Origin of the sequence: Corallococcus silvisoli (assembly GCF_009909145.1) — a bacterium.
Taxonomy (GTDB): domain Bacteria; phylum Myxococcota; class Myxococcia; order Myxococcales; family Myxococcaceae; genus Corallococcus; species Corallococcus silvisoli.
The window spans coordinates 853067-967704 of record NZ_JAAAPJ010000001.1 but is presented as its reverse complement, the minus strand read 5'-3'; the positions used below and the strand labels follow the sequence as shown (position 1 = coordinate 967704).

95 protein-coding genes and 1 pseudogene (1 of these 96 cut by a window edge) are annotated in these 114638 nt (G+C 70.1%); 56 read left to right on the top strand and 40 right to left on the bottom strand.

The window, feature by feature from the left end; translation table 11 throughout:
* On the bottom strand, positions 1 to 7 hold the start of the coding sequence (locus tag GTY96_RS03915; protein WP_161663872.1) for an amidohydrolase. It extends 1322 nt beyond the left edge of the window; only the first 7 of its 1329 coding nucleotides appear in the window; it begins with the start codon at positions 5 to 7; its stop codon lies beyond the left edge, outside the window.
* Between the two features lie 247 nt (positions 8 to 254).
* On the opposite strand from GTY96_RS03915, the gene GTY96_RS03910 reads away from it, so the two are divergent.
* The 7 genes from GTY96_RS03910 to GTY96_RS37440 all read left to right on the top strand — a co-directional run bounded on the left by GTY96_RS03910 (position 255) and on the right by GTY96_RS37440 (position 6771).
* On the top strand, positions 255 to 872 hold the full coding sequence (locus GTY96_RS03910) for an outer membrane beta-barrel protein (protein WP_143898636.1): 618 nt from the start codon (positions 255 to 257) through the stop codon (positions 870 to 872).
* A gap of 1 nt (position 873) precedes the next feature.
* A complete protein-coding gene (locus GTY96_RS03905; protein ID WP_235685306.1) occupies positions 874 to 2586 on the top strand; it encodes a fatty acyl-AMP ligase in 1713 nt (570 codons plus the stop codon).
* A gap of 115 nt (positions 2587 to 2701) precedes the next feature.
* The gene (locus GTY96_RS03900) at positions 2702 to 3850 is read left to right on the top strand and encodes an acyltransferase family protein (RefSeq protein WP_328700778.1); all 1149 of its coding nucleotides are present in this window, start codon (positions 2702 to 2704) and stop codon (positions 3848 to 3850) included.
* An 84-nt stretch (positions 3851 to 3934) separates the two neighbouring features.
* Positions 3935 to 4675 (top strand): YqjF family protein, encoded by a 741-nt coding sequence (locus GTY96_RS03895; protein ID WP_161663871.1) that lies wholly within the window; start codon positions 3935 to 3937, stop codon positions 4673 to 4675.
* Positions 4676 to 4716: 41 nt separating this feature from the next.
* Complete coding sequence (locus GTY96_RS03890) at positions 4717 to 5148, top strand: DUF2089 domain-containing protein (protein ID WP_143898630.1); 432 nt, start codon at positions 4717 to 4719, stop codon at positions 5146 to 5148.
* Positions 5149 to 5152: 4 nt separating this feature from the next.
* Positions 5153 to 6175: an SHOCT-like domain-containing protein gene (locus GTY96_RS03885; RefSeq protein ID WP_143898628.1), complete on the top strand. Its 1023-nt coding sequence runs from the start codon at positions 5153 to 5155 to the stop codon at positions 6173 to 6175.
* A complete protein-coding gene (locus tag GTY96_RS37440) occupies positions 6172 to 6771 on the top strand; it encodes a hypothetical protein (RefSeq protein WP_235685305.1) in 600 nt (199 codons plus the stop codon). Before GTY96_RS03885 ends, GTY96_RS37440 begins: the two co-directional genes overlap by 4 nt.
* Positions 6772 to 6781: 10 nt before the next feature.
* On the opposite strand, the gene GTY96_RS03875 is transcribed toward GTY96_RS37440, so the two are convergent.
* Positions 6782 to 7432, bottom strand: a complete 651-nt coding sequence (locus GTY96_RS03875) for a YwqG family protein (RefSeq protein WP_161663870.1) — start codon at positions 7430 to 7432, stop codon at positions 6782 to 6784.
* Between the two features lie 10 nt (positions 7433 to 7442).
* Entirely contained in the window at positions 7443 to 8297 is an 855-nt protein-coding gene (locus GTY96_RS03870) for an endonuclease I family protein (RefSeq protein ID WP_143898624.1), read from the bottom strand.
* Positions 8298 to 8573: 276 nt separating this feature from the next.
* Here GTY96_RS03870 and GTY96_RS03865 point away from each other — a divergent pair, with 276 nt between their 5' ends.
* Positions 8574 to 9533 carry a TIGR01777 family oxidoreductase gene (locus GTY96_RS03865; RefSeq protein ID WP_161663869.1) on the top strand — a complete coding sequence of 320 codons (960 nt, stop codon included), beginning with the start codon at positions 8574 to 8576 and terminating at the stop codon, positions 9531 to 9533.
* A gap of 2 nt (positions 9534 to 9535) precedes the next feature.
* Entirely contained in the window at positions 9536 to 10417 is an 882-nt protein-coding gene (locus tag GTY96_RS03860) for an alpha/beta hydrolase (protein WP_328700758.1), read from the top strand.
* Here the strand turns inward: GTY96_RS03860 and GTY96_RS03855 are convergent.
* Positions 10412 to 11482, bottom strand: a complete 1071-nt coding sequence (locus GTY96_RS03855) for a helix-turn-helix domain-containing protein (RefSeq protein ID WP_161663867.1) — start codon at positions 11480 to 11482, stop codon at positions 10412 to 10414. The two genes, GTY96_RS03860 and GTY96_RS03855, sit on opposite strands and share 6 nt — an antisense overlap.
* 200 nt (positions 11483 to 11682) lie before the next feature.
* Here GTY96_RS03855 and GTY96_RS03850 point away from each other — a divergent pair, with 200 nt between their 5' ends.
* Complete coding sequence (locus GTY96_RS03850; RefSeq protein WP_161663866.1) at positions 11683 to 12021, top strand: tellurite resistance TerB family protein; 339 nt, start codon at positions 11683 to 11685, stop codon at positions 12019 to 12021.
* A 1-nt stretch (position 12022) separates the two neighbouring features.
* Here the strand turns inward: GTY96_RS03850 and GTY96_RS03845 are convergent, their stop codons facing one another.
* Positions 12023 to 13393 carry a TAXI family TRAP transporter solute-binding subunit gene (locus tag GTY96_RS03845; protein ID WP_161663865.1) on the bottom strand — a complete coding sequence of 457 codons (1371 nt, stop codon included), beginning with the start codon at positions 13391 to 13393 and terminating at the stop codon, positions 12023 to 12025.
* A 151-nt stretch (positions 13394 to 13544) separates the two neighbouring features.
* Here GTY96_RS03845 and GTY96_RS03840 point away from each other — a divergent pair, with 151 nt between their 5' ends.
* From GTY96_RS03840 to GTY96_RS03820, 5 genes are all read left to right on the top strand, one after another.
* Entirely contained in the window at positions 13545 to 15089 is a 1545-nt protein-coding gene (locus GTY96_RS03840) for an ELWxxDGT repeat protein (protein WP_161663864.1), read from the top strand.
* A 115-nt stretch (positions 15090 to 15204) separates the two neighbouring features.
* Complete coding sequence (locus GTY96_RS03835; RefSeq protein WP_235685304.1) at positions 15205 to 16275, top strand: MBL fold metallo-hydrolase; 1071 nt, start codon at positions 15205 to 15207, stop codon at positions 16273 to 16275.
* Positions 16276 to 16335: 60 nt separating this feature from the next.
* Complete coding sequence (locus GTY96_RS03830) at positions 16336 to 17235, top strand: glycoside hydrolase family protein (RefSeq protein ID WP_235685303.1); 900 nt, start codon at positions 16336 to 16338, stop codon at positions 17233 to 17235.
* Between the two features lie 126 nt (positions 17236 to 17361).
* On the top strand, positions 17362 to 19329 hold the full coding sequence (locus tag GTY96_RS03825; protein WP_161663862.1) for a serine/threonine protein kinase: 1968 nt from the start codon (positions 17362 to 17364) through the stop codon (positions 19327 to 19329).
* Positions 19330 to 19479: 150 nt separating this feature from the next.
* Positions 19480 to 21732: a serine/threonine-protein kinase gene (locus GTY96_RS03820; RefSeq protein WP_161663861.1), complete on the top strand. Its 2253-nt coding sequence runs from the start codon at positions 19480 to 19482 to the stop codon at positions 21730 to 21732.
* Positions 21733 to 21754: 22 nt separating this feature from the next.
* On the opposite strand, the gene GTY96_RS03815 is transcribed toward GTY96_RS03820, so the two are convergent.
* Complete coding sequence (locus tag GTY96_RS03815) at positions 21755 to 22567, bottom strand: pseudouridine synthase (protein WP_161663860.1); 813 nt, start codon at positions 22565 to 22567, stop codon at positions 21755 to 21757.
* Positions 22568 to 22776: 209 nt separating this feature from the next.
* Between GTY96_RS03815 and GTY96_RS03810 the strand changes: the two genes are divergently transcribed.
* Positions 22777 to 24060, top strand: coding sequence for a threonine/serine exporter family protein (locus GTY96_RS03810; protein WP_161663859.1), 1284 nt, complete (start codon positions 22777 to 22779; stop codon positions 24058 to 24060).
* 6 nt (positions 24061 to 24066) lie between these two features.
* On the opposite strand, the gene GTY96_RS03805 is transcribed toward GTY96_RS03810, so the two are convergent.
* Complete coding sequence (locus GTY96_RS03805) at positions 24067 to 24483, bottom strand: DoxX family protein (RefSeq protein WP_161663858.1); 417 nt, start codon at positions 24481 to 24483, stop codon at positions 24067 to 24069.
* Between the two features lie 139 nt (positions 24484 to 24622).
* On the opposite strand from GTY96_RS03805, the gene GTY96_RS03800 reads away from it, so the two are divergent.
* On the top strand, positions 24623 to 25801 hold the full coding sequence (locus tag GTY96_RS03800) for an AI-2E family transporter (RefSeq protein WP_161663857.1): 1179 nt from the start codon (positions 24623 to 24625) through the stop codon (positions 25799 to 25801).
* 6 nt (positions 25802 to 25807) lie between these two features.
* On the opposite strand, the gene GTY96_RS03795 is transcribed toward GTY96_RS03800, so the two are convergent.
* Positions 25808 to 27970: a dipeptidyl-peptidase 3 family protein gene (locus tag GTY96_RS03795; protein WP_161663856.1), complete on the bottom strand. Its 2163-nt coding sequence runs from the start codon at positions 27968 to 27970 to the stop codon at positions 25808 to 25810.
* Between the two features lie 148 nt (positions 27971 to 28118).
* On the opposite strand from GTY96_RS03795, the gene GTY96_RS03790 reads away from it, so the two are divergent.
* Positions 28119 to 29846, top strand: a complete 1728-nt coding sequence (locus GTY96_RS03790) for a S28 family serine protease (protein ID WP_161663855.1) — start codon at positions 28119 to 28121, stop codon at positions 29844 to 29846.
* A 196-nt stretch (positions 29847 to 30042) separates the two neighbouring features.
* Here GTY96_RS03790 and GTY96_RS03785 read toward each other — a convergent pair whose 3' ends face one another.
* Entirely contained in the window at positions 30043 to 31758 is a 1716-nt protein-coding gene (locus GTY96_RS03785) for a lamin tail domain-containing protein (RefSeq protein ID WP_201755871.1), read from the bottom strand.
* Positions 31759 to 31943: 185 nt separating this feature from the next.
* Positions 31944 to 32417, bottom strand: a complete 474-nt coding sequence (locus GTY96_RS03780) for a YqaA family protein (RefSeq protein ID WP_143898579.1) — start codon at positions 32415 to 32417, stop codon at positions 31944 to 31946.
* A 202-nt stretch (positions 32418 to 32619) separates the two neighbouring features.
* Between GTY96_RS03780 and GTY96_RS03775 the strand changes: the two genes are divergently transcribed.
* Positions 32620 to 32922 (top strand): hypothetical protein, encoded by a 303-nt coding sequence (locus GTY96_RS03775; RefSeq protein WP_143898577.1) that lies wholly within the window; start codon positions 32620 to 32622, stop codon positions 32920 to 32922.
* A gap of 5 nt (positions 32923 to 32927) precedes the next feature.
* Here GTY96_RS03775 and GTY96_RS03770 read toward each other — a convergent pair whose 3' ends face one another.
* On the bottom strand, positions 32928 to 34304 hold the full coding sequence (locus GTY96_RS03770) for an amidohydrolase family protein (RefSeq protein ID WP_161663854.1): 1377 nt from the start codon (positions 34302 to 34304) through the stop codon (positions 32928 to 32930).
* Between the two features lie 210 nt (positions 34305 to 34514).
* Between GTY96_RS03770 and GTY96_RS03765 the strand changes: the two genes are divergently transcribed.
* From GTY96_RS03765 to GTY96_RS03745, 5 genes are all read left to right on the top strand, one after another.
* The gene (locus GTY96_RS03765; RefSeq protein WP_143898574.1) at positions 34515 to 35837 is read left to right on the top strand and encodes a putative sensor domain DACNV-containing protein; all 1323 of its coding nucleotides are present in this window, start codon (positions 34515 to 34517) and stop codon (positions 35835 to 35837) included.
* Between the two features lie 45 nt (positions 35838 to 35882).
* Complete coding sequence (locus GTY96_RS03760; RefSeq protein ID WP_161663853.1) at positions 35883 to 37214, top strand: AHH domain-containing protein; 1332 nt, start codon at positions 35883 to 35885, stop codon at positions 37212 to 37214.
* An 11-nt stretch (positions 37215 to 37225) separates the two neighbouring features.
* Positions 37226 to 37798, top strand: coding sequence for an imm11 family protein (locus GTY96_RS03755; RefSeq protein ID WP_161663852.1), 573 nt, complete (start codon positions 37226 to 37228; stop codon positions 37796 to 37798).
* 103 nt (positions 37799 to 37901) lie between these two features.
* Positions 37902 to 39293: an aminotransferase-like domain-containing protein gene (locus GTY96_RS03750; protein ID WP_161663851.1), complete on the top strand. Its 1392-nt coding sequence runs from the start codon at positions 37902 to 37904 to the stop codon at positions 39291 to 39293.
* A gap of 34 nt (positions 39294 to 39327) precedes the next feature.
* Positions 39328 to 41565: a S9 family peptidase gene (locus tag GTY96_RS03745; protein WP_161663850.1), complete on the top strand. Its 2238-nt coding sequence runs from the start codon at positions 39328 to 39330 to the stop codon at positions 41563 to 41565.
* 20 nt (positions 41566 to 41585) lie between these two features.
* Here GTY96_RS03745 and GTY96_RS03740 read toward each other — a convergent pair whose 3' ends face one another.
* Positions 41586 to 42959, bottom strand: a complete 1374-nt coding sequence (locus tag GTY96_RS03740; protein ID WP_161663849.1) for an MFS transporter — start codon at positions 42957 to 42959, stop codon at positions 41586 to 41588.
* Positions 42960 to 43150: 191 nt separating this feature from the next.
* On the opposite strand from GTY96_RS03740, the gene GTY96_RS03735 reads away from it, so the two are divergent.
* The gene (locus tag GTY96_RS03735; protein ID WP_161663848.1) at positions 43151 to 45151 is read left to right on the top strand and encodes a PAS domain-containing sensor histidine kinase; all 2001 of its coding nucleotides are present in this window, start codon (positions 43151 to 43153) and stop codon (positions 45149 to 45151) included.
* Positions 45152 to 45160: 9 nt separating this feature from the next.
* Positions 45161 to 45640: a TfoX/Sxy family protein gene (locus GTY96_RS03730; RefSeq protein ID WP_161663847.1), complete on the top strand. Its 480-nt coding sequence runs from the start codon at positions 45161 to 45163 to the stop codon at positions 45638 to 45640.
* On the opposite strand, the gene GTY96_RS03725 is transcribed toward GTY96_RS03730, so the two are convergent.
* Positions 45627 to 47270 (bottom strand): AMP-binding protein, encoded by a 1644-nt coding sequence (locus GTY96_RS03725; RefSeq protein ID WP_143898559.1) that lies wholly within the window; start codon positions 47268 to 47270, stop codon positions 45627 to 45629. The two genes, GTY96_RS03730 and GTY96_RS03725, sit on opposite strands and share 14 nt — an antisense overlap.
* Before the next feature lie 264 nt (positions 47271 to 47534).
* On the opposite strand from GTY96_RS03725, the gene epsC reads away from it, so the two are divergent.
* Both epsC and cysK read left to right on the top strand, forming a co-directional pair.
* Positions 47535 to 48380, top strand: a complete 846-nt coding sequence (gene epsC, locus GTY96_RS03720; protein ID WP_161663846.1) for a serine O-acetyltransferase EpsC — start codon at positions 47535 to 47537, stop codon at positions 48378 to 48380.
* A 42-nt stretch (positions 48381 to 48422) separates the two neighbouring features.
* Complete coding sequence (cysK, locus tag GTY96_RS03715) at positions 48423 to 49343, top strand: cysteine synthase A (protein WP_161663845.1); 921 nt, start codon at positions 48423 to 48425, stop codon at positions 49341 to 49343.
* 30 nt (positions 49344 to 49373) lie between these two features.
* Here cysK and GTY96_RS03710 read toward each other — a convergent pair whose 3' ends face one another.
* From GTY96_RS03710 to GTY96_RS03695, 4 genes are all read right to left on the bottom strand, one after another.
* Positions 49374 to 50513 carry an aminotransferase class V-fold PLP-dependent enzyme gene (locus tag GTY96_RS03710; protein ID WP_161663844.1) on the bottom strand — a complete coding sequence of 380 codons (1140 nt, stop codon included), beginning with the start codon at positions 50511 to 50513 and terminating at the stop codon, positions 49374 to 49376.
* A 67-nt stretch (positions 50514 to 50580) separates the two neighbouring features.
* Entirely contained in the window at positions 50581 to 54276 is a 3696-nt protein-coding gene (locus GTY96_RS03705) for an efflux RND transporter permease subunit (RefSeq protein WP_161663843.1), read from the bottom strand.
* Complete coding sequence (locus tag GTY96_RS03700; RefSeq protein ID WP_143898548.1) at positions 54273 to 55394, bottom strand: efflux RND transporter periplasmic adaptor subunit; 1122 nt, start codon at positions 55392 to 55394, stop codon at positions 54273 to 54275. The genes GTY96_RS03705 and GTY96_RS03700 overlap by 4 nt, the downstream gene beginning before the upstream one ends.
* A 25-nt stretch (positions 55395 to 55419) precedes the next feature.
* A complete protein-coding gene (locus GTY96_RS03695) occupies positions 55420 to 56067 on the bottom strand; it encodes a hypothetical protein (protein ID WP_161663842.1) in 648 nt (215 codons plus the stop codon).
* A gap of 133 nt (positions 56068 to 56200) precedes the next feature.
* On the opposite strand from GTY96_RS03695, the gene GTY96_RS03690 reads away from it, so the two are divergent.
* Positions 56201 to 56917, top strand: a complete 717-nt coding sequence (locus GTY96_RS03690; RefSeq protein ID WP_161663841.1) for a TetR/AcrR family transcriptional regulator — start codon at positions 56201 to 56203, stop codon at positions 56915 to 56917.
* 24 nt (positions 56918 to 56941) lie between these two features.
* Here the strand turns inward: GTY96_RS03690 and GTY96_RS03685 are convergent, their stop codons facing one another.
* On the bottom strand, positions 56942 to 57889 hold the full coding sequence (locus GTY96_RS03685; protein WP_161663840.1) for a LysR family transcriptional regulator: 948 nt from the start codon (positions 57887 to 57889) through the stop codon (positions 56942 to 56944).
* Positions 57890 to 57949: 60 nt separating this feature from the next.
* Between GTY96_RS03685 and GTY96_RS03680 the strand changes: the two genes are divergently transcribed.
* The 7 genes from GTY96_RS03680 to GTY96_RS03650 all read left to right on the top strand — a co-directional run bounded on the left by GTY96_RS03680 (position 57950) and on the right by GTY96_RS03650 (position 65257).
* Complete coding sequence (locus tag GTY96_RS03680) at positions 57950 to 59188, top strand: acyl-CoA dehydrogenase family protein (protein ID WP_161663839.1); 1239 nt, start codon at positions 57950 to 57952, stop codon at positions 59186 to 59188.
* A 2-nt stretch (positions 59189 to 59190) separates the two neighbouring features.
* A complete protein-coding gene (locus tag GTY96_RS03675; protein ID WP_161663838.1) occupies positions 59191 to 60270 on the top strand; it encodes a phosphotransferase family protein in 1080 nt (359 codons plus the stop codon).
* Positions 60270 to 60965: a histidine phosphatase family protein gene (locus GTY96_RS03670; protein ID WP_161663837.1), complete on the top strand. Its 696-nt coding sequence runs from the start codon at positions 60270 to 60272 to the stop codon at positions 60963 to 60965. Before GTY96_RS03675 ends, GTY96_RS03670 begins: the two co-directional genes overlap by 1 nt.
* Positions 60966 to 60992: 27 nt before the next feature.
* On the top strand, positions 60993 to 62282 hold the full coding sequence (locus tag GTY96_RS03665) for a LamB/YcsF family protein (RefSeq protein WP_161663836.1): 1290 nt from the start codon (positions 60993 to 60995) through the stop codon (positions 62280 to 62282).
* The gene (locus GTY96_RS03660) at positions 62279 to 63205 is read left to right on the top strand and encodes a 5-oxoprolinase subunit C family protein (protein ID WP_143898531.1); all 927 of its coding nucleotides are present in this window, start codon (positions 62279 to 62281) and stop codon (positions 63203 to 63205) included. Before GTY96_RS03665 ends, GTY96_RS03660 begins: the two co-directional genes overlap by 4 nt.
* Positions 63202 to 64575 carry a hypothetical protein gene (locus GTY96_RS03655; protein ID WP_143898529.1) on the top strand — a complete coding sequence of 458 codons (1374 nt, stop codon included), beginning with the start codon at positions 63202 to 63204 and terminating at the stop codon, positions 64573 to 64575. The genes GTY96_RS03660 and GTY96_RS03655 overlap by 4 nt, the downstream gene beginning before the upstream one ends.
* A gap of 94 nt (positions 64576 to 64669) precedes the next feature.
* A complete protein-coding gene (locus tag GTY96_RS03650) occupies positions 64670 to 65257 on the top strand; it encodes a hypothetical protein (RefSeq protein ID WP_161663835.1) in 588 nt (195 codons plus the stop codon).
* Positions 65258 to 65314: 57 nt separating this feature from the next.
* Here GTY96_RS03650 and GTY96_RS03645 read toward each other — a convergent pair whose 3' ends face one another.
* Entirely contained in the window at positions 65315 to 66904 is a 1590-nt protein-coding gene (locus GTY96_RS03645) for a sigma 54-interacting transcriptional regulator (RefSeq protein ID WP_235685302.1), read from the bottom strand.
* A gap of 235 nt (positions 66905 to 67139) precedes the next feature.
* Between GTY96_RS03645 and GTY96_RS38515 the strand changes: the two genes are divergently transcribed.
* From GTY96_RS38515 to dps, 9 genes are all read left to right on the top strand, one after another.
* Entirely contained in the window at positions 67140 to 68321 is a 1182-nt protein-coding gene (locus GTY96_RS38515) for a sensor histidine kinase (protein WP_161663834.1), read from the top strand.
* Positions 68318 to 69133 carry a LytR/AlgR family response regulator transcription factor gene (locus GTY96_RS03635; RefSeq protein WP_143898523.1) on the top strand — a complete coding sequence of 272 codons (816 nt, stop codon included), beginning with the start codon at positions 68318 to 68320 and terminating at the stop codon, positions 69131 to 69133. Before GTY96_RS38515 ends, GTY96_RS03635 begins: the two co-directional genes overlap by 4 nt.
* Positions 69134 to 69267: 134 nt before the next feature.
* Complete coding sequence (locus GTY96_RS03630; protein ID WP_143898521.1) at positions 69268 to 70035, top strand: outer membrane lipoprotein-sorting protein; 768 nt, start codon at positions 69268 to 69270, stop codon at positions 70033 to 70035.
* A gap of 123 nt (positions 70036 to 70158) precedes the next feature.
* Positions 70159 to 71535: a TolC family protein gene (locus GTY96_RS03625; protein ID WP_143898518.1), complete on the top strand. Its 1377-nt coding sequence runs from the start codon at positions 70159 to 70161 to the stop codon at positions 71533 to 71535.
* Positions 71536 to 71924: 389 nt separating this feature from the next.
* Positions 71925 to 73043 (top strand): efflux RND transporter periplasmic adaptor subunit, encoded by a 1119-nt coding sequence (locus GTY96_RS03620; protein WP_370456541.1) that lies wholly within the window; start codon positions 71925 to 71927, stop codon positions 73041 to 73043.
* Positions 73044 to 73063: 20 nt separating this feature from the next.
* Positions 73064 to 76204 carry an efflux RND transporter permease subunit gene (locus GTY96_RS03615; protein ID WP_161663832.1) on the top strand — a complete coding sequence of 1047 codons (3141 nt, stop codon included), beginning with the start codon at positions 73064 to 73066 and terminating at the stop codon, positions 76202 to 76204.
* 460 nt (positions 76205 to 76664) lie between these two features.
* The gene (locus GTY96_RS03610) at positions 76665 to 77219 is read left to right on the top strand and encodes a peroxiredoxin (RefSeq protein WP_014394422.1); all 555 of its coding nucleotides are present in this window, start codon (positions 76665 to 76667) and stop codon (positions 77217 to 77219) included.
* Between the two features lie 6 nt (positions 77220 to 77225).
* Positions 77226 to 77753 (top strand): carboxymuconolactone decarboxylase family protein, encoded by a 528-nt coding sequence (locus tag GTY96_RS03605; protein WP_143898513.1) that lies wholly within the window; start codon positions 77226 to 77228, stop codon positions 77751 to 77753.
* A 113-nt stretch (positions 77754 to 77866) separates the two neighbouring features.
* The gene (gene dps / locus GTY96_RS03600) at positions 77867 to 78349 is read left to right on the top strand and encodes a DNA starvation/stationary phase protection protein Dps (protein ID WP_143898511.1); all 483 of its coding nucleotides are present in this window, start codon (positions 77867 to 77869) and stop codon (positions 78347 to 78349) included.
* Between the two features lie 71 nt (positions 78350 to 78420).
* Here the strand turns inward: dps and GTY96_RS03595 are convergent, their stop codons facing one another.
* Positions 78421 to 78891: an SMI1/KNR4 family protein gene (locus GTY96_RS03595; protein WP_235685301.1), complete on the bottom strand. Its 471-nt coding sequence runs from the start codon at positions 78889 to 78891 to the stop codon at positions 78421 to 78423.
* A 3-nt stretch (positions 78892 to 78894) separates the two neighbouring features.
* Positions 78895 to 79500: a hypothetical protein gene (locus GTY96_RS03590; protein WP_328700757.1), complete on the bottom strand. Its 606-nt coding sequence runs from the start codon at positions 79498 to 79500 to the stop codon at positions 78895 to 78897.
* A gap of 332 nt (positions 79501 to 79832) precedes the next feature.
* On the opposite strand from GTY96_RS03590, the pseudogene GTY96_RS38675 reads away from it, so the two are divergent.
* Both GTY96_RS38675 and GTY96_RS03580 read left to right on the top strand, forming a co-directional pair.
* Positions 79833 to 79901 (top strand): annotated as a pseudogene (locus GTY96_RS38675) (DNA starvation/stationary phase protection protein Dps); the annotation flags it as partial.
* Positions 79902 to 79940: 39 nt separating this feature from the next.
* Complete coding sequence (locus tag GTY96_RS03580; protein ID WP_143898509.1) at positions 79941 to 81215, top strand: pyridoxal phosphate-dependent aminotransferase; 1275 nt, start codon at positions 79941 to 79943, stop codon at positions 81213 to 81215.
* A 25-nt stretch (positions 81216 to 81240) separates the two neighbouring features.
* Here GTY96_RS03580 and GTY96_RS03575 read toward each other — a convergent pair whose 3' ends face one another.
* Entirely contained in the window at positions 81241 to 81924 is a 684-nt protein-coding gene (locus tag GTY96_RS03575) for an SIMPL domain-containing protein (RefSeq protein WP_143898507.1), read from the bottom strand.
* 62 nt (positions 81925 to 81986) lie between these two features.
* On the opposite strand from GTY96_RS03575, the gene GTY96_RS03570 reads away from it, so the two are divergent.
* Positions 81987 to 83234, top strand: a complete 1248-nt coding sequence (locus tag GTY96_RS03570; protein ID WP_161663830.1) for an MFS transporter — start codon at positions 81987 to 81989, stop codon at positions 83232 to 83234.
* Between the two features lie 192 nt (positions 83235 to 83426).
* A complete protein-coding gene (locus tag GTY96_RS03565; protein ID WP_143898503.1) occupies positions 83427 to 83786 on the top strand; it encodes a GFA family protein in 360 nt (119 codons plus the stop codon).
* Positions 83787 to 83847: 61 nt separating this feature from the next.
* Here the strand turns inward: GTY96_RS03565 and GTY96_RS03560 are convergent, their stop codons facing one another.
* From GTY96_RS03560 to GTY96_RS03550, 3 genes are all read right to left on the bottom strand, one after another.
* Positions 83848 to 84534, bottom strand: coding sequence for a DNA-3-methyladenine glycosylase family protein (locus GTY96_RS03560; RefSeq protein WP_161663829.1), 687 nt, complete (start codon positions 84532 to 84534; stop codon positions 83848 to 83850).
* A 57-nt stretch (positions 84535 to 84591) separates the two neighbouring features.
* On the bottom strand, positions 84592 to 85083 hold the full coding sequence (locus tag GTY96_RS03555; protein WP_143898499.1) for a hemerythrin domain-containing protein: 492 nt from the start codon (positions 85081 to 85083) through the stop codon (positions 84592 to 84594).
* An 80-nt stretch (positions 85084 to 85163) separates the two neighbouring features.
* Positions 85164 to 86678 carry an FAD-dependent oxidoreductase gene (locus tag GTY96_RS03550; protein ID WP_161663828.1) on the bottom strand — a complete coding sequence of 505 codons (1515 nt, stop codon included), beginning with the start codon at positions 86676 to 86678 and terminating at the stop codon, positions 85164 to 85166.
* Between the two features lie 226 nt (positions 86679 to 86904).
* Between GTY96_RS03550 and GTY96_RS03545 the strand changes: the two genes are divergently transcribed.
* Genes GTY96_RS03545 through GTY96_RS03530 form a run of 4 tightly spaced genes read left to right on the top strand, consistent with a single transcriptional unit; the run spans position 86905 to position 90453 of the window.
* Complete coding sequence (locus tag GTY96_RS03545) at positions 86905 to 87123, top strand: hypothetical protein (RefSeq protein ID WP_143898495.1); 219 nt, start codon at positions 86905 to 86907, stop codon at positions 87121 to 87123.
* 4 nt (positions 87124 to 87127) lie between these two features.
* Entirely contained in the window at positions 87128 to 89245 is a 2118-nt protein-coding gene (locus GTY96_RS03540) for a PAS domain-containing sensor histidine kinase (protein ID WP_161663827.1), read from the top strand.
* Positions 89242 to 89652 carry a response regulator gene (locus GTY96_RS03535; RefSeq protein ID WP_143898491.1) on the top strand — a complete coding sequence of 137 codons (411 nt, stop codon included), beginning with the start codon at positions 89242 to 89244 and terminating at the stop codon, positions 89650 to 89652. The genes GTY96_RS03540 and GTY96_RS03535 overlap by 4 nt, the downstream gene beginning before the upstream one ends.
* Before the next feature lie 39 nt (positions 89653 to 89691).
* Entirely contained in the window at positions 89692 to 90453 is a 762-nt protein-coding gene (locus tag GTY96_RS03530; RefSeq protein ID WP_143898489.1) for a GvpL/GvpF family gas vesicle protein, read from the top strand.
* A 9-nt stretch (positions 90454 to 90462) separates the two neighbouring features.
* Here GTY96_RS03530 and GTY96_RS03525 read toward each other — a convergent pair whose 3' ends face one another.
* The 5 genes from GTY96_RS03525 to GTY96_RS03505 form a co-directional block, all read right to left on the bottom strand.
* Positions 90463 to 91701, bottom strand: a complete 1239-nt coding sequence (locus GTY96_RS03525; protein ID WP_161663826.1) for a hypothetical protein — start codon at positions 91699 to 91701, stop codon at positions 90463 to 90465.
* Entirely contained in the window at positions 91698 to 93569 is a 1872-nt protein-coding gene (locus tag GTY96_RS03520; RefSeq protein WP_161663825.1) for a motility-associated ABC transporter substrate-binding family protein, read from the bottom strand. Before GTY96_RS03520 ends, GTY96_RS03525 begins: the two co-directional genes overlap by 4 nt.
* Entirely contained in the window at positions 93566 to 94288 is a 723-nt protein-coding gene (locus GTY96_RS03515; protein WP_161663824.1) for an ABC transporter permease, read from the bottom strand. Before GTY96_RS03515 ends, GTY96_RS03520 begins: the two co-directional genes overlap by 4 nt.
* On the bottom strand, positions 94285 to 95211 hold the full coding sequence (locus tag GTY96_RS03510) for an ABC transporter ATP-binding protein (RefSeq protein WP_161663823.1): 927 nt from the start codon (positions 95209 to 95211) through the stop codon (positions 94285 to 94287). Before GTY96_RS03510 ends, GTY96_RS03515 begins: the two co-directional genes overlap by 4 nt.
* A 108-nt stretch (positions 95212 to 95319) precedes the next feature.
* A complete protein-coding gene (locus tag GTY96_RS03505) occupies positions 95320 to 96738 on the bottom strand; it encodes a TIGR01777 family oxidoreductase (RefSeq protein ID WP_161663822.1) in 1419 nt (472 codons plus the stop codon).
* A 68-nt stretch (positions 96739 to 96806) separates the two neighbouring features.
* Here GTY96_RS03505 and GTY96_RS03500 point away from each other — a divergent pair, with 68 nt between their 5' ends.
* Positions 96807 to 97730 carry an L-threonylcarbamoyladenylate synthase gene (locus GTY96_RS03500; protein ID WP_235685300.1) on the top strand — a complete coding sequence of 308 codons (924 nt, stop codon included), beginning with the start codon at positions 96807 to 96809 and terminating at the stop codon, positions 97728 to 97730.
* A gap of 253 nt (positions 97731 to 97983) precedes the next feature.
* On the opposite strand, the gene GTY96_RS03495 is transcribed toward GTY96_RS03500, so the two are convergent.
* The 4 genes from GTY96_RS03495 to GTY96_RS03480 are packed head-to-tail and all read right to left on the bottom strand — an operon-like array spanning position 97984 to position 102777.
* Positions 97984 to 99051, bottom strand: a complete 1068-nt coding sequence (locus GTY96_RS03495; protein ID WP_161663820.1) for an N-6 DNA methylase — start codon at positions 99049 to 99051, stop codon at positions 97984 to 97986.
* A 2-nt stretch (positions 99052 to 99053) separates the two neighbouring features.
* The gene (locus GTY96_RS03490; RefSeq protein ID WP_161663819.1) at positions 99054 to 99980 is read right to left on the bottom strand and encodes a hypothetical protein; all 927 of its coding nucleotides are present in this window, start codon (positions 99978 to 99980) and stop codon (positions 99054 to 99056) included.
* Positions 99977 to 101827: an ORC-CDC6 family AAA ATPase gene (locus GTY96_RS03485; protein WP_456318754.1), complete on the bottom strand. Its 1851-nt coding sequence runs from the start codon at positions 101825 to 101827 to the stop codon at positions 99977 to 99979. The genes GTY96_RS03490 and GTY96_RS03485 overlap by 4 nt, the downstream gene beginning before the upstream one ends.
* A 29-nt stretch (positions 101828 to 101856) precedes the next feature.
* Positions 101857 to 102777, bottom strand: a complete 921-nt coding sequence (locus GTY96_RS03480; RefSeq protein ID WP_161663818.1) for a phosphoribosyltransferase-like protein — start codon at positions 102775 to 102777, stop codon at positions 101857 to 101859.
* Positions 102778 to 103285: 508 nt separating this feature from the next.
* On the opposite strand from GTY96_RS03480, the gene GTY96_RS03475 reads away from it, so the two are divergent.
* Positions 103286 to 103456: a Sua5 family C-terminal domain-containing protein gene (locus GTY96_RS03475; protein ID WP_328700776.1), complete on the top strand. Its 171-nt coding sequence runs from the start codon at positions 103286 to 103288 to the stop codon at positions 103454 to 103456.
* 28 nt (positions 103457 to 103484) lie between these two features.
* On the opposite strand, the gene GTY96_RS03470 is transcribed toward GTY96_RS03475, so the two are convergent.
* Positions 103485 to 105167, bottom strand: coding sequence for an aldo/keto reductase (locus GTY96_RS03470; protein ID WP_161663817.1), 1683 nt, complete (start codon positions 105165 to 105167; stop codon positions 103485 to 103487).
* 430 nt (positions 105168 to 105597) lie between these two features.
* Here GTY96_RS03470 and GTY96_RS03465 point away from each other — a divergent pair, with 430 nt between their 5' ends.
* Positions 105598 to 106674: a hypothetical protein gene (locus GTY96_RS03465; protein WP_161663816.1), complete on the top strand. Its 1077-nt coding sequence runs from the start codon at positions 105598 to 105600 to the stop codon at positions 106672 to 106674.
* Here GTY96_RS03465 and hemH read toward each other — a convergent pair.
* The 5 genes from hemH to treY form a co-directional block, all read right to left on the bottom strand.
* Positions 106649 to 107716, bottom strand: coding sequence for a ferrochelatase (gene hemH / locus GTY96_RS03460; RefSeq protein WP_161663815.1), 1068 nt, complete (start codon positions 107714 to 107716; stop codon positions 106649 to 106651). The genes GTY96_RS03465 and hemH overlap by 26 nt on opposite strands.
* 20 nt (positions 107717 to 107736) lie before the next feature.
* Positions 107737 to 108120 (bottom strand): Co2+/Mg2+ efflux protein ApaG, encoded by a 384-nt coding sequence (apaG, locus tag GTY96_RS03455; RefSeq protein WP_143898469.1) that lies wholly within the window; start codon positions 108118 to 108120, stop codon positions 107737 to 107739.
* A 63-nt stretch (positions 108121 to 108183) separates the two neighbouring features.
* Positions 108184 to 109179 carry a TerC family protein gene (locus GTY96_RS03450; RefSeq protein WP_304503193.1) on the bottom strand — a complete coding sequence of 332 codons (996 nt, stop codon included), beginning with the start codon at positions 109177 to 109179 and terminating at the stop codon, positions 108184 to 108186.
* Positions 109180 to 109292: 113 nt separating this feature from the next.
* Positions 109293 to 111437, bottom strand: a complete 2145-nt coding sequence (gene glgX, locus GTY96_RS03445) for a glycogen debranching protein GlgX (protein ID WP_161663814.1) — start codon at positions 111435 to 111437, stop codon at positions 109293 to 109295.
* Positions 111434 to 114541: a malto-oligosyltrehalose synthase gene (gene treY / locus GTY96_RS03440; protein WP_186001741.1), complete on the bottom strand. Its 3108-nt coding sequence runs from the start codon at positions 114539 to 114541 to the stop codon at positions 111434 to 111436. Before treY ends, glgX begins: the two co-directional genes overlap by 4 nt.
* Positions 114542 to 114638 lie beyond the last annotated feature (97 nt).

Genomic DNA, 114638 nt, shown 5'->3' with positions numbered 1-114638 from the left:
CATTCATGGCGGTGGCTCCCTGGCCCAGGCGCGGGGGAGTGCGGCGGGTGCCGGGCCACGGCTCAAGGTGGAAGCCGCGGGCCGGGCTTCACAGGGTGGCGCCAGGGCGGCGGTCAGGGGCCCGTCCCGCCGCGATGCCTGTCCCACCCTCCGGGGTGCCGTGGGCCAGCGAGGTACCGCCCGTCCGTTCGTTGTCCGCCCCTCCCTCAACGGCCACGTTGAGGACGCACAGGCAACACACGAAGGGAGCGGTCATGAGGCGAGGCATTGCATGGGGACTCTGCCTGGCGGGGTTGGCGGGTGGAGCCGCGAAGGCCCAGGATCCACCACCGGACGCCCCCACCCGGGTGGGCTGGGTGGATTGGAGGGGGCCGTACTTCCTCCTGGGCCTGGGCGTGGAGGGCTACACGGGGAAGCTCGCGCCCAACCTGGAGGCCGGGCCGTCCTACGGCGTCGTCGTCGGCTACCGCGTCAATGACTACCTGGGCATGGAGCTGGGCTACAGCGGCGGTGTCGCCGGGATGTCCGTCTCCGAGAACCCCTCGTTCGTCACGCCGGACATCGTGCGCAACGGCGGGCAGGCGGCGGTCACCGTGAACCTCACGCCCACGCGGCTGCAGCCCTACGTGCTGGGAGGCATCGGGCTCGAGCGCTACTCGGTCCGCGAGGGGAACTTCTACCAGTTCATCGACGACACCGGAGGCTACGCGCCGGTGGGAGCGGGCGTGCGCTTCAAGATCAACCCCACGCTCACGGCCGAGGTGCGCGGCACGTACAGCTTCCTCTTCGGCCAGGACTTCGCGCCCGCGCGGAACCTGGGCGCGGGCGACGGCCGCTACACGGGCCTGCTGATGATTGGCGGCAGCTACTGACATGCCCACCACGACCATGCCCCACACACTCATCGACCTGCTCGAAGCCCCTGGCGGCCCGGGGCCGGAACCGCGCCTCTACACCTTCCTGGAGGAGGACGACACGGAGGTGACGCTCACGCGCGGGGAGCTGGCCACCCGCGCCCGGCGCATCGCCACCGCGCTCCAGGGGCTCGCCCCCCAGGGCGAGCGCGCGGTCCTGCTCTATCCGCCCGGCGTGGACTACCTGACCGGCTTCTTCGGCTGCGTCTGCTCGGGGCTGGTGGCGGTGCCGGCCTATCCGCCCGTGCCGTCGCGGCTGGAGCGCACCCTGCCCCGCCTGCGAGCGCTCATCGCGGATTCGGGGGCCACGGTGGTGCTCACCACGTCCACCCTCCTGTCGATGGCGGAGTTCCTCTTCACGGACGCCCCCGAGCTGCGCGAGCTGAAGTGGCTGGCGACGGACGCGCTGGAGCCAGGGGATGCGTCCGCGTGGAGGCGGCCGGACGTGACGGCGGACTCCCTGGCCTTCCTCCAGTACACGTCCGGCAGCACCGGCACGCCTCGGGGCGTGATGCTCAGCCACGGCAACCTGCTGCACAACCTGGACGCCATCCGCCGCGCCTTCCAGACGCGCGACGACAGCGTGGGCGTCATCTGGCTCCCGCCGTACCACGACATGGGGCTCATCGGAGGCGTGCTGGTGCCCCTGGCCCAGCGGTTCCACACGGCCTTGATGTCACCGCTGGCGTTCCTCAAGCGGCCCCGCGCCTGGTTGGAGGCGTTGACCCGCTTTGGCGGCACCATCAGCGGCGGCCCCAACTTCGCGTTCGACCTGTGCGTGCGGAGGATTCCGCCGGATGAACGGCAGGGCCTGGACCTGAGCCGCTGGGAGGTGGCGTTCTGCGGCGCGGAGCCCATCCGCCCGGACACGCTGGCGCGGTTCACGGAGGCCTTCGGGCCGTGCGGCTTCCGGCGCGAGGCGTTCTACCCGTGCTACGGCCTGGCGGAAGGCACGCTCATCGTGTCCGGCGGCGCGAAGGAGGCGGCCCCTCGCTTGCGCGACGTGGATGTCGCCGCCCTGGAGGCGGGCCAGGCCCGAGCCCCCGAGCAGCGGCCCCGGACGCTGGTGGGCTCCGGCGTGACGCTGGCGGATCAATCCCTGTGCATCGTGGAGCCGGACACCGGCCGCGTGCTGCCACCGGGCGAGGTGGGCGAGGTCTGGGTGAAGGGGCCCAGCGTGGCGCGGGGCTACTGGCGGCGGGAGGAGGAGTCCGTGCGGGTGTTCGGCGCGAGGACCGCCACGGGGGACGGGCCCTTCCTGAGGACCGGGGACCTGGGCTTCCTGGACGCCGGGGAGCTGTACGTCACGGGACGGTCGAAGGATTTGATCATCGTGCGGGGCCGGAACCTGTACCCACAGGACCTGGAGATCGTGGTGGAGGAGAGCCACCCCGCGCTGCGCCCCGGCTGCGGCGTGGCCTTCGGCGTGGAGCTGGAGAGCCAGGAGCAGCTCGTCGTGGTGCAGGAGGTGGACCCCAGCAGGTGGGACGGCCTGGCGGCGCCGGTGCTGAGCGCCATCCGGGGGAGGCTCGCGGCGACGCATGATGTGCGGCCCCACGCGGTGGTGCTCATCGAACCGGGGAGCCTGCCCAAGACCTCCAGCGGAAAGGTCCAACGACAGGCCACGCGCGAGGCGTTCCTCTCCGGTGGGCTTCGTGAAATCCACGCCTAGCAAGCAACCGTCAGCGAGTCGCTGAAGTCGCACGGAAGGGAGCGCGGAGGCGCCCTGGCGGAAGCGCCGGGCGCTGCTAGCATCCGGTCCATCCCCCCGCTGAAAGCCCACTCCGCTGAACGCCACCGAACCGCGCCACCTCGCCGGCCTGGACCTGCTCCGGTGCCTGGCCATCGTCACCGTCATGCTCTTCCACTACCCGCGTCCGGAGGGTCACGAGACCTACCGGATGATCGCCAACTTCGGTTGGACGGGCGTGGAGCTCTTCTTCGTGCTCAGCGGCTTCCTCATCGGCTCGCAGCTCCTGGAGCAGGTGGCGCGAGGCGAGACCCCGTCGCTGCGGCGCTTCTACCTGCGGCGGTCGCTGCGCATCCTGCCGCCCTTCCTCATCGTCCTGGGCCTGTACCTGTTCGTCCCGGCCTGGAGCGAGCGCCCCGTCGAAACCGCCGCGTGGCGCTTCCTCACCTTCACGCAGAACTTCGGCCTGCGCATCAATGGCTTCTCCCACGCGTGGTCGCTGTGCGTGGAGGAGCACTTCTACCTGGTGCTGCCGCTCACCGTGCTCGCGCTGCGCGGGCGCATCCGGGCGCCGCACCTCATCGCGGGCGCGGTGGCCCTGCTGCTGGCCGGCATGCTGCTGCGGGGCGGCCTGTGGCTGCGCTACTTCGGCGCCCTGGGTCCGGACGACGCGGGCTGGCGCGACTACGACATGCTCCTGTACTACCCGACGTACGCGCGGCTCGATGGGTTGACGTGCGGCGTGCTGATCGCGGCCCTGCGCGCCTTCCGGCCCCAGGCGTGGGAGCGCTGGACGCGAGGCCGCGCCGCGCTGGGGTTGGGGCTCGCCGGGCTCGCGTGCCTGGGCGGGGTGACGTACCTCAACGAAGAGCACTTCCGGTACCTGCCCTACGCCGTGCTGGCGTTCCCCCTGGCCGCGCTCGGCTACGCGGCCCTGCTGATGCCCATGGCGGGCCCGGCGGTCTCCCGCGTCTGCGCCCGCATCCCGGGCGTGCGGACCTTCGCGGTCCTGAGCTTCACCGTCTACCTCACGCACAAGGCCATGCAGCACGGGGTGCGCGTCTGGCTGGAGCCCCACGGCATGGACGCGTTCCATCCCGTCACGTTGGTGGGGGGCGTCGTGGCGGTGCTGCTCGCCTCGCTCGCGCTGCACCAGGGGGTGGAGAAGCCCGCGCTGAAGTGGCGCGAGCGGCTGGAGCGGCGGCTCGTGCGCGAACCGCGGCCGCTGCGGTCCGCCACCTCCTGAAGGCACGCCGCGCTTCTGCGCGACAGAAGCCGCGGAGGGGGCACGGCCTGGGCCTTGGGGGCGCGCGCGCGCTAAACGTCGCGCATGCGCCCCTTCCTGACGGCGACGTGGCGGTACCTCCTGATGCTCAACTACGAGGTGGATCCGGCGGTGCTCCGGCCCCTCGTGCCCCGGGGCACCGAGCTCGACACGTGGCAGGGCCACACGTTCGCGAGCATGGTCGGCTTCCGCTTCCTCGACACGCGCGTGCGAGGGTTCGCGGTGCCGCTCCACCGGGACTTCGATGAAGTGAACCTGCGCTTCTACGTGCGCCGACTGGGCCCCGACGGTTGGCGGCGGGGCGTCGTGTTCGTGCGGGAGGTCGTCCCCCGGCTCGCCATCGCCACCGTGGCGCGCGTCCTCTACAACGAGCCCTACGTCGCGCACCCCATGCGCCACACCGTGGCCATGGACGGCGCGGACACGGGCGCCCCCGGCCACGTCGAGTACGCCTGGAAGGCCCACGGCCGCTGGCACCAGCTGTCCGCCCGGACGCTCGGCGCTCCGGCCCAGAGCGAGCCCGGCTCCCAGGAGGAGTTCATCACCGAGCACTACTGGGGCTACACCGCCCAGCGCGATGGCGGCTGCGCCGAGTACCGCGTGGAGCACCCGCGCTGGAGCGTCTGGCAGGCCACGGACACCGCCTTCGACTGCGACGTGGCCCGCTTCTACGGCCCCACGTTCGCCGGAGTCCTCCAGGGCACGCCCTCGTCCGCCTTCGTGGCCACCGGCTCGGAAGTGTCCGTTCTTCCTGGGAATGAATTCTCGCCCTTGCCAAGCCCGTAGAAATCAATATTCTCAATTCACGAATTGATTTTCTGAACCCCATGACGACTTCCAAGCCCACCTGGCCCGTACCGACCCGCTGTCCCGTTTGTGGAGGAGGCACCGTCATCGAACGGGTGCGCTGCGACGGGTGCGCCTGCGCGGTGGAGGGGCGCTTCACGACGGGCTGGGTGCAGCAGCTGTCGCCCGAGCAGCTCGCGTTCGTGCGGGTGTTCATGGGCTGCCGGGGGAAGATCAAGGACGTGGAGCAGGCGCTGGGCCTCTCCTATCCGACGGTGGTGGCGCGGCTGGACGACGTGGTGGAGGCCCTGGGACACGCGCCCGGCGGGCCGCCGCCTCCGGCTCCGCCGCCCCCGCCGCCTCCGGCCCGCGAGCGGGGTTCCTCGCGCCGGGCGCAGATTCTCGATGACCTCGCGGCCGGGCTCATCGACGCGGACGAGGCCGCCCAACGTCTCAAGAAGACACGGGAGTAACCCCATGATGGACCCTGAAGTCACGCCGTCCTCCGACCCTTCCGCCCCTCCGCGAGACGGCGCCCAGCGCCACGCGATCCCCTGGGGACAGCACGCGGAGCTGGAGCTGCACGCCACGGCCGCGGCGCTCGTCGTGTCGCCGCTGCCGGAGGGAGAGAAGCCCTACCTGGTCACGCACGGGCGGGTGGAGGCGCGCATCCACGAGCACGGCCGGTTGACCAAGGTGGAGCTGGTGCCGCGCGAGGCGGGCTTCCTGTCCATGTTCTGGCGTCAGGACGGCCACGCGGAGCTGTTCGTGCCGGCCAACGTCCGCGCGAAGCTCCAGTTGGACGCGGGAGCGGTGCGGGTCTCCGGCCTGAAGGACTGCCAGTTGGAGCTGTCCACCGACGCAGGCACGGCGAACCTGCGCGACGTCCACGGGAAGCTCCGCCTGCGCACGGGCGCGGGCCGCATCCTCGGTGAGCGCATGGGCGGCACGCTCGACATCGAGGCCCATGCGGGCGTGGTGAAGGTGGACGTGGACGCGCTGGACGAGGGCGAGCACCGCATCCGGACGCAGGTGGGCGCGGTGGAGCTGCGGCTGGTGCCGGGGCTGGACGTGCACATCACGGCCCGCACGCAGCTGGGCTCGGAGCAGACGCGCTACCCCTCCAACCCGCGCGCGGCCACCACGCTGGTGCTGGAGACGGAGCTGGGCTCGGTGCGCGTCCGCGAGTCGGGACGCTCGCGCCAGGACGAGGCGGAGTCGTGGGAGGAGGACTCGCTGCGCTGGCAGCGGCAGGCGGAGCGCTGGCAGCGCCGCGCCGAGCGCCACGCGAACCGGTGGGCGCACGCGTGGGCGAACTCGTGGGGCGCTCCGCCCTGGGCGAACCCCGGCGGCCGGCCCCAGCCGCCCATGCCGCCCCAGCCCCCCGCGCCGCCCCGAGGCATCCCCGACGACGAGATGCGCCGCGTGCTGGACCTGGTGGAAGCCGGGAAGCTCAGCGCCGAGGATGCCCAGAAGCTGCTGAAGGCGATGCAGCGATGAGGTTTCTCGCGCGTCCCCCGGGACGGGAGCCCGGTCCATCACGCCTGCTGTACGACATCCCCGATGGCGCGTGGGGCCAGGACGCCCTGCTGAAAGTGCTGGCGGAGACGATCCGCTGGTGCGGCCCCAAGGCCAAGCCGGAAGCGGCGGCCACCTGTCTGCGCACGAACACCTTCCAGCCCAGGGTGATGGTGGATGAAAACCGCTTCAAGATGATGGAGCGGGTCATCGACGAGCGGTGCCATGCCCTGCGCGGCATGCCGGCGCCGTCCGAGCCGCCCCGGACGGAGGGCCTGCTCCAGGGCGGCAGGCTGCTCGTGTACTTCCCGGACGACAACACCTGTGACGGCGCCGCCGAACTCGCGACGGGCGGCTACTTCGACGTGGACAACATACCGCCCTGGGACACCTGGGTCGGCATGTTCCGCGAGGATCCGGAGTCGCCCACCCAGTCGGAGGACTACCTCATCGCCTGGGTGCCGCCTGCCTTTGTCGAGGTAGTGGCCCAGGGCATCTGGGTGAACGCGGAGTTCTGCATCCAGTGGCTGGAGGACTCGTCGACGCTGATGGCGAAGCGCCTGAAGGACCTCCGCTGACCGCGCGCGCTCAGGCCCCCTGGGTCAGGAAGCGGAAGGGGCGCGCGCAGTCCTCCCGGGTGCACCGGAAGAGATAGCCCCGGCCGTTGTCCCCGAAGTCCAGGCCATACGGCATCGCGGAGAGCTGCGCGACGAAGCGCATGGGGGCGTCACAGCACTCGGGGGTCGCCTCGCCGTTGAGCCAGCCGGGCACGCCGCCCACCTTGCTCTCCGGGGCCTCCGCCTGCGCGCGGTCCAGTTCGGCCAGCTGTTCGTCGGTGGCCTCGTTGACGTCCACCGACAGGGCCTCGGTGTCCTCGGTGGCGGGCTCGAAGCCGAGCGTCCACTCCGCGTACGGCTTCACCGGCGCCGGGGGCGCGCTCACGGAAGGCGCCCCGGCCGTCACCGGCACCGCGGCGTTGGCGCCCTCCTCGGGGTCCCAGCGGAAGCAGACGGTGTCGGGGTTCTCGCACTGGAAGACGTGGACCGACGCGTACGGCGCCAGGTCCAGCCGCCCCTCCACGTGCGGGAGCTGGAAGAGGAAGCGCTGCGGCCCGCCGCACATCGCGCAGGCCGGCCACTCCAGGGGCCCCGGCGCGTCAGGCGTCCCCCCCACCTTCAAGAGGGGCACGCCGGTGAGGCCAGGAACGAGCGCCCACAAGGGCGCGAACGGTGGGGACATGCCGCGGACTCTAGAAGTCCGCGATGCGGTCGGCCAGCGTCGGATCGTCCACGAAGGGGTTGCGGTTCTGCTGGTAGGTCTCGATGGCGTCGTTGCGCTGCACTTCCGCGGCGTCGACCTTGTCCAGCTTGTTCCACTGCTTGAGCACGGCCTCGTCGTCCGCCGGGATGTGCTTGTTGTAGACGGTGGAGAAGTAGAACAGCGCCCGCGCCACGTTGCCCTTGTGCGAATCCGGCGGCTCGAAGACGGTGCGGCCCTTCTCGTCGGTGCCGAACTTGGCGCCGTTCTCCTCCCACTTCACGTTCTTCACCGTGCCGAACGGGTAGTTGCCCCGGACGGAGTTCGCCTTGCTGTCGGTGGGGAACAGGTGGTGCAGGTCCGCCTTCGCCGCGCCCGTGGCGCCCTTGGACTGGGGCCAGGTGTGCTCGGTGTTCATCACGTTGCTGCTGGGAATCTTGTTCGTCTTCGTTTCCTTGCCCGTGTAGACGCACTTCACGATGCCGTCGTGGTTGTCCAGGGTGGTGAAGATGATCTTCCGCGCCTGGTTGTAGCCCAGGTCCTTGTGCTTGGAGACCGCGTCGTGCAGCGCGTTGATCAGCGCCTGGTCCTTCAGCCCGTCGTAGCGCGGATCCGAGCCGGTCGACGGCGTGGGCTCCGGCGTCGGCGTCTCCACCGGCCCCTGAGGCGCGGGGGGCGTCTTCGTCGGAGGCGTCTTCGTCGGGGGCGTCTTCGTCTTCGCCGGGGCGCGCGCCTCGAAGCTGGAGACCGACGAGGCTCCCGTCGGGGTGCGAGTCGCGGAGTTGGAGGCCGACGAGGACGCCGTCGAGGTACGGGGCGCGGAGAGCGGGCGGGACGAGATGATCATGACGGCCCTCATGATTCGAGGTGGGGGATGACCCATTTTCGCCGGGACGGGCCCCCAGTTGCGTGACGCGTCGCATTTTCCCTCCGCGGCGGTTGGTTTCCTCCATCCAACCCGTGACATCCCGGGAAACGCCCATCACCGGGCCCTTGGAGGCCGGAAAAGCAGGGCTCATCGGCGGGACCAGGACGAGCGGGGGGCCTGGATTCTGGCGCCGGGCGGCGCGGGCGCGGGGCGCGCTATGGCTTCCGGCGACACGCTGAACGAGGGGGTTCGTCCGTGAAGGTCGTGATTCCGGGTGGCACGGGGCAGGTGGGCGCGCTGCTGGCGAGGGCGCTCGTCGCGCGGGGGGATGACGTGGTCCTGCTCAGCCGGGGAGGCCGGGGTGAGGCGCGCACGGTGCCCTGGGATGGGAAGACGCTGGGAGACTGGGCGAAGGAGGTGGACGGCGCCGACGCGGTCATCAACCTGGCGGGGCGCAACGTGAACTGCCGCTACACGGAAGAGAACTTGCGCCAGATGATGGACTCGCGGGTGGACTCCACGCGGGTGGTGGGCGAGGCCATCCAGCGGGCCGCGCGCCCGCCGCGCGTCTGGCTGCAGATGAGCACCGCGACGCTGTACGCGCACCGGCTGGACGCGCCCAACGACGAGGCCACGGGGCTCATTGGTGGGGACGAGCCGGGCGTGCCGGCGTACTGGAAGCGCAGCATCGACATCGCGCGGGCCTGGGAGCGCACGTTGATGGAGGCGGCCACGCCCCAGACGCGCAGGGTGGCGCTGCGCTCGGCGATGGTGATGAGCCCGGACCGGGAGGGCATCTTCGACGTGCTGCTGGGGCTGACGCGCCGGGGGCTGGGCGGCACGGCGGGCAGCGGCAGGCAGTACGTGTCGTGGATCCACGACCAGGACTTCGTGCGCGCGGTGCAGCTGCTGCTGGAGCGGGACGACCTGGACGGGCCGGTGAACCTGGCGGCCCCGAATCCCCTGCCCCAGCGGGAGCTGATGTCGAGGCTGCGCGAGGCGGCGAACGTGAGCGTGGGCCTGCCCGCCACGAAGTGGATGCTGGAGGTGGGCGCGTTCTTCATGCGCACGGACACGGAGCTGCTCTTGAAGAGCCGCCGCGTGGTGCCCGGGCGCCTGCTGGACGCGGGCTTCTCCTTCGAGTACCCCGAATGGGGAGCCGCCGTGCGAAACCTCGTCGAGCGCTGGCGGGGCGGCGGGGCCGTCCGGAGCTGACCGTGTCCTCGAGGAAGTACCGCATCCATGGGGTCCGCCTGCTGGCGCTGGCGCTCGTCGTCGGCGCGGTGGGCGTGGGAGGGTTCACGGCGGTGCGGGGCCTGCGCATCGCGCGGGGACTGGTGCACCCGGCACGCCTCCCGGTGACACGGCCCTCCGGCCCGGACGCGCTGACGGACCTGGAGGAGGTGTCTTTCCCGGCGGCGGGGCGCCAGCTTCGCGGGTGGTACCGGCCGTCGCGCGACGGGACGGCGGTGGTGCTGGTGCACGGCTTCGCGGACAACCGCACGCGGCTGCTCTTCGAAGCGCGCGTGCTGGCGGGCTCGGGGCACGGGGTGCTGCTCTTCGACCTGCACGGCCAGGGAGAGAGCGAAGGCGACGCGATTGGCTGGGGAGACAGCGAGCGCGAGGACGTGCGCGCGGCGCTGGCCTTCGTGCGGGCCCGGCCGGACGTGACCCCTGGCCGGGTGGGCCTGTTCGGCTTCTCCCTGGGGGGCACCACGGCCCTGCTGGTGGCCCAGGAGGACCCGCGCGTGAAGGCGGTGGCGGTGGCGGGCGCGTTCCCGGACCTCGCGGGGGACATGGGCTCGCACTACGGCCTGAGCACCTGGGCGGTGCTGTGGGGGCTGCGCCGGGCGGGCATCGACGTGGGGGCGGTGCGGCCCGTGGACGGCATGTGCCGGCTGGAGGGGCGGCCGCTCCTGCTCATCAACGGGGGCAGCGACCCCGACGGCCCCCTGAAGAAGGACGGCAGCCTCTACCGCGCCGCCTGCGAGCCCCGGCGGCAGTGGGTGGTGCCGGAGGCGGCCCACGGGGAGTACGCCCAGAAGGACCCCGAGGGCTACGCCCGGCACCTGCGCGAGTTCTTCGACCCGGCGCTATGAGAGGGCCAGGGCGATGAACTCCGCCCGCGAGCCGACGCCCACCTTCCGGAAGATGCTGGCCACGTGCTTCTTCACCGTCTGCTCGCTGCACTCGACCGAGCCGGCGATGTCCTTGTTGGCCAGGCCCTTGAGCAGACACTCCGCCACTTCGCGCTCCTTGGGCGTCAGGCTCTCGCGCCACCCCTGCAAGACAGACAAGACGCGCTCCTCGATGCGCAGCTGCCAGGTCAGACGCCCGCCATAGAGCACCGTGGACGGGGTGAACGTCACGAACAGCTGTTCGCCGTTGCCATTCTTCACGGAGTGGGTCCACTCCGGCTCCGGCGGGCCGTCCATGCTCGACAGCCTCTTCACGCGGGTCGCCCACTCTTCCGGCACGCCCCCCGCGCCCAGCTCGCTGGGGGCGAACCACTTCGACACCCGCCGCGTGGCCGCCTCCGTCCGGACCAGCTCCCGCCCCATGGCCGTCAGCACCATCGCGGCGCCCAGTTCAAGTGACAGAGCCTTCATGAGGTCCCGTTCGAAGCGGACGGCGTACTGGTGCTGCACCGAGGTCACGGCGGCCTTGATGACCGGGATGAGCGCCTGGAGCTTCGACTGCTCCAGCTCGGAGAAGGGCCGGGACTCGCTGTAGACGGCGAGGCCGCCCTTGAGCCCCTGCTGGTCCTCGAAGAGCAGGGCCGCCATCACATGCTCGAGCCGGAGCCTCGCGTCCCGGCTGCGTTGATAGGTCTCCGTGCGCTCCAACGGCAGCCCCCGGAGCATCTGCGTGTCACTGAGCACGATGTTGGGCTGCATCACCGTGGACTGGAAGACGAAGTCCCTGGGGGCCCACTCGCTATAATCCTTGAGCAGGGGCATGGCGGTGGTCGTCTTCCATTCCAGCCCCACGGAGCCATCCAGGTTGGCGAACCCCACCGCGAGGTGATCCGCCCGGCACAATTGGGCAATCCGGCTCTCGATGGCGACGTGGATGTCTTCGTAGGTCCGGACGCCAATGAGGTCCTGGTACAGCGCGAAGCGCAAGGCATCCTCTTGCGCGGTGAATCTCCGTGACCTGGCCATGTTGGGTACCTCCCCCGAGTCGCAATCCCTACCTCGTGAGCATGACACGCATGCCCCCCATGCCCATCCCCCCAAGGAGGTATGTCAGCGGCGACCCCGGGGCCCTCCCCCCTTTCCCCCGGTGGGCGGCGCCCTTATCTCCCCCTGGACGTCTCCCCCCAGGCAGGTCAGCCTGGACCGCCCTGGAGGATCCAACCCACATGGCCGCCCCGTCGTCCCCCGACACCCACTTCCACATCGAGGTCATCAAGCTGCTGCTCCAGGTGGCCACCAGCGACGACCGCGTCACCCGCGAGGAGATCGATCAAATCATCGACACCGCGCGTGGCTTCAGCGTGCCCCTGACGGAGCTCAGCGCCCTCACCCGCTGCCTCCAGGACGGCCTGCCCCTCCCGCCCCCGAACCTGGGCGTGCTGCGCGAGGACCCGAAGGCCGTGCTCGAAGCCGTCCACGCCCTCATCACCAAGGACGGCCACGTTCACGAAGCCGAGATCGAGATGGTCCGGCAGCTGCGCCAGATGCTCGGCCTCGTGCCCTGAGTCAGCCCGTCACCTGCAGCGGCGGCGCGTCCTTGTGCTCGGGCGCGCCCGCCAGCCTGCGGGTGAGCCGGCGGCGCACGACGTCCACGTGCTCGCGGAAGAAGTACAGGTTCTCCGCGTAGGCGAGCGGCACCGCGATGCGGTTCACCTCGCGCTCGGCCTCCTCCAGCCGCTTGAGCATGGCCTGGAGCATCTCCTGGTCCGGGTCCTCCTCCAGTTGGATTTCAATCTCCTTCAGCCGCGCGTACCAACGATGGATGCGCGAGCGCACCCGCCAGAGGAACGCCGCGGGCACCGCGCGCCCCAGCGGCACCACCACCGCGATGATGGGCACCAGCATCACCCACAGCCGGTCCACCAGGTTCGCCGCCCAGAACGGCAGGTAGCGCTGGAGCAGCGGCACGCCGGACGCGTAGTAGCGCTTCGCCTCGCTGCTCAGGGGGAAGCCCGCCGCGAGCGGCGCGGGGAACTCCCCTGTCTTGTCCAGGAGGCCCGCCGTGCCATGGATTTCGCTGGCGGCGCGCATGAGCAGATACGCGAGCGCGGGGTGCAGGGAGTCCCGCGCCAGCAGCAGCGCGTTGGGCGCGAGCAGCACCACGTCCTGTCCGGGCACGTCCTGCGCGAAGTCGAACACGCCCCGAGGCAGCACGTGGCGCGACAGGTACGGGTAGCGGCGCGTGTACGCCTCCGCGCGCGTGAAGCTGAGCAGGCGCACGTCCTTCACCGCGGCCAGCTTCTGGATGCGCGGCGACTCCGCCGGGGCCACCAGGAACACCGCGTCGATTTTCCCCTGCGTCAGCGCGTCGATGGCGGCGTCCCGGTCCAACGGCAGCAGCTCCGTGGGCGCCGCGTCCGCGCGGTTCGCCTTCAGGAGCGTCAGCGCCAGCGCGCGCGTGCCGCTCTCCTCCGGGCCCACCGCGACGCGCTTGCCCGCGAGGCCGCGCACGTCGTCCAGGGGCTCGCCCCGGTAGAAGACCCACAGCGGCACGTAGGAGAGGCTGCCCAGCGACACCACGTGCTCCGGGGCCTCCTGCCCCTTGCCGCCGGTGGTGCCGCTCTGCGCGAAGGCGATGTCCACCCCGCTGTCCTCCGCGTTCAGCTGGGCCACGCTGCCCACGGACCCCTGCGTGGTGCGCAGCTCCAGCGTCACCCCGTGCTGCGCGAGGAACTTCTGGTAGCGCTTCGCCATGTAGTTGAAGCCGCCCTCGTCCGGCGCCAGCGCCATCACCAGCGTCTTGGGGGGCGCCGGTTTGACGAAGTAGAACGTCACCGCGAACGCGGCCGCGATGACGAGCACCGCGGGGGCGATGGCGAACCACAGGTCCCGCCGCAGCGTGCGCTTGAGCTGCGTTTTCAGCGTGTCCGTCTTCATGGGGATGCGCAGTATAGCGACCGCGCCGTGCGAGGCCGCGCCACACGCCGCGTCGGCCCAGGCAGGCGAGCACGTCCCGACCCGGGGGCACTTGGCGCCTCCACCTTCACGACACACCCTCCCTCCCAGGCCTTATTTGAAGGGGTGTCGCATGGGGTGGCGCGGCGGGTGGGTGATGTCTTTGCTGGTGGTGGGGGTGGGCTGCGGGGGAGCGATTCCGGACGGGGCGGAGGACGGCCTCGTACAGGAGCCCACCTCCGAGCCAGGAGTGGCGGCGGAGGCGTACTGCGCCCCCATCCCCGCGAACACCCAGCGGGTGAAGACCATCCTCCCGCCCTCGCAGATTGGCCTCCCGCGCTATGCGCTGGGGCCGAGCAGCTTCGTGAACTTCCAGGGGACGCTGCACTTCGCGGTGAACTACGAGGACGGCCGCGGCGCCCTGTGGCGGAGCACCGGCACGGACGCGGGCACCACGCAGGTGAGGGCCTTCCCGGCGACGGCGGGCAACTTCACGCCCTTCCTGGCGCACCTCACCCCCACCTCCACCCAGCTCTTCTTCCAGGCGACGGACACGGCGACCGGCAGCGAGCTGTGGGTGAGTGACGGAACGACGGCGGGCACCCGGCTCGTCAAGGACCTGACGCCGGGCCCGCAGGACTCGACGCTGGCGGACCTGTCCGCGGTGGGCAACACCCTGGTGTTCATGAGGGAGCGGACCGACCCCGCGACGTCCTCTCCCCGCTTCGAGCTGTGGAAGTCGGACGGCACCAGCGCGGGCACGCAGCTGCTGCGCGACTTCGGCTCCAACGTGTACGTGAGCTTCGCGGACACGAAGGTGGGCAACGCGCGGCTGCTCTTCGTGCGGGAGAGCGGCGGCGCTACCCTCCTGTGGAGGACGGACGGCACCGCCGGGGGCACCTTCCAGCTGAAGCGGCTGGACGCGGGCCCCTACACCTACCCTTCCGAGGTGCGCAGCTCGGGCACGCTCGCCCTCTTCACGCTGGACGAGAACAGCACCCTGACGGAGCTGTGGAAGTCGGACGGCACCGAGGGTGGGACGGTGCGGCTGGCGTCCTTCGGTCCCACGCGCGCGGTGCGCGTGCTGGGTGAGCTGGGCGGGTTCGCGTACTTCACGTCGACCTCCTACAGCACCCAGTACATGGTCATCTATCGGGTGCCGCTCACGGGCGGCAATCCCACGCCCGTCGTCACGCTGCCCAATGACTACGCCACGAAGGGCGTGGCGCTCCCCAGCATCGACGCCGTGAGCATCGCCCCGGGGGGCACGAAGCTCTACTTCGCCGTCAACATCGGCAGCGAAGGTCCGGCGCCCCGCGACACGCAGCTCTGGGTGACGGATGGCACCGCCGGGGGCACCACGCTGCTGCGCAGGCCGCTGAGCCTGTCGGACGAGTACGGCTCGCCGCTGCTCGCCGTGGCGGACAACCTCGTCTATTTCAGCTCGGACGAGGGGGGCAAGTTTGGCATCGAGCCCTGGGTGAGCAACGGCACGCCCTCCGGGACCTACCGCCTCAAGAACATCAGCACGCAGGGCTTCGATCCGTCCTCCTACCCGCGCGAGTACTTCCTGCTGGGCACCCGCGTCTACTTCAGCGCCTACGACGACACCCTGGCCGGCCAGCTCTGGTCCGCCACGATGCGGACCGGGTGCGTGAGGGCCAAGGACGCACACTAGGCACCTGCTGCCTCTTCGCGCCGTCCCACGCCGGACGATGGGACGGTGCCCCACCCGCCGGGGCTCCAGGCGAGTGACCGTGCCGGGAGGGCACATGGGTGTTAGACACACGCGCATGCCGACTCCCAGTGACAGTGCACGCCGCGCGGGACTCCGACAGGAGCGCAGCCGGGCCTCCCGCCAGTTCGAAGGCCACGGCTTCCGCAACACCGCCCCGGTGGCGGCCGGCCTCCAGGGCAACCCGCTGCCCCTGTTGGGCGAGTACTTCTTCGGCGGCACGCAGCGCACCCCGCCCGGCCCCCTGCCGGTGGACGACCCGCGCGGCACCTGGGCCCGCGCGCCGGACACGGGCCTGCGCGTCACCTGGCTGGGCCACAGCACGATGCTGCTGGAGGTGGACGGGGCGCGCGTGCTCACCGACCCCGTCTTCGGCGAGCGGGCCTCGCCCCTGTCCTTCGCGGGTCCCCGGCGCTTCCACGCCACGCCCGTGCCCGTCGAAGCGCTGCCGGACCTGGACGCGGTGCTGGTGTCCCACGACCACTACGACCACCTGTGCCGGAGCACCATCCACGCGCTGGCGAAGCGGCGGGTGCCCTTCATCACCGCGCTGGGCGTGGGGCGCCACCTGGAGGCGTTCGGCGTGGCCCCGGAGCTCATCACCGAGCTGGACTGGTGGGAGGAGCACCGCGTGGGCCCGGTGGGCTTCACCGCGACGCCCTCGCAGCACTTCTCCGGCCGCGGCCTGGGCGACCGCAACACGACGCTGTGGGCGTCCTGGGTCCTCACCACCGACAAGCACCGGCTGTTCTTCAGCGGCGACACCGGCCTCACCTCCGAGTTCGAGGAGATTGGCCGCCGTCACGGCCCCTTCGACCTGGTGATGATGGAGGTGGGCGCGTTCCACCCGAGCTGGGGCGGCATCCACCTGGGCCCGGAGAACGCGCTCAAGGCGCACGCGATGCTGGGCAGCGGCGTCTTGATGCCGGTGCACTGGGGCACCTTCAACCTGGCGCTGCATGCGTGGGACGAGCCCGCGGAGACGCTGGTGAAGCTGGCCACGGAGCAGCAGGTGCGCCTGTTCACGCCCGGCCTGGGCCGGAGCCTGGAGCCCGCGCGCGTGGAGGGCGTGACGCCGTGGTGGCGCGATGTGGGCGAGCCGCGGCTGGTGGCGCAGCCAGCCCCTTGAAGGCTGCCGACAGGGGGAGGACTCGACGCCCACCCGTCGCGCGGGCGTAGAGTCCACGCCATGAACCGCTCCCGGCTGGTCCTCGCGCTGCCATTGGCCGTCCTGCTGTCTTCGTTCATGGGATGCGACCCCGCGTCGGAAGCGCAACCCCAGACGCAGACGCCACCCGCCAGCGTCGCGAAGAGCTCGAAGCGGGGCATCGCGTATGGCTATCACTCGGCGGCGGACCTGAAGGCGCTCTCCCCCGGGATGAGCTGGTGGTACAACTGGTCGCCCCGGCCCGAGGACGGCGCGGCGAGCGTCTATTCCTCCCAGAACGTCTCCTTCGTGCCCATGGCCTGGGGCGGCACGCCCACGGTGGCTCAGCTCGAGTCGGAGATTCCAGCCGGCGCCACGCACCTGCTGGGCTTCAACGAGCCCAACTTCAAGTTCCAGGCGAACAAGACGCCCCGGCAGGCCGCGGCGCTCTGGCCCGTCCTGGAAGAGGTGGCCCGCCGCAAGGGACTGAAGCTGGTGTCCCCGGCGGTGAACTACTGCGGCGACTGCGTCTCGGAGGATGGCGTCACCTTCAACGACCCGGTCGTGTACCTGGATGCCTTCTTCAAGGCCTGCGCGAACTGCCAGGTGGATGCCATCGCCATCCACTGGTACGCGTGCGACGTGGGCGCCCTCAAGTGGTACGTGGGCCAGTTCAAGAAGTACAACAAGCCCCTGTGGCTGACGGAGTTCGCCTGCGGCGACCGCCCCCACAATGAAATCACCGTCGAAGTGCAGAAGCAGTACATGGTGACTGCCATTGAGTATCTGGAGTCGGAGCCCGCCATCGAGCGCTATGCGTGGTTCTCCGGACGCAACAACGAGATCCCCTCCATCAACCTGCTGGGCGCCTCCGGGGTGCTGACGGAGCTGGGACACCTGTACGTCACGCTGGCCGCGAATGGCTCCAAGCCGTCCCCTTGACGGGGTGAGTCTCCGCCCCACACGGCCCCGTGGGCACAAGGGCAATCCTCCGGGTTTAAACAGACGCGAAGGAGACTACTCGGCGTTTCGTGGGTTCCTTGAAATATTGGCTTAAGATGCCAGCCCATGGCACTCCAAGCGGGAGACGTCTTCGGGCGGTATGAGCTGGTGTCCTGGCTGGGCCGGGGCGGCATGGCGGAGACGTGGCGTGCCCAGCTGGTAGGGGATGCGGGCGTCACGAAGCCCGTCCTCATCAAGAAGGTCCTCCCCGAGTACGCCAACGACGAGGCCTTCATCTCCATGTTCATCAGCGAGGCGCGCATCTCCGCCACGCTGTCCCATGGCAACGTCGCCCAGGTCTTCGACTTTGGCCGCGTGGATGGCGAGTACTTCCTCGCCATGGAGTTCGTGGACGGCCAGCCCCTCCACCGCGTCCTCAAGCGCGCCGTGAAGAGTGGCATGAGCGCGCTGCCCATCCCCGTCGCCGTCTTCATCGCGCTGGAGATGTGCCGGGGGCTGCACTACGCGCACACCCGCACGAACGGCAGTGGAACACCCCTGGGCATCGTCCACCGGGACATCTCTCCGGACAACGTGCTGCTGGGCTACGAAGGTCAGGTCAAGATCGTCGACTTCGGCATCGCCAAGGCGCAGCTCTTGCGAGGCTTCAAGACGGCGCCGGGCGTGGTGAAGGGCAAGTACCTCTTCTTCTCCCCGGAGCAGGCGCGCGGCGAAGACGTGGATGCGCGCACGGATGTCTGGGCCACCGGCGTCGTGCTTTACGAGTTGCTGTGCGGAAAGCTCCCGGTGGAGGGGGCTCCCCATGTCGTGATGATGCGCCTGGGTCGCGGAGAGATTCCCGCGCCCAGCGTGCTCCGACCGGACCTGCCGCAGGAGTTGAATGACATCGTGATGCGGGCGCTGACTCCGGACCGGGAGCTGCGCTTTGAATCCAGCCATGCGTTCGGGGATGCGCTGGCCGGGTTCCTGTATTCGAACTTCCCGCGCTTCTCCTCCATGAGCATCGCGCACCTGCTGCGGGTGCTGTTCCGCGGAGACCTGGTGCAGGAAGGCCGGGAGCTGTCCGTCCCGGGCTCCTTCCTGGAGGAGATGAAGTCCTGGCGCGAGCCCACGCCCCTGCCCGAGCCCGCGCCCCCACTGCCGCCCGTGAGCGAGCGGCAGACCCGGCGACTGAAGGCTGTCAGTCCGCCCGTCCCCACCGAGACGACGGAGCCCCACGCCCTCGAAGCCTCGTCCGGTGCTTCGCGCCGGCTGATCTACGGACTGAGCGCGGGAGGACTGCTGACCGTGGGGGCGTGCCTGTGGTTCCTGATCCTGCAGGAGCCGCACCCATCGCAGATCGAATCCGCGGCTCCCCCGCCCCGTCCCATCCTCCCCACCGTCAAGGTCGAGCCGCCCACCGAGACGAAGGTCGCCGAGCCAGCCCCTGCCAGACCGCCGCTTTTCGACGAAAAGACAGTCGTCGCGAAGGCCTCCCCTCAAGCGCCCCCCACGTATCTCCAGGAGGTTCAAGAAGCGGTCCGTCTGGCACTTCGCGAGCATGAGGTACCCAGGGCACAGGAGCTCGCGAATGACTGCTTGAGGCGCTATCCACAGACACCCGAGTGCCATCTGATGCTGGGCGTCGTCAATGCCGTCCTCAAGGACTTCAAGGAATCACACGCGCACTACATGAAGTTCGTGGAACTCACACCGAACGGCTACCCGAAAAGGGACCTCGTCATCAAAGCCCTGAGCAAACTCGAAGTCGAAGGCAGAGCGGCGGATACGAGCCCTCCCCAAGCTCCCACCGGAAGCCCCCTCCAGGCGTCCGCGAACCTGCGCCAACAAGCCGACGACCTGACCACGAAGCAGAAGTACGTTGCCGCGCTCGCGAAAGCCGAGCTTTGCATCCAAGCCGACCCCACGTTCGCGGACTGCGAGTTTTCCCTGGGCTACATCCACTCAAAGCTAGGCAACGCCCAGCAGAGCGAACAGCACTACGAGAAGTTCTTGGGAATCGCCCCCATCGACCATCCCAAACGTGCGCGCGTCATCAACATCCTCGGCAGCACCAAGAAGACCTCCCGGTAGAGCCCCTGTCATTGCCCTCCAGGGCAGTCGACCTCGAATGTGTCTTGGCCGTGGCGTTGATGCCCCTGGACCGCCGATCTGCTGTCCCGGATTCCCGTCAGGCGTTCCGCCATTTCGCACCATGGAAATCTGGCAATAGGATGCCAGTCCATGGCACTCCAAGCGGGCGACACCTTCGGGCGTTATGAGCTGGTGTCCTGGCTGGGCCGGGGCGGCATGGCGGAGACGTGGCGCGCCCAGTTGGTAGGGGATGCGGGCGTGACCAAGCCTGTCCTCATCAAGAAGGTCCTCCCGGAGTACGCCAACGACGAAGCCTTCATCTCCATGTTCATCAGCGAGGCGCGCATCTCCGCCACGCTCTCCCATGGCAACGTCGCCCAGGTCTTCGACTTCGGCCGCGTGGACGGGGAGTACTTCCTCGCCATGGAGTTCGTGGACGGACAGCCCCTCCACCGCATCCTCAAGCGCGCGATGCGCGAGGGCATGCCCGCGCTGCCCTTCCCTGTCGCTGTCTTCATCGCGATGGAGATGTGCCGCGGCCTTCACTACGCCCATACGCGCACGGACGGCAGCGGAACGCCCCTGGGTATCGTCCACCGGGACATCTCTCCCGACAACGTGTTGGTGAGCTACGAAGGTCAGGTCAAGATCGTCGACTTTGGCATCGCCAAGGCGCAACTCTTGCGCGGCTTCAAGACGGCGCCGGGCGTGGTGAAGGGCAAATATCTCTTCTTCTCCCCGGAACAGGCGCGCGGCGAAGACGTGGATGCTCGCACCGATGTCTGGGCCACCGGCGTCGTGCTGTATGAACTGCTCTGCGGCAGGCTCCCCGTGGAAGGACCGCCCCACGTCGTGATGACGCGCGTGGCCCATGGCGAGGTTCCTCCCCCAGGGGAGTTACGGCCGGACCTGCCGGCCGCGCTCAACGCCATCGTCCTCAAGGCCTTGCATCCCGAGCGGTCCCAGCGCTTCGAGTCCAGCCATGCGTTTGGAGAAGCCCTGGCGGAGTTCCTGTACGCCCACCACCCCCGCTTCTCCTCGCTCAGCCTCGCGCACCTGCTGCGGGTGATGTTCCGGGACGACCTGACGCAACAGGGCCGGGACCTCTCCATCCCCAATGCCTTCCTGGATGAGATGCGGTCCTGGCGGGAACCAGGGGCGGCGCTCGCCCGGAAGCCCACGCCCTCCCACGTCCGGGGCAATACCCGGAGGTCCCCCCGCGCCGAGCCCGGGCCCGAGGCGGACCCTCCTGACGCGCTCGCGCCCCCTGGTTCGAGGAAGCTGGCCGTGGGGTTGAGCACCGCCCTCCTGACCGTGGGGGCCGGTTGCTTCTGGCTGCTCACGTCGACCAGCCCGCCCCCCGCCACGCACGGAGGGGGACGCCCCATGGAGCGCCCACCCGGAGCCCTCCAGGCGCCTCCCATGGAGACATGGGACGAAGCTGGGATCGCGAAGGCTCGGTGGACCGTGACTCAACTCCAGAAGGAGCAACACCTGGAAGAGGCATTGCAGCTCGCGACCCGGTGTTTCAACGCCCTCCCCCAGAACCCCGACTGCCATTGGATGCTCGCGAGCACCCACGCCCTGCGCCAGAACACCGCGCTGGCCGCGTTCCACTACCGGGCCGTCCTGAGCCTCGTGCCGCCGGAGGACTCCCGAAGGGCCTCGGTGACGGCCGAGCTGAGGGCCCTCGAAGGCGACACCTCGCCTCCCGTGGAGGCAGCCTCCCAGCCCTCCGAACCCTCCCTGGACGAACTGCGAAGCCGTATCCAGGAGCTGACGGTGCAAGGCGACCTCCCGGCCGCCTTGACGCTGGCGCATCAATGCGGGACGCGGTTCCCGCGCGAGGCCGAGTGTCAGCTCCTGCTGGGGGCGCTGTATGCGCGCGCCAATGACACCCGCACCAGCGTGAACCACTATCAACGCTTCCTGGAGTTCGCTCCCGCCACGCACCCCAGCCGCAAGAAGGTGGTGAAGATCCTCGACGAGGCGGACGCCCTGTCGTCGGCCACGGGCCGGATCGCTCAGCCAGAGACCTTCGCGGACATGATGGAAGCCGGCCGCACCGCCTTCAGCAACGAGCGATACCCGGAGGCGGCCACCGCCTACCGGAACGCGCTCGCGATGAGGCCCGGCTCGGCCGATACCAAGCTCGAGCTGGGCCTGACACTCATCAAGCTCCAGAAGGCGACCCCGTCCGAGCGCAAGCAGGCCGTGAGGCTCCTCGAGGACGTCACCCGTCAGAACCCCAGCAACCGGAGGGCCTGGGTGGGCTTGGAGACCGCCTATACGTTGATTGGCGAGCCCGCCAAGGCCAAGCGCGCCAACGACCGGGCGCAGCTCTTCATTCGCAGGAACTACTCGAGCCCGCAGAAGGCCCGGGAGCTGCTCCGGGACTTCTGAAGCGGCGAAGCCTCCTGTCGTCCTACTCCGGCAGGTCCTCGCCCGACGGGAACCCCAGCCCCTGCGTCACCTCCGCGTCCGTGAGCCTCCGGAAGGCCCCCTCCGCCACATCCAGCGCCACCCGCCCCACCCCCTCCCGGTGCAGCGCGAGCACCGGGTGCCCCACCGCCGCGAGCATCCGCTTCACCTGATGGTGCCGTCCCTCCGTGAGCGTGAGCACCACCACGCCGGGCGACCGGAGCACCGCCTCCGCCGGACGCGTGGGGCCGTCCTCCAGCAGCACCCCTTCCCGCAGCCGCGCCAGCGCCGCCTCCGAAGGCAGCCCCTCCACGCGCGCCACGTACCGCTTGGGCAGGTGCGTCCGGGGCTCCGTCGCATGCCGCACCAGGCGTTCGTCGTTGGTGAAGAGCAGCAGCCCCGTGGTGTCCCGGTCCAACCGGCCCACCGCGTACCACTCGAACCCTTGAAGCTCCGGAGGCAGCACCGCGCGCAGCCGCTCGAAGACGGTGCCCACGCCCTCGGGGTCCGAGCCGTGCACCACCGGCCCCGCGGGCTTGTGGAACATCAGCACCCACACCCGCCGCGTCAGCGCGTGCTCCACGCCGTCCACGCGCACCCGCGTCCCCGCCCCCACGGGCGCGAAGGGCTCCTTCTCCACCCGGCCGTCCACCTCCACCCGGCCATCGCGGATCGCCTGCTCCGCTCCGGCGCGCGGCAACACCCCGGCCCGGCCCAGCGCGCGCGCCAGCCAGTCCGCGCGCGGGCCCACCGGGGCCTCCGGGCCCTTGCGCCTCGCGGCCTCCAGCCATCGCGGCGTCTTCTGCTTGCGCGCCATGCATCCTCCCTGCGTTCCCGGCCGCTGTATCAGATGCGTGACGGCAAGGATTCCCGGGACCGCGAGCACTCGTTCCCGGAACCGCTGGAGGTCGTTGCTGTTTCAGCTGCGTGACGACACGGACTCCCGAGACACCGGCCGCATGGGAGCAAGCAGGGGGCCTTGCGGGGCGACCTCGCGCTGTTTGACTCGTCCGGGCGGCTCTGCGCATGTGCGCGCCCGCCGTGTCCACGCGTCCCTCCGAATCCGCCGAAGCCCCGCCTGAACTCCTCGCCGCGCTCGCGCCGCCGCCTCCTGGCCCCGCGGTGGCCTTCGTGCTGCGCCTGGGCCATGCCCTGCACCGCCACGGCACGCCCGCCCACCGCCTGGAAGGGCTGATGCAGCGGGTGAGCGAGCGGCTGGGCCTGGAGGCCCGCTTCTTCTCCACGCCCACCTCCATCTTCGCCTCCTTCGGCCCCCCCGAGGACCTGCGCACCAGCCTCATCCGCGTGGAGCCCGGCGACATGGACCTGGAGCGCCTCATCCTCCTGGACATGCTCGCGGACGACGTCATCCAGGGGCGGCTCACGCCGTCGCAGGGCGCCACCCGCGTGGAGGCCATCCTCGCCCAGCCCCAGCGCTACGGCCCCGTCCTTCAGCTGTTCTGCTGGATGCTGGCGGGCGGCTCCGCGGCCCTGCTGTTCGGCGGGGGTTGGAAGGAGATGCTCGTCGCGGGCGTCAGCAGCCTGGCCATTGGCCTGGTGGACCTGGTGACGCGCAAGCAGCCCACCACCGCGCGGGTGCTGGAGCCCGTGGCGGCCGTGCTGTCCGCCGCGTTCGCGGGCCTCGCCGCCCACTTCTTCGGCCCCCTGCACGGGGAGGTCGCCACGCTCGCGGGCCTCATCGTCCTGCTGCCCGGCCTCACGCTCACCATCGCCGTCAACGAGGTGGCCACGCGCAACCTCATCTCCGGCACGTCGCGCCTCACCCACGCCGCGCTGGTGTTCCTCCAGCTGGGCTTTGGCGCGGCGCTGGGCAGCCGCGTCGCCACGGTGCTGCCGCCGGTTCCCGCGGGCCCCCTGCCCTCGGTGATTTCGACGGAGCTCGCCGTCGCCGCGCTCATCGTCGCGGGCTTCGCCATCGCGGTGCTCTTCCGCGCCCGGCCGCGCGACTGGGGATGGATTGCCCTGGCCGGCGCCGCCGCGTTCGGGGGCGCCCGCCTGGGGACGTTGCTGCTGGGGCCGCAGCTGGGCGCCTTCGCGGGCGCGCTGCTGCTGGGCATTGGCAGCAACGCGCTGGCGCGGCTTCGCAACCGGCCGTCCGTCACCACCGTCGTCCCCGGGCTGATATTGCTCGTCCCCGGCAGCGTCGGCTTCCGCAGCCTCGCGTCGCTGCTGGAGCGCGACGTGGTGGCCGGCGTGGACACGGCCTTCTCCATGCTGCTCGTCGCGGTGGCGCTGGCGGCGGGCCTGCTGTCCGCCAACGCCATCATGCCCCCGCGCAAGGTGCTCTGAGCGCCGCTACGTCAGGCGCAGCAGATACACGCTCGCGATGGCCACCCCGAAGTACGGCACCAGCACCGCCGCCCCCGCGTACTCCTTCGCCATGCGCTGGCCGAAGAAGAGCGCCAGCAGGGACAGCGCGGAGAGCACCGCGCCCAGGTAGGCGAGGAAGGGGCTGCCATTCACCAGCAGCGCCACCGCGCCCGCGGCGCTCAGCGCCCCCGCCGCCAGCTCCATCAGCGTGATGACTCCCAGCATCGGCGTCACCACGCCCTTCAGGGGCGACTTGGAGAAGTGGCCCGTCAGCCAGCCCAGGTTCCCCTTCCAGTCCACGACCTTGTCCAGACCGGACTGGAGGAAGAGGATGGCCAGGAAGGTGGCGCACAGCAGCTGGGGGAGCCAGAGGGTGAAGCGGGCGGAGTCGAGAGGCGGCATGGCGCGCACTCTACCCTCGCCCAAGCCGCTCCCAAGTCCGGTGAGCAGCCAGCCGGCCGACCTTCAGGGAATCTCCCTTGTGACATTCCGACCAGGCGGGCTCCCGGTGAGCGGTCCGGCTCCCTAACTTGCCGGGGCCATGGCTTCCGATCAGGTTGCGCGACGCGTCTTCGTCGGCCTCATCCTGCTGTCCATCCTCCTGCTGTGCCTGGTCATCCGGCCGTTCGCGGAGGCGCTCTTCCTGGCGGCCGTGCTGGCGGGCGCCTTCCATGGCCTCTACACCCGGCTCAAGCGGCGGGTGCGCGGCCACGGCTCCGTGTCCGCGGGCGTCATCGTCACCGGCGTCCTGCTGGCGCTGCTGCTGCCCCTGGGCGGCCTCACCGCGTTCGTCGTCGCCGAGGTGTCCGCGGGCGCCCGGTTCGTGACGCAGACCGTGCAGGAGAGCGGCGTGGAGGGGCTGGTGGGCAAGCTCCCCGACGGCCTCCAGGCCCCGGTGAGCAAGCTGCTCCAACGGCTGCCGCTGGAGCAGGCCCAGCTGGACCAGAAGCTCCAGGAGCAGGTCACGAGCCAGGGCGGCACGGCGGCCAAGGCCGTGACGGGAGCGGTGGCGGCCACGGGCACGCTCATCCTCCAGACGACGCTGATGCTCATCGCCCTCTACTTCTTCCTCACCGACGGCGCGCGGCTGGTGCAATGGCTGGAGAGCGTGTCACCGCTGCGGCGCGGACAGACGCAGGAGCTGCTGCGCGAGTTCAAGAACACGTCCGTGTCGGTGCTCGTCTCCACCGTGGCCACCGCGGGGGTCCAGGCCGCGGCGGCGCTCATCGGCTTCCTCATCGTGGGCGTGCCCGCGGCCGTGTTCTTCACGGGCCTCACGTTCTTCTTCGCCCTCGTCCCCGCCGTGGGCGCCGCGGTGGTGGTGCTGTTCACCGCGGGCCTGATGTTCCTCAGCGGCCACCCCTGGGCCGCGCTCTTCCTGGCCATCTGGGGCGTCGTCGTGGTGGGGCTCGTGGACAACATCGTGAAGCCGTTGCTGGCCCGCAAGGGCATGAACCTGCACGGCGCCATCATCTTCTTCGCCTTGCTGGGCGGCCTGGCGGCGTTCGGCGCCGTGGGCCTGCTGCTGGGCCCGCTCATCGTCGCCTTCTTCCTCTCCGTGGTCCGCATCTACGAGCGCGACTACGGCCGGCCCAACGGCCGGGTGGGCGACCCGTCCACGCCGGGCGGGCCGCCGGTGGAGCCCGGCGGCCATCGCGCCGTGCTCACCTCGGAGTCCGGAGCGCCCCTGGCCGACGTGGACGTGCCGCCCGAGCATTGACCGCCGTCAGGGCGCGGACTTCCTCGGCGCGGTCCCCTTCGCGGGCGCCGGAGCGGCTTCCGGGCCCAGCTCCCGGAACGCGTCGCGCACCCCCTCCGGAGAGGCCGCCACCTTCGCGGCGACGCGGCGGGCCTCCGCGGGCGACAGCCGTCCCAGCAGGCTGCGCTCCAGGTGCTGATCCACGAAGGCCTGGGTGGTGTCCTCCTTCAGGTCCACCATGTCGCCCTTCGCGTCCAGCACCGGCACCACGCGCGGAGAGTTGAGCAGCAGCACGGTGGGCACATCCACGGCCTTCACGCGGCGGGCGACCTCGTCGCGCAGCTTCGGGTCGAAGTGGATGCCCTTCTCCTGGACCAGCGCGCGGATGCCCTCGTAGTCACCGGTGGCCTTGATGACCATCAGGCGGGACAGCAGCGCGCCCACCGCCTCGCGCATCTTCGCGAAGTCCGGCACCGTCAGGTACGTGCGGCCGTTCTCCACCACCGGCTTCACCGCGCCCTGCTCCTCCAGGAACGTCACCGTCATCTGGTGGCCGCGCTGGTGGTCCTCCTCGAAGGCGTTGCCCGTCTCCACGCGGCGCAGGTTGGTGAGCCCCTCCACCAGGAAGTCCCGGTACATCTGCCGCGCGATGGCCTCGTGGTCCGGCGACAGCTCCGCGAGCGCCGGGTCGAAGGCGTGCCACAGCGCCACCAGGTCCGCCCGCGCCTCCTCCAGCGTGTTGTCGTACTCCTTGAGGAAGACGGACGGGGACTGGCCCTTGAGCTTGGGGTCCACCTGCCCGGAGGCATGGCCCAGCACCTCATGGAAGGCCACCAGCCACTTGCGCGCGGTGACGGAGTACTTCTGCGCCTGCTCGCGGTCCTCGGCCGTGCGGGAGAACTCCAGCGCCAGGGGCAGCCGCGTCACGGCGGAGGCCGCGTCCATGACGTTGGTGATCATCACGCTCTTGCTGCCGTACTTCTCCCGGATGTGCTGCTCGTTGGGCAGGTTGATGCCCGCGGGCGGCTCCGGGTTGGACGTGATGAGGTTGATGGCCTTGGCGACGGGCGGCGCGACCTTCTTGCGGCGGTACTTCTCGGGCCAGGGCAGCCGGTCCTCGAAGTACTGGGCCTTGCGGCCCATGAGCTCCATGATCTGGTTCTCCTTCGCGTCGCGGTAGTTGACGAGCGCCTCCCACTGCCCCTTGTGGCCGCGGGGGTCGACGTACGTCTCGATGAAGCCCAGGTTGGCGTCCACCTTGGGGTCCACCTTGAGCCACGCGATGTTGTAGGCGTCCCAGTCCTGCGGGCTGCCCGTCTGGAAGTAGCGCACGAGCTTGCCCAGCGCGACCTTCTGCGCGGGCTCCGCGGACTTCATCGCCTCCTGGAGGTGGGCGATGACGCGCGAGAGCTCCTTCGCGTACAGGCCCGGCTTGACCTTGCCGTCCGGCGTGCCCGCGCGGAACACCTGCTCCACCAGCTTGCCGTTCTGCTTCACCACGCGCGAGTTGAGCGGGTACTTCTCCCGGAAGCCCACCAGGTCCTTCTCCGTCACGCCGGGGCCATAGGCGGTGTTGGAGGAGGCGGTGAGCAGGTCCTGGCCCGGCGGCGGGGCCTTGGAGGTGAGCTGCGGCTCGAAGGCCGCGTCGAAGAGGGTGGGCTTCAGCTCCTGGAGCCAGGCCTGGAGCCCCGCCTCGTCCTTCACCGTCCAGGGCGCGCCGGCCGCGAGGGCGCGGGAGGCGCCCGCGGCAAGCTGCTCGGCGGTGAAGGCCGGGACGAACTTCTGGCCGGTGGTGCTGTCGTGGTTGCCGCCGTGCCCGTAGAAGCGCAGCAGGTAGTCCGCCAGCTTCGCGTCGAAGCCGGACGCGGCGCTCTGCGCATCCCGGCCGAACAGCCAGACGCCCTCCAGCAGCTGCTTGGCCGGCACCAGCTTCCAACCCAGCTGGTCATACGCGATGTCCTCCCCCGCGTGCGCCGCGAGCGTGAGGGACCACGCCACGCGCTTCTCCGCGAGCGACAGCTCCGCGACGCCCGGCGCGAACATCTGGGCGACGGCGGTGTTTCCGGAGCGGGCCCGGAGGAACCTTCCGCCAGGGACCGTGAGGGTGGGCTGCGCGGTCTGGGCGAGTCCTGCATCGGGTGGGGTGGAGGGCGCGGCGGCGAGGACGGCGGCCAGCAGCAGGGGCTTCATGAAGGCTCCAGGGAGACGTGACGGGTCGTGGCTACCGCGCGCGGGAGGTGGACTCAAGCGGCGCGCGGCCGAGCCCGTCGCGGCTGGACAGAGTGCCCGTTGGGGGGTCCCCCTGTCCTAGGATGGGCGCCCTTCTCTTGGAGACATCATGGTGCGTGTTTCTCGCTTGCCCCGGCTGGTGTTGTTGCTTCCCCTGTTGACGCTGCTCGGCACGGTGGCCTGTGGCGACGATGAGCCGACCACCCCCACCCCCGACAGCGGCTCCCACACCGTGGACGCGGGCACGGATGCCGGCATCGACGCGGGTCATGACGCAGGCCCTGGCGCGGAGACGGACGCGGGCGCCGACGCGGGCCCGGAGCTGGACGGCGGCATCGACGCGGGCGCGGAGACGGACGCGGGCACGGAGGCGGACGCCGGCACCGACGCGGGCACGGTGACGGACGCGGGAACGGAGGCGGACGCGGGCACCGACGGTGGTGTGGCGTGCACCCCGAGCGGCTGGGTGGATGAGCCGGCGGACCTGGGCGTCATCACCAACCGGTCGCTCGACATCCTGGTCCGGCTTCGCGCCATCCCGGGCCTCGCCGTGCAGGAGAACCCCAACGGCGTGAACGTGCCCACGGGCTACCGCCTCTTCGTCATGAAGTACAACCAGCCCGCGGACCACGCGCACCCGGAATGCCAGCGCTTCGAACAGCGCGTGACGCTGATGCACACGTCGGACGCGAAGCCGATGGTGCTCTACACGGGTGGCTACAATGTCTCGGTGGGGACCGGCCGCTCGGAGCCCGCACAGCTGCTGGCAGGCAACCAGATCGCCCTGGAGCACCGCTTCTTCCCGCCCAGCATCCCGACCCCCGCGGACTGGAGCCACCTCACCATCCGCCAGTCCGCGGATGACTTCCACCGCATCACCCAGGCGCTCAAGCCCATCTACACCGGCAAGTGGGTGTCCACCGGCGGCAGCAAGGGCGGTGAGACGGTGGTGTTCTTCCGCCGCTTCTACCCGGATGACGTGGACGCCACGGTGGCGTACGTGGCGCCCATCGCCCGCCGCGATGACGAGCGCTTCCCGGCCTTCCAGGACACCGTGGGCGGAGCCGCGCAGGCCGCCTGCCGCGAGCGGCTGTGGGCCTTCCAGCGCGAGGTGCTCTCGCGGCGGGAGCGGATGCTCGCCCTCGTGGACGACTACGCCCGCACGGAGGGGCTGACGTACACGCAGCTGGGCCGGGAGCTGGTGCTGGAGCACGCCGCCATCGAGACGTACTTCGCCTTCTGGCAGTACGACGCCCCCTCGCGCTGCACCCAGAACATCCCCGACGCCACCGCCACGGATCAGGAGCTGTTCGACGCGATGGACTACGAGGTGGGCATGGGCTCCTTCGCGGACTCGGGCATCGCGCCCTACGCGGCCTACTACTACCAGTCCGCCCTGGAGCTGGGCTGGCCCCAGCCCTACGAGGCGCACCTGGGCGCGCTCATCCACTTCCCGGGCACGGACACCGGCGACGTGTACTCGCCGCCCGGCATCCCGTTCGTCTTCCGTCCCCAGGCCATGCCGGACATCCAGGACTGGGTGTCCACCCAGGGCAACCGCCTGATGTTCATCTACGGCAGCCTGGATCCCTGGACGGCGGCGGCCTACTCGCTGGGGAGCGCGCAGGACTCCTACTACTACACCGTGCAGGGCGGGAATCACGGCGCGCGCATCAGCCTGCTCCCCACGCAGCAGCAGGCGGAGGCGAAGGCCACCCTCAACCGCTGGATGGGCGTCGCCCCGCTCAAGCGCGCCCCCAAGGTGTCGCTCGAGGACGAGCCGCCCCTCTTCGCGCCGCGCCTGCCGCCCCGGCTGCGCGAGGGCTCGCAGCCGTAGCGCGCCCCCCAAGGCCGTCCCGGGATGATGCCGGGGCGGCCCGGGGCATCGAAGCCGCCCTGCCGCGCCGTCGCGGCCTGGGCGGAGGATGTTCAGCGAAGGACCGCCCCCGGGCTTCCGGAAGGCCGCCCCGAGAGGCGGACTTCCGGGCCGGGCGCGGGCGGCCGGAACGCGGAGCGCGTCCCGGCGACGCCGCCTAGAACGCGGTGCCGTTGGCGCGCTTGCCGGGCGAGCTGCCCGTGCTGGCCAGCGACGTGTGCAGCACGAAGCTGCCCGTGGCGCTCACGTCCGGGCTGCGGTTGGCGGACACGCCGTCCGTGCTCGCGAGCGACGACGCGAACACCACCGAGTCCACCGTGGTGCCCGCGCTGTTCTTCACCGTGACGGTGTCCCCGCTGTTGGACAGGCCCAGCGTCCCCGTGGACGCGGCCACCGCGCCCACCGTGCCCGCCGGGATGCCGGACGCGCCCCCGAACACCACCACCGCCTTGCCCGCGGCCACCGTGGTGCCGCTGGCGAAGGTGTGCCGCACGTTCGTGCTGTCGGACACCGTCCAGCCGCTCACGTCCACCGCCGCGGTGCCGCTGTTGACCAGCTCCACGAACTCGCCGCTCACGTCCGAGCCCGGCTCGTTCAGCAGCACCTCGTTGATGAACAGGGTGCCCGTACCGCCCGAGCCGCCCCCCGTGGTGATGGTGAAGGCCCCGTTGTTCAGGTCACTGACGGAGGCATCGCTCGCGTCGCTCACCCGCACCCAGGCGTTGGTGCTGGCGCTGCCAGGAACCGTCCACGCCACGCTGCCCGCGGACGCGCTCGTGCTGGACGTCACCGTCGTCCAAGAGGAGCCGTTCAGCGAGTACTCCACCTTCACGTTGGAGATGCCGGACGCCGTCCAGGTGATGGTGTGCGCCGAGCCGCCCACCCAGCTCTCACCGCCATTGGGCGACAGCACCGTCACGGAGCTGGAGACGGCGTCCCCCGGGATGAGGAAGTCCTTGATGACGCCCATGTGCTGCATGCCGGTCGCGCCGCTGTCACCCGCCACCGCCGGCGAAATCTCCGAGATGGGCGAGTACACGCGCGTGTCCACCACCAGCCCGCTGGCGAAGGTGCTGGAGCCGATGACGACGGACGTCTGGTAGGGGCGCAGGTCGCTGTCCACCAGCACGTGGTCGTACGGCGAGCTGCGGCCCGCGTTGGTGTTGGTGTTGCCGTTGCGGTCCGCCGGGTACGGCGACGCCGTGTTCACCACCTGGGAGAAGGTGCTCAGCGCCGCCTCGCTGCGGCTGCTGGTGTTGAAGTCACCGCCAATGACCAGGTAGTCCCCCGCCGGCACGTTGGCGTTGATGAACTTCACCAGGTTGGTGGCCTCCGTGTTGCGGACGCTGGCGTTGGTCGTCAGCAGGTGCACGCTGATGGCCCACAGGTCCTTGGGCCCCGGGATGTCGATGCGCGCCCACGCGAAGTCCCGGTTGGACACCTGCGTGTCGTCCCACTCACCGGACGCGATGATGGGGTAGCGGCTGATGATGCCGTTGGGGATCTGCGCGCCCCCCTCACGGTAGTACGAGAAGCCCGTGCCGAAGGCCGTGTCCACGAAGCTGCGGATGTCCGCCGCGGAGTCCGTCTTGTAGTTGAACTCCTGGATCATCACGACGTCCGGGTTGGTGCCCTGGAAGATGCGGATGCCGTGCCCGGGGTCATAGTCCTGCCCGTTGCCGCTGCTCAGGTTCGCCGCCATCAGGCGCAGCCGCACGTTGGCCAGCCCATCCTCGCGAGCGACGAGCTCGGGCGCCGTCGCGCCGTCGTCCAGCTCCGCCGGCCCCCCGCAGGCGCCCAGCACCGCGAACGCCAGCGTGAAGGACCACGCCCGCAGGGAGGCGGAGGGCCGCCGGAAGAGGTCTTGTTTCAGGTTCACGATGTTTCATCCTGCTCCCGGGAAGCCCAGGAGCCATAGAGGTTCAGGGACGTCACGGCAGGGCCGCGTACGCAGTATTCCGCGTACACGACGCCTCCGCCGTTTATCCGTCACATTCCTCGAAACGTTGCGTGACGACGGTCCCCGGCCCGCGCGCCGGCCCGTCCTGTTACGCATTGTTACATCGCGGCCGTGGTGGACAGGGCGACGAAGGCGTAGCGCAGGCCCTTGCCCAGGGTGACGAAGAAGACAAACGGCACGGGGCGCACGCCGACGAAGCCGCCGGCGAGCACGAACGCGTCCCCCAGGATGGGCAGCCACGACATGAGCAGCGCGGGGGCGCCCCAGGTGCGCAGGTTCGCCTCCACGCGCGCCATGCGGGGGCCTTCCTTCTCCCGCCTGCGCGCCACCCAGCGGCCCACGGCCCCGCCGCCTCCGCGGGATACCCACTGGCCCAGGATGTAGAGCGTCACCGCGCCCAGCACGTTGCCCACGGTGGCCACCACGGTGGCCGTCACCGGCGGCGAGCCGTTGTAGATGAGCGCGGCGAGCATCGCCTCGGAGGGCACCGGCACCACGGAGCCCGCCAGCATCGCGACGAAGAACATCCCGGGGAGGCCCCAGGTGGACAGGGTGGACGGCTCGGCGGTCATGGGAGGCCTGGGGCCATACACCCAGGACCGGCCGCGCGTCTTGTCCGCCGTGTCCTGGCCGCGCCCGCCGCCCTGCCCTTCAGGGCCAGCGGGTGTCCGGCGCCGGGGGACTCAGGGGCCGCGACCTCCAGGGGGCTTGTAGGCGTGGGTAGGGGTCCCCATCGTCCCCGCCATGCGACGACCCACCCGGGAGCGGACAGGCATGCGGTCCATCGACACCGAGGACGAACGAATCGCGTCCCTGCTCATCGCCGACGACCCGGCGCCGCCCTCGGATGGCGCCAGGGACGTGGCGGTGCGGCTGCGCGACGGGCGCCGCTTCGTGCTCACCGTGCACACCCTGGAGGCGCTGGAGGCGCGGCTGGGGGGCGCGCCGTCCTTCGTGGCGACCGGCGTCGTCCTGGTGCGGCGGATGTCGGATGGCGCCGTGCTCCACGCGGTGCGCTCGGCGCTGGACCGGGGCGTGGAGCGGTTCGGCACGCTCCAGCCGCCCATCGAGGAGTAGCCGGGTCAGGGCGCGGAGGCCGCCGCGCTCAGGGGCCCCGCCACCTGGCGGCCCTGGCGCCAGACGCCGGTGATGCGGTCCACGGCGACGATGCTGGCCGCGGGGTCGCCTTCCACGATGAAGAAGTCCGCCCGGAGGCCCGGCTTGATGCGGCCCCGGTCCTTGAGCTTCAGCAGGTCCGCCGCGCTCCCGGTGGCCAGGGCCAGCGCCTGCACCGGCGTGAGGCCCGCGCCGACCAGCAGCTTCAGCTCCCGGTGCTCCGCGTAGCCGGGGATGCGCAGCGGCGTGGCGCCGGAGTCGGTGCCAAAGCCCACCTTCACGCCCGCGTCGTACAGCGCCTTCAGGTTGGCCTGGTTGGTGGAGAGGGCGTGGCGCGCCTCCGCGGCCTTGGGGTCCTGGAGCGTCTTCGTCCGCCACGCGTCGTCCTGGAACTGCGCGCGCAGGTCGGGGGTCAGCGCGGGTCGCAGCACGGGGTCGCCCACGAGCAGGGGCTGGTCCGCGTAGACGACGGTGGCCTCGTCCAGTTCGAGCGTGGGCACGTACCAGACGCCGCGCTTCTTCATCGCCTGGATGAAGGCCGCGTCCACGGGCTGGTCGCGCACGCCGTGCGCGAGGATGTCCACGCCCGCGTCCACCACGGCGCGGGCGTCCTCCAGGTCGTGGATGTGGGCGGCGACGCGCAGGCCCTGCTTGTGGGACTCGTCGATGACGGCCTTGTAGATGTCCGGCGGCATCTTCGGGAGCTTGCCCAGGAAGCCGTCCACCCAGATCTTCACCAGGTCCACGCGGTTCTTCGCCAGGGTGCGCACCGCCGCGCGGGCCTCCTCCACGGTGGCGGGGCGGAAGAGCTGATCCGGCGCGCTGCGCGTCATCGCCTGGGGCGGGCCGCCCTCCGGCACGCCGATGCCCTGCCCCGCGCCGAACAGGTCCGCGCCGCTGAAGGAGTCCGCGTGCGCCTCCTTGCGGAGCTCGTTGAACAGCGGCCGGTTCATGCCCAGCGCCGTGACGGTGGTGACGCCGTAGGCCGCGTACAGGCGCAGCTGCCGCTCGATGTTCTCGCGCGTGTAGTGCTCCGGGCCCACGGACGTGCCCACGCTCTGTCCCACGTGGCTGTGGTCGGAGATGAGGCCGGGCAGGAGCGTCCTGCCCTTGAAGTCGATGACCTCCGCGCCCTTGGGGACGGGGATGTGGATGGCGAGCCCCACGGAGACGATGCGCCCGTCGCGCACCACCACCGCAGCCTCCTCCAGCGGCGTGCCCCCGGAGCCGTCCAGCACCGTCCCGCCCCGGAAGACCTGCGTGCGGGGAGCGGGGGGCGCCGCGTGGGCGGACGGCATCAGCGCGAGGGCGAGCAGGGCGGCGGGCAGGAAGCGCGAGCGCATGAAGTCTCCGAAAGGATGCCCAAGAACCCTAGGAGCGGCCCGCGCTCGCGACAACCCTTCCCTGCCGGGGCTGACGTGCGAGGCGTCCAGGACGCGGCGGTGCTACAGGCCGGGTGCTCGCGCCGGCCCCGAGGAGGAGAGGACGGCGCATCGCGGCGATTTCATGACTTCCTCCGAGAAGCACGGCGCCGTGATTATGCTGCGCGCCCGATGGATGAACCCGGCCTGCAATATCCCGGAGAAGCCCTGCGCAGCTGGCTGCGTCAGTTCGCCAAGACACCCGTGGCCGAACCGACGCTGCGCCTGCTGGTCGTCCTGGCGGACACGGTGTTCTTCGCGAGCCTGGGCCGGGAGGAAGGCGAGGCCACGCGCGTGCGCATCGCCTACCACGCGCAGGGCTTGCAGGGCCTCCAGGCGGTGCGGGAGACGGTCTTCATTGGCGGCGCGAAGGGCAAGCGGCAGGCGTGGGAGACGCTGCCCCTGGAGCCCAAGTCGAGCATCACCGACTTCAGCGTGGAGGCGCTGGTGAAGATCGCGCCCGCGGCGTACCTGCCGCGCACGGCGGTGGTGGTGGGCCCGCGCGACGGCAAGCTGCGCATCCAGGGGCTGGCGCGCCGGGTGGAGTACACGGAGTTCCACGCCGAGGGCGAGGAGGACGTCTTCATCCTCTACGCGCCGGAGCCGGGACACCTGGTGGTGAGCACGCAGGGGCGCGAGGTGTTCCGCTACGAGCAGGGCGCGCCGGTGCCGCCGGGCCGGCGCGTGGCGCTGCACGACCTGCTGTTCCACGAGGACAGCGCGGTGCGCGCGGCGCTGATGGAGATGTGCTCGTCGCTGGTGGAGTCCCTGCCCAGGGTGCAGCCGCTGATGGGCGGCAACCGCGAGTGGTACGTGTCCAACGCGGTGCAGGGGCTCATCCGGAAGATGGGGGCGCTGCACCACGGGGGGCTCATCGCGTTCCTGCCCAAGCAGCATGACGTGGAGCGCTTCCGCACGCGCGGCAAGTACGTCCTGCCACAGGAGCAAGGCTCGCTCCTACGGGAGCGGCTGCAGCGGTTCGTCCAGGCGAGAGCGGACCTCATCAACGGCGCGTGGCGAGCGGAGGCCGGCAAGGCCGCGTCGCAGGAGGAGCAAGAGGATCCGGAGCTGAAGAAGGCCGCCGCGGAGCACGACGACAAGGCGACCGAGAGTGACTTCCAGGCGTTGGTGGAGAGCATCGGGCAGTTCACCGCGGTGGACAACGCGCTGGTGATGGGGCCGGAGCTGGAGGTGCTGTGCGCGGGCTATCAGATCGCCATCCCGCGCAGCGGTCCGCCCCAGGTGTTCGAGGCGCGCACGCTCCAGGGGAGGCCCGGGCCGCACTACCCCATCAGCCAGCACGGCTCGCGCCACCGCGCCGCGGCCGTCTTCGCCAACCAGCACTCCGGCGCCATCGTGTTCGTCGCGTCCCAGGACGGCCCGCTCCGCTGCCTGCACCGGCCCCCTGGCAAGAAGAAGGTGCTGCTCTGGAGCCTCCTGCTGACGGAGGACTGAGCGTGCGGGCGGCCCTGCTACCGTGCGCGCGACCGGGAGGCAGGCATGAAGCGGCTGGGGTGGGTGCTGCTGCTGGGAGTGCTCGTGTCGGGCTGCGCGACGACCCGAGGCGTGCGTCTGGAGATCGACGACGGCGAACGGGCCATCATCACGCCTCACGAAGGGGAAGGCGCGTCACTCTCCGCGACGCGCCTGGAGGAAGACGAGTTCGCGGCCGCCGTGAAGACGCTCGCCCGGGACGTGCGGCCGTTCGCCCAGCCATTGAGGGGTGCACGCGAGCTGTTTGGCCTGCCGGAGCGCAGCGGCGTGTTCGGGTTCCGGGAACGGACCCGTCAAATCATCCCGCTCGGAGAGGCGGAATCCCGCGAACTGCGCCTCCTTGACGCATCGGACGACCTGACGCGCGGCTACAAACAATGGTGCGCGAAGAAGCGCGAGCAGGCCGGTGATTGCCTGCGCCTGTTGGACGAAGGCCCGTTGCTGGGAAGCGACGGGCGGTACGCCCTGGCGATGGCCGTCGCGATGGACTCCGTCTGGCACGAGACGGCCGAAGCCCTGGAAGGCATCACGAACTCCCAGGCCCTCATGGCCACGGTGACGTCCACCGTGACGATGTACCTGTTGCTCTGGGCACTCCCAGAGCCAGTGTCCAAGGGGCTCGCCGCCCTCCTCACCGCCACGGCAATTGCGTACCTGGGTGTGGACACCGTCTGGACGCTGCTGGATGGCTGGGTGGCGCTGGTCCGCCACGTGGATCAGGCCACCACGTTCATGCAGGTCCATGACGCGGGTGAGGCATACGGCGAGGTGCTGGGACGGAACGCCGCGCGGATCTTCGTGATGCTGGCAACCGCGGCCCTGGGCAATACGGTAGGGCTCGCGATGAAGGCGCCGACACTGCCGGGCTCCGCGCAGGCCGCGTTGGCGGTGGAGACCCAAGCGGGATTCCAATATGCAGCCATGGGTAGCGTACGCTCCGTGGCGATGACCGCGGAGGGCTTCACCGTCGCGCTCGCGCCCAACGCGGTCGCGATGTCATCGCGCCCCGGTGGCGCCCAACGCCACCACCTGGCCACCATCCGGAATGAGAAGTCCGCGAAACAAGGTGGACCCTGGACCCCGCTCTTCCGGCGCATCTTCAAGCAGGCGGGCATGGAGCTAAAGGACCCGGAGAACATCGTCGAAATCCCCGGCCACCGGGGCCCACATCCCAGGGCGTATCATGAACGAGTCTATCGCCGTTTGAACGAAGCCACCGCTGGCTGCCGCACCATGGAAGCATGCCGAAAGGCCCTGACCATCGAACTGCGGACCCTGGCGAACGAAGCAACCACTCAAGGCTCCGTCATCAACCGACTGCTCACCCAGTGGCGCTGACGGAACGGACCATGGCGAAGCGCTACTTTGACTTGTCAGAGGACGTTGAGACTCCAGGCCGCTGGTACCTGGGGGATCCCGTCCATGAACAAGGGGTCGAGGTCGAAGACCCCTGGATGTTCCGAGCCGGCAAACCCGTGCATGTGCCAACTCGCCTCCGGATACCCATCGATGAGCCGGGGAGGCCCCTCGACTTTTCGGCTGCCGGCATCGGTCAGGCGCCCATCCTACACGTCAAGCTGGCCACCATTTTCGCGACCCTTGCGCCCAACGACGTCCAGCTGCTCTCGGTGGACATCCAGGGACAGCCCGAACAGTTCAGCATGCTCGTAGCCACTCGATTGATCCGCTGCATTGATGTTCATGCGTCTGAGGAAGCCCGGTACTGGGAGCCCGAGGACGGGCGGCCGGAAAAGCTCGGGCAGTACCGTTCCGTCTACGGCATGCGCATCGACCCGTCGCAGGTGGGCGACGCCAAGGTCTTCCGGACCTGGGGCTGGTCCATCGCCCTCATCGTCTCCGACGACATCAAGACCGCCCTGGAGCGCACGGGCGCCACCGGCATGCACTTCACCGAAGTGTAGGCCCCCCCTCTCGCGCGCGATCGCCTCCCTGCCCTGCGTCCGGCCCAAGCTTCCGCCTCAGGTCCCGGTACAATCTCCAGATTGTCATGATACAATCTGGGGCATGTCCCGCTCCACCTGGAAGCCACGTCTGAAGCGGTCCGGCGGTCCCTTGTACGCGGCGCTCGTCGACGCGCTCTCCGCGGACATCAGCTCGGGGCGGCTTCGCGCGGGGGACCGGCTGCCCACGCACCGGGAGCTGGCGAGCACGACCGGGGCCTCGCTCGGGACCGTGACGCGGGCCTACGCGGAGGCGGAGCGGCGGGGCCTCATCTGGAGCCAGGTGGGCAACGGCACGTTCGTGAAGAACCTCCGGGAAGGAGACCATTACTCACCCCAACCCGACCGGCTGCGCATCGACCTGGGACCCACGGCCGCGCCCCTCGTGCCCGGGGACCTGGGGCACCTCGCGCTCGCCGCCGCGCTCCGACGGCTGGGGGAGCGCGCGGACCTCACCGGGCTCAGTGGCTACCAGGCGCACGCGGGCACCGAGGCCCAGCGGAGCGCGGGGGCCCGCTGGCTGTCACTCGCGGGGGTCGCGGCCACGACCGAGGAAGTCACCGTGTGCGGCGGCGCCCAGCACGCCACCTTGATGGTGCTGTCCCTGCTCGCGAATCCGGGCGGATTGCTGGTGGAGGACATCACCTATCCGGGGGTCCTCGCCACCGCGGAGTGGCTGCGGCTGCCCACCCATCCGGTCGCGCTCGACGCGGAGGGGCTCATTCCCGAGGCGCTCGCGGAGGCTTGCCGGAAGAGCGAGGCCCGGGTGCTCTACTGCACCCCCACGAACCACAACCCCACCACGACCATCATGCCGTTGAAGCGACGGCAGGCCCTGGTGGAGGTCTGCCGCGAGTTCGACGTCACGATCGTCGAGAACGGAGCGCTGGCGCCGCTCGTCGACAAGGCCCCGCCGCCGCTCGCGGCCCTGGCCCCCGAGAGGACGTACCACCTGGGAAGCCTGTCGAAGGCCGTGCTGCCCGCGCTGCGCGTCGGCTACATCCGGGCGCCCGTCGCGTCCCGGAAGGCGCTGGAGCACGCGGCCGCGGCGACGGTCTGGTCGGGCTCTGCGCTGCTGACGGAGATCGCCACGCAGTGGGTGACGGATGGCACCGCCGAGTCCCTGCGCGACGCGCGGCGGGTCGAGGCCACGGCGCGGCAGGCCCTGGCGGCCCGCGTGTTGAAGGGGCACCCGTACGTCGCGCACGACCGCGCCTACTTCCTGTGGATGCCCCTGCCCGGGCATCGCCGCGCCACGGAGCTGGTGGAACAGGCCGCCGCGCACGACGTGCTGATCGGCCCCTCGCACCTGTTCGCGGCCCGGCCGGGCCAGGCCCCCAATGCGCTCCGGGTGTCGCTCGGCGCGGCCAGCTCGCGCGCGGAGCTGGAGCGCGGGCTGAAGACGCTGGCCGGACTGCTTGGCGCCACGTCACCGACGCCGCGGCGACTGGTCTGACGCATCACCCCTCACCTCCATCCTGGATGTGCCCATGACGTCTCTTCTGTCCCGCCGTGGTGGACGCCTGTCGCGAGCACGCATGGCGCTGCTCCTCATGGGGCTGACCGTTCCCTGGATGGCGACGGGAGCGGAAGCCGGGGACCCGCTCCAGCAACGCCTCGACTTCTCGGACGCCTCCTTCCGTTGGCCGACGCGCATCCGAGACACCCTCACTCCACCCCGCTGGCTGCCCGAGGGCGAACGGTTCGTGTACTGGTCCATGGTCGAGCCCTATCGCGAGACCTGGGTCCTGGTGGATGCGCGGCGGCGCACCCAGCAGCCCCTGCTGGACGCGGAGTCCCTGAGGTCCCAGCTCACGCAGCTGTTCGGCAAGCCGGTCGCGGTGTCCGGCGCCATGCCCTTCACGCTCACGCCGGATGCGAAGGGGATCGTCTTCTCCGTCCAGGGCCGGGCGTTCACGCTGGGGCTGACGGACCGCCGCGTCGTGGAGCGGCCCGCCACGGATCCGGTCGCGCTGTCGCTCCGGCCCGACAACCTCCTCGCTCCGGAGGGCGGGGCGATCGCGGTGCAAGGGGACACGGGCGTCAAGGTGGTCGACGCCCAGGGCGTGACCCGGATGGAGCGCACCGGCGAGGAGGACTCCACCTGGAAGCTGCCCGCGTCGGCGTGGTCTCCCCAAGGCCGCTTCCTCGCCGTCTGGCGCGAGGACACGCGGGGCGTGCACCGGATTCCGCTGGTCGACTACGGCACCGCGCTGGAGCAGGTGACATGGGCGCCCTACTCCAAGACGGGGACGCCGCTGATGCGCTCGGAGCTGAACTTCGTCACGGTGGCGACGGGACAGGTGACGGCCGCGCCCGGTGACGCGACGGAGCGCTACGACTGGCTCGCGGGCTGGCGTCCGGATGGCAGCGAGGCGCTGGTGCTCCAGCTCTCCCGGGATGGCAAGCGGCTGGACCTGGTGGCGGTGGACCCGGCGACGGGCAAGCACCGCCGCGTGCTGCGCGAGGAGCGCCAGGAGACCTTCGTGGGGGCGCTGGACTTCGCGGTGGAGGGGTGGTCCCGGCAGGTGACGCCGCTGCCCGACAACCGGCACTTCCTCTGGATGTCCGAGCGCGACGGCTGGCGGCACGTCTATCTTTATGACTATTCAGGCAAGCTCGTGCGCCAGCTCACCCGGGGCGCGTTTCCGGTCCACGCGGTGGCCGGCGTCTCGCCGAAGGCGGACGTCTTCTTCGTGCTCGCGTCCGCGGAGCCCGGGGCCCCGTATGAACGCCACGTGTACCGGGCCTCGCTGGAGGGCGGCGCCCTGAAGCAGGTGTCCGCCGGGCCCGGGATGCACCGGCCCGTGCTGTCACCATCCACGCGGTACTTCGTGGATGGGCACTCCTCGCGCGAGCAGCCGAGGGTCTGGGACGTGGTGTCCGCGGACGGGCGGCAGACCTTCCGCTACGCGAAGGCGGACACCCGCGCCCTGGCGGAGCTGCACTACACGCCGCCGGAGCCCCTCACGGTCCAGGCGGCGGACGGCACCACGCCCCTCTACGGCGTGCTGTACAAGCCCTGGGACCTCGATCCGAAGAAGCGCTACCCCGTCATCGATGTCATCTACGCGGGACCGTTCACCACGGTGGTGCCCTGGTCCTACGTGGGCACGACGGAGTCGCTCGTCGCGCACTCGCTCGCGCAGCTGGGGTTCATCGTCATGGTGCTGGACGCGCGGGGCACTCCGGGACGGAGCAAGGCGTTCCAGGACGTGAACTACGGCCGCGTGGGGCAGACGGAGATTCCGGACCACGTCGCGGCGCTCAAGCAGGCGGGCGCGAGCCGGCCGTACATGGACCTGGAGCGCGTGGGCATCCAGGGGAGCTCCTGGGGCGGCTACTTCGCGCTGAGGGGGATGCTGACCGCGCCGGAGTTCTTCAAGGCCGGCTATGCGGGAGCGCCTGGGGCGCTGACGGAGGAAGCCATCATCAACGAGCCGAACATGGGCCTGCTCACGGAGAACCCGCGGGGCTACGCGGCGGGGTCCAACGAGGCGCTGGCGGACAAGCTCCAGGGAGCGCTCAAGCTGATGCACGGGACGAGCGACGTGAACGCCTCCCTGTCCACGACCATGCGGATGGCCCAGGCGCTGGTGCGCGCGAACAAGCACTTCGACCTGCTCATCCTGCCCGGAGAGGCACACAGCCCCCGCCCGCCCGCCAGCCGGTACTTCCTGGACGACGTGCGCCGGTTCTTCCTGCGGGAGCTGGGCGAGCCCCGCTGACGAGCCCCCGGGAGGCAGCGTCACCCCTCGCGCGTGATGTTGCCTTCCAACCCCGGCGCGCCCAGCGCCATGCCCAGCGCGGCCAGCGCCGTGAGCCCCGCGGCGATGGCGAACTGGACGGCGAAGTGCCCACGCGCCAGCGACAGCGCCGCCACCGCCAGCGAACCGCCCAGGAGCCGCATCGAATAGAGCGTGCTCGTCACGATGCCCCGGTACTGCCACGGGGCTCGCGACTGCGGCCCCAACAGCGAGCTGCTGGCCGCCGGGCCCACGCCCATCCCCACCAACGCCAGCGCCGCGAACGTGGCTGGGACGCCCCACCCTCGCAGCGCCGCCACCGACAGCAGCCCCGCGCCCGTCGCCGCCAGCGCGAAGCCCAGCCCCACGCTCGCGCGCATGCCGCCCCGCACCAGCACCTTCACCCCGAACGTCGACCCCACCGACCAGCCCAGCAACATCGGCACCAGCGCCAGCCCCGCCCCGATGGGCGAATAGCCGCCCCGCTCCGTCATCCACAGCGGCACCCACGCGGACAGCGTGTACAGCAGCGCGCCCGCGAACAGCCCTCCCGCGATGCCGCTGACCACCGTCCGGTCCATCACCAGGGCTCCCGGCAACAGCGGCGCCGCCGTCCTGCGCTGCTGCCACACGAACAGCGCCGCCATCCCCACCGCCCCCAGCGCGCACACCCCGCGCGCCTGGGCCGCTCCCGGCTCCAGCGCGAAGAGCAGCAGCGCCACCGTGCTCCCCGCGAGCACCGGTCCCCAGGCATCCAGCGCCGTCGCGCCGTGCCGCGACGGGTCCCGGTACGACAGGTGCAACAGCAGCGCGGACAGCACACCCACCGGCAGGTTCACCAGGAACACCCACCGCCACGAGGCGTGCATCACCAGCCAGCCGCCGATCAGCGGCCCCAGGGCGTTCGCCGCGCCCCACGCTCCGGTGAACATGCCCTGGATGGCCGCTCGCTCGCGCAGCGTGTAGAGGTCCGCGCTGATGGTCAGCGTGGTGGGCTGCAACGCTCCCGCGCCCAGCCCCTGCAGGACCCGGAACCCCACCAGCGCCGGAACGGACGTCGCCAATCCACACAGCGCCGAGCCCACCAGGAACAACCCCATCCCCGCGAAGAACACCGGCTTGCGGCCCAGGCGGTCCGCCAGCTTGCCGCTCACCAGCACCCCCACCGTCGACGCGAAGAGGAACGCGGAGAACACCCACGAGTAGAGCGAGTCCCCGCCCAGCTCCCGCGTGATGGTGGGCATGGCGCTCGTCACCACCGTGCCCTCGAAGGCGCTCACCACCAGGGCCAGCAACACCGCCCCCGTGGCCACTCGCCGTGCCCCACCGGGCGGCATCCTGCGGCCCGCGTCCACCGTCCCACCGCTTCCATCCATGGTCTCTTCCATACGCCCCGGAGGGCCCTACGGAAACCGCCTCGTCGCCGCGCGCGCCCCTCGCCTCCGAGGCCCGCGCCTGGCTCCGGGTAGGCAGTCAGGCTCTGGGCAGGTGATTCCCGGGCGCTTCCCCCGGACCGGGGCTTCACCTAAGACACGACTCGCGAAGCGCGCGCTGGAGGCCGGACCACGTGAAGGCGGACGAGCTGTTCAGCGGCGCGGGGGAGATGGCCGCCCGGATGCGCGCGAAGGACTGGGCGGCCACGCCGCTGGGGCCCGTGGAGGGCTGGCCCGTCTCGCTGCGGACCCTGGTGCGGACGATGATCCACTCGCGCCACCCGATGTTCCTTTGGTGGGGGCCCCAGCTCATCCAGCTCTACAACGATGCCTACGTGCCCAGCTTCGGCCGGGGGAAGCACCCCGAGGCGCTGGGGATGCCCGGCCGCGAGTGCTGGCCGGAGATCTGGCCCATCATCGGACCGCAGATCGAAGACGTGATGCGCGAGGGGAGGGCCAGCTGGAACGAAGACCAGCTCGTCCCCATCTTCCGCAACGGCCGCATCGAGGACGTCTACTGGACCTATGGCTACTCGCCGGCCTTCGACGATGCCGGCGCGATTCACGGCACGCTGGTGGTCTGCACCGAAACCACCCCGCGAATCCTCAGCCGACAGGCCCTCCAGCGGAGCGAGGAGCGCCTTCGCCGCGTCGTGGAGGCTTCCGGGGCAGGCACCTGGGAGCTGGAGGTCCACTCCGGCCAGATGCACGTGGATGAGCGGATGGCCCTGATCTTCGGACTCCCCCGGGCCGGTGGATTCGACCTCGGGCGGGTGCTCGAGCGCGTCCATCCCGATGAGCGCGACGCCCTGCGCGGGGCCATCGACGCCACGCTCGCGGGAGGGCCCCAGGGCCGCTACTTCATGGAGCACCGGGTGGTGACGGCGCCAGGCGCCCACGCCTGCTGGGTCGAGGCACGCGGGCAGGTGACCTTCGACGCGGACGGCAAGGCCCTCCAGTTCGTCGGAACGGCGCTCGACATCAGTGAGCGCAAGCGGGCCGAGGAAGAGGGCCGGCGCGCGCGACAGGAGCTGCAGAGCTTCCTCATGCAGGCCCCACTCGGCATCGCCCTCCTCAGCGGTCCGCGCCACGTCTACACCTTCGCGAACGCCCCCTTCATGTCCATGCTGTTCGGGGGCCGTCCCGCGGAGGACCTCCTGAACCGGACCGTGCGCGAAGCGCTGCCGGAGCTGGAGGGCCAGGGCTATCACGAGCTCCTCGACAGCGTGTACCAGACGGGCAAGAGCTTCCACGGCGCCAAGCAGCGCGCCTCCATTGTCCAGGCCGACGGAACCGAGCGGGAGATGTTCGTCAACTTCACCTACCAGGCGAAGCGCGACCCGTGCGGGCGCATCGACGGCATCCTGGTGGTCATCTACGAAGTGACCGATCAGGTCAACGAACAGAAGGAGTTCGAACAGCTCGCGGAGAACCTCCGCGCGGCCATCGTGTCGCGGGACACGTTCCTGGGCGTCGCCTCGCACGAACTCAACACCCCCCTGACCACGCTCAAGTTGCAGATGCAGCTGAGCCAGCGGCTCTTCGACAGCCAGGGCGCGGAGGCGTTCAGCCCGGCGCGGATCAAGAAGCTGCTCGACAGCACCCTGCTCCAGGTGGAGCGGTTGGGGCGCCTGGTCAACGACATGCTGGACGTGTCCCGCATCAGCTCCGGGAAGCTGTCCATGACGCGCGTGCGGACGGACCTCTCCGCGCTGGTCCCGGAGGTGCTGGAGCGCTTCGCCCCACAATTGGAGGGGGCCGGAATCACGCTGGAGCGGGACATCGAAGGTGGCATCGTGGCCCCACTCGACGCCACGCGCATCGAGCAGGTGATGGCGAACTTCATCATCAACGCCATCAAGTACGCGCCCGGCAAGCCCGTGCACGCGAGGGTCGAACGCAGGGCGCGGCGCGTCCGGGTCAGCCTGCGGGACGAAGGCCAGGGCATCTCCGCGGAGCACCACGAGCGCATCTTCGTCCGGTTCGAGCGGGCGACGTCCGCGAGCGAGGCCAGCGGGCTGGGGCTCGGCCTCTACATCGCGAAGCAGATCATCCAGGGCCACGGGGGGACCATCGCGGTCGAAAGCGAGCCCGGCCGCGGTGCCACCTTCAGCTTCGAGCTGCCACTGGATTAGAAGGGCCGCATGCCCCGCATGGACAGCTTCGTGGAGTACACGGTGGAGTTGATGGAGCCGCTCGGCCCGGTGCAGGCGCGCGCCATGTTCGGCGGCTGGGGCCTGTACTTCGGCGGCCGGATGTTCGCGCTCATCATCCAGGGCCAGCTCTACCTCAAGGTGGATGACGTCACCCGCCCCGCCTTCGAAGCCGAAGGATGCCGGCCCTTCGTCTACGAGAGTCATGGCAAGGCCCAACAACTGGGCTACTGGACGCCCCCCACGGACGCGGAGGACGACGGCCGCAGGCTGCTGCCCTGGGCCCGCCGAGCCGTGGACGCCGCCCAGCGCGCCGCGATGAAGAAGGCCGCGAAGAAGGCACCCGCGGCGAAGAAGCAGCCCGCCGCGACGAAGCAGCCCGCCGCGAAGAAGCCACCCGCGGCGACGAAGCAGCCCGCCGCGAAGAAGGCGCCTGCGGCGAAGAAGCAGCCGCGCGTCAGGCGGTCTTGATGGCGGCCACCTCGCCGAGCCCCAGCTCGGCGATGGAGACCTCGCGCATGCGGAACTTCTGCACCTTGCCCGTCACCGTCATCGGGAAGCTGTCCACGAACTTCCAGTGGCGGGGAATCTTGAAGGTGGAGATGCGGCCGGAGCAGAAGGCCGTCAGGACCTCCGCGGACAGCGTGGCGCCGGACTTCAGGCGCACCCACGCCATCACCTCCTCGCCGTACTTCGCGCTGGGCACGCCGATGACCTGCGCCTCGCTGACCTCCGGGTGCGTGTGGAGGAACTCCTCCACCTCGCGCGGGTACACGTTCTCCCCGCCCCGGATGATCATGTCCTTGATGCGGCCGACGATCTTCACGTAGCCGTCCGCGTCCATCGTCGCCAGGTCGCCCGTGTGCATCCACCCGGCCCGGTCGATGGCCGCCGCGGTGGCCTGTGGGTTGTCCCAGTACCCGAGCATCACGCTGTAGCCCCGCGTGCACAGCTCCCCGGGCTGCCCCTGCGGCACCACCGCGCCGGTCTCCGGATCCACGACCTTCACCTCCAGGTGCGGGTGCACGCGGCCCACCGTGGCCACGCGCTTCTCCAGCGTGTCATCCAGGGGGTTCTGCGTGGACACGGGCGACGTCTCCGTCATGCCATAGCAGATGGTGACCTCCCGCATGTGCATGCGCGACTGCACCTGCTTCATCACCTCCACCGGACACGGCGAGCCCGCCATGATGCCGGTGCGCAGCGACTTCAGGTCGAACTCGCCAAAGCGCGGGTGATCCAACTCCGCGATGAACATCGTGGGCACGCCATAGAGCGACGTGCAGCGTTCGGCCTGCACGGTCTGGAGCACCGCCAGCGGCTCGAACGCCTCCCCCGGAATCACCATCGTCGAGCCATGGGACGTGCAGGCCAGGTTGCCCATCACCATGCCGAAGCAGTGGTAGAAGGGCACCGGGATGCACACCCGGTCCTCCGGCGTGTAGCGAAGCACCTCCCCCACGAAGAAGCCGTTGTTGAGCACGTTGTGGTGCGACAGCGTCGCGCCCTTGGGGAAGCCCGTGGTGCCGGACGTGTACTGGATGTTGATGGGGTCATCGAACTGGAGCGACTGCTCGCGCGCCTCCAGCACGTCGTCCCCCACGCTCGCTCCGGCCCGCACCAGCCGGTCCCAGTCCGTGTCCAACACCAGCGCCTCGCGCAGTCCCGCGCAGCGGGGCCGGACCTCCTCCAGCATCCGCGTGTAGTCCGTCTGCCGGAAGCCCTTCGCCAGCAGCAGGACGCTCACGCCGGCCTGGTTGAGCGCGTACTCCAGCTCCGACGTGCGATAGGCCGGGTTCAGGTTGACGAGGATGGCGCCCGTGCGCGCCAGCGCGTACTGCGCCACCGTCCACTCGAAGCGGTTGGGCGACCAGAGGCCCACGCGGTCCCCCTTCTGGACCCCCAGGGCCAGCAGTCCCTTCGCCACCTCCGTCGTCGCGTCCCAGAACTGGCGCCACGTGACACGGTAGTTCTGCGAGGCCACCACCAGGGCCTCGCGCTCGCCGTACCGCTCGACGGTGCGGCGCAGGTTCTGACCGATGGTTTCCCCCAGCAGCGGGGTGGCGCTGGTGCCATGAGCGTAGGAGAGGGCGGTCGTCATGCCCCCATCGTCCCCAGGGCCGCCCCGCGCCGGCAAGCGCCAGCGTGACGGGGAGTTCCCCGGCTGACCGCCCGCCTCCAGAGCGCAGCCCCACCCCAGCCCGCCGAGCGACCGCGACGTTTTCCCGGCGACCGCATCCACGTCCGGAACCCCGTCGCGATGCCCCGGGCGCCCAGAAGAACCCCCACCGGGCCCTCCGCTGTCGTTCCAGCACGGGAAACAAGGAAAACGCCGCACCGGCACGCTATTCTGACGCAACGCCCCATGGACGATCCGAACGCCCGACTGGTTGCCACCCTGCTGGAGGCGCGACAGCGCCACTGCTTCCCCCCGGACGTCCGCAAGGCGGCGCCGGAGTTCGTCGCGCAGGTGCTGGGGCTGCTCTTCCCCCACTTCGCGGAGCGGCTGGAGTGCAACGCCGCCGCGGTGCGCCGGGACGTCACCGCCGTGGAGGCGAGCCTCCAGCGCATCCAGGCCCTGCTCGCGCCGCACTACCCCGTCACGGACGCGGGCATGTCCGGGCGCTTCATGGCGAAGCTGCCGGACCTCTACGACTGGCTCCAGCAGGACGCTCGCGCCATCTTCGAGGCGGACCCCGCCGCGCGCAGCGTGGACGAGGTGGTGCTCACCTACCCGGGCTTCTACGCCATCGCCATCTACCGCGTGGCGAACGCGCTGCACCGGCTGAACTTCCCGCTGCTGCCGCGCCTGCTCACCGAATACGCCCACCAGCGCACCGGCGTGGACATCCACCCGGGCGCCACCATTGGCCGCAAGTTCGTCATCGACCACGGCACGGGGGTCGTCATCGGTGAGACGACGGTGATTGGCGACAACGTGAAGATCTACCAGGGCGTCACCCTGGGCGCGCTGATGGTGGAGAAGGCCCTGGCGGACAAGAAGCGCCACCCGACCATCGAGGACGACGTGGTGGTGTACGCCAACGCCACCATCCTCGGGGGCGGGACGGTGGTGGGCCGGGGCAGCATCATCGCCGGCAACGCGTGGCTCACGCAGAGCGTGCCCGCCCAGTCCGTCGTCACCCGCCGCAGCGAGGTGCGGGCGCGACAGGGCGACGAAGGCCTGGACGTCCTCGACTACCAGATTTGAGTTTTCCCTCACGCAGTGCCCGTTCCCCACACCGGAGACGCCATGAAGGTCGACAACATCCTGCAGACCATTGGCAACACGCCGCACGTGCGCATCAACCGGCTGTACCCCTCGCGCGTGTCGGTGCACATGAAGCTGGAGCGCGCCAACCCGGGCGGCAGCATCAAGGACCGCATCGGCCTGGCGATGATTGAGGACGCGGAGAAGCGGGGCCTCCTCAAGGAGGGCAGCGTCATCATCGAGCCCACCAGCGGCAACACCGGCATCGGGCTGGCCATGGTGGCCGCGGTGAAGGGCTACAAGCTCATCCTGGTGATGCCGGAGTCCATGAGCATCGAGCGCCGCCGCGTGCTGGCCGCCTACGGCGCCTCCTTCGACCTGACGCCGCGCGCGCTGGGCATGAAGGGCGCCATCGCCCGCGCCACGGAGCTCGTCTCCCAGACGCCCGGCGCGTGGATGCCGCAGCAGTTCGAGAACGAGTCCAACATCGAGGTCCACAAGCGCACCACCGCGCAGGAGATCCTCAACGACTTCCCGGACGGGCTGGACTACCTCATCACGGGCGTGGGCACCGGCGGCCACATCACCGCGTGCGGGGAGATCCTCAAGGCGAAGTGGCCCAAGCTGAAGGTGTTCGCGGTGGAGCCGGTGAAGTCACCCGTCATCAGCGGCGGCCAGCCGGGCCCGCACCCCATCCAGGGCATCGGCGCGGGCTTCATCCCGAAGAACCTCCACACCGACATCCTCGATGGCACCATCCAGGTGGATGAGAAGGACGCCTTCGAGTTCTCCCGCCGCGCCGCGCGCGAGGAGGGCATCTTCGTGGGCGTGTCCTCCGGCGCCGCGCTGTCCGCGGTGAACCAGAAGCTGGCGGAGATGCCGGACGGCAGCCGCGTGCTCACCTTCTGCTACGACACCGGCGAGCGCTACCTCTCCGTGGAGAACCTCTTCCCCGCGCAGTAGCCGTGCGCCCCCCGGTCCGGGTGGAGCACCTCACCCGGGCCGGTACTCGCGCACCAGTTCCACCAGCCGGTCCATCTCCGCGTCCGTGTTGTAGAAGTGCGGAGACAGGCGGATGCGCCCGCGCCGCACGGAGTGGGACACCTTCTTCTCCGACAGGAAGGCGCTGAGGGCCCGGACGTTCGCCCCGGGCGGCAGGAAGGTGAGGATGCCCGCGCGGTCCCGGGGCTCCGGCCCTACCTCGCAGCCCAGCCCGCGCAGGCCCATGTCCAGGCGGGCCAGCAGCTCGCCAATCCTCCCGCCAATGGCCTCGGGCCCCACCTCCAGCAGCAGCTCCAGCGCGGCGCCCATGGCGTAGATGCCGGGGTACGCGGCGCTGCCCTCCTCGAACTTCGCCGCGTCCGGGCGCAGCTCGAAGTGGGAGCGGTTGAAGTTCCACGCATCGGTGGTGCTGCGCCAGCCGACCAGCGCGGGACGCACGCGCGGCAGCACGTCCCTGGCCACGTACAAGAAGCCAATGCCGGAGATGCCCAGCATCCACTTGTGGCTGTCCGCGCTGAGGAAGTGGACGCGGCTCTTCTTCACATCCACCGGGATGCAGCCCACGCTCTGGATGCCGTCCACGCACAGGAGCACGCCCGAGCACTCGCACAGCGCCCCCAGCGCGTCCAGGTCCGTGCGGTGGCCGGTGGCGAACTGCACGGACGACACCGCCACCAGCCGCGTGCGAGGGGTGAGCACCGACGCCACCGCCTCCGGCGTCACGCCCCCGTTCGGCGCGGGAATCTCACGCACCTCCACGCCCCGGGCCTGGAGGTGCAGCCACGGGTAGACGTTGGAGGGATATTCGAGGCTCGTCGCGACGGCGACCTCATCCCCGGGCCGCCAGTCCAACCCCTCCGCGACCAGGCCCAGGCCGTGGCTGGTGTTGCGCACGAAGGCCACCTCGTCCGGCGAGGCCCCGATGATGCGCGCGGCCAGCCCCCGCACCTTCTCGCTGTGCGCCTCCCAGCTCCGCTCGTTCAGGACGCCGTGGTTCACCAGGTCGTCCATCCACGCCTTCACGGCCGTGGCGGCGCGCAGGCTCGTGGGCGCGACCCCGGCGTGGTTGAGGTAGAGCTGCTCCTTCAGGACGGGGAACTCGGCGCGGTAGGGCTCGAACGAGAAGCTCATGGGGCCCCGAGTGTATCCACCCGCCCCGCGTCAGGGACGGCCCGTGACGCGGGACGTGCGCTACCTGTCACCCCACCCCCGCCTGCTCCTCGCGCGGGGGAAGCGCCAGCGGCGGAGTCACCTCCGGAGCGGCGTCGTGTGGCGCGGGCGCGTCCCAGCGGATCCACTTCAGGTCCCGGACGAACAGCGTGTAGAGCACCGGCACCAGCAGGAGCGTGAGCACCGTGGCCACCGTGAGGCCCCCCACCTGCGCGTAGCAGAGCGGCTGCCACAGCGGGCCGCCATGCAGGGCGAGCGGGATCAACCCGAGCACCGTCGCCGCCACCGTCACCAGCACGGGCCGCAGGCGCATCAGCCCCGCGTCCAGCAGCGCCTCCCGGAGGGGCTCGCCGCGCTCGTGCGCCTCCTCGATGTAGTCGAAGAGCACGATGATGTGACTGACGATGACGCCCATCAGGCTGATGATGCCCAGGAAGGCCATGAAGCTGAGCGGCGCGCCCATCACGTCCAGGGACACCACCGCCGCCACCGCGCCGAACGGGAGCGCGGCGAACACCACCAGCGGCTTGATGGCGTTCTTGAACTGCACCGCCAGCGCCACGTAGATGGCGACGAGCAGCATCCCCATCACCATCGCCATGCTGCGGAAGCTCTTCACCTGCTCCTCCGCCTCGCCGCCCACCTCCAGCGTGTAGCCCACGGGCAGGCGCGAGCGCAGGGCATCCAGCTTCGGCTTCGCCAGCTTCATCACCTCCGACGGCAGCACGCCCGCCTGCGGGAACGTGGCCACGGTGATGGTGCGGAACTGGTTGCGCCGGCGGATCTTCTCCGTCTGGAGCGAGTACGCCACGTGCGACACCTGCCGGAGCGGCACCTTCTGCGGCCCGGTGCGCGAGCTGACATACAGGTTCTCGATGTCCCCCAGCCCCGCCCGCTCGTCCGCGCGCAGGCGGGCCACGATGTCGATTTGATGGTTGCCTTCGCGCAGCTGGCCCACGGTCATGCCGTTCATCGCCACCGCGGAGGACGTGGCCACGTCCAGGTTGGTGACCCCCGCGAGGTTGGCGCGGTCCGGGTCCACCTCCAGCTTCACCGCGAAGGTGTCGCTGCCCCAGTCGTCGCGGGTGCGCGCGGTGCCGGGCGTGCTCCGGAACAGCGCCTTGGCCTCCTCCGCCAGCGCGCGCAGCTGCCCGATGTCCTCTCCGGAGATGCGCACCGACACGGGGATGCCCACGGGCTTGCCCGTCTCCAGCTCGCGCACGTCCAGCCGCGCGCCGGCGATCCTGCGGGAGAGCTGCTCCTGGAGGAGCGGCACCAGCGCGCGCGTGTCCTCCTTGTCCTCCACCTGGAGCAGGAGCTGCGCGTAGTTGAGCTGCTGCTGCTCCGGCGCCACGGAGAACCAGAAGCGCGGCCCGCCTCCGCCGACGAACTCCGTCACCGACGCCAGCACCTCGCGCGGCTCGCCGTCCGGTCCCGGGTGCTCGCGGCCGTACTGCTCCGCCACCTCCCGCACCACCGTCACCGCCTGGGCGGAGGCGTCGCGCGTCGAGGACAGCGTGGCGTCCTCCGGCAACCACACGTCCACGTAGGACAGGTACGACAGGTCCTTGGGGAAGAAGGCGGACTTCACCCGCGTCCCGGCCAGTCCCCCCAGCACGAGCAGCAGGCCCGCGATGCCCACCACCACGAAGCGGTGGTCGATGGCCCAGCCCACGACCTGGGCATACCGGCGCGCGAAGCCCTTCGAGCGCCGCTCCCGCGACGACGGCTCCGGCGTCTTCGGCGCCCGCAGGAGCGTGGAGCCCAAGAGCGGCACGAACGTCATCGATACGATGCGCGACGCGACGAGCGACAGCGTGAGCACGATGGGCAGCGAGTGGATGAACTTCCCCGTGTCCCCCGGCAGCGTGAGGAACGGCAGATAGGCCGCGATGTTGGTGAGGGTCGCGAACAGGATGGCGGTGGCCAGCTTCGTGGGCCCCAGCCACGCGGCGACGCGCGGCTTCCACCCCTGGGAGAGCGAGTGCTTGATGGCGTCGCTCGCCACCACCGGATCATCCACCAGCAGCCCCAGCGCGATGATGAGCGACGCGATGGAGATCTGCTGGATGTCCACGCCGAACAGGTGCATCAGCCCGAACGTCATCGCCAGGGTGATGGGGATGGACAGGGCCAGCAGCAGCGCCGTGCGCCACTCCCAGAAGCCCACCAGCGCCACCAGCACCACCAGGAAGATGGCCTCGTACAGCGACGACATGAAGAGGTGGACGTTCTCCCGCACCTGGAGCGGCTGGTCGGAGGTGCGGCGGATGACCAGGTCCTCCGGCAGCAGCTTCTTCACCTGCGAAAGCTCCGCGTCCACCGCGGCCCCGAAGTCGCCAATCTGCTCGCCCGGGCGCATGTTGACGGCCAGGGTGATGGCGCGCGTGCGCGTGAAGTGGCCCTGCGCGTCGCGGGCGTTGAGGTAATGCAGGAAGCGCGCGGGGCTCTGGTAGTCGCGCCGCACGTCCACCAGGTCGCGCAGGTACACGGGCGCGCCGCCGCCGCTCGTCGTCACCACCACGTCGCCCACCTGCCGCTCGCTGCTGAACTCGCCCGACGGGTCGATGGTCACGCTCCGGCCATCCACCTCCACGATGCCTCCCGGCGCGGTGATGTTGCGTCCGGCGAGCAGGCTGGAGAGGTTGGACTGCTGGAGGCCGTACGACGCCAGCCGCTCCTGCGAGTACTCCAGGAACACCTTCTCCGGCAGCACGCCCGTGCGCGTCACCTTGGACACGAGGGGGAGCCGCTGGAGCCTGCGCTGGAGCGCGTCCGTGAAGTCGTCCAGCTCGCGGTAGCTGTAGCGGTCCCCCGCGCCCTCCTCCAGCCGGGCCCGAGCGTCCTTCGGGTCGCGCACCACCAGGGGGCGCCAGACGTCCGGGTGCAGCTCGGACACGCTCAGGTGTCCGTGCACGAAGCCGCGCAGGTGCTCCAGCAGCGCGGCGTCCGTCAGGGGCGTCGCCACGTCCACGCCGATGAAGCCGGGGCTCTGGAGCAGGTACGCGTCGCTGTTGCCGGGCAGCGCCTCCAGGAAGCGCCGGGCGTCCTCCCCCAGCCGCTGCATGGAGGCCGCGTTGATGGACGGCGGGAAGTTGACCACCAGGGTCGCGCGGGGCCCGGGCGCGGCGGCGGCGCCCCGCACCTCGGTGATGGCGTGCGAGAGGGCCCGGGCGCGCAGGTCCAGCTCCACGGGGCTGGCCTTGGGGCTGGACACGGTGAGCAGCAGCGTGGACGTGTCACCGAAGTCCTTGAGGAACTGGATGGGGCCCGCGCCCGAGGGCAGGTCGCGAAGCGTGTTGAGCCGGCCCTGGATGTCGTCGAACTCCCGGGCCCGGTCCGCCACGTCCTCCTTCAGCGTGACGTAGACGACGGACAGGCTGGTGCGGCTGATGGACTCCACCTTCTCGACGGAGGCGTTCTCCGCCAGCTTCTGCTCGATGCGGCGGGTGACCAACTGCTCGATCTTCTCCGCCTCCGCGCCCGGCCACAGGCAGGTGGCCACCGCCACGCGCACCGCGATGGCCGGGTCCTTCGCCTTGGGCATCTGGAGGTAGCCGTAGACGCCCCACACCAGCGTGAAGACGAGCGCCACCCACGCCACGTGGCGCGTCTCCGTGAAGTAGCGCGCGGTGTTGTGCTTGCCGTTCACCAGCGCTTCGTCCCGGGCGCGCTCCTTCGCCGCATGGGAGGCGTGCGCCGGGCCTTCCCCGGGGGCGCTCACGGAATCACCTCCACGGGCTCACCGTCGGACAGGAGGCTCGCGCCCTGCACGGCGATGCGCTCCCCTGCCTGGAGGCCCGCCTTCACGGGGATGATGTTGCCCAGGTAGTCCCCCAGCTGGACCTCGCGCGCCCGGGCCACGGGCCTCGCGCCCTGCCCGTCCGCGATGACGAAGACGGCGAAGGCGTCCTGCTGCTTCGGCGAGCGGACGATGGCGGCCAGGGGCACCAGCAGCTCCTGCGCCACCGCTTCGCCCTTCGCGCTCAGGGACAGCGCGGCCACCATGCCCGGGCGCAGGCGTTGATCCGCGTTGGGGATGGACACCTCCACCTCGAACACGCGGCTCTTGGGGTCCGCCGACGGCGCGATGCGGGAGATGCGCCCCTCGAAGGACTGGCCCGCGTACGCCTGCGTCGTCACCGTCTGCGGCGCGCCCAGGCGGATGGCGGGCAGCACCGTGTCCGGCACGCCGAACACCACGCGCACGGTGCGCGTCTGCGCCACGGAGAGCGCGAAGGTGCCCGGCGCGGCCAGGGCGCCCACCTCCACGGGGCGCTTGAGCACCACGCCCTCCAGCGGCGAGCGCAGCGCCGTGTCCGCCAGCGCCGAGCGGGCCTCCTCCACCCGGGCCCTCGCCGCGGCCACCGCGCCCGCCGCGCTGTCGCGCTGCGTGCGGGCCGTGTCGAGCTGCGCGGGCGTGGCCACCTCTCCCGCGACCAGCTTCGTCGTGCGGTCGAAGTGGAGCTGCGCCTGCTCCTCGGAGGCGCGGGCCTGGGAGAGGGCCGCCTGCGCCTCCGCGAGCTTCTGCTGGAAGTCCCCCTTGCGCAGCGACACCAGCTCCATGCCCTCGCGCACGGCGTCGCCCTCCTGGAGCAGCCGGGGCGCGCCGTCCACCCCGCGCACCTTCGCGATGGACTCCACGTAGCCCCCGACCTTGAAGGCCAGGTCCACGCGCGTCGCGGGTTGGATCTCCGCCGAGTAGCGCGCTCCGGAGCCCGCCTCCGCCCGGCCCACGACGGCGACCTTCACCGCGGTGGGCTCCTGCGGTGGAAGCGCGCGCTCACCGCACGCCAGGGTGGTGAACGCCAGCGCTCCACCGAGCAGGGATTGCTTCAGCATGGGGGACTCCAGGAGAGGGGAACGACTACAGGACGACGAGCAGGCCCAGCGAGGCCGTGGGGTACACCGTGCGCAGGCCCAGCGTGCTCGAGCCCACCTGGAGCTCCCGCACGTCGGTGAAGGTGAAGCCCGGGCCCGCGCGCGCCGACAGGCCCACGCGCCCGGCGCCCGGCCGCCACATCACGCCCAGCGTCGGCTCCAGGAAGGCCGTCGTCGTGTAGTCCTTGCGGTCCGGCACCCCGGCGGTGGGCCGCGCGACGAACTCCTCCAGGCCCACCGACATCCCCACGAACGGCCGCACCGTGCCGTCCGCCAGGAAGGCCAGCGTGTAGCGGCTGTCCATGCCCACGCCGAAGTTGAGCTTCACGTCGCCAGCGCCCACGCCGCTGAAGCGCGCCTTCGCCCCCAGCGACCGGTTCCATCCACCCGCGCGCCCCATCAGGCCGAACGCCAGCCGCGAGTCCCGCGACGGCGCCACCTCCGCCCGCACCCCGTACAGCGAGCCGTCCAGCGCGGGCGGCTGCAGCTCCAAGAGGAACGCCCCGCGCCGCTGCTGCTCCTGCCCCGTGGACGAAACACCCACGTCCTGGGCCACCGCCGGCACCGCCGCCAACGCCGCGACCACCGCCACAGGCTTCACCCACCGCATCGACCGACTGGCTTCGACTCGCATGGACTTCCCCCTTCAATTTAGTCACTCGACTAATTTAGCTACACGACTAACTAAGACCGGCGACGCGAGATGTCAAGCCGAGGGCAGGACGTCCGCCCTTGCGGGGTGGGAGGCCGTGCCCTATGGGTCAGGGATGCCTTCTCCGCGTCGAGGAAAGACCGCCCCCCCGTCCGCTCCGGAGCCTGACGCCCGGGCGCGCCTCATCGCCGCGGGCCAGCGGGTGTTGGGGGAGCGGGGCTACGACGCCGCGACGGTGAAGGAGGTCGCGCGTGAGGCGGGGGTGAACCAGGGCCTGGTGCACTACTACTTCGGCAGCAAGGACGCGCTGCTCCTGGCCGTCACCCAGGAGGCCAGCCGGCAGTACATGTCGGAGCTGGAGCGGCTGCGCGCGCAGACGCCGGTGGAGGAGCTGGCGGAGACGGCCTTCTCCTGGGGCGAGAAGCTGGCCACGGACGCGCCGGGGACGTGCCGGCTGCGCTACGAGCTGTTCGCCCTGGGGCTGCGCAACCGGGAGCTGACGCCCGCGGTCTCCCAGCTGCTGGGCCAGGGGGACAGTGAGATCGCCCGCACCGTGGCGCACGTGCGCTCCGGCCGAGACACCGCCCCCAGCGCCGAGGACCTGCACTACGCCGTCATCATCAAGGCGTGCGTGGACGGGCTCGCGCTGCACCACCAGCTGGACAAGGACTTCGACCCGCTGCCGGTCTACGCGCTCCTGCGCCGCATCATGCTCGCGAGCATCGAACAGCCCGCCCCTTCCCGCCCTCCCGCGCGCAAGCCGAAGGCACAGGGGCGCAGAGGGGTGCGCACGCCGCGCAAGCGCCCGACGCCGGGCGCGCGCAGGCGCTGAGCCAGGGGACGGGCCGGCGCGGCGTCATCGCGTCCGGCGCTTCGGCCTCCGCGCGGGCCTCATCACCTCCGACGCCAGCGCCAGCAGCGCCGTGCGCAGCCAGCGGCTCTTCGGGTCCTCCTCCACCTGACGGTGCCAGTACAGGTGCAGGTCCACGGGCGGCAGCGACAGCGGCACGGGCAGCAGGTGGTTGCCCAGCCCCGCGTTGAGCGCCTCCGCGTGCCGCCGGGGCATCGTGAGCAGCAGGTCGGAGCCCGTGACGATGCGGCACGCGGCCTCGTGGTGCTGGCAGCGCACGGCCACGTCGCGCTGGTGCCCCAGCCGGCCCAGCACCAGGTCCTCGAACGCGAGGCCCGTGCGCCGGGACGACACGGCGACGTGGCGCGCGGACAGGTACGCGGCGGAGGACAACGCGCGGCGCCGGGACGACACCACGCACAGCTCGTCGCGCAGGAGCACCGCGTGCCGCAGGTCCGGTCCGGTGGGCTGCGCCACGTCCACCGCCAGGTCCAGCCTCCCCGACGCCAGGTCCCGCTCCAGCCGCGTGCGCTCCAGCCGGACGCTGGTGACGCGGGCCTCCGGGGCGCGGACGCGCAGGCGCTCCACCCACGCGGGCAGCAGCGACGGCTCCAGCACGTCGGGCATCGCCAGGGCCACGTGGAGCACGTCGCGCGCGGGCTCGAAGTGCCGGGTGCGGTGCACCGCCTGCTGGAGGAGCGCGAGCGCGTCGCGGATGCCCGGGGCCAGCCGCTCGGCCAGCGCCGTGGGGGCCACGCCCCTCCCCTCCCGGATGAAGAGCGGTTCGCCCAGCTGCTCGCGGAGGCGGGACAGGGCGTGGCTCACGGCGGAGGGGCTGAGGAACAGCGCCTCCGCGGCCCGGGCCAGGTTGCGCTCGCGCAGCACCACGTCGAACACCCGGAAGAGGTTGAGGTCCAGCGCCGGGCGGACGGACGAATCCTGAACAGGCTTCATGAGAACACATGACCAACATTCAGTGGCTTCATCAACCCGCCGGGGCGCAGGATGCCGCGCATGGACTTCCAGCCCTCCGCCAGGACGACCGAATACCTGGAGCGCGTGAAGCGCTTCATGGCTGACCACATCGAGCCGGCGGAGGGGGCCTACCTCCAGGCGCTGCACGGCATGGAGGCCGGCGGTGACTGGCGCCAGTGGAAGGTCCCGCCCGTGATGGCGCAGCTCAAGGCCCACGCGAAGGCCGAGGGCCTGTGGAACCTGTTCCTCCCGGACGCGAAGCTGGGCGCGGGGCTGAGCACGCTGGAGTACGCGCCGCTCGCGGAGGCCATGGGCCGCAGCTTCATGGCGCCAGAGGTCTTCAACTGCAGCGCCCCGGACACCGGCAACATGGAGGTGCTCTGGCGCTACGGCTCGCCGGAGCAGCAGGAGCAGTGGCTGAAGCCGCTGCTCGCGGGCGACATCCGCTCCGTGTTCTGCATGACGGAGCCGGACGCGGCGTCGTCGGACGCCACCAACATGCAGGCCACCGCCGACGTGGACGGCGACCACGTGGTGCTCAACGGCAAGAAGTGGTGGTCCAGCGGCCTGGGCCACCCGAAAGCGAAGGTGGCCATCTTCATGGGGCTCACCGCCCAGGCGGGCGCGGACCGCCACCACCGCCACTCCATGGTGCTGGTGCCGCTGGACGCGCCGGGCGTGGAGATCATCCGCATGCTGCCGGTGTACGGCGACCATGACGCCCCGCACGGCCACGGCGAGGTGCACTTCCACGACGTGCGCCTGCCGAAGTCCGCCATCATCTCCGGGCCGGGCATGGGCTTTGAAATCGCCCAGGGCCGCCTGGGGCCGGGCCGCATCCACCACTGCATGCGCTGCATCGGCGCGGCGGAGCGGGCGCTGGAGCTGATGATCGACCGGGGCATGGCGCGCACGGCGTTCGGCAAGCCGCTGCTCAACCTGGGCGGCAACCGCGAGCGCGTGGCGGAGGCGCGCATCGCCATCGACCAGGCCCGCCTGCTCACGCTGTACGCGGCCTGGAAGCTGGACGAGGTGGGGGCGCTGGGAGCGATGACGGAGATCTCCGCCATCAAGGTCGTGGCCCCCAACGTGCTCCAGCAGGTGGTGGACGACGCCATCCAGGTCCACGGCGGCGCGGGGGTGTCGCGCGACACGCCGCTCGCGGGCTTCTTCGCCCAGGCGCGCAGCCTGCGCATCGCGGACGGCCCGGATGAGGTGCACAAGGGCGTCATCACCCGCATCGAGCTCGCGAAGCGCGGCTTCAGCAAGGGAGGCTGACCATGACGACCCCGGTCTCCATCCCGCTGGACGAGGGCAAGGCCGTGCGCTCCGGCGAGGCGCTGGACGTGGCCGCCGTGGACGCGTGGCTCAAGGCCCAGGAGCCTTCGCTCGCGGGCACGCCGGAGGTGACGCAGTACACGGGCGGCGCGTCCAACTGGACGTACCGGCTCAAGTACGAGAACCGCGACCTCATCCTGCGCAGGCCGCCCGCGGGCACCAAGGCGAAGTCCGCGCACGACATGTCGCGCGAGTACACGGTGCAGCGGGCGCTCAAGCCCGTGTACCCGGTGGTGCCCACGATGGTGGGGCTGTGCCAGGACCCCGCGGTGCTGGGCGCGGAGTTCTACGTGATGGAGCGCATCCCCGGCCTCATCCCGCGCAAGCACCTGCCGCGAGGGGTGAACCTGGACAAGACACAGACGCGTCAGCTGTGCCTCAACGTCGTGGACCAGCTCATCGCGCTGCACGGCGTGGACGCGCAGGCGGTGGGGCTCCAGTCGCTGGGCAAGGGGCCGGGCTATCCGCAGCGGCAGATCTCCGGCTGGTCCGACCGCTACGAGAAGGCGCGCACCTGGAACGTGCCCAAGATGAAGCGCACGCGCGAGTGGCTGGCCGCGCACGTGCCCCCGGACCTGCGCACCTGCGTCATCCACAACGACTGGCGCTTCGACAACGTGGTGCTCCACCCGGAGGACCCCACGCGGGTCATCGGGGTGCTGGACTGGGAGATGGCCACGCTGGGCGATCCGCTGATGGACCTGGGCAACACGCTGGCCTACTGGGTCCAGGCGGATGACGACGTGTTCCTGCGCATGACGCGCCGGCAGCCCACGGACCTGCCCGGCATGCTCCGGCGAGACGAGGTGGTGGCGTACTACCTGGAGAAGACCGGACTGAAGCCCGCCAACTGGACCTTCTACGAGGTCTACGGCGTCTTCCGCCTCGCGGTCATCGCGCAGCAGATCTACTACCGCTACCACCACAAGCAGACGCGCAACCCCGCGTTCAAGAACTACTGGCTCATCGTCAACTACCTCGCCTACCGCTGCCGGCGGCTCATCAAGAAGGCGGGGGGCTGATGGGCGCCCTGTACCTCGTGCGCCACGGACAGGCGTCCTTCGGCGCGGCGGACTACGACAAGCTCTCCGACGTGGGCGTGGAGCAGGCGCGCGTCCTGGGAGAGGCGCTGCGCTCCCGCCTGCCCACGGTGGACGTCGTGGTGACGGGCACGATGCTGCGCCACCGCGAGACGGCGGACGCGTGCCTCCAGGCGCTGGGCCACCCGGTGGAGACCCGGCGGCAGGTGGCGGGCTTCAACGAGTTCGACCACGTGGAGGTCGTGGAGCGCCACACGCCGCGCTTCGCGGACCCCGACGTGATGCGGGAGGAGCTGGCGGCCATGAAGGATCCGCGCCGCGCCTTCCAGGAGCTGTTCACCCAGGCCGTCGCACGCTGGGTGGCGGGCGGCCACGACGGCGAGTACCGGGAGTCCTGGTCCGCCTTCAAGGCGCGCTGCCTGGACGCACTGGCCGCGCTGGTCGCGTCGCTGGGGCCCTCGAGGACGGCGCTGGTGTTCACTTCCGGTGGGCCCATCACCGCCATCGCCCAGGAGCTGCTGGGCATCCCGGACGCGCACGCCTTCCGGATGAACTGGACGCTGGCCAACTGTGGAATCACCAAGGTGCTCTACAGCGAGCGGGGCAGGTATCTGTCCACGCTCAACGAGCACGGCCACTTCGAAGGGGCGCACCGCTCGCTCATCACCTACCGCTGACCGGCGGGGCTCGCGTAGCGTGGGCCCATGACGCGGTGCCTGCTCAACATCGACCTGGGGGAGCTGCCCGGGGAGGACGAACAGCTCTACGCGCTCGCGCATCTGGCGAACATCGCCTGCGGAGGACACGCGGGGGACGCGGCGTCCATGCGGCGGGCCCTGGAGCTGTGCGAGCGCCATGGCACGCGGGCGGGCGCGCATCCGTCGTACGAGGACCGTGAGAACTTTGGCCGCAAGGCGCTGAGCGTGGCGCCGGAGGTGCTTCGCGCGCAGGTGGCCGGGCAGTGCGCGCGGCTGGCGGCGCTGGCCCGGGAGCGCGGCGTGCCGGTGCGGCACGCGAAGCCGCACGGCGCGCTGTACCACGCGGCCAATCAGGCGCCCGCGCTGGCCCGGGCGGTGGTGGACGGCGTGGTGGACGCGCTGGGCCAGGACGTCACCTTCGTGGGACCGGGAACGGGAGCGCTGAGGGACGCGGCGCGAGCCGCCGGGCTCGGCTACGCGCGCGAGGGCTTCGCGGACCGGGGCACCTTGCCGGACGGGACGTTGATTCCACGCGGCCAGCCCGGCGCGGTGCTCACCGACGTGGCCCTGGCGCGCGAGAACACAGCGAGGCTGGCCACGGGCGGCGCGGTGGACACGCTGTGCGTGCACGGGGACACGCCGGGGGCCGTGGCGCTGGCCCGCGAGGTGCGCGCGATGCTGGATGCGCTGGAGCAGCCCCCGGAGCCGCTGGGGGACAGCGCGCTGCGGCTGGTGCTGCCGGAGGCGGTGGACCGGGCACGGGCGCGCGAGGCCCTCTGCGCGCTGCCGGGCGTGCTCGACGCGGTCATCACGGAGGCCCACGCCTGCGTGTACTTCGACCCGGCGACCCCGCCCGAGTCCCCCGCGCTCGTGTTGACGCGGCTGCGCGTGGAGCCCGTGTCTCCCGTGGAGGCGCCGCTCATCCGCATCCGCGTGCGCTACGACGGCGAGGACCTGCCGAAGGTGGCGGGGCACGCGGGCCTGTCGGTGGAGGAGGTGATCCGCCGCCACACGGCCCGTGAGTACACGGTCCGCTGCGTGGGGTTCCTGCCGGGCTTCGCGTACCTGGGAGAGGTGGACCCGAGCATCGCGTGTCCCCGGCTGCCCGCGCCGCGCACGCGCGTGCCAGCGCTCGCGGTGGGCATCGCCGGGGCGCGCACGGGCGTGTATCCGTTCGCGTCTCCAGGGGGCTGGAACCTCGTGGGCACGGCGCGAGACTTCACCGCCTTCGACCCGGCGCGAGGCGCGGTGCTGCACCTGGGCGACCGCGTGCGCTTCGAACGGGAGGACGGATGACGACCGCTGTCGAGATCACCGGCCTGGGTGCTCCCGCGATGGTGCAGGACGGCGGCCGGCCGGGCGCCATGCACCACGGCGTTCCCCCGGGCGGTGCGTGGGTGCCGGAGCTGCTCATCGCGGCGAACCGCGCGGTGGGCAATGCGCCGGGAGCGGCGGCGGTGGAGGCGTATGGCCGGATGGAGTTGCGCGCGCGGGGCCGCGACGTGCGCGTGTCCGTGGATGGCGCGCCCCCCGACCTGCTCTCGGACGGCGACACCCTCACCGTGCCCGCGCCCACCCGGTACGCCGTGCGCTACGTGGCCGTGGACGGCGCGCTGGCGGTTCCCGAGGTCCTGGGGGGCCATGGCACGCTGTGGGTGGCCCGCATGGGCGGCTGGGAGGGCCGTCCGCTGCGCACCGGCGACCGGCTCCCGCTGGGCATTCCCGCCGCGAGGCAGGGCCCGCCCTCGGACGCGGACCTCCAGCGGCTCGAGGCGGCACTGGACCCCACCGCTCCGTTGCGGGTGCTGCTGGGTCCGGACGCCGCCTGCTTCGGCGACGCGGCCTTGGCCGTGCTGCTGGGCAGCACCTTCACCGTGTCGCCCTCCAGCGACCGCGTGGGTCAGCGCCTGGACGGGCCCCCTGTCCCACACGGAGACGAGGGCACGGGCACGTCGCGTCCCATGGTGCGCGGCGCCCTCCAGGTCACGTTGTCCGGCGCCCCCATCGTGTTGGGCCCGGACCACCCCACCACCGGGGGCTACCCGTTGATCGCCTCCGTCATCCGCGCCGACTGGGGCCGGCTGGGCGCGCGCCGTCCGGGGACTCCGGTGCGCTTCCAGGCCGTGTCCCTGGAGGAGGCCCGCGAGGCATGGAGGGCGCATCCCGCCCGTCCGCCCCAGGCAACTCCCGGCCCCCTCCGTCCGATACTGGAAGGATGAACTCCCCGAAGATCGGCCCGCGCACCGCCTCCACGCCCCGCACGTCCGATCCAGTCGTCCCTCCTCGCCCGCGCAACGAGGCGAAGCCCGCGGCGCGCGACGGCCAGGGTGCCTCCCTCTTCGAGTCGTCGAAGTCCACGAAGGCCCCGGTGGCGCTGTCCACGCCGGCCGCGGCGACCCAGCAGGGCGGCCCGCGCCCCACGCCGGGCACCTACCCGACCCGCGCCGACGTGGCGAACATCGCCGCGATGAAGGACCCGGTGGCGCGCAACCTGGCCATCACCCAGGGCTACCACGACCTGTCCGACGCGGTGGGGACGCTGCTGGGCAAGGAGAACGCCAACTGGTCCACCTTCGCCACCTGGGCCTCGAAGCAGGCCGGCGTGAGCATCCGCCAGGAGGACATGCCGAAGGCCTTCGTGGACGTGCTCAAGGGCGGCGGCGTCCTCGGTGAGGCCATGTCCAAGGTGGACGACCTGTTGCGCAAGCTGGGCCTGCCCGCGATGCCCACGGGCGACATCGCCAAGGCGGGCGCGGACGCGCTCAACACCGTCAGCAAGGCCATTGGCGACGGCAACCAGTTCGTCTTCCAGGAGGTGGGCCAGGAGTTCGCCCGCTTCGTGGAGACCTTCCAGGGCGACACCCAGCTGGACCCCGCGAAGCTCCAGCAGTACCTGGAGGCCTTCCCCTCCGACAAGCCGCTCTTGAAGGACGCGTTCGGCAACTACGCGCAGGCCATGTTCGAGAAGGACCCGAACAAGAAGGCCGAGCTGATGCTCCTGGCCAACGACACCGTGGGCCTGCACGAGCAGACGCAGCTCCAGTCCTTCGTGGAGAAGGCGCTCAACGCGCCGGTGAAGGACATCTTCAGCAACATCCTCAAGAAGAGCATCCAGGCGGGGGCCAGCGCGCTGCCCTTCCCCGCCAACCTCGCGGCGCGGGCCGCCATCAAGTCGGGCGTGGTGGACCTGGCCGTCAACCCGCTGGTGGGCAAGCTGGCGGACGTGTTCCGCGGCATCGCCACCGAGCACATGATGAAGCTCGCGGTGCCCGGCGGCGCGCTGAAGCTGGGCAACGACCTGCCTCCGCCCGCGGGCATGGAGTCGACGCTCTTCCCGCCGCACCTGCGCACCCTGGAGAACCCGAAGCTGCGCGAGCTGATGGGCCGCCTGGACGCCACGCCCGACAGCCTCAAGGGCACGGCCGCGAAGGACTGGAGCAAGCTGGACCAGCGGATGAACTACATCGTGGACCTCTTCCGCTCGCGCCAGTCGGATCCGCGCCTGTTCGACCAGCCCTTCGGCAAGGAGGCACACTACCCGGTGGCCCCCGCCGCTCCGCGAACCGCCTCCGCACCCGGAGTGGCGTAGGCCCCTGTCATCCCCACCAAGGGAGTCCCCTCCTTGAATGCGCGGCGCCCGGCTTCGTCCATCCGGGCATCGACGCACTTGAAGGAGACTCCCCATGGTGAAGTGGCTGCTGGCAACGATGGCGCTGTCCCTCCCGGCCCTGGCGCACGCGGGCGGTCCCCGCGACCACGCCGAGCAGGCCCGCGACCGGCAGGAGCTGCGCCAGGACGCCCGGGAGCTCCGCGATGATCGCCTCGACCTGCGGCAGATGGAGACGCTGCTGTCCCGCTACGACTCGGCCCGGGGCCGCTACGCGCGCCGGGATCTGCAGCGGGTGGAGGAAGAGCTGCGCGCCTACGTGGCGTCGGAGCTGAGCGAATCCCGCCGCGAGCTGGCGCAGGACAAGCAGGAGGCGCGAAGCAGCGCCCGCGAGGTGCGCCACGACGGCTACCGCCGCGACGACCGTCAGGACCACCGCGACGACGTGCGCGACGTCCGCCAGGAGGCCCGCGCCCTGCAACAGACGCGCGCCATCGCGCAGGAGCTGAACGGCCTCTACGGGCGCATGGACAGCGGCAGCGTCACGCGCAAGCGCATGCTGATCGCCGACCTGGTCCAGCTCGCCCGCGCCGAGCAGTCGCGAAACCGTCAGGAGCTCCGGGAGGACCGCCGCGAGGCCCGTGAAGACAGCCGCTGGTACTGAGCGGCCCCTGGGACAGGAGAGGGCCCGCGAGCGCCGGCCCTCATCCTCCGGCCGCCGTCACACCTCGTCCGCGGCCGAGAACCCCTCCAGCCGCGCGATGCCCAGCTTCTTCATCCGGCTCTGCAGCGTGGACGGCTTGAGCCCCAGCAGCGCCGCCGCCCCGCCGTCTCCGTAGACCCGGCCCCGCGTGAGCGTGAGCACCCGCAGGATGTGTTCGCGCTGCACGGCCGCCAGCGTGAGCACCTTCGCCCCGGCCTGCAGCGGCGCCGCGGTCTCCTCCACCGGCGTCACCCGCGCCCGATCCCCTGGAAGGTCGAAGGACTGCGACGACAGCTCCGGGCCGCTCGTGAGGATGGTGGCGCGCTCCAGCGCGTTCGCCAGCTCACGCAGGTTGCCCGGCCAGTCATACGCCGCCAGCCGCGCCAGCCCGGAGGTCGACACCCGGATGCCGCGCCGGCCAATGCGCCGCGCCTGCTCCTCCAGCAGGAACGCGGCCAGCTGCGGCAGGTCCTCGCGCCGCTCGCGCAGGGGCGGCAGCCGCAGCGGGAACACGCTCAGGCGGTAGAACAGGTCCTCGCGGAAGCGCTTCTGCGCGATGGCCTGGTGCAGGTCCACATGCGTCGCCGCCAGGATGCGCACGTCCGCCTTCACCGTCTTGTCGCTGCCCACCGGCTCGAACGTCTTCTCCTGCAGCGCGCGCAGCAGCTTCGCCTGCAGCTCCACCGGCAGCTCGCCAATCTCATCCAGCAGCAGCGTGCCTCCGTGCGCCATCTGGAAGCGGCCCGCCCGGTCGCGGTTCGCCCCGGTGAACGCGCCCTTCACGTGGCCGAACAGCTCGCTCTCCAGCAGCCCCGCCGGGATCGCCGCGCAGTTGAGCGACACGAAGGGCTGGTCCGCCCGCGGACTCCAGCGGTGGATGGCCCGCGCCAGACGCTCCTTGCCCGTGCCCGTCTCGCCGGTGATGAGCACCGGCGTGTCCGTCTCCGCCACCTGCCGGGCGCGCCGGGCCAGGTCCTGCATCACCGGACTCAGCGACGTCTCCAGGATGCCTTCCGACTCCCCGCCCAGCTGCGACTCCAACAGCTTCGCGTGCTCGTGGTCCTGGCGGTGCAGCCGCTCCACCACCGCGCGTTGCTCGGCGCCCTGGAGCGCCGTGGCCAGCATCTGCCCGTACACCTCCACCAGGTCCACCACCGGCTGCGCGTAGGTCTCGCACTGCACGCGGTCCAACGTCAGCACGCCGTAGCAGCGCTCCCCCGCGCACAGCGGCACCACCATGCACGCGTGCCCCTCGGGCAGGTCCAGCACCCCGTCGAAGGGGTCCCCATCCCCGTGCGCGTGGTCCTCCTCCGTGAACGCCCGCGCGCGCCGCGTCTCCAGCGCCTGCCGCAGCGAAGGGAAGTCCGACAACTGGAGCGAATGCTTGCGCACCGCCTGGTTCGCCAGCGGACCGCGCGCCGCCACCGCCTCCAGCTTCCCCTCCTTGAGGAGGAACAGCGTGGCCAGGTCGAACGGCACCACCCGGGTCAGCCAATCCAGTCCACGCCGGAGCAGCTCCGCCACCCCTTCTTCGGTGGTGGCCAGCTCGACCAGCTCCCGGGCATCGTGTGTCACTTCCGGGTGGCGTCCCATGAGTTCGTCCGGCATGGGCGACCGATAACAGCGATTCACCGAAATTGCAGTGGCGGCCGCACCGGGATTTCGTGGTCCCTCGCGTCCCAGCGGCAGGCTCTCATCCAACCCCTTGAATCCAGGGGCGGTTTTCGCCAGCCCCTGTCCCGGGAGTGAGGAGCAGGCGGGCGGGCCCGTTCGCTGCACGCCGGAGCCCTTTGGCTGCACCGGTTCGGAGGGGGCCCTGGCGCGGACGTAGAGTCGTGCACACGTGGAATCCACCTCCCCCGCCGCGAGCCACCTCCTGCCGCCTCCCGCCGTGAGCCTCCGGCCGGAGGCTTCCGCGTCCGCGCCGTCCGCGTGGCTCCGTCAGGCGCGCCGCCTGCCGCTGCTCCTGCTGGCCTACGCCGTGCCGGGGGTCATCACCTCCAGCCAGACCTACTTCTACGCCCAGGCGAAGGACCCCACGTACCCGTTCACCCAGGCCCTGCTGCTGCATCTGCCACCCTGGTGGTACTGGGCGCTGGTCACGCCCCTCATCGTCGCGCTCGGGCGGCGCTTCCGCCTGGAGCGCGGCGTCTGGCGTCGCTCGCTCGCGGTGCACGTGCCCGTCCTCGTCGGGCTGATCATTCCCCACCTGTTCCTCATCATCGCCGTCAACCGCTTCGCGGAGGAGAAGTGGTACCTGGACAACTCGCTGGGCTTCATCATGCCCATGCTGTTGGGCAAGTACGGCGTCACGGACATCCCTGTCTATGGGGGCATCCTCGCCGTGGGCGCCGCCCTGGAGTACCAGCGCCGCTATGTCGAGGGAGCGCTGATCCAATCGCAGCTGGAGACGCGACTGGTCCACGCGCAGTTGGACGCCCTGCGCGCGCAGCTGCACCCGCACTTCCTCTTCAACACGCTCAACGCCATCTCCGTCCTGGTGCGCAAGCAGGACACCGCCGGCTCCATCCGGATGATCACCGGCGTCAGCGAGCTGCTGCGCATGGCGCTCAACACCACCGGCCGCCAGCAGGTCCCGCTCCATGAGGACCTGGCCTTCCTGGAGCGCTACCTCGACATCGAGCAGACGCGCTTCCAGGACCGGCTCCAGGTGGTCCGCGCCATCGACCCCGCGGCGCTCGGCGCGCTCGTGCCCAGCCTCATCCTCCAGCCGCTCGTGGAGAACGCCATCAAGCACGGCCTCGCCACCCGCTCCGGCGCTGGACGCGTGGAGCTGCGCGCGGCGCGCGACGGAGCCCGGCTGCTGCTGGAGGTGCTCGATGACGGCCCGGGGCTCGCGCCCGGCTGGGACACCCCGGACGGCGGCATCGGCGTGGCCAACGTGCGGGCGCGGTTGCACTCGCTCTACGCGGACCGCCACGTCTTCTCCCTGGAGAACCGCGCCGGGGGGGGCGTGCGCGCCCGCCTGGAGCTTCCCTTCCAGCCGGCCTCGCCCTCGGAATGAACGCGTCCGCCTGCATCCGCACCCTCCTCGTGGATGACGAGCCGCTCGCTCGCGAGGGGCTGCGCCTGCTGCTCTCCACGGACCCGGAGGTCCGCGTGGTGGGTGAGGCCGGCAACGGACCGGAGGCGGTGCGCCTCATCCGCGAGCAGCGGCCGGACCTCGTCCTGCTCGACGTGCAGATGCCGGAGCTCAATGGCTTCGAGGTGCTCTCCCACCTGGGCCCTGGCGAGATGCCCGCCGTCATCTTCGTCACCGCGTATGACCGCTACGCCCTGCGCGCCTTCGACATCCACGCGCTCGACTACCTGCTCAAGCCCTTCCGCGACGACCGCTTCCACGACGCCGTCGGCCGCGCCAAGGCGCAGATCCGCCTGAGGCGCATGTCCGACCTCAGCCAGCGACTGATGTCCGTGCTCTCCACCTATGGCGAGCGCGACATCACGCCCCCACCCACCATGGCACCGGCCCCTCCCGCCGCGCCGGAGCCATGGGTGCGCAGGCTGGCAATCCGCGACACGGGCCGGGTCGTGTTCCTGGACGTGGATGAGATCGAATACATCGAGGCCGCCGACTACTACGTGCAGATCCACGCGGGCGGGAAGGCGTACCTCCACCGCGAGACGATGCAGAGCCTGGAGGCGCGGTTGGATCCGGAGCGCTTCATGCGCATCCACCGCTCGGCCATCGTCAACTCGCGCCGCATCCGCGAGCTGCGCAGCGAAGGGCGCAGGGAGCTCGTGGTGGTGCTGACGGGCGGCGCCGAACTGCGCGTGGCGCGCAGCCACCGGGAGAAGTTCCAGCACCTGGGCTGAACTGGCCGGGCCCGTTCGCTGCACGCCCAGGCCCGTTCACCGCACGCCCATCCCCACCGGCTGAACGCTCCACCCGCGACGTGCCCGCACGGGCACCGTGCCTCCCGCGACCCACCCGCACGGAGGCACACCTGATGCTGCGCAAGCCCCTCGTCGTCTCGTTCCTGGCCCTCGGTCTGACGTTCGCGCCCACCATCGCGGCGGCGGGCGAAGGCGCCGGATGCACCCAGGGTTCCTCCCAGGCTTCGATGACGCTCCAGACGGTCGTCGACAAGCACCTGAAGGCCATGGGCGGCAAGGAGCGGATCAAGGCCGCGAAGACGTTTCAGATCACCACCCGCGTCACCGAGGGCACCACGGTGACGACTTCGACCCTGCGGCGTGCGCGACCCAACCTCTTGCGCAACGACATGGACACGAACGGCGCCCAGGTCACCAGGCTGTTCGATGGGCAGCAGGGCTGGGTGGTGGAGGGGACGGCCGCGCCGAAGCAAGTGAGCCAGGAGCTGAACGCGCTGATGGCCGAGGGCGCGGTGTTCGATGACGCCCTGCTGGACCCGAAGGCCCGGGGCGTCGTCACGCTGGCGCTGGACGGCACGGTGGAGGTGGAGGGCGCTCCCGCGTTCAAGCTGGTCCTCACCCGCGCCCGGGAGACGGAGGTCCGCTTCATCGACGCGAAGTCCTTCCTGGAGGTGCGCCGCACGTATGCCGGCACCCAGGAGGGCAAGGCGTTCAACAAGACGATGGCCTTCTCCGATTACCGCGACGTGGACGGCATCATGCTGAGCCACCACGTGCGGTGGGAGGCCGACGGTAAGCCGGGCGAGAAGGTCGTCCAGAGCGCCCGCTACGACGCGCCCGTCGACGCCGCCACGTTCAAGGCGACGACGCCGCGCAGCTGAGCCGCCGCGCTTCTTCCCTAGCGGGAGCGCTCGGCTCCCCTGGGGGACGGTCCCCAAGCCCCCCGCGCCGGAAAGCCCGGACCGTGGGCGCTTCGACTCCCTTTCCTCCTCCACGTCCGGCGAATGGCCCCTCCTTCCGTCCTCCTCCTCGCGCTCGCCGCGGTCTCGACCCAGGCCGTGGCGCCCTCCTCCTCCGACCTGCCTCCGGCCACCCGCCCACCCGCGGTGGAGGACTCGATGCTCACCCCTGTCCCGGCCGCGCCCCGGCTCGTGAAGAGCTGGGATGAGGCGCTCGCACTGATGCGCGAGCGGTCCACGGACCTGCGCGGCGCCGAAGCGAGCGTGGAGCGCGCGAGCGGGCGCTGGCGTCAGGCCCTCTCCGCGCTGCTGCCCAATGCGCGCGCCCAGGCGGGCGTGGCGCTGGATCTCCTCAATCCCGACGTTCCTTCGGGGGTGCTTCCCGGCGCCGCGGGAGACAACCACACCGTCACCGCCCCCACGGGAACCCTTGGCGCGACGCTGACGCAGGCGGTGGTGGACCTGAGCGCGTGGAGGGGACTGTCGGCGGCCCGGGAGGCGGAGACGGGCGCGGTGGCCAGCCTTCAAGACACCCGGCGTCGGCTCACCCTGGGGCTGGCGCAGGTGCTGGTGGCTACCGTGGCCGCTGAACGCGCCGCGGAGATCAACCGCGTGGGCCTGAGGCGCGCGCTGGAGCGTGCCGCGCTCACGCAGCGCACCTTGGAGCTGGGTGCGGGCAACCAGTTGGACGTGGTGCGCGTCGATCAGGACGTGGCGGTGGCTCGCGGCGCGCTCATCGCCGGGGACGAACAGTTGCGCCGGACGCGCGAGGCGTTGGGCCTCTCGCTGGGCTTCGGCCAGTCCATGGGCGTCGACCCGGCCTTCGACTTGCGGGGGCTCGTGGAGCGGACGCGCAATACCTGCGCCCCGCTGGAGAGCCTGGACGCGCGGCCCGACCTGGTGGCGGCGCGCGCCCAGGTGGAGTCCGCGCGAGAGAGCCGGAGGCAGGCCGCCGCGGGCTATCTGCCCACGCTGGGCGTCAGCAGCACGCTCGCGGGCCTCACCACGGACCCGGGCTTCGGTCGCATCGCGACGTGGAACGTCGCCGCCGTGCTCTCGGTGCCTCTCTGGGAGGGCGGCGGGCGCGGAGGGCTGGTGCGGGAGCGTACGGGCGTGGAGGCCCAGGCGGAGGCGGCGCTGGAGCGCGCCCGCCGCGACGTGGAGCTGGAGGTGGCGCGGGCCCGCCGCAGCGTGGAGGTGGCCGAAGCGCTGGTGAAGAACGCGGTGGAGTCGCGGGACCTCGCCGAGCGCACCGACCGGCTCACCCGCCGCGCCTACGAAGTGGGCCGTGGCGGCAGCCTCGATCTGGTGCAGAGCGGCGCGGCCCTGCGACAGGCGGAGCTGGACCTGGTGCTGCGCGAGTTCACGCTCGTCCAGGCACGCCTGGACGCGTTCCTGACGGAGGCCCGATGCGACAGGTGAAGCAGGAAGCGCGGATGACGACGCCCCACCCGGCCACACCCGGACGCGTTCCTGACGGAGGCCCGATGCGACAGGTGAAGCACGGAGCACGGATGACGCCCCATCCAGGCCCGCCTGGACGCGTGCCTGACGAAGGCCCGACGCGACAGGTGAAGCCGGGAGCGCGGATGACGACCCATCCAGGCCCGCCTGGACGCGCTCCTGACGGAGGCCCGATGCGGCGAGTGAAGCAAGAAGCGCGGATGACGACCCATCCAGCCACTCCTGGACGCGTTCCTGACGGAGGCCTGATGCGGCGGGTGAATCAGGAAGCGCGGATGACGACACCCCCTCCAGCCACACCTGGACCTGTTCCTGCTGACAACCCGATGCGCCCCCTGGAGATGTGGATGAAGATGTTGTGGAGCATGGCGGTGATCGCGGCCGTGGCCGGCTGCTCGGAGAACAAGGCGCCCCCCGCCGCACCTCCGCCACGCGAAATCGAAGCGGTCTCGCTGGCGCCGCAGGCAGTGCGTGAGACGGGTGAGTATCTGGGCAACCTGCTGTCGCGGCGGAGCGTCGCCGTGCTGCCACAGGTCGCGGGCGCCGTGCGCCGCATCCACGTGCGCCCCGGTCAGCAGGTGGAGGAAGGCGCGCCGCTGGTGGAGGTGGACGCGCGCGAGGAGACGGCCGCGCTCGACAGCGCGCAGGCACAACTGAGCGCATCCCAGGTCCAGCTGGAGCTGGCCCGCCGCACCCGCGCCCGCACCGAGGCACTTCACGGAGAAGGCCTCGCCAGCGCGCAGGAGCTGGAGAACGTCCGGGCGCAGGTGGAGGCCGCGGAGGCCGCGGCTCGCTCGTCGGCCGCGCAGGTGACGCAGCGCCAGGTGCAACTCCAGCTCAACGTGGTGCGAGCGCCCTTCGCGGGCACCGTGGATGACGTGCTGGTGCGCGTGGGAGACTCCGTCAGCGCCTCCACGCCGCTGACCCACGTGGCGCAAGCGGATGTCCTCGAAGTGGGCGTGTGGATCCCCCCGACACGCGCGCGCGCCCTGAAGCCAGACACGGTGCTGGAGCTCCTGGACGCGCGAGGGGCGGTGCTGCTCACCAGCAGGGTCTTCTTCATCGCGCCCCAGGCCGACCCGCGGACCCAGCTGGTGGAGGTGAAGGCCGCCTTCCGCAACACGGTGGGCCTGCGCCCCAACGAGCTGGTGCGCGCGCGCATCGTCTATTCGGCGCGCGACGCGCTGCGGATTCCAGCGCTGGCGGTGGTGCGCCAGAGCGGCCAGCCCTTCGCCCTCGTGGTGCGGGCGCAGGGCGCAGGGGCGGTGGTGGAGCGCCGCCCCATCACCCTGGGAGCCCTGGGTGATCAGGCCTACGTCGTGGAAGGGGGCCTGAAGACAGGGGACGTGGTGGCCGTGTCGTCCATCCAGGCCCTGCGCGACGGCATGTCCGTGAAGGTGAAGCACCCCGGCGCCCCTCCGCCCTCCCAGACCCTGGCGAACGTGCCACCAGCGAGCGGCCACTGAGCCAGGGGACGGGACACACCATGTTCATCGACTTCTTCATCCGCCGGCCCGTCTTCGCCATCGTCTGCTCCATCCTGCTGACGCTGGCGGGCGCCATCGCCATCCCCACGCTGCCCATCGCCCAGTATCCGGACCTCGCGCCACCGCAGGTGACCGTCACCGCCACCTACGTGGGCGCCAGCGCGGAGGTCGTGGAGAGCGCCGTCACCATCCCCCTGGAGCAGGAGCTCAACGGGGTGGAGGGCATGCGCTACATCACCTCCACCAGCGGCAATGACGGCACCAGCACCATCACCCTCACCTTCGAAGCCACCCGGGACATCGAGGTCGCGGCGGTGGACGTGCAGAACCGGGTCAGCCGTGCCGCCGCGCGCCTGCCCTCCCAGGTGAACCAGACGGGCATCATCGTCAACAAGGCCTCCAGCCAGATCCTCCTGTCCGTGGCGCTGTTCAGCGCGGACGACCGCTACGACGCGAAGTTCCTCAGCAACTACGCGGACGTGAACCTCAAGGACGCCATCAAGCGCGTGCGCGGCGTGGGCGAGGTGCGCATCTTCGGCGAGCGGCGGTTCTCCATGCGCCTGTGGCTGGACCCCACGGAGCTGGCGCGGCGCAAGCTCACGCCCCAGGACGTCACGCGCGCCCTCCAGGAGCAGAACCTCCAGGTGGCCGCGGGCCAGGTGGGCCAGCCGCCCTCCGCGGAGGATCAGCCCTACCAGTTCGCGGTGCGCGCGCGAGGCCGGCTGATGGAGCCGGAGGAGTTCGGCGACATCGTCCTCCTGCGCCAGGAGGACGGCAGGAGCGTCCGCGTGAAGGACGTGGGCCGGGTGGAGCTGGGCGCGGAGAACTACAGCACGCTGCTGCGCTTCGGCGGGAAGCAGGCCGTGGGCATCGCCACCTTCCAGCTCCCCACCGCCAACGCCCTGGAGGTGCGCGACGCCGTCTACGCGGAGCTGGTGCGGCTGTCCGCCCAGTTCCCACCGGGCATGGAGTTCCAGACGGGCACGGACACCACGCTCGCGGTGCGCGCCACCCTCCGCGAGGTGGTCCAGACGCTGGTGGAAGCCATCGCCCTGGTCATCGTCGTCATCTTCCTGTTCCTGCACGGCTGGCGCAGCGTGCTCATCACCGCGCTCACCCTCCCCGTCTCGCTGGTGGGCACCTTCGCCTTCGTGCGGTGGATGGGCTTCTCCGTCAACACCCTCACCCTCTTCGGCCTCACCCTGGCCACGGGCCTGGTGGTGGATGACGCCATCGTCGTCATCGAGAACATCGAGCGGCTGATGAAGGAGCGGGCGCTGTCGGCCCCCCAGGCCGCGCGCGCGGGCATGAAGGAGGTGTCGGGCGCGGTCGTCGCCATCTCCATCGTGCTGGTGGCCGTGTTCATCCCGGTGGCCTTCTTCCCCGGCACCACCGGCGCCATCTACCGCCAGTTCGCCCTCACCCTCACCGCGTCGGTGGCCCTCTCCACCTTCTGCGCGCTCACCCTCACGCCCGCGCTCTCCGCGCGGATGCTCACGAACCATGCCGGGACGAAGTGGGGGTTCTTCCGCGCGGTGGACGCGGTGCTCGACCGGACGCGCGACCTGTACGGGCGGGGGCTGCGCCGGCTGCTGAAGCACCCGGCCCTCCTCCTGATGGCGTTCCTGCTGTGCATCGGCGTCACGGGGGTGCTCCTCAAGGTGACGCCCACGGGCTTCATCCCCGACGAGGACCAGGGCTACCTGATCATCTCCGTGCAGGGGCCGGAGGGCTCGTCGCTCGCCCAGACGGAAAAGGTGATGGCGGAGGTGGAGAAGGTGCTCCAGGCCCAGCCAGAGGTGCGCGCCATCTTCGCCAACGGCGGCTTCTCCCCGCAGAGCACGGGCCCCAACATGGCCAGCATCTTCGTCGCCTTGAAGTCATGGGAGGAGCGGCCCGGCCGTGAGCAGTCGGTGGCCGCGCTCGTCGAGCGGCTGCGAGGCCCCCTGAGCCAGTTGGGCGGCGCGCGCGTCGTGCCCTTCCAGCCCCCCGCCATCCGCGGCGTCGGCGCCGTGGGCGGCTTCCAGTACGTCATCGAGGACACCGCCGGCACCCGCTCACTGGACGAGCTCGCGTCAGCCGCGCAGCAGCTGATGGCGAAGGGCAACGAGGACGCCCGGCTTCGCGGCGTCTTCACCGGCTTCAACGCGGACACGCCCCTCCTGGACGTGGAGGTGGACCGCCAGAAGGCCAAGGCCCTGGGCGTCCCCATCGAGCAGATCTTCAGCACCATGCAGCTCTACATGGGCAGCCAGTACGTCAACGACTTCAACTACGCGAACCGCGCGTACCGCGTCTACGTCCAGGCCGACCAGCAGTTCCGCGACAGCCCCCTGGACATCGGCGCCTTCTACGTGCGCAGCGACAGCGGGGACATGATTCCGCTGGAGTCGCTGGTGAAGGTGGAGACCACCGTGTCCGCGCAGGTCATCCGCCACCACAACCTCTTCCGGGCGGTGGAGCTCAGCGGCCAGCCCGCGCCCGGCGAGTCCTCCGGACAGGCGATGGAGGCGATGGAGGCCCTGGCCGAGCGACACCTGCCCCAGGGCATGAGCGCGGAGTGGGCGGGCATCAGCCTGGAGCAGAAGCAGAGCGGAGCCCAGACGCTCCTCATCTTCGCGCTGGGCCTGCTCTTCGTCTTCCTGGTGCTGGCGGCGCAGTACGAGAGCTTCAGCCTGCCGCTCGTCATCCTCCTCTCGGTGCCGCTGGCCCTCCTGGGCGCGCTCGGCCTGCAGTACCTGCGCGGCTACGCCAACGACGTGTTCTGCCAGCTGGGGCTCGTGATGCTGGTGGGGCTGGCCAGCAAGAACGCCATCCTCATCGTGGAGTTCGCGGAGCAGCTGCGCGAGCACGGCCGGAGCGCCACCGACGCGGTGGTGGAGGCATCCGAGGTCCGCCTGCGCCCCATCCTCATGACGTCGATTGCCTTCCTCCTCGGCGTGGTGCCGATGATGACCGCCTCCGGCGCGGGCGCGGCGTCGCGCAACTCCCTGGGGACGGCCGTCTTCGGCGGCATGCTGGTGTCCACGGGGGTGAACCTCGTCTTCATCCCCGGCCTCTACGTCCTGATGCAGAAGCTGCGCGGCGGGGCGAAGCGGGCCGTGGACGACGTGGCGCCCGTGGCGGCTTCGTCACACTGACCGCGCGCCCGGACGGCCGCTCCAGCTCCAGGCCAGCAGACCCGCGGCGAAAGCGGGCCCGCGCCACCGGCAGGCGCGGGCCCGCTTTCGTCTGTTGGCGTTCGCGGGCGGGCGAAAGGGGCGTTCGCGGCCAACCATTCACGCCTCCCCCTGCCCGTACCTGATGCAACCACGCGCGCTTTCTCGTATTTTCGGCCGCACTCTCGGGAGGGCGGGCTGTGAGCGTCCAGTCGCCACCAGGCGCTCCGCTCCACCGAAATTGCAGTGGCGAAAGGCACCGGGATTTCGCTATTCACCATCCCGGAGACACCGCCCCGCCGGTGCAGAGGCCAGGGACTGATGTAAACCCCTGGAATCACAGCAGATTAAACATTGGCACGGTGGCTGCTTTACCAGTAGCAACCTACAACATCTGGGGTGGACCACGGTGGCCCGCCCCCCATCCCCAAGGAGTCGAACCATGCTGACCGTTGGCGACAAGCTTCCGAACTTCAAGCTGAAGGGCACCGTGAGCCTGGAGAAGAACAAGGAGTTCCAGGACATCTCCAACGACACGTACAAGGGCAAGTGGACGGTCCTGTTCGCGTGGCCGAAGGACTTCACGTTCATCTGCCCGACGGAGATCGCGGAGTTCGGCAAGCACAACAAGGACTTCCAGGACCGCGACGCGCAGGTGCTGGGCCTGTCCACCGACAGCGAGTTCGTGCACCACGCGTGGCGCACGCACCACCCGGACCTGAAGAACCTGCCCTTCCCCATGCTGGCGGACATCAAGCGCGAGCTGTCCAGCGCGCTGGGCATCCTGCACAAGGAGGAGGGCGTGGCCCTGCGCGCCACGTTCATCGCGGACCCCGAGGGCATCATCCGCCACGTGTCCGTGAACGACCTGTCCGTGGGCCGCAACGTCAAGGAGACGGTCCGCACGCTGGACGCGCTCCAGACGGACGAGCTGTGCCCGTGCAACTGGCAGAAGGGTGAGGAGACGCTCACCTCGAAGCTGCAGAAGGCGGGGTAAGGCACCATGGCCTCGCTCGAAGTCGTCCGCAGTGAGCTCGCGGACGCCCACAAGGACACCCGCCTCAACCTCTCCGCGGTCCTGGAGAGCACGAGCCTCACCCCCGAGCAGCGCTGGGGGACGGCCGTGGCATGCGCCTTCGCCGCCCGGAACGAGCGGCTGAAGGAGGCCATGCTGAACGAGGCGAAGCAGGCCCTGGGTGACAAGGCCGGGCCGGTCATCGAGGACGCCCGCGCGGCGGCCTCGCTGATGGCGATGAACAACGTCTACTACCGGTTCCGTCACATGGTCGGGAAGGAGTCGTACTCGACCAAGCGGGCCGGTCTGCGGATGAACCGGCTGGCGCAGGTGCTGACCAACAAGGTGGACTTCGAGCTGGTCTGCCTCGCGGTCAGCGCCATCAACGGCTGCGAGCTGTGCATCCAGTCCCACGAGAAGGTCGTCATCGACGGCGGCCTCTCCGAGGACCAGGTGCACGACGCGGTCCGCATCGCGGGCGTCATCCACGCGGCGGCGGTCGGGCTGGAATCCTAGACACCCGGCCGTTATCCCTGAGCTGTGATTGGCGCCCTCCGGTGGATGACACCGGGGGGCGCTGTCTTTTCTTTCCGACGTCCCACCCTCCACCCGAAAGGAACGTGTCCGTCATGGCCCTCTACAAGAGCCCCAGTCCCCTGTCCGAGCAGGCCCGCACCGCCATCGCCGCCACCCTCAATGAGCGGCTGTCGGACGGGTTGGACCTGCACTCGCAGATCAAGGTCGCCCACTGGAACATCAAGGGCCCGCAGTTCGCCGCGCTGCACCCGCTGTTCGAGACCTTCGCGGTGAGCCTCGCGAACCACAACGACTCCATCGCGGAGCGCGCGGTGACGCTGGGCGGCCGGGCGTACGGCACCAGCCGCCACGTGGGCACGCACAGCCGCCTGCCGGAGTATCCGCAGGAGACCTCGCGCGACCTGGAGCACGTGAAGCTCCTGGCCGAGCGCATCGAGGTGTACCTGGCCCACCTGCGCGACAGCCGCAAGCAGGTGGAGGGGCACCAGGACACGGACACGGTGGACCTCTTCACCGGCATCATCACGGAATTCGAGAAGCACGCCTGGTTCCTGCGGGCCTCACTGGAAGGCTAAAGGCTGCGCCGGAGCAGGGGGCGCGCTGGACTTCGCACGCCCGGGACGGGTGCGCCGCACGCGGGCGGTGTTCATCCGTCCAGCCAGAAGAAGTCGTCCCCGCTGGCCAGTGCCTTCTCCAGGAACTCGCTGAACGACGCGGCAATCTGGCGGGTCTCCACGGGGTCCGGGAACGTCTCGTGGAAGGCATCGAGGAGGGGGTACCGCCCGTCTTCCTTTCGCGAGACGTCCGCGAGGACGTAGTCGCCGTCCTGGAGGTAGAGGAGGGTGTACCAGGAGGCAGGGCCATCCTTGTCCGACTCGCTGCCGCGGATGGCAGCTCGGCCGCGGCGGATTTCGTCGAGCGAGAGGACGCGGTAGTTCGCGGTCAGGCGCGGACGGAAGAGGGCCGCGCCGTTGCAGTGCAGATAGAAGGCGCGCAGGTCGGGGTCCAACTGCCAGCCCGCTCGCGCCTCGAAGGCCGCGATTTGCTCCGGCGTCGCAGGCGGTTCCGGGTAGTGGTGCCGGGAGACTTCGGCCAGGAGGCTGTCCATCGAGGGCATGCTTTAGTCCACGTAGGGCCGCGCGGGGCCGGGCGTACTCCACTGTCCACCGCCAGAGTAGCAGGCCGGGTACTGCTGGTTGAGCACCTGATGGACATCAGGCGGGACGGGCAGCACGTTGTTGGGGGCCGTCGGCAGGCCGCCATGCCAGAGGTCGAAAATGTGGTGCCCCTCCCAAAGCGCCCCTCCGCTCTGGGGCCAGGCTCCAAAATCCTCCGCCCATGCCTCTCGGAACCCCTCTCGCGCCCGATTCCAGATGCGCCGCTGCTGACTGGTATTGGAGATGGTTGGATAGTCGCAGCAACAGTGGGTGATGGCCATGCGGCCGCCCGCAGCGGCGGGCATGAAGAGGTAGCGCCCCTGCCAGTCGCCCTTGACGTCGGCCAGCCACATGCACCCCATCAGGGCGCGCCCCTGTCCCGCGCACTTCGACTCGCACCTAGACATGAATGCGGCGCTGCACTGCCAGGGGCCGTAGTAGATGGTGGTGCGCAGTTGGCCGCCGTCCGGCGTGGTGACGACAGGGCCCACCCACTTCCCGGCGGCGGACTTGCCGACGGCGCCGACGGTTGCCGAGCCGCACCCGACGAGGACGAGGGCGATGGACACTGCGCGTAGCTGGTGGCGGATAGCTGTCATTTAAATCATGACAGCACGGCTAAACGCGCAAGTTAAGTCAGCGCAGAAGTGCATGCTCGGCTGAGTAGGTCGCGCGCCCGGTTCACGTTTCGCCTCCTCGAACGAGGGCTCAAAACCGGAACCGCGCCCCGCCGCCCCTTCTCTTCGAGAATGGACGAGGCGGCAGGCGGAGACTCCTGGCGGTGCGAGGTGCGGCTGGTGCTGCCGCCGTACCCGCCCAGCGCGAACGCGTACTGGAAGCCGACCCGGGAACGCGGGCTGATGGAGCCATCATGTGCCCCCAGGACACGGACACGGTGGACCTCTTCACCGGCATCATCACGGAATTCGAGAAGCACGCCTGGTTCCTGCGGGCCTCACTGGAAGGCTAAAGGCTGCACCGAAGCAGGGGGCGCGCTAGCGTGCACGCCGTGAGCGACAGCGTCCCCCTGCATGCGTTTCGCACCGTGCCCCGCACGGGCGTCATCTTCGTCACCGCCGAGGCCACGCGCCGCGGCTACCGCCCCGGCGACCCGGACTGGTGCAACCTGGGCCAGGGTCAGCCGGAGACGGGAGACCTGCCCGGCGCCCCGCCGCGCGTGGGCCAGGTGACGGTGGACATGGCGGACCAGGAGTACGCGCCGGTGGCGGGCCTCTGGGAGGTGCGGGAGGCCATCGCCGGGCTCTACAACCGGCTCTACCGCAAGGGGATGCCCAGCCAGTACAGCGCGGAGAACGTGTGCCTGTCCGGCGGTGGCCGCGCGGCCCTCACCCGCGCCGCGGCGAGCCTGGGCCAGGTGAACCTGGGCCACTTCCTGCCGGACTACACCGCGTATGAAGAGCTGCTGGACGTCTTCAAGGCGTTCACCGCCATCCCCATCCTGCTGGAGGGCGAGCGCGGCTACGCCTTCACGCACGAAGACCTGCGCCGTGAAATCCAGGGGCGCGGGCTGTCCGCGCTGCTCTTCTCCAACCCGTGCAACCCCACCGGCAAGCTGGTGCAGGGCGAGGAGCTGGCCCGGTGGGTGGGCGTCGCGCGGGAGCTGGAGTGCTCGCTGCTCATCGACGAGTTCTACTCGCACTACGTCTGGACGGCCCGCCCGGGGATGCTGCCGGTGGAGAGCGCCGCGCGGTACGTGGAGGACGTGAACCGCGACCCGGTGGTGCTCTTCGACGGGCTCACCAAGAACTGGCGCTATCCGGGCTGGCGCATGACGTGGACGGTGGGGCCGAAGCAGGTCATCGACACGGTGTCCAGCGCGGGCAGCTTCCTGGATGGCGGCGGCAGCCGGCCCTTGCAGCGCGCGGCCATTCCCCTGCTCCAGGAGGACACGGTGGTGGCGGAGACGCGCGCCATCCACTCGACGTTCCGGGAGAAGCGGGACCGGTTCCACTCGCGGCTGGAGCGGCTGGGCATCCGCACGGACCGGGCGCCGGACGGGACGTTCTACGTCTGGGGCAACCTGTCCGGACTGCCCGCGCCGCTCAACGACGGCATGGCCTTCTTCCGCGCCGCGCTGGAGCACAAGGTCATCACCGTGCCCGGTGAGTTCTTCGACGTGAACCCGGGCAAGCGCCGCGCGCGGGCCTCGCGCTTCCGCAGCTACGTGCGCCTGTCCTTCGGCCCCTCGTGGGAGACGCTGGACAAGGCGCTCCAGCGGCTGGAGGCCCTGGTGCTCCAGCACACGCCCGCCGCGGCGCCGTGAGCGCGGCGGGCCCCCTGGCCCCGGACTAGGACCCCGGGGCCGGGTGGGTGCGGAACTGCGCCGTGGCCGTCACGTGCACCTTCTTGCGGTGGGACACGGTGAAGCCCAGGGAGGCGCGGCCGCCATAGCTGCCCGGCATGGACTGGGGCAGCGTCTCATCGTCACTGACATACCCGCCGACCCGGGGGCCGAAGGCCGGCGAGTCCCAGGTGCGCTCGGAGAAGCGGTGCAGCCCGCCCAGCGTCACGCCGAGCCCGGCCGCCACGCGGCGCGCCTTCTTCACCGACTCGCGGGCCAGCGCCTCCAGCCAGTCCTGCCGGGCCTCCGACTCCCGGACGTAGCCCCACTTGAGCTCGCGCAGCGTCGCCTGCTTCAGGCCGGACAGGGCCGAGAGCACGTCCCCCACCCGCGACATGTCCACCAGCCGGATGCGCAGCGTGTAGAGCGCGGAGGAGGAGCGCGTGAGCAGGCCCTCCGTCGTCTCCGCCTGCACCGCCTGGAGCGTGAAGGCCGTGGCGGGCACGCCCAGCTCCTCCATGCGGCGCACCAGGGAGGCCACCTCCTTCGCGTTGGCGAAGGCCGCGTTGCCGGTGAAGAAGGCCGTGGCCTTCACGTCCACCACCGCGTCCACGTGGTCCGCCTCCAGCTCGTGCTCGGAGGCCAGCTCCACGACGATGATTCCCGACTCGGTTTCGGTCTGCTCCGGCATGCGCCCCTCTTCGTCCTGGTTGCAGGCGCCGGAGTATACGCGCCTATGCTCACGCCCAGACCATGCGACGCATCCCGTCCCGGCTGTGGCTGTTGTGCGCGCTGTACTTCGTGCAGGGGCTGCCCTTCGGCTTCCAGGTGACGGCGCTGCCCGTCTACCTGCGCACGCGCGGCGTCTCCCTGGCTGCGCTGGGGTTCGCGGGCGCGCTGTCCCTGCCGTGGATGCTCAAGGCCCTGTGGGCCCCGCTGGTGGACCGCTACGGCTCCGCGCGCGTGGGGCGGCGGCGCTCGTGGATATTGCCCATGCAGGCGGGGCTCGCGCTCGCGTGCGCCCTGGCCGCCGTCGCCGCGGGCCGGGACTCGCTGCCCCTGCTGTTGGGCCTCCTCTTCGTGATGAACCTCTTCGCCGCCACCCAGGACATCGCGGTGGATGGCTTCGCGGTGGACCTGCTGCGCCCGGAGGAGCTGGGCCTGGGCAACACCGCGCAGGTCGTGGGCTACAAGCTGGGCATGCTCACCGGCGGCGGGCTCCTGGTGTGGGCCAGCTCGCGCATCGGCTGGTCCGGGCTGTTCGTCGTCATGTCGGCGCTGTGCCTGGCCGTCTTCACCGTCGTCCTGTTCGTGAAGGAGCCGCCCCCGCGCGAGGAGTCAGGGGCGCAGGGCGCGAAGCTGGACTGGCCCGCGCTCCTGTCGCGCCTCAAGTCCGCGCTCACCGTGCCGGGCACGGGGTGGCTGCTGCTCTTCATCGGCACGTACAAGCTGGGCGAGACGATGTCCGACGTCCTCTACAAGCCCTTCCTCGTGGACGCGGGCTTCACGCCCGCGCGCATCGGCCTGTGGGTGGGCACGTGGGGCACCGCCGCGTCGCTGCTGGGGTCCATGTGCGGGGGGCTGCTCGCCTCGCGCCTGCCGCTGCTGCGGGCGGTGGCCCTCACCGGGACGCTGCGCCTGCTGCCGCTGCTGGGGCGGTGGGTGCTCACGCAGGTCGGGGTCAGCGACGCGGGCGTGCTGGGCGTCACGCTCACCGAGGAGTTCTTCGGCGGCGCGCTCACCACCGTGATGTTCGCCTTCATGATGTCGCGCACGGACCGCCGCATCGGGGCCACGCACTACACGCTGCTGGCCAGCGTGGAGGTCGCGGGCAAGGCGCCCGCGGGCCCCCTGGCGGGGATCCTCGCGGATCCCCGGTACGGCGGCTGGGGCTACGCGAACGTCTTCCTCCTGGGCGTCGCGCTGTCCGCCGCGTTCCTCGCGCTGCTGGGTCCCCTTCGCCGGAGCGCGCCCGCGCCCACGCCACAGCCCGCGGCGTGAAACCTTCCGGCCTCACGACACGCGCACCCGCGTGAAGCCGCCCTGACGCACCGCGAAGAAGGCAGCGGGGGCCGTGAGGCGCTCCGGGCCGCTTGCGGTCCGCGCCGCCTCCGTTCATTGATGCGCGCACACGCACCGGGTGGGCGGAGCCGTGACTCCGGCCCGGGCTTCACGTGGGACGGAGGAAGCACCATGGCGGAGATGAAGACGTATTCGGGGAGCTGCCACTGTGGACAGGTCCGCTACGAGGCGCAGACGGACCTGGCCCAGGTGGTGAGCTGCAACTGTTCCATCTGTCACAGGCTGGGCGCGGTCCTCACCTTCGTTCCGCCGGAGCAGTTCAAGTCGCTCTCCGGCCAGGACACCGTGAAGAGCTACCAGTTCAACAAGAAGGTCATCAACCACCTGTTCTGCCCCACGTGCGGCGTGGAGTCCTACGCCACCGGCAAGGGCCCGGACGGCAAGCCCATGTTCGCCGTCAACGTGCGCTGCCTGGAGGGCGTGGACCTGTCCACGCTCAAGCCCTTCCACTACAACGGCAAGGACATGTAGCCGCGGGCCGCCTTTCACGAGAGGCCGCCCAGCCCCCTCGGAGGCCGGGCGGCCTCCGCGTCTAGCCCTCCGCCAGCGACGTGTAGGTGCCCGCGGGCAGGTCCGCCGCGCGCCACAGGTACCAGCTCACCACGGTGCGGAACGGGCGCCAGCGCTCGCCATACTCCAGCAGGGCCTTGGGCTTGGGCATCTCCTTCAGGCCCTTCATGACCATGAAGCCCTTGCGCACGCCGTAGTCGTCCACGGGCAGGATGTCCGGCCGGCCCAGGCGGAAGATGAGCAACATCTCCACGGTCCACTGGCCGATGCCGCGCACCTGGGTGAGGTGCTCGATGAGGTCCTCGTCGGACATGCGGCGCACGCGCGCGAGCGGCGGCACCGTCCCGTCCACCGTCTTGCGCGCCAGGTCCTGGATGGCCAGCAGCTTGTTCGCGGACAGGCCGGCCTCGCGCAGCGTGGCGTCCGGCAGCGCGAGCAGCTTCTGCGGCGTGAAGGCCTTGCCCTTCCCCACGCGCTCGCACACCCGACCGAAGATGGTCGCCGCCGCGCGGCCGTGGAGCTGCTGGTACACGATGGAGTGCGCCAGCGCCTCGAAGGGGCTGTGCAGCGGGCTCAGCTCCATGCGGAACGGGCCCACCGTCTTGAAGAGGGGCGCCAGCGCCGGGTCCGCGCGCACGAGGGCGCGGCGCACGGCGGGGGTGTACGCATCAGGGAGCAGCACCGGGGTGGCAAGCGGAGCGCGTGGCATGGGCCGCATGCTGCCCGGCCCCGCGCGCCGCGCAACCCCTGTCTGCTGGCGGTCCCCTCACTCGAGGGGCGCGGCGTGCTCCGTCTCGTCGGGCACGTCCTTGCGCGGCTCGCCCTCCATCAGCGCGTCGTACTCCTCCTCCAACTGGATGCCCAGGTCCTCCAGCTGCTCCTGGCTCAGGAGCCTGCGCGCGGCCTTGAAGAGGTCCTGCTCCTCCTCCTCGACGTGGTGCTCCACCTGCTCCTGGAGGACCTTCATCTTCGCGTCGTACTCCTCGTCCGACGCCTCCATGTCCAGCAGGTCCGAAATCAGCCGCTTGAGGGACAGGTGCTCCTCGACGGCCTCGCGCAGGTCGTCCTCGGTGTCCTCCGTCTTGAGCGCCGGGTAGAGGTACAGCTCCTCAATCTTCGCGTGCGCGCCCAGCCGGTCGGCGATCTGCTCGAACAGCGCCTGGCGCCGCGCATCGTCGTGGTCGGCCAGCTTCTCGTACCGCTTGAAGAGCTTGGACACCTCTTCATGCTGCTGATGGATCAACTCCAGCGCGTGCATGTGTGGCTCCGTGAAGTGCGGGGATGTGCTGAGAGATGGGGGCGGAAGCGGCCAGAGGGAAGCCCACCCGCATGCACTTCTCACTTCACGGGCAGCTTGCGCGACGGCAGGTCGCTCACCGCGGGACCGTTGAGCACGCGGCCGGTGGGGCTGAAGCGGCCTCCATGGCACGGGCAGTCCCAGGAGCGCTCCGCGTTGTTCCAGTGCACGTGGCAGCCCAGGTGCGTGCACACCGGGGACACGGCGTGCGCGGTGCCTTCGTCGTCGCGGTACACGGCCACCTTGCGGCCGTCCACCTCGAGGATCCGCCCCTCCCCTGGCGCCAGGTCCTTCAGGTGCCGCCCGTCGGGCTTGGACAGCCGGTCCGCGACGAAGCGGAAGGCGACGTCCGCGTTCTCCTGGATGAAGTCCTTCGCGCCCGCCCGGGGCTTCAAGCGGCCCGGGGCATACAGCGCGGCGTAGGGGTTCTCCTGGCCCAGGATGAGGTCCGACAGCACCATGCCCGCGAGCGTGCCGAACGTCATCCCCGTGCCGGAGAAGCCCGTGGCCACGTACACGTGGCGGCTGCCCACGTTCCGGCCGATGGAGGGCAGACCGTCCGCGGGCTCGATGACCTGGCCCGACCAGCGGTGGGTGACGCGCTTCAGCGGGAACCGCGCGCGGGCGTAGGCCTCCAGCGTGGCGAAGCGCGCGGCGGTGTCCTCGTGGGCGCCGACCTTGTGGTCCTCGCCCCCCACGATGACGTACGGCACGCCGGCCACCCGCTGCGTGCGGATGTAGTGGTACGGGTCGCGGCTGTCGAAGTACTGGCCCGGCTCCAGCGGGCCGTCCAGCGGGGCCGCCACCGCGTAGGTGCGGTAGGGATAGAGCCGGGTGTGCAGGGCCACGCGGTTGAGCGGCGTGGTGGTGGCCTCCACCACGGCCCGCGCCGTCACGGTGCCGTGCTCGGTGACGACGCGGCAGGGCGTGCCGTCATGGATGTCCACGACCTTGCTCTGCTCGAACAGGTGGCTGCCGTCGCCCGGGACGCGGTCCGCCAGCGCGAGCAGGTACGCTCGCGGGTGCAGCAGCGCCTGATCCTCCACGCGCAGCGCGCCCTTCACCGGGAACGGCAGCGGCACGCTCCGGTTGAAGGAGGCCAACAGCCCCACCCGCCGCGCGGCGGCCACCTCGTGCAGGAGGTCGCGCAGCTCCGCCTCCGTCTCCGCGAACTTGAAGGCAGGCACGCGGGTGAAGCCACAGTCGATGGAGAGCGTCTCCACCGTCGAGGCGATCTGCTCGATGGCGGCCCGGCTGGAGGACGCGGCCAGGTGGGCGCCCTTGTCGCCGAAGTCCTTGAGCAGCGCGGTGTACGGCGTGTCCAGCAACTCCGTGAGGTGCGCCGTCGTCTGCCCCGTCTGTCCGGAGAGGATGCGGTGCATCTCCAGCACCGCCACCTTCTTGCCGGCACGCTTGAGCAGCCAGGCGGTCGTCAGCCCCGCGACGCCCCCGCCGATGATGGCCACGTCCACGTCCAGGTCCCCTGGCAGGACGGGAAAGTTCCGGGGCGGCGCCGTCACCGTCCAAAGGGATTTGTGGAGCCGCTCGTCATTCATGGAGGAAGGCTAGGAACCCGCCCTCCAGGGCATAAGCCACGGCCGCCGCGACCCGCCCGCCCGGCTGCCCAGCATGGGGTGTGCGCGACCCAACAGAGGCCGGCCCCGGGTGTTGGCAAGTCAGGGGCTGGGCGGCGGAGGCGCTGGGGTGCACGGACCCCAGCGCGTTAGAACCGCGGGGTGACCTGAGGGTCCGCGCCGGGCGGGCTCAAGGAGCGCGATTCGAATGCCCGTGGAACGCGTGGCTGGAGGCGCCAGCCTGGTGGACGTCCTGGACCGCCTGCTGGACCGGGGGCTGCGCTTCGACGCGCGGGCCCTGGCGGCCCTGGGCGGCGCCGCTCCCATGGAGGAGGAGGCGCGCATCGTGGTGGCATTTTCGGAGGTCCGCACCGCAGACTCGCTGGAGCGCGGCCCACCCCCGCGTCCACCCTCTCCCGGAGCGTAAGGTCGTGGCGTCTCCAGCCCCGCTGCCCCCCGCCGAAGCCGAACCCGGGGCGCGCCTCGTGCTCGCCGAGCACCTGCTCGCCTGCGAGTCCGCCGTCGCCTGCGCACGGGCGATGGTGGAGTGGCTCGCGCGGCGGTCCAGCGCGGCGGTCGCCTGCCTGGGCCCCGGGGATGGGGGCAATGGCTCCGCGTGCCTGGCCAGTGAGGGACTGACGGGCTCGCAGCAGGCCGCGCTCGCCAGGGCCTGGGACGCGCCCGCCTCGCCCCTGTCGTCCTTCCGCACCCGGCCCGGGGCGCGGTGGCTGGGGGCGGACGCGCTGGAGGGCGTGGTGATTCCGGGTGGCTTCCTGGCGGTGCCGCTGGGCCGGGCGGGGTCGCCCGCCGTGGCGCTGCTGGTGGTGGGGGTGCCGGGTCCGCTCGTGCCGCAGGACGTGGCGTGGGTGGCGTCCTGCGCGGGGCCGCTGATGGCCCGGTGGGTGGCGGCGGACGCCCGGGCGCCGCGCCGGCCGGAGCCGGACCGGCTGCTGCGCCGGGTCATCAACGCGGTGTCGGATCCGGTGCTGCTGACGGACGCGGAGGGCACGCTGCTCTTCGCCAACGGCCGCGCGGAGGCCCTGCTGGTCGCGGGGCCGGACGCGAGCCCCGGCCGCGCGCGGGCGGTGGAGGTCAACCAACGGCTGTTCCGGGAGACGCTCGCGCAGGGCGGAGGCACCACGGTGCACCGGCGCGAGGTGCCGCTGGTGGATCCGCTGGAGGGGATGGACCTGCTCTTCGAGCTGGTCACCACGCCGGTGCTGGCGCCGGACGGGCCCTCGGTGGTGGTGAGCGTGCTGCGCAACGTGACGGACCTGGGCCGCGCCACGCAGGCCCTGGGGGAGAGCTACCGGCGGCTGCGCGCCACCGAGCGCGAGGCGCGCAGCGAGCGCCACCGGCTGGACCGGGTGCTGGACTCCGTGGCGGACCCCATCATCCTGACCGACCCGGCGGGCGGAATGGTGATGATGAACGACCCGGCCGAGCGGCTCTTCGCGTGGCCCCACGAGGAGGGCCCTTCGAGCGAGGCCACCGAGCGCCGGGTGCGCGCCAACGCCGCGCTCTTCGCGTCGTTCCTGGCCAACCTGCTGGGCCCCGTCAACGCGGGCGTGTCGCGCTGGAAGAGCCAGCTGACGCTGGACGAGCCGGCCACCGGCGCCCCCGTGCCCATGGAGGCCATGGCCAACAAGGTGCTGGGGGACGGGGGCGAGCTGACGGGCATCGTCACCGTGTTCCACGACCGCACGGAGGTGCTGGAGCGGGCGCGGCTGCTGGAGCGCGTGAAGGAGGTCTCCAGCGAGCTGGAGGCGCGCGTGCAGTCCGCCACGGCGGAGCTGGCGGAGCAGAACGAGCTGCTGCGCCGGCAGGCCATCCAGTTGGAGCAGGCGAGCGCGGCCAAGTCGCAGTTCCTGGCCAACATGTCGCATGAGTTCCGCACGCCGCTCAACGCCATCCTCGGCTACACGAACATGCTGCTCCAGAACGTGTCCGGGGAGATGACGCCGCCGCAGCGCCGCAACCTCACGCGCATCGACTCCAACGGGCGGCACCTGCTGGAGGTCATCAACGAGATCTTGGACATCACCCGCATCGAGGCGGGGCGGATGCCCCTGCACCTGACGGACTTCGGCATCCCGGAGCTCCTGCAGGAGGTGATGGCGGAGATGGACCCCATCATCGCGCGCAGCAAGCTGACGGTGGAGACGCACCTGGATGAAGGGTTGCCGGGCGTGTGGAGCGACCGACAGAAGGTGAAGCAGATCGTCCTCAACCTGTTGTCCAACGCGCTGAAGTTCACGCATGAGGGCGGCGTGCGCGTGGCGGCGGAGTATCAGAGCGCCACCAGCACGGTGGCCATCTCCGTGAAGGACACAGGCATCGGCATCGACGTGTCGAACCAGGAGAAGATCTTCGAGGACTTCCAGCAGGTGGACAGCTCCCCCACGCGAGCCTATGGGGGCACGGGCCTGGGCCTGTCCATCTGCCGTCGTCTGGCCACGATGCTGGGGGGACGCGTCTCCCTCCAGAGCGCCCCGGGCCAGGGTTCGACCTTCACCCTGCACTTTCCAAGACGTGCGAGACGGACATGACGAACACCCCGGAAAAACAAAAGCCGCTCGTGCTGGTGGTGGACGACTACCAGGATGCCCGGGAGATGTACGCGGAGTACCTGGAGTTCTCCGGCTTCCGCGTCGCGGAGGCGAAGAACGGCCAGGAGGCGCTGGACAAGGCGTTCGAGCTGGTGCCGGACGTCATCCTGATGGACCTGTCGCTGCCGGTGATGGACGGCTGGGAGGCGACGCGCCGGCTGAAGCGCGACGCGCGCACGAAGGCCATCCCGGTGGTGGCGCTCACCGGCCATGCCCTGAAGGGGCACTCGGAGGACGCGAACGAGGCCGGGTGTGATGCGTACGTCACCAAGCCGTGCCTGCCGGACGCGCTGGTGGACCAGGTGAAGAAGATGATCGCCCGGCGGGGGGTACCGCCGGCGCGCTGAGCCGAAGCATCTCCGAAGCAGCAGGGAGGCAGGCACGTCATGACGGCGAAGACCCATGCGGAGTCGTCGCGGGAGGGGCGAGCGCACTACCTCTACGGAATCGTGCGCGGGGACGGCGGCTGGGAGCCATCCGTGGCGGGGCTGGGCACGTCGCCGGTGCGCGTGGTCCGCGAAGGCGGGCTCGCGGCGCTGGTGTCCGACGCGGGCGGCCTGCGGGTGGTGCCCACGCGAACGCACCTGCTGATGCACCAGCGCGTGACGGAGGCCGTGCTGCGCGAGCACACGCTGGTGCCCGTGGCCTTCGGCACGGTGCTGCCTTCGGAGGCGCGGGTGCGGGAGCTGCTGCGCGTGGCGCGCGCCCCGCTGACCCGGGCGCTGTCGGCGCTGGAGGGGCGCGTGGAGCTGGGGCTGAAGGTGCTCTGCCACGGCGACGCGCTGACGCGGCGGCTGGTGGCGGAGACGCCGGGGCTCGCGCGCAGGGACGACGAGCCCGAGGAGGACCACGAGCAGCGGCTGGAAGTGGCGCTGCGCGAGTGCACCACGCGGGACCTGAACGGGCTGAGGGTCGGGCTGTGTCCGCTGGCGGAGGCCACGCACGAGGCGCCGCCGCTGGGCGAGCGGATGATCCTCAACGCGGCCTTCCTGGTGGACCGGACCCGGGTGGCCGCGTTCGAGGCGCGGTTGCAGTCGCTGGTGGCGCGGCTGGACGCGTACACGTTCCGCTTCACCGGGCCGTGGCCGGCCTACAGCTTCGTGGACGTGCGGCTGGACGTGGAGCAGGCCGGCCCCGAGACGCCGTGACGTAGCGCCTCAGCGCGGGGGCGCGGTGAGCTTCAGGGCCTCCTCGGCGAGGGGCTCCAGGCCGCCCCCCATGCGCGTCCATCCCGGGGTGAACTCCGTGCGCGCGTACCACGAGCCATCGGGCGCCTTGGCCATGGCGAGCTCACCCACGGGCTTGTCGCCGCGCTGGTACTCCACGCGGAAGGCGGGCGCGGAGGGCAGGCCGGGAGGGGACTCGCCCCGGCCCAGCAGCTCCACGGGGGTGAGGCGCCACAGGCGGTCATGCCAGTTGCGGGCGAACTCATCCGGGGTGCCGGGGGCGGACACGGGTGTGAGCTGTACGGCGCCCGGGGGCTTGCCGCTGGCGAGGAAGGCCCGGGACGTGGATCCGGCGGAGATGATCACGCGGTCGAAGCCATCCACGTCGAAGGTGTGCATGCGGCGATCCACGAGCCGGCTGCTGGCGGCCTCCAGGTCCGGAAGCAGCGAAGGGCCCAGGAGGAAGACGCGGCCGTCGGACACGCGCTGAAGGTAGGGCGCGCCCCAGCCCGACACGGGCGCGGCGAGGCGGAACGACTTCGGGGTGCCGTCCAGCGTGAGCGTCAGGCCGCGCTCCGTGCTCGCGAGGCCGATCTCGCCCAGCTTCGTCGCATCCATCACGCCCAGGTCCCGCTGCGCGCGCAGCGGCGCGAGGCGGGAGAACAGCTTCAGCGCCACGTCATTGCCGCGCAGCTCGCGGGGCGGAGGCACAGGGGCGGAGAATGCACCCGCCGCCGCGGCACTCGCGGGCGGTCCCGCGTTCGCGTGAGCGTGGTCACCTGTTTCAGTGTCACCCGCGAGCGTTCCCGCGTTCGCGTGAGCATGAGCCCCCGCATCGGAAGCACCCGCGGGACCGCCCGCGCTGACTTGCGCGAGGGAGCCCGCGTCGAACGGCGCGCGGCCGGGGGCTCCCGCATCCAGCGCGGCTCCTTCGGCGGCACCGGACGCGGTGGCGAGCGCCCCCGCATTCACGCCCGCAGGGCCGGTGACAGGCTTCGCGGGCTTGTTGCCCAGACGGACCCAGATGGTCTCGGGGTCCCTCGGGTCACGGCTCAACTCCACGAAGCGCGTCTCCTCGTCGTACCGGAGGCGGTCGAGCGAGCGCGCCTGCGCGTCCTCCACCGTCACCTCCCCTGGCGCACGGGACGGCTCGCGCTGCCACACGAAGAACGCGGCCACGAGCGCCACCCCCGCCAGCACTCCCTGCACCGCCACGTCGCGAGCCTTCATCGCGCACCTCCCGCCACCGCCGCGCTCCGGGGCGCGCGCCGTCCCCGCCGCCGCGTCACGAAGAACCCCACCGCCAGCACCGCCACCGGGACCCCGAAGACCGTCGCGTAGAACCACGCGACGTCCTGCGAGCGCGTGTGCTGGATCGGCACGTCCTCTTCGCTCGTCGTCACGCCGGACAGCGCCTCCTCCCCGGAGAGCCAGCGCAGCGTGTCCACCGCGAGATAGGCGTTGCCCACGTTGCCCAGGATGCCGTCACCCACCGCGTCCGCGTCCGCCATCACCACCGCGCGCGACGCGGGCTTTCCCTCCGGCGCCGGCCGCTCCACCGCCACCACCAGCGGCCACGCCTTCGTGACCTCCCCGGGCCCGGGCTCGAAGTCCCCGTTGGCGTCCGCGAACGTCTCCGGGTGCGCGCGCACGCTCGTGTCCAGCATCACCCCGGGCACGGGCGGCGTCACCGGCTCCAACGCCACCGCGCCCAGGAACGCCACCGCGCCCTGCGACCCCAGCGCGGACAGCGACGTCACCGACGGGTGCGACGAGAAGTTCGCCGTGCCCAGGTTGCCCCGGTCGCTCTGCTGCCGCGTGGCGCGGAAGAACACGCGGTCGTTCGCCAGCGGCACGCGCAACGACCGGAGCCCCAGCGGCCGGAGCAACGGCTCCAGCCCAGCGCCATCCGGCTCCAGCGCGATCCACAGCCGCCCCCCTCGCTCCCAGTACTCGCGCAGCGCCGCGACCTCTTCCGGAAGCAGCGCATGCGTGGGCCCCAACACCGCCACCAGGGACGCGTCCCGTGGCACCTCCGTCCCCAACCCCTCCGCCACCGTGAGCGTGCGCACGTCCACGTTCTGCGCGCGCAGCAGCTCCTTGAGCTGCGCCACCGAAGGCCGCACCGCCTCTCCAGGGACGGGCCGCGTGTCGGCGCGCTCTCCATGGCCGCCCGTGAGGTAGACGATGCGGCGGGGCTTCGCCACCGCCAAGAGCCGCCGCTGCACCTCCGCGTCCAGCCGCTGGAGCTGTCCTCGCGCACGCTCCGGATCCAGGCCCAGCGTCAGGATCTCCTTGCGGTCGCCCCGCGCCAGCACCACCGAGCCGTTGTTGCTGACCCCCAGCGCCTTGCCACGCGCGGGCTCCACCGCCTGGTCCAACACCTCCAACCCCAGCCGCGGACTCTCCGGCGACAGGTCGCGGAAGTACTGCCGCACCGCCTCGCCCACCTCGTTGGCGGGAGGAAAGAAGACCGTCACCTGGAGGGGCTCGTTGAGGCCGCGCACCAGCTTGCGCGTCGCCTCGCCCGGCTTCGCGGTCCGGAAATACGACAGGTCCCAACTGGCATCCGCCTCCGTGGCCACGTACGTCGCCGCGAACGCGAACACCACGGCGAACGCCACGCCCAGGCCGGAGAACAGCGCGCTGCGAACCCGCCCCGTCTCCGGCACCGGCGCGCGCGCCATCGCCACCAGCGCCGCCTCCACCATCGCCAGCGGCACCAGCGCGCACAGCAGCAGCGCCGGGAACAGCACCGACAGCACGCCCGAAAGCCGCGGCGAGGAGCGCGAAAGCGGCTCACCCACCAGCGCCGTCCCCACGTCCCCCCTCACGAAGTAGAGCGCCAGCGCCAGCAGCCCCAGGCCGTAGAGCGTGAGCACCCACCGCTCCAGCGTGCGCCGGGCCACGGGCGCCGCGAGCATCCGCACCACGCGCCACGCGGTCGCGGCCACGGCGACCCCCACGCCCAGCGCGGCCAGGGCCACGCGGCCGGAGCCCGCCCCCAGCACCCGCTCCGCGATGAAGACAGCGACGAGCCCCGCGACGAACGCCCCCGTCGCCGCGAGCCCGGTCCCGAACGAAGCCGGCGTGCTCATCGCCACCTCCGCGCTTCCAACACCCGTGTCGCCGCGAACAGCGCCACGTAGGTGACGCACAGGTAGTAGACGACGTCCCGCACGTGGATGAGCCCTGTCTGGAACGGGGGGTAGTGCTGGTTCCACAGCGACATCGCGCTGAAGACATCCGCCAGGGGCTGCTCGGTGATGCGCGCGAGCAGCCAGCACAGGATGAGCGCCACCAGCATCACCGCGGAGAAGATGGCCGCGAGCAGCTGGTTCTTCGCGAGCGACGAGCCGAACGTCCCCACCGCCAGCGAAGCACCGCCGAGCAAGAGCAGGCCCAGGTAGCCCGCCGCCACGTGCCCGAAGGACACCTTGCCGTTCACCAGCACCAGCAGCGGCATGTAGAGCGTGAGCACCAGGTAGAGCGCCAGGAAGGCGAGCCCCGCCAGGAACTTGCCCAGCACGATGTCCCGGTCCCGCACGGGCGACGCGTAGAGCAACGGCAGCGTGCCCGTCTGACGCTCCTCCGCGAGCAGCCGCATGGAGACCAGGATGGCCGCCACGATGGTGAAGCCGCTGGAGTAGTAGAAGAAGCCGGACAGCACCTCCGCGGAGCGCTTGCTCGCGCCGCCCAACGCATACGCGTTGAAGAACAGCCCGTTCACCGCGAGCAGGATGGCCAGGATGACGTAGCCGCTGAGCGTGCGCAGGTAGCCGGCCAGCTCGCGGCGGGCAATCAGGAGCGCCTTCACGCCCGCACCTCCTGTCCATGCGTCAGGCGCAGGAAGAGCGCCTCCAGCTGTCCCTCGTTCGCGTCCAGCCGCAAGAGCTCCAGGCCCGCGCCCACCACCGCCCGCGCCACCTGCGGCCGCAGGTCCGGCGGCGCCGCGACCTTCATCCCCAGCACGCCGCCCTCCCCTTCCCGCACCTCCACCGCGCCAAACCCCTGGAGCGCCTCCACCGCCCGCGCCCGGTCGCCCCGCACCTCCAGCACGATGGACGGCCCGCCCAGGCTGCGCGACAGCTCCTCCTCGCTGCCCTGCGCCAGCAGCGCGCCCTTGTGGATGATGAGCAGCCGGTCACACGTCTGGGAGATCTCCGGGAGGATGTGGCTGGACACCAGCACCGTGTGCGCGCCCTTCAGTCCCCGGATGACGTCGCGCATCTCCACGATCTGCAGCGGGTCCAGGCCGCTGGTGGGCTCATCGAGGATGAGCAGCGCGGGCCGGTGCACCAGCGCCTGCGCCAGCCCCACGCGCTGGCGGTAGCCGTGGCTCAGCGTGGAGATGACCTCGCCGTGCACGTCGCGCAGGCCGGTCTTCTCCTCGGCCTCGCCCACGTGGGTGGCGGTGGCCTTCGCCGGCACGTCGCGCAGCCGGGCGACGTAGGCCAGGTACTCGCCCACCGTCATCTCGTCGTAGACCGGGGGGACGTCCGGCAGGTAGCCGATGCGCTGGCGCACCTCGTGGGACTGGTTCACCACGTCGTGCCCGTCAATGACGACGCGGCCCGAGGTGGGCAGCAGCACGCACCCGAGAATCTTGAGCGTCGTCGACTTGCCGGCGCCATTGAGGCCCAGGAAGCCGATGACCTCGCCCTGGCCAATGGTGAAGGCCAGGTCCCGGATGGCCGCGTGCTCGCCGTAGAACTTCGTCAGCCCTTCGACCTGGATCATCAGGACTCCTCGACGCGAGGGGGGAAGCGGCGCTCTTCTGTCGCCCCTCCCGAGGAGTGTCAAGCACGGGCCGCGCCACCGCGAACGACAGGCGCCGCCCCAACGGGCTCACCCGTGGCGGTATTCCGCGCCGTCGGTGGTGCGGCCCAGCGTGAAGCGCAGCGCGCCCTCCAGGTCGGGGAAGAGGAACGGGAAGCGGTGGGCCTGCGCGACGGTGGGCAGGGCGTGGGTGCTGGAGAGCAGGGTCTCCTCCCCCATCTCGCCAAACACGGTCTTCACCACGGCGGCGGGCAGCGGGAAGACGGCGGGACGGTGGAGCACCCGGCCGAGCACCTTCGCCAGCTCGCCCTGTCGCACCGCGTTCGGGGACACCGCGTTGAGGGGGCCCCGGATGGACGGCGTGAAGAGGGACAGCTGGATGAGGCCCAGCACGTCCTCCAGCGCCACCCAGCTCAGCCACTGCTTGCCGGAGGCGACCGGGCCGCCGCCGCCCGCCTGGGTCGCGAGCGCCAGCTTCGCGAGCGCCCCGCCCCGCGCGTCCAGCACCACGCCGATGCGCAGGTGCACCACGCGGATGCCCGCGGCCTCGGCCGCCGCGGTGGAGGCCTCCCACTGGCGCGTGACGTCCGCGAGGAAGCCGTCACCGGAGGAGGACGCCTCGGTGACCTCCGCGTCGCCCCGGTTGCCGTAGAAGCCGACGGCGGAGGCGCAGATGAGCACGCGGGGCTTGCGGCTCGCGCGGGCCAGGGTCTCGCACAGCAGGCGGGTGCTGTCCGTGCGGCTCTTGAGGATCTCCTCCTTGCGCTCGGGCGTCCAGCGGCCCTCGCCCACGTTGGAGCCGGACAGGTGCACCACCGCGTCCACGCCCTCCAACCCGGCCGCGTCGACGGTGCCCTTGTCGGGCGCCCACGGGATGTCGCCCCGCGCCGCGTTCGCACGGCCGCGCACCAGCCGCTTCACGCGGTGTCCGCCGGTGGTGAGGAACGCCGACAGCGCCGACCCCAGCAGGCCGGAGGCGCCCCCAATGGCCACGGTGAGCGGGCCCTGGTCCGCGAAGGCGGCGTGACGGCGCAGGTCCGCGCGGGTGAGCGTGTGGCGGTACGCGAACATCCGCTCCAGGCGCTTGCGCGCGTAGCCCCCGCCGAAGGTGTCCCCGAGCGTCCCCACGGGCAGCTCGTACTGGATGGCGTCCTCCAGGACGGAGGCGTCCGGGGAGCCCGCGCGGAGCATGCGATGGTCGTGCACCCACTTCACGAAGGGGCCTTCACGCTGGGTGTCCTGGAAGCTCACGCCCTCCACATAGCCGGTGTGCTCGGCGACCAGGCGCTGGGGGATGGGCCCCAGGTGGATTCGCACGACGACGCGAGCGCCGGGGTGGATGCCGTCGCCCGTGCGCTCCACGACCTCGGCGGTCTCCCAGGGGGGCGACAGGCGTTCGAAGGCTCCCTCGCGGGCGTGCCAGGAGAAGAGGTCGGCGGGGGGGACAGGCATCTGGCTGCGCGCATCGAAAACGTGCGACTTGCCCATGGTTTCTCCTGGGGAGACAGTGCGACCCGCGCATGCTTAATCCCGACCTCCTCGACCGTGCAGTCGAATTGCTGCGACGCGGTGGCGTCATCGCCCTGCCAACAGAAACGGTCTACGGACTCGCGGCCAACGCCGAGGACGAGCTGGCGGTGCGTCGCGTCTTCGCCATCAAGGGCCGGCCCGCGACCCACCCGCTCATCGTCCACATCCCGGGCGCGGAGCACCTGTCCGCGTGGGCCCGCGAGGTGCCGGACGAAGCGAAGGCCCTGGCGCGGGCGTTCTGGCCGGGGCCGCTGACCCTGGTGCTGCCGCGCACGGCGAGGGCGACGGACGCCGTGACGGGAGGCCAGGACACGGTGGCGCTGCGCGTGCCGGGACATCCGGTGGCGCTGGAGGTGCTGCGCCAGTTGGGCGGAGGCGTGGCCGCGCCCAGCGCCAACCGCTTCGGCAGGGTGAGCCCGACGACGGCGGAGCACGTCCAGCGGGACCTGGGCACGGACGTGGACCTGGTGCTGGACGGAGGCGCGTCCACGGTGGGCGTGGAGTCGACCATCGTGGACCTGTCGTCGGGAGCCCCGGCCATCCTCCGGCCTGGCGGTCTGGCGACGGAGGACGTGGAGCGCGTGCTGGGGCGCGCGGTGCCGGTGCGCGCGTCCTCCACGGTGCGCGTGTCGGGTTCGCTCGCCTCGCACTACGCGCCGCGAGCGGGCGTGGTGCTGGCGGAGCCGGGGGAAGCACTCCAGCGGGTGGAGGCCCTGCGGGCCCAGGGACTGCGCGTGGGCGTGCTGGGCCCCGCGTCGCTGTCATTGCCTGGGGACGTGCGGCGGTTCGACGTTCCAGGGGAGCCGGCGGAGGCCGCGCGCGTCCTCTATGCGCGGCTGCGGGAAGCGGACGAACAGGGCCACGACGTGCTCGTGGCCTGCCTGCCCGCCGCCAGCGGCCTGGGCATCGCCGTGCGCGACCGGCTGTCCCGCGCGGCGGCCCCCCGCTAAAACTCGGGACCCAATGCACCCCACGGTCGACGACTCTATTGCTGTGATGCGCAGGCGTCCCAGCCAGCATCGTTTCCGCGCAGCAACGAATTGCGCAACGAGCCATTGTCACTTCGGAAAGGCCCAGTACGACTGCTGTAGCATCTTTGCCTTCTGAACAGCCTCACATGAATGAAGCCCGTCAACGTCGGAAGCGATACTGCCGTGGCCAGCACACCTGCTCATCGACTCTGTTCCGACATATCAGATGCCATTACCCAAGCAACACCTGCTCATCAAGCCACGCAACCATCCTATCTACCGTAACATAGCGAGCGCCAGTACCCTTAAACAGAGCAGCAAAACCATCCCATCTCGAAAGAATAGTCTTTCGAATTCGCGCCGCATCCGAGGCTGTATCCGCCCGAACAGCCATAACACAATCAGACAACTGGACACGAAGGCCGGCCGGAATCACCACTACTTGTCCCTTACCGATCTCACCAATTCTAGGAAAAGCAACTGCCGGACCCATGACGATCCCCCTGCCAATGGGAAAAACCTGCGGCAAAAATCCGGCTCCTCCAGCTCCGAGAGGCACGAGCGCAGTAGTATGAAGAAACGGGATACCAAACTTCCACTCGCGAGCCTCATGCATTGGCAATCCGCCGCGCACCAATTTCTCATGACCAATTGTTTTTCTTTTCGCAAGCGACGTTCGCGCCAAACGAGGGCCAATTCGTCCTTTATTCCAGCCAATCACAAGGATTGACCGAGCCCTTGTTCCAGCGAATGCAGTCCTCGGAAGTCGCTCAACGACCGCCCAAGAATAAAATTGGTCAAGGCAAGCACGGGCCTCTGCGTCCATCACAGAGTAAGCCGACGACTCAGGAAGCACTGCCGCAAAACCAACACTCGGTCTAAAAAAAAACACACTCTCCAGCAAATAACGCATCGCCAAACTAGCCCTAAAAACTCCACCGCCATATTCAAAAAAACAGCCCTTAGAAGGCCCCATACTAAAAGGCGGATTAGCAACAACCAAGTCACACTTCAAATCAGTCGAACCAACCACCGACCTGCGCCGAGATTGCTGCGACAGCATATTGGCATTCGAAACAATCCATGATGGTTGACGGAGGCGTAGTTTTCTAATGGCCGACCGGTCCACATCAATCCCCAGCAGAGATGCAGCGGGGAATACCTTAGCAGCAGCAGCCAAAAGACGCCCGTCCCCACAAGCAGGATCGATCACGACCGATACGTCAAAACACCTAAACGCCATCGCCAATCTTTCAGCGACATCAACAGGAGTATAGTACCTATCGGCCAATGCGGACATTTTCACTTGATCGAATAAACATGAACACGACCAACCCCTCGACTTCGATTTTGTTTTCGCTTCGGGTGGTCATACATTAACTCAGAAGACCCGGAATGCCCAAGCGCATAAAGCACAGCCCCAAGAGCCTGGGGTTTGGTTCCAATAGGAGCTATGTACATATATCTTCCCGGAAAGTCCCGCTGAATCTCAGCAAGCGTATCATACGCCTCAAACGGGCAACTTGCTCTCGCCAGTCTTATCTCCCCTAAAGCCCTTTGCTCCTCCAAGAAATCACGATTACTCGCGACAGCATGCGCCGGAAATTCCACTCTATATCCTGGTAAACCAACAACAGGGATTGTCTTGGGGATCGGATCGAGACTCATAGCAAGCGACTTCACCCTCATTCCCTCGAAACCCAAAAACGGCACAAACACAGCCTGGGTCTCATCCTCCGGCCCCCCCAGCCTAGCAAAGCCAGGCAATGGAGACAGACCAGAAAAACCATCACTCAAATCAAAAACAGTGAACGATGACGGACTAGGGTGAACCCTATAGCCAAGCGGCTCGGCATATATCGCCCAAACGTTGCTACACACTCCCAATGCCGACCGAACAACAGGCGCCCATACATGATGACTAAGTCCAGAAATATCAACATAAGCACCAGATGTGTTTCGAAAGAGCGCGGAAAGCCCTTCTTCATCCCGAAGCGCAACCGACCACTCCGCTCCACTCCTACAAACTACGATTTCATCAGCATTCTCCCTAACAACAGCAATACACTTTTCGGGAAAATGAGCCGCCCGCTCCTTCCAAACAGACAGAGCACTTCGCTCGTCCGGTCCGGCCCCCGCATAAATACAGACCGGGTGCTCCAACAGATCCCCCAGTCCCAAGCTCGAAAACGTTCTCGTCTTCAAACTCCCCTGGTGCAGCGCACTCATCGCTCCCCCCCTCCTTCATAGAATGCCGAGAACATAGCCAACTGCTCAGGCAACTCCTCGGAACTAGACACATCACGCCCTCTCAACAAGTTAGACATAGCACTACTCGGATCGTCACCAGCCAGCAGAAGGAGCCACTCAGCCCTAAAAGTTACCCTGCGCTTCTTTCGGTGCGAGAATTCAAAGAACGGGCAAAATATAGGATGAAGGCGAAACTCATCATCTTTCATCTCAAGGACACTCGTAGCCTTTGTTCGCGGAGTGGCCTCTAGCGCCAGGTGCCCAACACCGTCATACATAATGGGAAGAAGCTCGCTTTTCTTATCCTGGTCGCCACCAAGAACAAAGGAACTCACCTCTGGAGTGTGCCCCTGAGGCGATCGGGCGAACTCAAAGAAGACCTTCCCCAAACCAAGCACTAGCCGCTTAAGCGCAGCACCATGCTCGCTCAACCCCTCAAGCTGCTCAAGTCGTCTTTTCGCAACTGTCCGGGCTGCCTCAGTCTGCTCTCTCTGGCTGATACGAACCTGAGAGCCATTCTCATTCTGGCTAGCCGCAAAATGCCGAAGAATGCTCTCATCAACGAGTTCCAAGAAATATCGAATATTCCCTGAAGACAAGCTCAGGAACGTCTTAATTCCGCAATAGTACTTCCGAATGCGGACGCCCTTTCGCCCTTTGGACAACCAGAACAAGCTGGCATATCCATAATTATTGAGACGATCCACCCACCTCTCGGGATTTCCCATCCAATCCAGGGCAAGCTCTTCTATTGATTCGCCTCCAGCCTCGGCCCAATATCTGAGAAAGTAGAGATCTTCTCTTCTCTGATCCTCTGCCCATTTTATAACTTCTGGCCGCCCCAACGCCCTAAGCTCTCCAATCACTCGCTCAGATATTTCGCTCGCACCAAGAACAAGAGCCTCTTCTCTTCGCGAATATTCCAGCAGCAAATTTCCGATATCCGAGTCAACGGCAACGCCAAGTTCATTAGCTCTCCGCAGTCGGATCGAAGCAATCTCCAGGGCAAACCCCTCAAAAACACCCTCCTCAGTAGAGACATCTATCTCATCGTAATCCTCCGGAGCCCGAAGCAGATCCGACGCATCAAGTGTATGCCGACTGCGAATGCCATATCGCCTAACCCCGACCTTGTACGAAAGAGGCAGCTCACAGTGCTTCACGTACGTATTAACCACGGCCTGCTGCAACGCCAGTAAATTCTCATACTCATCAACACAACAATACACATGCCTACCATTCAGCTCCGGACAAAGCATAAACATATCAACAAACGCCCTGATTGGCGCCTCAGGCATAGAAACGACTGGCGCTTCGGACTTGCCGATATTATTCACATGCAGCTCAAGCAGATTAAGCGAACTCCGCAACATGCCCGCAAGGGCCTCTAGAGAATCCACCCCCGTGAGTCCAAGGGTCTCCGCCACGTCTCGCAGCGACTCGCTATTGGGCCTTGGCCAATGCTCATTATCCACAAGCCACAAATAGAGGCGTGTGAACTCAGAAACAACGAGAAGATTAAAGTAATGCGAGAACAGACGAATCCACCTCTCCTTATCGAGACCCGCCCCCTGAAATGCACGCACTCTGTTTTTATTTATGCGCAAGTACACGCCGAGATAAGGAAGACGCCCACCCACAGAAAGCCTAAGGCGTGAAGCTGTCGCGTCATAACGAAGAGATTTAAGTGCGGTTGTCTTCCCCGTTCCTCGACCTCCAACCAAGACACAGGGCTTTCTCGACTCGAGATTTCCGAAATACGTTGGTCGAATAAAAAGACTTGCAAATAAATCAGGCCGCCACTCGGCCCGATAGTCGCCAAACATGTCTGACAGGACTGCTCTTGTCGAATCCATTATCGCCTCGGACAAAGTGGGACCCATGAAGATGAATTGCTCGGCGCCCAAATAATAGGGATCGTCGCATCAGGAACTGAATGCTCGAAGGCCAACGTTAACGCCAAGTCATGATACCCATACTTATACTGCGTTCCAGTACGCATATACGCAGGCAAAATCAATCCCTGACTTGCTCGCTCAAGAAATTCCTCGACAGATCCAGACACAGGAGATACACCCGCCAAGCTCAGCGACTCATCGATACGTCTCACTGAGTAGCCCTCATCAAGCTCGTGAGCACAATGAACACTAATCATCTCCGCCTCATCCCGGAGACTACTCATGCCATACGAACTCGCCACTATGCATAGATAATGAACATCAAAGGGATTCGCAGAAAAAGCATCTTCAAACGAACCCAAGCTACCTGCCCTGTACGGCCTCTTCCAAGTCTCAATCATTTGATTGCCCGAGCCAATAAAGTCATCCACAAAGACAACAGGCGCACCGGAACACGCAGCCTGCAATGCATCATGTGGCTCAAGAATACGAGACTCTGGAATCTGCAGCACCTGCCGGACTTTTCGGCAGTACATATTTCCTGAATCTGTTGGATTCGGGTCCTCGCCCTCTGTCCTTGTAAAGACAGCGTTAGCAAGAAACGAATCCAGCACCCGCCTTCTTTCTGCATCCGATGTAGCCCCGACGGCAACCTGCTCCACCAAACGACCGAAAGCCGCTGTGATCATCTTATTGGCATGAGCATCAGCAATAAAAATAAACTGACTCAAGATTGCAGCACCAATCAGCCGATCGGCTGGAGAAAAATTTTCAAGCCATGCTCTTGGCCTGATTGCGGGTTCTCCATGCCAGAGCCGTGCTGCTTTCAATGCTTCGCATCTCGCGATAACGCTCTCGACGAAGGTGTCTGGTCTCATTGATTGCCGTTCCTCTGATTCTTACATCGGACTGTTTAGGTCCTTCAGCAGGCTCCGCTCAGTCCTTCTAAGTTTGGCAACTTTACCGGTCTTCGCGAGCGTGCACCGCCTCGCGGACACGAAGCCGAAATCTTTCGACGAGCGACTGTGGCACGAGCGAGGAGCGAGGTTCATTGTGCCCCACCGCCGAGCGCACGAGACGAAGACCAGGATGGGCGAGAGCCACGTCGAAACCGCCGACACTGGAAGGTGGAGCGACTCTTTGTCTAGCTTCAGGACTTTCGGCACCTCGTCACCCACTACGAGGTGAAGGTGGAGAACTTCCTCGGCTTCCTCCATCTCGGGTGCATCCTCATCCTCGTGAGGCAACTCTGACCTCACCCCTAACCGGTTGCCACGACTGAGCACGCATTCGAAGCCTCAGCGATCTTGAGGGCGTTAGGGCCTCAAGCCGAAGCATATAGAAATCGTATCAAGGGACCACGGTGCAGGCAAAACCCTCCCTTGAATACGCGATCCCAGACAACCGGCGGAGGCCGCGCGCGTCCTCTATGCGCGGCTGCGGGAGGCGGATGAACAGGGCCACGACGTGCTCGTGGCCTGCCTGCCCGCCGCCAGCGGCCTGGGCATCGCCGTGCGCGACCGGCTGTCCCGCGCGGCGGCCCCCCGCGAAGGGTGAGCGGCCACCAACGCCCCCGCCCCCACGCTCATAACGGCTCGGGCTTGAGGACCGCCGCCTTGGGCCGGGAGCCCGCTGACAAGAGCCGGACGCTGAGGTCGTGCTGCCCGCAGTAGAGCACGTCGTAGACCTGGTTCGCGGCCAGGTCCTCGAACTCCACGGGGGTATAGCCATCCATGTACGTGGAGTGGTCGCTCTCCTTGAGGGTGAGCACGGTCCCCACGTCCGGCCGCCGCTCGACGAGCCGGGCTGACTGCCCCGCCGCGAGCCGCCCCGTGGCGGTCACCGGGTGCGCCGGGACATATCTGCCGTTGCGGATCTCCCCGGGCCGGTCCAGGGCCTCCTTCACGCCACCGCCCGCCAGGGAGTCCTTCATCAACCACTCGTAGCAGAGCTCGAAGAGGCGCCGCTTCGCGTCCGCGTCCCCCGCGCTCCGGAACGCCGTGTCGAGCTGCTGGAACTCGTCCCGCAGGGTCTCCTGCCAGGGCATGTTGTTGGACTGGAGGTCGGCGACGAAGCGCATCAGGTTGTAGACGATGTTGCGCAACGCCACGGAGGACCCGAGCCCCGCGCGCTCGACCAGCGCGGCCATCAGCGGTCCGGAGACCCGGCACACCTCGTCCAGGAGCCACCACGCCGTCGGGTCGCGGAGCGCCATGTAGAGCGCGCGAATCGGCGAATCGCGAGTCCGGATGGCGCGGGCGCCGTCCATCTGGGGGACGCTGAACAGCGCCTCGATGCCTCGCAGCGTGGCCCCCGCGCTGATCTGGGTCGCCTCCAGGTTGTAGCGCACCCGCTCCCGGTCGGTGGAGAAGGCCACGGGGATGACGTTCTGCATGAACGCCCAGTACAGCAGCAGCTCGCCCGTCGAGGCCGGCCGGAGCCGACCCGCATCCCGGAGCTGGAGTCCCCCGGCCAGGGCCTCCAGTCGCGGGTCCAGGGTGGGCAACAGATACAGCGTCGGCAGCCCGTAACCCTCACCGTGACAGGCCCCCTGCTGCCGGCTGCCCATCAGCCCGTACGCGAGGTACACGATGCCCTGCTCGCGGCAGTACCGGCGGATCTCCGTGTCCTGGTAGTACGGGCTGCACCGGTTCTGGACGCAGGACACCGGCACCCGGAAGCCCCGCGCGGCCTCGCAGAGGGTGCGCAGCTCCTCCACGGTGGTGACGTTGCTGAGGCCCAGGTAGCGCCCGTTGCCGCTGCGGATCCGATTGGCCAGCTCGCCGATCGCGGTCACCGTCTTCGAGGTGGTCGCCGCCATCTCGTGCAGCATCAGGATGTCCGGCCCCCGCCCCAGCGGCCGGAAGACGCCTCGCAGCTCGGCGATCTCCGTGGGCTTCACCTTGAAGAGGATGAAGGCCTCGTCGAGCAGGTCGCGCTCGCGCAAGCACTCACAGACACTGGCGAACGAATCGTAGAGGAGCGCGCAGTCCAGGAGCCGGTAGCCCGCGTCCAGCGCCTGGCCGATGATCCGCTTCTTCTCCACGTTCGGCCGGGTCTTGCCAACGTCCGTGCCGAAAGCCTGGTCGAGGTCGCGGTCGTCCAGCTCGGTGGCGAGCCCCGGGGGCGGATCCAGCACGGGGTGCGTGACGCCCATGGGGAGCTGACCGCTCGGGCCCGCGATGGAGCCCCGCTCGACCGCTCGGAGCTGCGGGCCCGCGCGGCAGATGCACTGGTTCGCGCGTTTGTGACAGCGTCGGCAAAACATGGTTCGTCCCCTCGTGCCGCGAAGGTAGCAGTCGTCGACGACAGCGCTCAACGCGGACCCCCGCGAGTCAGCACCTCCCATCGCCAGGACGAAACGGCCGACCTCACCTTGGGCGTCCTTCAATCCCTGGCAGCGCCGACGATACGCGCGAGGAGGGCTTCGCGGCGCGCCCCCAGATCCGGGAAGAGGACCGCGCCCGGCGGAAGCCCGGGGGTCCTCCTGATGGCCGAGGGGTCTTGCGGTCGGGGGCCCCGCTCCCCCAGGCTCCCTTCTTGGAGAGGGGACCGAGCCCCAGGGCTTCACCCCGGGGCGTGGCACCGTACGGCCATCCTTGAAGCCCCCACTTCAGCGGGCCGCGTCAATCCACCTTCTCCCTTTTACAACCGCCGTCCGCTCCGCTATCCCGCGACGGTCACCCAGGAGTGTCCCCGTGAAGCGAAGTCTGTCCGGTCTGCTCGTTGCCCTCGCGTTCACCGCCTGCAAGCAGGAAGCCCCCGGGAAGATGGAGCCCATCCCGCGCCCGCCCGGGGCCACCGCGCCCGCCCCCGTCGAGGAGGCCGCGCCGCCCCCCGCGGCGCCCGCCGTGCCCAAGGACGCCGTCGTGCTGCGCTGGAAGCTCGTCCAGGACGCCCCCATCTCCTTCCGCCTGGGCCTCGCGCTGGACCGCAACGCGGCAGTCCCCGAGTCCGCTCCCGCGGAGCCCAAGGCCGACAAGAAGAAGAAGGGCGCCAAGGCCGCCCCCGCCCCGGCCCCCACGGCCGCCGCGGCCCCCGTCCCCTCGGAGATCACCTACCTCCTGGAGCTGGACCGCTCCGGTGAGCGCCACCTGCGCGTGACGCCCGCGGGCGGAGCCCCGGAGGACGCCAGCTTCAGCGACCGCGGCTTCATCATCGACGGGCTCCATGGCCTGGAGCGCAACCTGGCCACGCTGGTGCTGGAGCTGCCGCGCGACCCCGTGCGCCCCGGTGAGACGTGGTCCCTGGGCACCGAGCTGACCGCCCCGGACGCCCTGGGCACCCAGTTCCGCCGCGACCCCGGCGGCGAGCGCCACAACCGCGTGAAGCTCGTCTCCGTCAGCCCGGGCGACAACGGCGAGCAGGTGGCCACGCTCGAGTACGACATCGTGGAGCAGTTCGGCGGCACCCTCTCCGCCCCGCGCGTCAGCGTGGTCAACAGCGGCGCCAAGAAGGGCGTGCGCATGACGGGCACCGAAGGCGGCACCCCCACCGAAGGCGCCGACGAGCCCGCGGACGCCCCCGCGGCCCCCACCGGGCCTCCCGAAGGCACCGAGCTGGGCGCCACCGTGAAGGTCCGCGGCAAGGGGGAGTTCCTGGTGAAGGCCGGGCAGTGGCGCTCGTGGGAGGGCACCCTCTCCACCACCATCACCGGCCCCGCCCAGCCCGCGGTGAACCTGCCCGTGGGCACCTACCAGGCCCGCGTCACGCCCGTCAGCGCGCCCCAGACGCCCACCGCGACCCCGCCTACCGCGACCCCGCCGACGCCGTAGCGGACGGCCCGTCCGACGCGCGCACCATCCGCACCACGGCGTCCACCCACTCCGGGTGGGCGTTGAGGGACGGCACCAGCGTCAGCGCCTCCCCGCCCGCCTCCACGAACTGCTCCTTCGCGCGGAGGCCTATCTCTTCCAGCGTCTCCAGGCAGTCCGCCACGAAGGCCGGGCACATCACCGCCAGCCGCTTCACGCCCTTCGCCGCCAGCTCCGGCAGCACCACGTCCGTGTAGGGCTTCACCCACGGCGTGCGCCCCAGGCGCGACTGGAAGGCCACGGTGTAGCCGCCCTCCGGCAGCCCCAGCCGCTGGGCCAGGAGCCGCGCCGTGGAGTAGCACTGCGCGCGGTAGCAGTGCCGGTTCTCGGCCGTCAGCACGTCGCAGCAGCCCTGGGACGCCAGGCAGTGCCGCCCCGTCGGGTCGCTCTTGCGCATGTGCCGCTCCGGCAGCCCGTGGAAGCTGAAGAGCACGTGGTCCGCGCGCGCGTCGGAGATCACCGGCCGGGCCACCGCCGCGAACGCGTCCAGGAAGCCCGCGTCGTCGTGGAAGGCCGGCACCGCGCGCACGTTGGGGACGTCCCAGCCCTCCGCCAGCACCTCGTAGAGGCGCGCCAGCGATGATGACGCGGACGACGTCGCCTCCTGCGGGTACAGCGGCAGCACCGTGAACTCCGACACGCCCTTCGCCCGGAGCGCCGCGACGGTGTCCGGCAACGACGGGTTGCCGTAGCGCATGGCCAGCGCCACCTCGTAGTCGTCCTTCAGCCGCTCGGCCACCGCGGCCTCCAGCGCGCGGCCGTGCACGAGCAGCGGCGAACCCTCCCGCATCCACACCTTGCGGTACGCCTCCGCGCTCTTCGCGGGGCGGAAGGGCAGGATGAAGAGGTTCAGCAGGAACCAGCGCCCCACGGGGTGGATGTCGATGACGCGCGGGTCGCTGAGGAACTCGCGCAGGTAGCGGCGCACCGGCCCGGACTCGGGCGCGTCCGGCGTCCCCAGGTTGACGAGCAGCAGCCCCCGCTTCGTGGTCGGCACGGCCATGGCGTGTCCCCCCGGGGCCTTCAGTGCAGCGAGTGGGGCAGCGTGAGGGCGAACTCGGCGATGCGCGCCTCGAAGCGCGTGCCATCCGGGCGCACCATCTCGTAGGTGCCGCGCATGGTGCCGAAGGGCGTGCGCAGCATCGCCCAGCTCGTGTACTCGAACCGCTCGCCCGGCTTGAGGTGAGGCTGGCGGCCCACCACGCCCTCGCCCTTCACCTCGTCCACGTGCCCCTGGGCGTCGGTGATGAGCCAGTGCCGGGCGTGGAGCTGCGCGGGGACCTCGCCTTCGTTGGCGATCTCCACCTTGTACATGAAGGCGAACTGACCGGACTCAGGCGTGCTGCGCTCCGGCCAGAAGGTCGGCTCCACGGTGACGCGGATGCCATCGGTGGTGGCGGTGGACATGGCGGAAGACTTGGCAGCGACTCCCGCCCGATGCAAGGGAAACACAGGCCCCGGCGCTGCCCGTCAGCCGCGCTCCTGCTTCCGGGCCGGCGCCTCCGGGGTCTTGTCCGCCTCCGCCACCTCCGGGGGCTGCTCCGCCTCCGGGGGCTTGGGGAACACCAGCGACGCGAGGATGGCCACCCCCAGACACCCGCCGATGATCGACAGCGAGACGCCGATGGGGATCTTGTACCAGTGCTCGATGAGCATCTTCACGCCCACGAAGGCCAGGATGACGCCCAGCGCGGCCTTCAGCAGGTGGAACTTCTCCATCAGGCTGGAGACGACGAAGAACAGCGAGCGCAGGCCCAGGATGGCGCAGACGTTGGACGAGTAGATGATGAACGGGTCCTTGCTGATGCCCAGCACCGCGGGGATGGAGTCCATGGCGAAGAGCAGGTCCGTCGCCTCCACCACCAGCAGGACGATGAACAGCGGCGTCACCTTGCGCCGGCCGTCCTCGGTGAGGAAGAAGCGGCTGCCCTCGCCCTGCCGCGCCACCGGCAACAGGCGCCGCGCCATCCGGACGATGAGCCCCGCCTCCGGGTCCACCTCGTCGTCGTCCTTGGCCCACAGCATCTTGGAGGCCGTGTAGACGAGGAACGCGCCGAACAGGAAGATGAGCCAGTTGAAGCGCGCGACCAGCGCGGTGCCCGCGACGATGAGCAGCGCGCGCATCACGAACGCGCCCAGGATGCCCCAGAAGAGCACCCGGTGCTGGTGCTGCGGCGGCACGCGGAAGTAGCCGAACACCATCAGGAAGACGAAGAGGTTGTCGACCGACAGCGCGTACTCCACCACGTACGCCGTCAGCCACTCCAGCGCCGGGCCCCGGCCGCCGTAGTGCAGGACGCCCCCGCAGAACGCGAGGCTGATGCTCACCCACACCAGCGTCCACAGCGTCGCCTCCTTCGGCGACACCACGTGCTCCTTGCGGTGGAACAGCCCCAGGTCCAGGGCGAGCATCGCCAGGACGAAGACGTTGAAGCCCACCCAGAGCCAGAGTGTGTTGGTCGTCACGCGCGCATCCGTTCCCGGTCGGTCAGCCGCCGCGCGCCAGCGGAAGGCACCCCGGGGGAGGTGCCGCGCCGCGCGTCTCGAATCCGCTGCCTACCCCGGGACGGCCCCGGCGGCTACTCCCATTCCGTCGCGGGCCGCCGCAGCACCACCACGGAGCGCCCCACCGCCTGCACCTTGCCCCCCGCGGGGGTGTGCGTGCGCTGGGACTCGCCCGTGGCCGCCGTGTCCACCACCAGCTCCCAGTCCGCGCCCCACTCCAGCGCGGGCAGGAGGAAGGTGATGGGCTCGTGGTGCGCGTTGAGCAACACCAGCAACGTGTCCCCGACGATGCGGTGGCCCTCGTCGTCCGGCGTGGCGATGGCGTCGCCCCCCAGCAGGAAGGCGAGGGAGCGCACATAGGGCTTCTCCCAGTCCTCGCGCTTCATCTCCCTGCCGTCCGGCCGGAACCACGCCAGGTCCTTCAGCTCGCTGTCCCAGATGTGGGCGCCGCGGAAGAAGCGGCGCTTGGAGAGCACCGGCTGCTCGCGCCGCAGCTTGATGATGCGGGTGGTGAAGTCCAGGAGCTGCCGCTGCATCTCGTTCAGCTCCCAGTTCACCCACGACAGCTCGTTGTCCTGGCAGTAGGCGTTGTTGTTGCCCTTCTGCGTGCGGCCCATCTCGTCGCCGGCCACCAGCATGGGCACGCCCTGGGACAGGAAGAGCGACACCAGGAAGTTGCGCTTCTGCTGTTCGCGCAGCGCGTTCACCTTGGGGTCGTGCGTCTCCCCCTCCACGCCGCAGTTCCACGCGTGGTTGTCGTTGGCGCCGTCGCGGTTCTCCTCGCCGTTGGCCTCGTTGTGCTTCTGGCTGTACGTCACCAGGTCATGCAGCGTGAAGCCGTCGTGCGCGGTGACGAAGTTCACGCTCGCCGTGGGCTTGCGGCCGGACAGCGCATACAGGTCCGAGCTGCCAGTGAGCCGCGAGCCGATCTCCGCCGCCTGCCGGTCGTCGCCCTTCCAGTAGCGGCGCATGGTGTCGCGGTACTTGCCGTTCCACTCGCTCCACAGCACCGGGAAGTTGCCCACCTGGTAGCCGTAGTCCCCCACGTCCCAGGGCTCCGCGATGAGCTTCACGCGGCTGAGCACCGGGTCCTGGTGGAGGATTTGAAAGAACGCCGCGCGGGTGTCGTAGCCGTGCCGGTCCCGCCCCAGCGTCGTCGCCAGGTCGAAGCGGAAGCCGTCCACGTGCATCACCTCCACCCAGTAGCGCAGCGAGTCCGCGATGAGCTTCAGCGCGTACGGGTGCGTGGCGTTCCACGAATTGCCGCACCCGGTGAAGTCCATGAAGTAGCGCGGGTCCTTGTCGCTGAGCCGGTAGTACGCGCCGGCGTCCAGCCCCTTGAAGGACAGCGTGGGCCCCAGGTGGTTGCCTTCACAGGTGTGGTTGTAGACCACGTCGAGGATGACCTCGATGCCCGCGCGGTGCAGCAGCTTCACCATCCCCTTGAACTCCGACACCTGCTCGCCCAGCGAGCCCGACGCGCTGTAGCGCGCGTCCGGCGCGAAGAAGCCCAGCGTGTTGTAGCCCCAGTAGTTGGTGCGCCCGCGCTGGGTGAGGAACGGCTCGTCCATGAACGCGTGGATGGGCAGCAGCTCCACGGACGTCACGCCCACCTTCTTCAGGTGTTCGAGCGTCGCCGGGTGCGCCAGCCCCGCGTAGGTGCCGCGCAGGTGCTCGGGCACGCGGGGGTGGAGCTTCGTGAAGCCCTTCACGTGCAGCTCGTAGAGGACCGTCTTGTGCCAGGGGACGTCCGGCCGCCGGTCGCCCTCCCAGTCGAACGCGTCCGACAGGATGACGCCCTTGGGCACGCCCCAGGCGTCGTCCTGCGTGTCGAAGGACAGGTCCTCGTCCTTGCTCCCGTGCACGTAGGCGTGGATGGGGGCCTTGGGGTCCACCTTGCCGTGCAACGCCCGGGCATAGGGGTCCACCAAGAGCTTGTGCGGGTTGAAGCGCAGGCCCTTCTTCGGCTCGTACGGCCCGTGAACCCTCAGGCCGTACAGGGCGCCGGCGTGCAAGCCCGGCAGGTAGCCATGCCAGACGTGATGCGTCGTCTCCAGCAACGGGAAGCGGCGGGTCTCCTTCTTCGGGTCGGCGGGGTCGAAGAGACAGACCTCCACCTTCTTCGCGTGCTCGCTGAACACAGCGAAGTTGACACCGTTCCCGTCGTACGTGGCGCCCAGGGGAAACGGCTTCCCTGGAAGCACCTCGGTCCTTCTCATCCAGTGCTCCTCTCCAGCAGCACCACCGGGAACTCCGCGAGGAGCGGCCCCAGGGCCAGCCCCACGCCTCCCGGCCCCGGCTGGGGACGGACGGGGCGCCCGGTGAAGACATTGCGGAACATCATGCCCGCATATGCCTCCGGAAGGTCCAGGAACGTGCCGTCGTAGGCCTTCGCCAGCCCGCCTGACTCCAGCGCCTCCAAGGTGTAACGCGGCGCGCAGGCAATCAGCACGCTGGCACCGTGCGTGCGCGCGAACGCCACCGCCGCGGGCGAGCGGGGACCGGACACCTCCAGCGCCTCGTAGCCCCCGCCGCGGAACAGGTCCGCGTGCCGCTGGCGCAGCCGCAGCGCCTCCGCCAGCAGGAAGAGCTTCCCCTGTCCGTCGTCCAGGTCCGCGGACAGCCGCGCGCACAGGGCCGGCCGGTCCTTCGCCGCCGCCGCGTCCAGCGCCGCGAGCAGCTTCTCTCGCAGCGCGTAGTCCACCGGCCGGCGGTTGTCGGGATCCACCAGCGACAGGTCCCACAGCTCGCAGCCCTGGTATGTATCCGCCACGCCGGGCGAGGCCAGCTTCAGGAGCAGCTGCCCCAGCGAGTTGTGCTGGCCCGCGCGCTCGATGCGGCGCTTGAAGGCCCTCACGTCGTCCAGGAACGCGCCGCCCTTCGCCGGGTCGAAGCACGCGTCCACGAAGCGCGCCATCGCGTCGTCATAGGCGCCGTCCGGGTTGGTCCACGACGTGCGGACCTTGGCCTCCTTGATGGCCTTGCCCATGTACTCGCGCACGCGGCGGTGGAACGCCTTCAGCTCGTCGGCGGGCACGTGCTCGCCCATGGGCCACGCGCCCACCAGCGTCTGGAAGAACAAGTAGACGTCGTTGGAGGACGGCGCGGGGCCCGAGGGCAGGTGGCTGACGAAGGGCTGCGTCAGGTCCGCCCAGGCGCGCACCCGCTCGCGCCAGGCCTCTGGCAGCTCCGTGAGGACGTTGATGCGCGCCCGCACGTCCTCGCTGCGCTTGGTGTCGTGGGTGCTGGAGGTGAGCATGCTCCCCGGCCAGCGCTCCGCGCGCTCCTGGTTGCGCAGGTGGAAGGTGGTGGCGCGCATGCCGAAGTGCTCCGGCTCGCCGCCCACCTCGTTGAGGCTCACCAGCCGGTTGTAGATGTAGAAGACGGTGTCCTCCAGCCCCTTGGCCATCACGGGCCCCGTCACCTGCTGGAGCTTCATCGCGAAGCGCAGCATCACCGCCCTCTCCTCGTCGCCCACGTGCTCCGGGTAGCGGCCCAGGAGGATGTCGCGCAGGAAGTCGAAGATGGACGCGTTGGTGGTGGTGTTGCGCTCCTTCGCGCGCTGGAGCGTCCACTCGATGTACTGCACGTCGCGCACGTCCAGCTCCGCGCGCCAGCCGTCCACGTAGGTGCGGTAGACGGGGAACAGCGCGATGAACTCCACCAACGCGCGCCGCAGGCTGTTGAGCGTGAAGTCGCGCGTGCGGCGGTTCATCTCCGAGATGCGGTTGAGCTCGTGCGCCAGCACGTTGATCTCGCTCGCCATGCTCACGCGCATGATGAGCAGCTTCTTCTGGTACACGAGCTCCGCGAAGTCCTGCGTGCCGCCCGCGAAGCGCTCGTACGTCTCCGTCAAGTGCGCCTCCGCGGCCGGGTGCACGAAGAGGCCGCTCACCGCGTTGGCGAAGCGGTAGCCGGTGGTGCCGTGCACCCCCCACGCGTCCGGGATGCGCTCGCGGCCGCCCTGGATCTTCTCCACCGCCACGAAGAGCGCCTTGCGCAGCGGGCTGTCCGGCGTGTCCATCACCTCGCCGCGCCACTTCGCGCGCAGCAGCGCCTCCACCTCCGCCCAGCGCGAACCCGCCCCGCCCGCGTGCTCCGCCTCGAAGCGCGCCCGCGCGCGCTCCACGAAGAAGCGCTCCTGGAGGTCCAGGAAGTAGGCGGTGGGGTCGAACAGGCCGTCCGGATGGTCGATTCGCAGGCCCGTGACCCGCTCCTCGCGCAGCCAGTCGAAGATGAGCTGGTGGGCTTCCTGGAAGACGTCCGGGTCCTCCACGCGGATGGCCGCGAGGCCATTGATGTCGAAGAAGCGGCGGTAGTTGATCTCCTCCCCCGCCACCCGCCAGTGCGCCAGCCGGTAGCTGCACCCCTGCAGCAGCGCGTCCAGCATGTCGAAGGAGCGCACGTTGCCGGGCGTGCCGTTGAACACCCGGACGTTCTCCTCCACGTACTCCGCCAGCACCTCGCTGTCCGCCACCACCGCGGCCAGCCGCCGCTTGATGACCTCCTTCTCGCGGTGGCGCTCCACCACCTTCGCCGGGTTCACCTCCGTGCGCGGGGGCAGGTGCTCCAGCGCGGTGAGGATGGAGAGCAGCTCCACCAGGTGCGGCGACGCCTCGCCCAGCTGATTCCGCAGCCGCTCCAGGCCATGCCCCAGGAGGCTGGCGTACTGGCGCGGGGCCACCGGCAGCCGGTGGTCGTAGTAGTGCAGGTGGAAGGCGCCGGACGCGTACGACAGCTTCAGCTCCCCGCGCTCCAGCACGATGCCGTACTGGTCGCCCAGGATGGGCAGGAGCACCTTGTCCGCCAGCTCGTCCTTCACCGGCCGCCAGTCCACGTCGAAGAACTTCGCGTAGACGGATGACGGGCCGTTCTCCAGCACGTCCCACCACAGCCGGTTGTCGCGCTCGATGCCCATGTGGTTGGGCACCACGTCCAGCACCTGCCCCATCTGGTGCTCGCGCAGGGCGTCGCAGAAGGCCTCGTGGTCCTCCGGTGAGCCCACCTCCGGGTTGAGCCGTTGGTGGTCCACGCAGTCATAGCCATGGGTGCTGCCCGGCGTGGCCTTGAGGTAGGGGGACGCGTAGAAGTCGCTCACGCCCAGCCGGGCCAGGTACGGCACCACGGCCTTCGCCTGCTGGAAGGTGAAGCCCTGGTGCAGCTGCATCCGGTAGGTGGACAACGGCGTGACGCGCCGCGACTGCACCTGGCTCCGCACCTGCTCGAACAGGCCCTCCGCCAAGGCCTCCACTGTCGTGTGCGCGCCATCCGCGTCCGCCTGCCGTACGGAGCGCTCCCCAGCCTCGAACCCGTCCTGGTACATGACCCGCAGAGCTAGGTCCGACGCAGCGCGTCCGCCAGCGGGCAGATGGGCCTTCGCCCCCTTTTCAACGCTCCGGTGGGCTCCGGGTGGACAGGGG

Coding starts and splice junctions, on each gene's coding strand:
- GTY96_RS03910 (WP_143898636.1), top strand. CDS start 255: ATGAGGCGAGGCATTGCATGGGGACTCTGCCTGGCGGGGTTGGCGGGT.
- GTY96_RS03905 (WP_235685306.1), top strand. CDS start 874: ATGCCCACCACGACCATGCCCCACACACTCATCGACCTGCTCGAAGCC.
- GTY96_RS03895 (WP_161663871.1), top strand. CDS start 3,935: ATGCGCCCCTTCCTGACGGCGACGTGGCGGTACCTCCTGATGCTCAAC.
- GTY96_RS03890 (WP_143898630.1), top strand. CDS start 4,717: ATGACGACTTCCAAGCCCACCTGGCCCGTACCGACCCGCTGTCCCGTT.
- GTY96_RS03885 (WP_143898628.1), top strand. CDS start 5,153: ATGATGGACCCTGAAGTCACGCCGTCCTCCGACCCTTCCGCCCCTCCG.
- GTY96_RS37440 (WP_235685305.1), top strand. CDS start 6,172: ATGAGGTTTCTCGCGCGTCCCCCGGGACGGGAGCCCGGTCCATCACGC.
- GTY96_RS03875 (WP_161663870.1), bottom strand. CDS start 7,432: ATGTCCCCACCGTTCGCGCCCTTGTGGGCGCTCGTTCCTGGCCTCACC.
- GTY96_RS03870 (WP_143898624.1), bottom strand. CDS start 8,297: ATGATCATCTCGTCCCGCCCGCTCTCCGCGCCCCGTACCTCGACGGCG.
- GTY96_RS03855 (WP_161663867.1), bottom strand. CDS start 11,482: ATGGCCAGGTCACGGAGATTCACCGCGCAAGAGGATGCCTTGCGCTTC.
- GTY96_RS03850 (WP_161663866.1), top strand. CDS start 11,683: ATGGCCGCCCCGTCGTCCCCCGACACCCACTTCCACATCGAGGTCATC.
- GTY96_RS03845 (WP_161663865.1), bottom strand. CDS start 13,393: ATGAAGACGGACACGCTGAAAACGCAGCTCAAGCGCACGCTGCGGCGG.
- GTY96_RS03840 (WP_161663864.1), top strand. CDS start 13,545: ATGGGGTGGCGCGGCGGGTGGGTGATGTCTTTGCTGGTGGTGGGGGTG.
- GTY96_RS03835 (WP_235685304.1), top strand. CDS start 15,205: ATGCCGACTCCCAGTGACAGTGCACGCCGCGCGGGACTCCGACAGGAG.
- GTY96_RS03830 (WP_235685303.1), top strand. CDS start 16,336: ATGAACCGCTCCCGGCTGGTCCTCGCGCTGCCATTGGCCGTCCTGCTG.
- GTY96_RS03825 (WP_161663862.1), top strand. CDS start 17,362: ATGGCACTCCAAGCGGGAGACGTCTTCGGGCGGTATGAGCTGGTGTCC.
- GTY96_RS03820 (WP_161663861.1), top strand. CDS start 19,480: ATGGCACTCCAAGCGGGCGACACCTTCGGGCGTTATGAGCTGGTGTCC.
- GTY96_RS03815 (WP_161663860.1), bottom strand. CDS start 22,567: ATGGCGCGCAAGCAGAAGACGCCGCGATGGCTGGAGGCCGCGAGGCGC.
- GTY96_RS03810 (WP_161663859.1), top strand. CDS start 22,777: ATGTGCGCGCCCGCCGTGTCCACGCGTCCCTCCGAATCCGCCGAAGCC.
- GTY96_RS03805 (WP_161663858.1), bottom strand. CDS start 24,483: ATGCCGCCTCTCGACTCCGCCCGCTTCACCCTCTGGCTCCCCCAGCTG.
- GTY96_RS03800 (WP_161663857.1), top strand. CDS start 24,623: ATGGCTTCCGATCAGGTTGCGCGACGCGTCTTCGTCGGCCTCATCCTG.
- GTY96_RS03795 (WP_161663856.1), bottom strand. CDS start 27,970: ATGAAGCCCCTGCTGCTGGCCGCCGTCCTCGCCGCCGCGCCCTCCACC.
- GTY96_RS03790 (WP_161663855.1), top strand. CDS start 28,119: ATGGTGCGTGTTTCTCGCTTGCCCCGGCTGGTGTTGTTGCTTCCCCTG.
- GTY96_RS03780 (WP_143898579.1), bottom strand. CDS start 32,417: ATGACCGCCGAGCCGTCCACCCTGTCCACCTGGGGCCTCCCCGGGATG.
- GTY96_RS03775 (WP_143898577.1), top strand. CDS start 32,620: ATGCGGTCCATCGACACCGAGGACGAACGAATCGCGTCCCTGCTCATC.
- GTY96_RS03770 (WP_161663854.1), bottom strand. CDS start 34,304: ATGCGCTCGCGCTTCCTGCCCGCCGCCCTGCTCGCCCTCGCGCTGATG.
- GTY96_RS03765 (WP_143898574.1), top strand. CDS start 34,515: ATGGATGAACCCGGCCTGCAATATCCCGGAGAAGCCCTGCGCAGCTGG.
- GTY96_RS03760 (WP_161663853.1), top strand. CDS start 35,883: ATGAAGCGGCTGGGGTGGGTGCTGCTGCTGGGAGTGCTCGTGTCGGGC.
- GTY96_RS03755 (WP_161663852.1), top strand. CDS start 37,226: ATGGCGAAGCGCTACTTTGACTTGTCAGAGGACGTTGAGACTCCAGGC.
- GTY96_RS03750 (WP_161663851.1), top strand. CDS start 37,902: ATGTCCCGCTCCACCTGGAAGCCACGTCTGAAGCGGTCCGGCGGTCCC.
- GTY96_RS03745 (WP_161663850.1), top strand. CDS start 39,328: ATGACGTCTCTTCTGTCCCGCCGTGGTGGACGCCTGTCGCGAGCACGC.
- GTY96_RS03740 (WP_161663849.1), bottom strand. CDS start 42,959: ATGGATGGAAGCGGTGGGACGGTGGACGCGGGCCGCAGGATGCCGCCC.
- GTY96_RS03730 (WP_161663847.1), top strand. CDS start 45,161: ATGCCCCGCATGGACAGCTTCGTGGAGTACACGGTGGAGTTGATGGAG.
- GTY96_RS03725 (WP_143898559.1), bottom strand. CDS start 47,270: ATGACGACCGCCCTCTCCTACGCTCATGGCACCAGCGCCACCCCGCTG.
- epsC (WP_161663846.1), top strand. CDS start 47,535: ATGGACGATCCGAACGCCCGACTGGTTGCCACCCTGCTGGAGGCGCGA.
- cysK (WP_161663845.1), top strand. CDS start 48,423: ATGAAGGTCGACAACATCCTGCAGACCATTGGCAACACGCCGCACGTG.
- GTY96_RS03710 (WP_161663844.1), bottom strand. CDS start 50,513: ATGAGCTTCTCGTTCGAGCCCTACCGCGCCGAGTTCCCCGTCCTGAAG.
- GTY96_RS03700 (WP_143898548.1), bottom strand. CDS start 55,394: ATGCTGAAGCAATCCCTGCTCGGTGGAGCGCTGGCGTTCACCACCCTG.
- GTY96_RS03695 (WP_161663842.1), bottom strand. CDS start 56,067: ATGCGAGTCGAAGCCAGTCGGTCGATGCGGTGGGTGAAGCCTGTGGCG.
- GTY96_RS03690 (WP_161663841.1), top strand. CDS start 56,201: ATGCCTTCTCCGCGTCGAGGAAAGACCGCCCCCCCGTCCGCTCCGGAG.
- GTY96_RS03685 (WP_161663840.1), bottom strand. CDS start 57,889: ATGAAGCCTGTTCAGGATTCGTCCGTCCGCCCGGCGCTGGACCTCAAC.
- GTY96_RS03680 (WP_161663839.1), top strand. CDS start 57,950: ATGGACTTCCAGCCCTCCGCCAGGACGACCGAATACCTGGAGCGCGTG.
- GTY96_RS03675 (WP_161663838.1), top strand. CDS start 59,191: ATGACGACCCCGGTCTCCATCCCGCTGGACGAGGGCAAGGCCGTGCGC.
- GTY96_RS03670 (WP_161663837.1), top strand. CDS start 60,270: ATGGGCGCCCTGTACCTCGTGCGCCACGGACAGGCGTCCTTCGGCGCG.
- GTY96_RS03665 (WP_161663836.1), top strand. CDS start 60,993: ATGACGCGGTGCCTGCTCAACATCGACCTGGGGGAGCTGCCCGGGGAG.
- GTY96_RS03660 (WP_143898531.1), top strand. CDS start 62,279: ATGACGACCGCTGTCGAGATCACCGGCCTGGGTGCTCCCGCGATGGTG.
- GTY96_RS03655 (WP_143898529.1), top strand. CDS start 63,202: ATGAACTCCCCGAAGATCGGCCCGCGCACCGCCTCCACGCCCCGCACG.
- GTY96_RS03650 (WP_161663835.1), top strand. CDS start 64,670: ATGGTGAAGTGGCTGCTGGCAACGATGGCGCTGTCCCTCCCGGCCCTG.
- GTY96_RS03645 (WP_235685302.1), bottom strand. CDS start 66,904: ATGCCGGACGAACTCATGGGACGCCACCCGGAAGTGACACACGATGCC.
- GTY96_RS03635 (WP_143898523.1), top strand. CDS start 68,318: ATGAACGCGTCCGCCTGCATCCGCACCCTCCTCGTGGATGACGAGCCG.
- GTY96_RS03630 (WP_143898521.1), top strand. CDS start 69,268: ATGCTGCGCAAGCCCCTCGTCGTCTCGTTCCTGGCCCTCGGTCTGACG.
- GTY96_RS03625 (WP_143898518.1), top strand. CDS start 70,159: ATGGCCCCTCCTTCCGTCCTCCTCCTCGCGCTCGCCGCGGTCTCGACC.
- GTY96_RS03620 (WP_370456541.1), top strand. CDS start 71,925: ATGAAGATGTTGTGGAGCATGGCGGTGATCGCGGCCGTGGCCGGCTGC.
- GTY96_RS03615 (WP_161663832.1), top strand. CDS start 73,064: ATGTTCATCGACTTCTTCATCCGCCGGCCCGTCTTCGCCATCGTCTGC.
- GTY96_RS03610 (WP_014394422.1), top strand. CDS start 76,665: ATGCTGACCGTTGGCGACAAGCTTCCGAACTTCAAGCTGAAGGGCACC.
- GTY96_RS03605 (WP_143898513.1), top strand. CDS start 77,226: ATGGCCTCGCTCGAAGTCGTCCGCAGTGAGCTCGCGGACGCCCACAAG.
- dps (WP_143898511.1), top strand. CDS start 77,867: ATGGCCCTCTACAAGAGCCCCAGTCCCCTGTCCGAGCAGGCCCGCACC.
- GTY96_RS03595 (WP_235685301.1), bottom strand. CDS start 78,891: ATGCCCTCGATGGACAGCCTCCTGGCCGAAGTCTCCCGGCACCACTAC.
- GTY96_RS03575 (WP_143898507.1), bottom strand. CDS start 81,924: ATGCCGGAGCAGACCGAAACCGAGTCGGGAATCATCGTCGTGGAGCTG.
- GTY96_RS03570 (WP_161663830.1), top strand. CDS start 81,987: ATGCGACGCATCCCGTCCCGGCTGTGGCTGTTGTGCGCGCTGTACTTC.
- GTY96_RS03565 (WP_143898503.1), top strand. CDS start 83,427: ATGGCGGAGATGAAGACGTATTCGGGGAGCTGCCACTGTGGACAGGTC.
- GTY96_RS03560 (WP_161663829.1), bottom strand. CDS start 84,534: ATGCCACGCGCTCCGCTTGCCACCCCGGTGCTGCTCCCTGATGCGTAC.
- GTY96_RS03555 (WP_143898499.1), bottom strand. CDS start 85,083: ATGCACGCGCTGGAGTTGATCCATCAGCAGCATGAAGAGGTGTCCAAG.
- GTY96_RS03550 (WP_161663828.1), bottom strand. CDS start 86,678: ATGAATGACGAGCGGCTCCACAAATCCCTTTGGACGGTGACGGCGCCG.
- GTY96_RS03545 (WP_143898495.1), top strand. CDS start 86,905: ATGCCCGTGGAACGCGTGGCTGGAGGCGCCAGCCTGGTGGACGTCCTG.
- GTY96_RS03535 (WP_143898491.1), top strand. CDS start 89,242: ATGACGAACACCCCGGAAAAACAAAAGCCGCTCGTGCTGGTGGTGGAC.
- GTY96_RS03530 (WP_143898489.1), top strand. CDS start 89,692: ATGACGGCGAAGACCCATGCGGAGTCGTCGCGGGAGGGGCGAGCGCAC.
- GTY96_RS03525 (WP_161663826.1), bottom strand. CDS start 91,701: ATGAAGGCTCGCGACGTGGCGGTGCAGGGAGTGCTGGCGGGGGTGGCG.
- GTY96_RS03520 (WP_161663825.1), bottom strand. CDS start 93,569: ATGAGCACGCCGGCTTCGTTCGGGACCGGGCTCGCGGCGACGGGGGCG.
- GTY96_RS03510 (WP_161663823.1), bottom strand. CDS start 95,211: ATGATCCAGGTCGAAGGGCTGACGAAGTTCTACGGCGAGCACGCGGCC.
- GTY96_RS03505 (WP_161663822.1), bottom strand. CDS start 96,738: ATGGGCAAGTCGCACGTTTTCGATGCGCGCAGCCAGATGCCTGTCCCC.
- GTY96_RS03495 (WP_161663820.1), bottom strand. CDS start 99,051: ATGTCCGCATTGGCCGATAGGTACTATACTCCTGTTGATGTCGCTGAA.
- GTY96_RS03490 (WP_161663819.1), bottom strand. CDS start 99,980: ATGAGTGCGCTGCACCAGGGGAGTTTGAAGACGAGAACGTTTTCGAGC.
- GTY96_RS03485 (WP_456318754.1), bottom strand. CDS start 101,827: ATGTTTGGCGACTATCGGGCCGAGTGGCGGCCTGATTTATTTGCAAGT.
- GTY96_RS03480 (WP_161663818.1), bottom strand. CDS start 102,777: ATGAGACCAGACACCTTCGTCGAGAGCGTTATCGCGAGATGCGAAGCA.
- GTY96_RS03470 (WP_161663817.1), bottom strand. CDS start 105,167: ATGTTTTGCCGACGCTGTCACAAACGCGCGAACCAGTGCATCTGCCGC.
- hemH (WP_161663815.1), bottom strand. CDS start 107,716: ATGGCCGTGCCGACCACGAAGCGGGGGCTGCTGCTCGTCAACCTGGGG.
- apaG (WP_143898469.1), bottom strand. CDS start 108,120: ATGTCCACCGCCACCACCGATGGCATCCGCGTCACCGTGGAGCCGACC.
- glgX (WP_161663814.1), bottom strand. CDS start 111,437: ATGAGAAGGACCGAGGTGCTTCCAGGGAAGCCGTTTCCCCTGGGCGCC.
- treY (WP_186001741.1), bottom strand. CDS start 114,541: ATGTACCAGGACGGGTTCGAGGCTGGGGAGCGCTCCGTACGGCAGGCG.